The following is a 115,343-nucleotide window of genomic DNA, read 5'->3' as shown; positions in this document are numbered from 1 at the left end:
CTGGCGCCGCAGCTGGCAACCCTGGTGGACAAGGCGCCCAGCGGCGACTGGCGCTACGAGATCAAGTTCGACGGCTACCGGATCCTCGCGCGGATCCAGGACGACGAAGTGCGCCTGCTGACCCGCAACGGTCACGACTGGACCAGCCGCCTGCCCCAGCAAGCCAAGGCCCTGGCCGCCCTGAAGCTCAAGGACAGCTGGCTGGACGGCGAAATGGTGGTGCTCAACGACCAAGGCCTGCCGGACTTCCAGGCATTGCAGAACGCCTTCGATATCGGTCGCAGCGTAGACATCATCTATTACCTGTTCGATGCGCCCTTTCTGCAGGGCGAGGACTTGCGCGAAACGCCGGTGGAACAACGCCGTCAGGCGCTCAAGCAGGCGCTCGGGCGCAAATCGAGCAAGGTCCTGCGCTTTTCCGAAGCCTTTGCCGCCCACCACCAGGACATCCTCGAAAGCGCCTGCGCCCTGTCCCTCGAGGGGGTGATCGGCAAGCGCGCCGGCAGCCCCTATGTGTCGCGCCGCAGCGCCGACTGGATCAAGCTCAAATGCCGGCTGCGCCAGGAGTTCGTGGTGGTCGGCTATACCCGCCCGCAAGGTTCGCGCAGCGGCTTTGGCGCCCTGCTGCTGGGGGTCAACGACGCAAGCGGGCTGGTGTACGCCGGCCGGGTCGGAACCGGTTTCGACCAGAAGACCTTGAAGCAACTGCATGAGCGGATGCAGGAACTTGAACGGGATTCATCGCCACTGGCCAAGCCCCTGACCGCGGCCCAGGCCCGCGGCGTGCACTGGATCGAACCGCAACTGGTGGCCGAAGCCGAGTTCGCCGAGTGGACCCGCGAACAGGTGGTGCGCCAGGCAGCCTTCATCGCCCTGCGCAGCGATAAGCCGGCCAGCGAAATCGTCCGTGAGCGGCCACAGACCTTCAAGGCCGTCGAGACCCGCAGTCGGCATACGGCCTCCCATTCGGATAAATCGGCCGCCCACAGCGTCGCCGGGGTCAGAATCACCCACCCGGAACGGGTCATCGACCAGCAGTCCGGCACCACCAAGCTGCAACTGGCGCAGTTCTATGCCAGCATCGACCAGCAGATCCTGCCGCACCTGCGCGACCGGCCGGTGTCGCTGCTGCGGGCGCCTGAAGGAGTGGAAGGCGAGCAGTTTTTCCAGAAACATGCCGAGCACCTGTCCATCCCCCATATCCGCCACCTGGATCCGGCGCTGGACCCCGGCCATGCGCGGCTGATGAAAATCGACAGCACTTCGGCGCTGATCGGCGCGGTGCAGATGGGCACCATCGAGCTGCACACCTGGGGCGCGACTCACGATCAGATCGAAACCCCAGACCTGTTCGTGCTCGACCTCGACCCGGACCCGGCCCTGCCCTGGAAAAGCATGTTGGAGGCCACCCAACTGACCCTTTCGGTGCTCGATGAGCTGGGCTTGCAGGCCTTCCTGAAAACCAGCGGCGGCAAAGGCATGCACCTGATCGTGCCGCTGGTGCGCAAGGACGACTGGGACAGGGTCAAGGGCTTCGCCAAGGCCATCGCGCAGTTCATGGCGCAGCAGTTGCCGGAACGCATCACCGCGACCATGGGCCCGAAAAACCGGGTCGGCAGGATCTTTGTCGATTACCTGCGCAACACCCGCGGCGCCAGCACCGTGGCCGCCTATTCGGTACGGGCGCGCCCGGGACTGCCGGTCTCGGTGCCTATCGCCCGGGATGAGCTGGGCGATGTCCGGCATGCCCAGCAGTGGAATGTGGCGAACCTGAGTCAGCGCCTGGAGGCCTTGACCGAGGATCCGTGGCACGGCTACGCCCATCGGCAGCGGATCACCGCGAAGATGTGGCAGCAATTGGGGGCGGACAAGCCTTGAGGAAGTGATGGCGGACAAACCTCGTTCCTGCAGAACCCATGCAGGAGCGAGGCTTGCCCGCGATCAGCGATTCGCCGTGCGGCGAATCAGATGAAGATGAACAGCAGCAACAGCGCAGCGAAGATCGCCCACTTTTCCAGGTAATAAAGCTTGCGGTTGCGCTTTTTCAGCTCTTTACCGCGCAGGCGGATCTTGTACAGCTTGGTGAAGGCGCGGTTCAGGCCCCCGGTGCGGTCGCCGGCATCGTTGGGCGCACCGGCGGCGGCCATCACGGTGCGGCTGAACCAGCGGTTGAAGGCGGCGGCCCAGCGGTACTTCATCGGCCGCTCGACATCACAGAACAGGATGATGCGGTTCTGCTCGGTGGTGTTTTCCGCGTAGTGGATGTAGGTCTCGTCGAACATCACCGCTTCGCCGTCGCGCCAGTGATACTTCTCACCGTCGACATTGATGTAGCAACCGGCGCTGTTGGGCGTTTCCAGGCCCAGGTGGTAACGATAGGAACCGGCATAAGGGTCGCGGTGGCGCACCAGCTTCGAGCCCGGCGGCAGTTCGGCGAACATCGCCGCCTTGATCGAACCGATGCTCTGCACCAGCTCGGTGGTCCGCGGGCACAGCTTCATCGCCGAAGGATGGCTGTCGCCGTACCACTTGAGGTAGAAGCGCTTCCAGCCGGTCTTGAAGAACGAGTTGAAGCCGACGTCGTCGTACTGCTCCGAACGCTTGATCTCCCCGGCCCTGAGCAGGCTCTGGCCCTCGGCGCGGATTTCTTCCCAGTGGGCCTGCAACGGGCTCAGGTCGGGAAAGTCGGCCGGATCGAGGTACGGGCGGTTGGGGATCTTCGAGAACAGATAAAGGAAGCAGTTGATGGGAGCCAGGAAGCTCGAGTGATCACTCAGCTGGCGGCCCAGTTTATGGCGCACGCGACCACGCAGGTGCACATACGCAATGGATAAAACGTAAACAGCGGCAATGATGAGTTTCACGGAAATCGTCACATGTCAGAAGAGAACATACTGCGCCCCCATGTGGGCCACCTGGGCCGAGGGGTCATGTGCAGCGTCCGAAAGCGATAAGAGGTCCTGAAGGCACGTCCCTGAGCCCATGCCAATGATGGCATGTGGCAACTGGTCGGCATTTTAGCCACAGTTTGTAACCAAAGGTTAACTCCGATTTGTGAAAATGTGTCCGCCCACGGTGCCACGACCTAAGTCGCATTGCCCGGGACAAATCCGCAGCGGCGACTTTTACAACGGCTGGCGCTGAGCCGCCTGGATGAAAAATCCGTGGCTCGCCGTCATACAACTGCCGGCGCACATATGCGACAATGCGCGCCAAATTCCAACATGACCTCCCACCTTTATTGCCCAGCAACTTGGCCATAGCGTCCAGATGTTGCTGTCTACTTATGCTCGCTGGCTCGACTCTGGCGATGACCGGGGCGAAATGGAAACGCTCCAACATGCCCCGGGAATGACCCAAGAGCCAACACGATGCTCGCAACCCCTTGATAGGTAAAGTAATTGATCTCCACAGCTAACATCACGATGCAGTTCGGCGCCAAGCCGCTATTCGAGAACGTTTCGGTCAAGTTCAACGGCGGCAACCGCTATGGCCTGATCGGCGCCAACGGTTGCGGCAAATCGACTTTCATGAAAATCCTCGGCGGCGACCTCGAGCCGTCCGGCGGCCAGGTCATGCTGGAGCCGAACGTTCGCCTGGGTAAACTGCGCCAGGACCAGTTCGCCTACGAAGAATTTACCGTGATCGACACCGTGATCATGGGTCACGAAGAGCTGTGGAAGGTCAAGGCCGAGCGCGACCGCATCTATTCGCTGCCGGAAATGAGCGAAGAAGACGGCATGGCCGTGGCCGAGCTGGAAACCGACTTCGCCGAGATGGACGGCTACACCGCCGAATCCCGCGCCGGTGAACTGCTGCTGGGCCTGGGCATTCCCCTGGAACAGCATTTCGGCCCGATGACCGAAGTCGCTCCGGGCTGGAAACTGCGGGTCCTGCTGGCCCAGGCGCTGTTCTCCGATCCGGAAGTGCTGCTGCTCGACGAACCGACCAACCACCTGGACATCAACACCATCCGCTGGCTGGAAACGATTCTGACGGCGCGTAACAGCACCATGATCATCATTTCCCACGACCGTCACTTCCTCAACAGCGTCTGCACCCACATGGCCGACCTGGACTACGGCGAGCTGCGCCTGTTCCCGGGCAACTACGACGAGTACATGACCGCGGCGACCCAGTCCCGCGAGCAACTGCTGTCGGACAACGCCAAGAAGAAAGCGCAGATCGCCGAGCTGCAGACCTTCGTCAGCCGCTTCTCGGCCAACGCCTCGAAAGCCAAGCAGGCCACCTCCCGCGCCAAGCAGATCGACAAGATCCAGCTGGCCGAGGTCAAGCCATCGAGCCGCGTCAGCCCGTTCATCCGCTTCGAACAGACCAAGAAGCTGCACCGCCAGGCCGTGACCATCGAGCAGATGTCCAAGGGCTTCGACGGCAAGACCCTGTTCAAGAACTTCAGCTTCACCGTCGAAGCCGGCGAGCGCGTGGCGATCATCGGCCCGAACGGCATCGGCAAGACCACCCTGCTGCGCACCCTGATGGGCGAGCTGACCCCGGACGCCGGTTCGGTGAAATGGACCGAAAGCGCCGAGCTGGGCTACTACGCCCAGGACCACGCCCATGACTTCGAAGACGACGTCAGCCTGTTCGACTGGATGGGCCAATGGACTCAAGGCGAGCAGATCATCCGTGGCACCCTGGGCCGCATGCTGTTCTCCAACGACGAGATCCTCAAGTCGGTGAAGGTCATCTCCGGTGGTGAGCAGGGCCGCATGCTGTTCGGCAAGCTGATCCTGCAAAAGCCCAACGTCCTGGTGATGGACGAACCGACCAACCACCTGGACATGGAATCCATCGAGGCGCTGAACCTGGCGCTGGAAAACTACCCGGGCACGCTGATCTTCGTCAGCCACGACCGTGAGTTCGTATCGTCCCTGGCCACTCGCATCATCGAGCTGAGCCCGAACGGCGTGACCGACTTCAGCGGCACCTACGACGACTACCTGCGCAGCCAGGGCGTGGTGTTCTAAGGAACGCCCGTTGCTTGTCAGTCTGAAAGCCCCGTCCTGGTGACGGGGCTTTTTTTGTCCGGCTATAAAAACATCGCGGGCAAGCGTGCGCACACGTTTCTGTAGGAGCGAGGCTTGCCCGCGATGACGTCCTCCCTGCCCCCACAAATAGCCGGCCATAAAGAAATCGTTAGCCTGCTTCCTTTTATTTCCAGCCCGCGCCATGATGCAGTTCTCCAACCGCCCGCCCGCGAACGAGCCCTCATGTCTGCGCAACAAAAGCCCGTGCCCAGCTCCATGGCGATCACCCTGCAGATCGTCTCCATCGTCTTCTATACCTTTATCGCTTTTCTCTGCATCGGCCTGCCAATCGCGGTATTACCCGGTTACGTCCACGGCGAGCTGGGCTTCAGTGCGGTGGTGGCCGGGCTGACCATCGGCGCGCAGTACCTGGCCACCCTCCTCAGCCGGCCCATGGCCGGGCGCCTGTCGGACAACCTCGGCACCAAACGTGCGATCGTCTACGGCCTGGCGGGGATTTTCCTCAGCGGGCTGCTGACCCTGGCGTCCACCCTGCTGCTGGCAATGCCGCTGCTCAGCCTGGGCATCCTGCTGCTCGGACGTTTGCTGTTGGGGGTGGCCCAGGGCCTGATCGGCGTGGGCACCATCAGCTGGTGCATGGGCCAAGTCGGCGCCGAACACACCGCGCGCTCGATTTCCTGGAACGGCATCGCCTCCTATGGCGCGATTGCCATCGGCGCGCCGCTGGGGGTGGTGATGGTCGCCGACTACGGTTTCGAAAGCCTGGGGCTGGCCTTGTCGCTGCTGGCGGCCCTGGCCCTGCTGCTGATCCGCAACAAGCCGTCGGTGCCGGTGATCCGTGGCGAGCGCCTGTCATTTCGCGCGGTGTTCGGCCGTATCGCGCCGTACGGCGCCGGCCTGAGCCTGGCGTCCATCGGCTACGGCACGTTGACCACCTTTATTACCCTGTTCTACCTCAGCCGTGGCTGGACCGGCGCGGCCTATTGCCTGACGGTATTCGGCGTCTGCTTTATCCTCTCGCGCCTGCTGTTCATCTCCAGCATCAGCCGTTTTGGTGGCTATCGCGCGGCCATCGCCTGCATGAGCATCGAGACCCTGGGCCTGATCCTGCTGTGGCTGGCGCCCTCGACGGCGTTCGCCATGATCGGCGCCGGGCTCGCCGGCTTCGGCCTGTCGCTGGTGTACCCGGCGCTGGGGGTGGAAGCGATCAAGCAGGTGCCCAGCACCAGCCGCGGTGCCGGCCTGAGCGCCTACGCGGTGTTTTTCGACCTGGCGCTGGCGATTGCCGGCCCTCTGATGGGCGCGGTGGCGTTGAACCTGGGTTATTCGTGGATTTTCTTCTGCGCGGCGCTGCTGTCGCTCAGCGCCCTGGGCCTGACCCTGCTGCTCATGCGCCGGGCCGACGCCTGACTCACTGATCCGCGGTCTGCATCCCGGCCCGGCTCGGCTTGCCCAGGGCCTGGGCAAAGAAGCGGCCGGCCTCGGCAATCAGACTACGGTGGATGTCCGCGCGGTCGACGCCATCGGCGTCGGTGCACAAGGCCGGCATGCTCAGTAACTGCTCCTCGGTGCACGGCGCCATGAACACGAAGTGCCCGGCCCCGGCCAACAGCCTGAAGTCCGGCGCCACCGGCAGCTTGCGGGCCAGGGCCGCGGCGTTCTTGTCCAGGGCCACCAGCTTGTCGACGTCGCCGCTGTACAGCAGCACCGGCACATGCACGCCAGACAGGGTCTGCCGCCCGAACTTGAGGCTCAACGGCGCCATCAGCAGCAAGGCCTGGACCCGCGGGTCGGCAACCGGTTGCAAGTCGTCGCGATCGACGATCAGCTCGCCCTGGGTATTGCAGGCATCGTGATCGTCGGGGCGCTCCTGGCAATAGCGGCGCAAGCGATCCAGGTCGGGAGTCGCCCCGGACAGGATCAGCGCGGTTTCACCGCCGGCCGAGTAACCGATGACCCCGACCTGCCCGGCATTGACGAAAGGCGACAGCATCGGGTCGGCCAGGGTCGCGGTGATGGCTTCGGAAATCTGGATCGGCCGGCCATAGAGATTGCTCAGGGTGCCCAGCCGGCTGTGATCCTTGTAGTTGTCACCTGGATGAATCACCGCCACCACCACGAAGCCCTTGCGCGCCAGCGAGGTGGCCAGGTCGTGCAGGGCCAGCGGCGTGCCGGTATTGCCGTGGGACAGCATCAACAGCGGAAAACGGCCGATGGCGATCTTCGAATCCCGGGAGGCGGCAATCTGGTAACCCTCGACCTTGCTGTGGTGCTCGATGCCGGTGGAGGGATAGAAGGCAATGGCGCGCATCGGCTGCTGGTCCAGCGGGTCGAGAAAGCTCATCTCATGGAAACCCACGCTCCAATGCGGATGGGGCGCGGGCGCGGCGTGCACGATAATCGGGCCGCCAAGCAGGCAGATCAGTGACATTGCCCAAAGACGCATCATGGATGCACCACCTTCCCTACCTGATGAAAACGCCGGTTGATTGCTTCACTGGCCAGGGTTTCGCTGGCCTGATGCCTGGGTTGTCGGCCGGATCACGCCGCTGTATGCACTGCAATTTGCATAACCCGGGCCAGAACGAAAAAAGCACGAACACGAAAAACTCCGTATCCCGCTGCCTGGAGGGCATCAGAATACAGAGTTTAAAGGGCCTTGCCTGGGGCGTAAGCGACTTTTACACAAGCCTTACGCGGCAGCGAAAAGTTGCTCGCTGATTTGCGCCTGGGCGTCGTTCAAGGCTTTGGTGCGGACTTCGTCGCCATAAGCCAGGCCGTGGGCGCGGACGAATTCGATGTCGGTGATGCCGAGGAAACCGAACAGCACTTTCAGGTAGTCCTCGTGAGCCACGCCAGTGGCCTGGCCGGCGTGCAGACCGCCGGAGGTGGAGACCACCACGACTTTCTTGCCACCGCACAGGCCTTCAGGGCCAGCTTCGGTGTAGCGGAAGGTCTGGCCGGCCACGGCGATGCGGTCGATCCAGGCCTTGAGTTGGGTCGGAATGGTGAAGTTGTACATAGGCGCAGCGATCACCACGGCGTCGGCGGCCTGGAATTCGGCGAGGGTCGAAGCGCTCAGCTCGGCTTCGTGCTGCTGGGCGGCGTTACGCACTTCGGCCGGAGTACCGGCGGCCACCAGGGTGGCGGAGCTGAAATGGCTGATGGCGTCGGCGGCCAGGTCGCGGTAGGTCACCTCAACGCTGGCGTCGGCGTTTTTCCAGGCCTTGACCACGCTTTCGCTCAACTGACGGGAAGCCGAGTTGTCACCAAGGATGCTCGAATCGATATGCAGCAGTTTCATCTGGGATTCTCCAAGTGAGGATCGCCACCGGGCGATCAATTGAGGACAATCCTACAGATGAAACCAATAGCTGATTAGTCGGCACAAATGCGATAGTTTGTCCCATCAGCAGGACAGTCGAGTCATTCTATGCAAGACCTCAACGATCTTTATTACTTCGCCAAGGTGGTGGAAGCCGGTGGTTTCGCCGCCGCCGGGCGTTTACTCGGGGTGCCCAAATCCCGTTTGTCGCGGCGTATCGCCGAGCTGGAAGAGCGGCTGCACACCCGCTTGCTGCAACGCACCACCCGCCAACTGAAGCTGACCGCGGTCGGCGAGCGTTACCTGCGCCACTGCCAGGCCATGCTGCTGGAAGCGGAAATGGCCGACGAGGCCGTGGCCAGCATGTCCAGCGAACCTCGCGGGCGCCTGCGGGTGTCCTGTCCGGTCGGCCTGGCCCATCATATGTTGCCGACTGTCATCAGTTCCTTCCTCGAGCAATACCCCCAGGTCCAGCTCGACATGCAGTTGCTCAACCGCCGGGTCGACGTGGTCGCCGAGGGCATCGACGTGGCGCTGCGGGTTCGCGAGCATGGCGACGAAGATCCGTTGCTGGTGACCCGGCGCCTGCGCCAGGCGCAGACTGTGATGGTCGCCAGCCCGGCGTTCGCCCGCGAATGGCCGATCCACAGTCCCGAAGACCTGCACAAGGTGCCGGTGCTGGGTGCCCTGGAGGCCGACCGCATGGTGCATCTGCGCATGCTCGACGCCCAGGGCGAGAAATGCGACCTGGTCCTGGAAGCACGCCTGGGCATCGACGATTTTCTGGTGCGCCGCTCCTGCGCCCTCGCCGGTCTTGGCTGTACCATCCTGCCGATGATGTATTGCGAGGAAGAACTACAGACCGGGCAGCTGGTGCAACTGCTGCCGCAATGGTCGTTGCCTGGCGGTTGGCTGCAGGCGGTCTACCCTCACCGGCGCGGGGTATTGCCAGCGGTAAGGGCCTGGATCGAGCATGTCAGCGAAGCGTTCAAAGGCTGCGGAGACCGAACGTTATGACGGCCGCGATAAAAGGAAAAACCATGACTGAAGCGGATGTGGCGCAATTCTGCCTGGACTTGCCGGGTGCGCGCGAAGACTACAAATGGGGCGGCGTGCGGGTGTTTTCCGTGGCCGGCAACAAGATGTTCGCCCTGCAGAACCTGCGGGGCGAGTCACTGGCGTTCAAGGTGGACAAGGAGCTGTTCCTCGGCCATGTCGACCGCCCCGGCATCGCGCCGGCGCCGTACCTGGCCCGGGCGCACTGGATCATCATGCAGACGCCCTACCCGCTGGGCGCCGGCGAGCTGCAGGACTTGCTGCAGCGTTCCCACCAGTTGGTGGTGAGCAAGCTGCCCAAGCGGGTACAGGTCGGGTTGTTACTCTAGAACAGCGAGAACAGGCTGCCTTCGAGAAACAGCCGGTCGATCCAGAACACCTGGTGCAGCAGCACGATCAGCCAGAACACCAGTTGATAGGACAGCTTGCGGGTCTTGTGGCGAAAAGCCTGTTGCGCCAGCAAGGCGCCTGGCCAGCCACCGGCCAGTTCCACGGCATGCAGGACGTTTTCCGGGGTCCGCCAGCTGTCGCTGCGGGCCTTGCGCTTGTCGCTCCAGTAGAGGAAGAACGTCAGCACGCTGACCGCGCCGTAGGCCGCCAGCGGCACCCAGGAAATCCCCTTCACACCCAATAGCAGCGAGCCGCACAGGGGCAAGGCGCAGAGCAGCAGGAAAACCACCGCCTTGAGCCGTGGCTGCTGGATCCGTGCCCCGGCGGCTTCGCCGGGGCGGTTCTGGTTGCGTGCGTTCATCAGGAATGGACCGCGGTCCAGTCGACCCAGCCGAACTGCCAGGTGGCGAGGATCACCAGACCGAAGGCAATGCGATACCAGGCAAAGGCCGCGTAGCTGTGGTTGGCGATGAACTTGAGCAGGCCCCTGACCGCGATCATCGCGAAGATGAACGAGGTGATGAAACCAACGGCGAACACCGGCAGGTCGTCCGGCTGGAACAGGTTGCGGTATTTGTAGCCCGAGTAGACCGCGGCACCGACCATGGTCGGCATGGCCAGGAAGAACGAGAACTCGGTGGCGGTCTTGCGCGACAGGCCGAACAGCAGGCCGCCGATAATCGTGGAGCCCGAGCGCGAGGTGCCTGGAATCATCGCCAGGCACTGGGCGAAACCAACCTTCAAGGCATCTTTCCAGCTGATCTCATCCACGCTGTTGGCATGTATTTCATGCTGCCGGCGTTCGGCCCAGAGCATGACCAGGCCACCCACCACCAGCGCCGTGGCGACGGTGATCGGGTTGAACAGGTATTCATGGATCAGGTCGGCGAAGATCACCCCCAGGACCACGGCGGGCATGAAGGCGATCAGCAGGTTGATGGTGAAACGCTGGGCGTTGCGCTGGGTCGGCAGGCCGGTGACCACGTCAAGGATCTTGCGGCGAAACTCCCAGACCACCGCGAGAATGGCCCCCAGCTGAATGATGATGTTGAACGCCATGGCGCGCTCGCCACCGAAGTTGAGCAAGTCCGCAACGATAATCTGGTGGCCGGTACTGCTGATGGGCAGAAACTCTGTCAGCCCTTCCACAATCCCTAAAATCAATGCCTGTACGGCGGTCCAAAGCTCCATCAATCCCCCGAAGGTCATGCCGTGGCATGCCTTTTTAGTTTTTCTTCAATGTTCACTGACATGTGCGTCGCGACTTCACAGCCGCAATAGGATCATCATCGCCCCTGAAAATTCCGTGAAAAATCAGCCGGATTCAGGTTTTTCGCGATGTGGCCGAAATCCTAGCAGACAGACGCGATAAACGCTGTCGCGTTGCAAGAATCCGATGGACCTGACTGCAAGGAGCGCATGACGGATGTACAGGGTGTTTCCATTACAAGAACAACAATCGGGAGTGACAGATTCATGAACAGCTTACGCAGAATGTCGATCAGCCGCCGGCTGTGGCTGATCCTGATTGTGGCGGTACTGATGCTGATGACCCTGGGCATGCTGATGCTCAAGCAGATCAATGAGGACCTGTACCAGGCCAAGGTCCAGAAAACCCAGCATGTGGTACAGACCGCCAATGGTGTGCTGGCCTATTTCCAGGGCCTGGAAAGCGCCGGCAGCCTCGATCGCGCGACGGCGCAGAAGCAGGCACTGAGCGCCATACGCGGCCTGCGCTACGACCAGAGCGACTACTTCTGGATCAACGACCTGACCCCGGTCATGGTCATGCACCCGACCAACCCCAAGCTCGACGGCCAGAACCTCTCGGCCATTCGCGACCCGGACGGCTTTGCCCTGTTCAACGAAATGGTGGCCATCTCCAAGGCCAAGGGCGCCGGCATGATCAACTATCGCTGGCCGAAACCGGGCGCCAGCGAGCCAGTGCAGAAGACCTCCTATGTCCAGCTGTTCCAGCCCTGGGGCTGGATCATCGGTTCGGGGGTGTACATCGATGACGTGCAGGCCGAGTTCCGCAGCCAGGTGGTGAAGGCCTCGGTCGTCGGTATCGCCATTGCCCTGCTCATGGCCCTGCTGGTGCTGCTGATCGCTCGCAGCATCGTCCGTCCGTTGCAGGAAACCGTGCACGCCATGGCCAACATCGCCAGCGGCGAAAGCGACCTGACCCGTACCCTCGACACCCACGGCCAGGACGAAGTCACCGAACTGGCCCGGCACTTCAACGGCTTCACCGCCAAGCTGCGTCTTGTCGTCAGCCAGTTGCAGGTGTCGGCCAGCGCCCTGGCGCAATCCTCCGCCGACCTGGGCAGCAACGCCAGCCAGGCCCAGGAGCGCAGCCAGCAGCAGTCGCAGCAGATGGAGCTGGTGGCCACCGCCATCAACGAAGTGACCTACGGCGTACAGGACGTGGCGAAGAATGCCGAACACGCCGCCAGCGAGATGCGCGACGCCGAGGCCCAGGCCCGGCAGGGCCAGGTGAATATCGACGGCAGCCTGCAACAGATCGACCGGCTCTCGGCCACCATCGACCAGGCCGTGGAAGTGATTCGCACCCTGGCCCAGGAAAGCACCCAGATCGGCAGCGTGCTGGAGGTGATCCACTCGATCGCCGAACAGACCAACCTGCTGGCGCTCAACGCGGCGATCGAAGCCGCGCGGGCCGGCGAACAGGGTCGTGGCTTTGCCGTGGTGGCTGATGAGGTGCGCCTGCTGGCCCAGCGGACGCAGAAGTCCACCGCCGAGATCCAGTCGATGATCGAGCGCCTGCAAGGGCACTCGGAAGCCGCGGTGAAAGTCATCGGCGACAGCAGCCGGGCTTCGCAACAGACCATCGAGCAGGCCGGGCTGGCCGGGGAAAGCCTGAATGCCATCGGCCAGGCCCTGCGCAACCTCAATGGGCTGAACGCCTCCATCGCCAGCGCCACCCTGCAACAGGCCCATGTGGTCGAAGACATCAACCAGAACGTGACCCAGGCCGCCGGCCTGTCCCACAGCACGGCCCTGGCGGCCGAGCAGTCCAGTGCCGCCAGCCTGCACCTGAAAGAGCTGAGCGAGCAGCTCAACGGCCTGTTGCGCCAGTTCCGGGTCTGAGACGTTCCGTTGGCGGGGTTCGCCCCGCCACGGTTGCCGGCCTTCACTAACATGCAAGGCCGCTTCTGGTTACAATCCGCACCCTCCTCCGCTTCCAGGTAGTTTTCATGTCCGGGCTTGAACTGTTCGCCGCTGCACTCGGCGTGATCGCCGTCTGGCTGACAGTCAGACAGAACCCCTGGTGCTGGCCGATCGGCCTGGTCATGGTGCTGCTGTACAGCTGGATCTTCTTCGAAGTGAAGCTGTATTCGGACATGCTGCTGCAAGTGGTCTACGCCGCCCTGCAACTCTATGGCTGGTGGCAATGGACCCGTGGCGGCGCCAGCCATCAGGGGCGTCCGGTCAGCCTGCTAGGACCCCGCTCGATGCTGTTCGGCCTGAGCCTCGGAGCCGTCGGCAGCCTGCTGCTGGGAGCGGCCATGGCCCATTGGACCGATGCCGCGCAACCCTGGCTGGATGCCGCGCTGACCGGCTTCAGCCTGGTGGCGCAATGGTGGATGGCGCAGAAACGCGTGCAATGCTGGCCGCTGTGGATTGCCGTCGACGTGATTTTTGTCGGCCTGTTCATCTACAAGGACCTGTACCTGACAGCGGCACTGTACGGGCTGTTCACCCTGCTGGCCGTGCAGGGCTGGCGCGCCTGGCGGGCCGACCCGGCGCTGCGCCCGGCATGAAGGTCCTGGTGCTGACCGGCCCCGAGTCCAGCGGCAAAAGCTGGCTCAGCGGCCACTTGCAGGCGCGCTTCGGTGGCATCCAGGTGGGCGAGTACGTCCGCCATTTCATCGAACAGCATCGGCGCGACACCTGCCTGGCGGATATCCCGGAGATTGCCCGCGGCCAGTTGGCCTGGGAAGACCAGGCCCGGGCGCAACACCCGCCGCTGCTGATTCTCGACACGCACCTGCTGAGCAATATGCTCTGGAGCCAGGCCCTGTTCGGCGCCTGCCCGGACTGGCTGGAACCCGAGCTGCTGGCTCGCTGCTATGACCTGCACCTGCTACTCTCCCCGGAAGATGTCGGCTGGAGCAACGACGGCCAGCGCTGCCAACCCGAACTGAGCGAGCGCCTGGCCTTCTTCAAGGCCACCGGTGATTGGCTGGTGCAACACCAGCAGCCCTTCGAAGTGATTCGCGGCGATTGGGAAGCCCGTCGGCAACGGGCATTCGAGCTGGTCGAGCGCCTGCTTCAGGGTTGACCGAATACCTTTCGTGTCCGCGTTTTTTTCTCCTGCGCAAGCAGGACAAATGTCCACTCCTGAAACACCCGCCGCTGCGCAAAGCAGCCAATTCAAAGGGCTTCTCATTGCCCTTCAGCCATCTGTTAAAACGCTGATACAGCCCGACGCGAGCCTCCCGATCCAGAGCGTCGCCACGGTACTGCCGGGCTGCCGGAGGCGGCACCGGTCTCATCGTTGAAACACTCCTGTCCCTGTAACGCCCTTGGTTATTCGTAACCTGTTGAATTTTTGAAACAATCAAAAAAGCGGCACGGCTTCTGCTCTCTACCCTCGCAACGCCGGCTAGGGCCAGCGACAGAAGAAGGGAATGCTGCCGTGGAGAATCGCAATTCAGCTCTGACCCACCTCCTGCTGATCGGCTGCGCCATCGGCTCGCTGCTCAGCCTCCCGGTCCAGGCTGCCGACGACATCAGGGACGGCAGGATCGTTCTCGACCGCGACGTTCAACCTCGTAGCGTCGGCCGCCCTCCGCTGCATCCAGATCCCTACCCGACCACCGTCAATGCCAACCCTTCGGCCCGGGTCAAACAGATGACCAGCAACACCGAATTGAGCGACGGCGATTTTGCCGGGGTCAGCAGCGGTTCCACGATCAGCAGCAGCGTCATGCCCAACGGCGTCAACCTGCAGGGGCTGAACAGCGTCGCCAACCCCAACGGCATGGCCGGCATGAGCGCCGGCCACGGCGGCGGCAGCGGTGGCGCCATCTCCGGCACCATCAACCGCTCGCTGAATTCTGGCCTGGCTCCTTTGGGCAGACTGGCCGGAGGCCAATGAGATGATTCGCACCCTCGTATTGCTTGCCCTGTTCGGCTGCCCTTCGGCAATGGCCGACCCAGGCATCCAGGCGGTGGACACCGCCACCCTTCACAACTCCGGCGCCCGCTACAACGGCAACTTCAACGTCAACCAGGCCGCCGGCGACCAGCAGCAACAGACCAACACGCGCGCCATCGCCATCGGCACCGACGCCCAGGCCACCACCGTGGTCCGGCAGAAGCTCGGCACGCCGGCCAGCAGCGCGATCGACGCCACCAGCAGCATCGGCGGCAACGCTTTCAGCAACGGCAACGGGGTCCTGGGCGTGAACCAGGGAGCCGGGGCCAACAACCAGATGGTCAACGCAATGCGGGTGAGCATCAGTGCCCAGCCGCAAAGCATCGACGACAGCGTCCTGTCCCAGCAGAACGTGGCGCTGTTACCAGGCTCGGGAGCAACTGACGCTTCCAAAGGCAGCCGCCAGGTCGTTACCAGCGACCAGGCCTTCACCGGCAGCCGGGGAGTGATTCAGGTGAACCAGAGTGCCGGGGTGGGGAACCGAATGGCTAACACCCTGAGCATACGGGTCGCTGACTGACCCGCAGCAGTGCGATTGGAAGGTACCAACACTTAACCAACTAAATAAGCACGGAGAAACACCATGAAACCTACAATGGCTCTCAAGCCACTGGTTTTTGCCCTCGCCGCAGTCATGGCGATCGCCGCACATGCGGGCAACGACGACAATCACGGAGGTCACGGCGGTCATGGCGGCCACGGTGGCCATGGCGGTCACAATGGTCACCACGGTGGTCATGGCGGTCATGGCGGTCATGGAGGCCACGACGGTCTAGACCTCAAAACCAAGCTGCAAATCACCGCCGGCGCCGCGGCCAACGTAACCGATGAGCAGTTCAGCTCGGGCAACAGCGTCAGCAACCGCGGCACCAACAACAACGCCGACGCCAGCGACTCGATGAACAACTCCAACGGCAACATGGGCGCCAACGTGGCTGCCGGCGCCGGCAACCAACAAGACAACGCCGTCGCCCTGGCCACCGCCGATGAAAGCTTCATCTTCGGCAGCGCGGTAGCCACTTCCAGCGCTACCCAGACCAACACCAACAACACGGTGAAAAACTGGTCCACGCAAAACAACGCAACACTCGACAATGCTGGCAACGGCGGCTCCGGCAACATCGGCATCAACGTCACCGCCGGCGACCTCAACCAACAGAAAAACAACCTGGCAATCGCCGTATCCGGCGGACGCGTAGCGACCGCATCGGCTTCGGCCGACCAGACCGTCACTGGCCTGGACGTGGATAACAAGGGTGTGCGTACCTACAAAAAAGACACCCTTACCAGTGAGTTCAATGCCTCCGGCACCTACAAAGGCACCGGCTACGGCAAGATCCAGGGCGACGACGATCACCATGGCGGTGGTCATCATGGCTACGGCGATCGTAGTGGTGGCTACGATAACGACGATCAGAAGTTCACCTTCAAGGAACAAGGCACGATCGAACTTTCCGGCGTCTGGACGAAGCAAGTGCTGACCAAAGACGGCTGGAAAAACCCTGTGATCAACAACGCGTCGATGTCTGGCTCGATGAACGGCTTCTCCGGCAACGGCGGCGCCAACGTCTCGGCGGGTGTCGGCAACCAACAAAGCAACTCGCTGTCCATCGCTGCCGGCTGCAGAGCCTGCCTGTAATCACGAGCGTGACGAAAGCCCCGGAAACGGGGCTTTTCCACAGTCCCACAAGGCGTAGCGATCATGCGAATGGCGACCTTCTCCCTTTTGCTTTGTCTGACGGGCCTGGCTCAGGCCGCACAGATGCCAGTGGCCGTATTGCCGGGCGGAAACCTGGTGTACAAGCAGGTGCAAAGCGTGCGGGAGCGCAAATTCGCCGACCTGGTCGAGCAGAAAACCGACTTCAGCTGCGGCGCCGCCGCGCTGGCGACGGTACTGCGCCAGGCCTACTGGCTCGACGTCGATGAGGAGCAGGTCATCAAGGGCATGCTGGCCACCGCCGACCAGGACCTTGTGCGTACCCAGGGTTTCTCCATGCTGGACATGAAGCGCTACCTGGAAAGCATCGGCATGCGCGCCCGGGGCTACCGGATACCTCCCGACAAACTGCAGGCGGTCTCCATTCCGGTGGTGGTACTGATGGACATTCGTGGTTACAAGCACTTCGTGGTCATGCAGCGGGCATACAAAGACTGGGTCTATATCGGCGACCCCGTCCTCGGCCATAAACGCTACTCCCACGAAGACTTTGTCAAAGGCTGGAACGGTATCGTCTTCGCCATCGTCGGCCCCGGCTACGACAAGGCCAACGCCTTGCTCGACCCGCCCAACCCGCTGACCGCAAAGAACAAGCTGGATACCTTCAACCCGGTCAAAGACGCAGAACTGATGGAATTCGGTTTCATTCAGAGCGACTTCTTCTAGGGTCGCCCTAAGGATAAAGGGGCAGGATGCTCCGGGAGCAGCAGATGAAAAGCGCTTACTGGCTGGCCGCTGCCTGCCTGGTCACAAGTTTTCCTGCGTATGCCAACGCAGGGTTCAAGCCTATAGAAATCAAGGACCAGGAACTCTCCGAGCTCCGCGGTCGCTACGTCATGCCGGGGCGGATCATCAGCTTCGGCATTGTCATGAGCAGCACCTGGCGCAACGCCTCGGGCGATCTGATCGGCGCCACGACCTCGATGCAGATCCAGCAATCGACGATCAAACCGGAATTCTATGTCTCCACGATCACCGAAACCGGCAACGGCTCGACGCCGACCCAGGGCTCGGGCAACGTGATCGGCGGCGCGGGCCTGGCCACCACCCAGGGTGTGACCCAGAGCGTGCGCGCGGCGGGCGATGGCAACACCGCCTATAACAACCTTTCCATCGACGTCAAGGAAGCCAGCCATGCTCCGGCGCTGGTGCCGGCGCAAGGCCAGCTATTGATGAGCGGGCAAACCATCAGCGGCAGCAACGCCGCGGGCAGCGTGGCCGTGTCCGCCACCGGTGGCGGCATCCAGATGGCCATCCAGGCCAATAACAACCAGGGCTCGGCCGTGCAACAAGTGGCCCAGGGCGGCTTGCTGCAGAACACCCGCCTGCTGGGCGACAGCAACCTGGTCAGCAACATGACCCAACTGAACGTGGTGCTCAACAATAACGGGGCGAGTACTGGCGCGTTGGATTGCAACCTGACCCAGCTCAAGGGCCTTCGCAACCTGGGATATTGAACTACGCTGATTCTCGATCATTAGGCTCAAAGGGACGGCTTACTCATGTATCGATCAGTCTCGCTGCGCGCAGTTGTATGTTTGAGCACGCTCTTCCCGGCTGCACTGCTGCAGGCAGCGCCTGATGCCGACGTAGAGGCCCTGAAACAAGAATTACTGGAGCTCAAGCAACGTTACGAAGTGCAGCAGAAAGCCCTGGCGGTATTGGAACAACGGGTACGCCAGGTCGAGGAGCAACCGGCGGCGCCACCACCGAAACGCCTGGCCAAGTCGCCAGCGGACATGCGTGGCAACCAGCAGGTGGCCGGGACCACGAGCAAAGGCCCGACCCCGGCCGGCGGCAGCTCCTACGGGGAATCGCTCAGGGATGATTCGCAACCGGCACAGAGCGTGTCCAACCTGTACGACGAAGCCAGCGGCTTCTTTGGCGGCGGCAAGTTCAGTGTCGAGACCGGCCTGACCTACTCCCGCTACGACACCCGGCAGCTGATTCTCAACGGCTTCCTGGCGCTGGATTCGATCTTCCTCGGCAACATCAACCTGGACCGGATCAAGGCCGACAACTGGACCCTCGACCTCACGGCCCGCTACAACCTGGACAACCGCTGGCAGTTCGATGTCAACGTGCCGGTGATCTACCGCGAGTCGACCTACCAGTCCGGCGGCGCCCAGAACGGCGCGGCGGGCGTCACCAGCGAAAAAACCGTGTCCAAGGACCCGACCCTCGGCGACGTGAACTTCGGCATCGCCTACAAGTTCCTCGACGAGTCGGTCAATACCCCGGACGCGGTGTTGTCCTTGCGCGTCAAGGCGCCGACCGGCGAAGAGCCGTTCGGCATCAAGCTGCGCCAGGTCCAGGACAACACCAACCTGTTCGTCCCGGATGACCTGCCGACCGGTAACGGCGTCTGGTCGATCACCCCCGGTATCACGCTGGTCAAGACCTTCGACCCGGCGGTGCTGTTCGGTACCCTCTCCTACACCCACAACCTGGAAGAATCCTTCGACGACATCAGCTCCACGGTCAACCTGAAGACCCCGGGCAAGGTCAAGCTCGGCGACAGCTTCCAGATCGGCATGGGCATCGCCTTCGCCCTGAACGAGAAGATGAGTATGTCGTTCTCCTTCTCGGACCTGGTCCAGCGCAAGAGCAAGCTCAAGGAAGACGGCGGCGACTGGCAGTCCGTGGTGTCCAGCGATGCCAATGCCGGTTACTTCAACGTCGGCATGACCGTGGCGGCCACCGACAACCTGACCATAGTGCCCAACCTGTCCATCGGACTGACCGACGATGCGCCGGATTTCACCTTCAGCCTGAAATTCCCCTACTACTTCTAAACACCAGGCAAAAAAAGGCCCGCGGCGATCACCTCGCCGCGGGCCTTTTCGTCGCACCGCCCTAGCGGATCTGATGCTTGTGCAGCAACCGGTAGAAAGTCGGGCGCGATACGCCCAGCACCCTGGCCGCGACACTCAGGTTGTCGCTGTGCCGATTCAACACATCGCACAGGGCCTGGCGCTCGGCCCGGTGCTTGTAGTCCTCCAGCGTGCCCATGGGCGCGATGCTGGCCTGCGGACTGAGCAGCCCCAGGTCCCGGGCCTCGATCTGCCGTCCCTCGGCCAGCACCAGGCCGCGCCGCACCCGGTTGGCCAGCTCGCGGACATTGCCCGGCCAGTCGTGCTTGCCCATGGCCACCAGTGCGTCCTCGCTGAAACTGCGCGGCCGGCGCCCGGTCTCCAGGCTATAGAAGTGGGAAAAATGGCTGGCCAGCATGCCGATATCGCCATGCCGTTCGCGCAATGGTGCGGTAACCACCTGCAACACGTTCAGGCGGTAATACAGGTCTTCGCGAAAGCGCCCCTTGTCGATCGCCGCCTCGAGGTCGACGTGAGTCGCCGCCAGTACCCGTACATCCACCGGGATCGGCTGGCTGCCGCCCACGCGTTCAATGTGTTTTTCCTGCAAAAAGCGCAACAGATTGGCCTGTAGCTCCAGCGGCAGGTCGCCGATTTCGTCGAGAAACAGCGTGCCGCCATGGGCCGCCTCGATACGCCCGACCTTGCGTTGATGGGCGCCGGTGAACGCGCCCTTCTCATGGCCGAACAGTTCGGACTGGATCAGGTGCTCGGGGATCGCCCCACAGTTGATCGCCACGAAGGGCTTGCTGTGGCGCTGCGACTGGCGGTGCAGGGTCCTGGCCACCAGTTCCTTGCCGGTACCGCTTTCGCCGCGAATCAGCACCGGCGACTCGGTGGGCGCCAGTTTGCTCAAGAGTTTGCGCAAGTCGCGGATCGGTCGGCTGTCGCCCAGCAACTCATGCTCGGGCTGAGCGACATGGATGTGCCCCTGGCCACGCAGGCGGGCCATGCCGAAGGCCCGCCCGAGGGTCACCTGGACCCGCGAGACATCGAACGGCAGGGTGTGGAAATCGAAAAACCACTCGCAGACGAAATCGCCGACTTTCTGCAGGCGCAGCACCTCCGGGCTGAGCACCGCTATCCACTCGGTGCCGCTGCGGCTGATCAGGTCCTTGACCGCTTCCGGTCGCTCCAGGTGAAAAGCCTGCAAACGCAGCAAGCCGACGTCACAGCCGCGATCGACGGCCGCTTCCAGGTCACAACTGTCGACATCCCAGCCCGCCGTGCGTAATCCAGGCAGCAGACGATGGCAATCGTCGCACGGGTCAACCACTAAAAGGCGGCGTAAGGCGGTCGCTTCAAGCATGACTGTTCCTTGGCGCCAAAAAGAGGAAAAGTTATTAGAAACAGTAGTTTGGCAAACCTGGCTGTAACATTAGCAATTACTTGACGGGGGTCTTGTATCGATTGTTTATAGCGCCAATCACCATTTGGACTAACTGTTACATGGATCCAAAAGCCTGGTTTAATTCCGTGCGCCAATCTTTCATTCAGCTTTCAAAAGAAGGCTCTGCATCGCGGGTGTGAACAAAAGTTGTAAATTCTGGTCTTTCTATGTGACCTGATCCCTGGTTCGAGACATCAGTACAAGTAACCAGCCGAACGGTAAGCCCAACCGACGGCACATCATTTGATTGGGCACATAGAGAGAAGACCCCATGAACGCCCCGCTCCGTATCAACGAAGCACTTTTGATCGCCGACCGCGCATTCCAGCCATTCCAATGCGTCGCCTGGGCCCCACAAGACGGTAACGGCGAACTGAGCCTGACCGTCATCGACCGCACCAATACCCGTATTGGCCGCAAACAGATTCCAAGCAGCGCCTACTCCGACCCGGCGCAACTGGAAGACCTGCTGAAACAGGCCCGCGCCGAACTGAGCCAGGAAGGTTACAAACTGCAATCCTGGGCCATGCCGGAATAAACGGAAAAGACGGATCACTACCCAGTGATCCGTCTTTCTTATTCATCTGATATATCCTCCGCGCTTTTAGTACATCCCCCCTGCGACATTTTGACTCGCTCAGCATTAACTATCAGGATGAGTCCTGGACTTGGCGATGAGGGTAATTACATGGTTCGACTCGAACAGGTAACTCCCTCGCACCCGCCTACCCTTTCTCCAGGGCGCGCCAAGATCCTTATGAAGCTCGATGGTAAACCCGTCACTATCCAATGCCTGCAGAGACACATCCTTAAAGTCCAGACGGGCAGACGTTTGTGGATGGATAAACTTATAAAACGCCTCTTTTGCGGAGAAGATCAGCGTGGCGGTTTCAAGTAAGTTCAAGTGCGATGCCTGCATCTGCAATTTATCCGTCTGGGTGAAGACCAGATGTTCCAGCGACAGGAGCATCTCTGTACCCACGATCTTTTCGATGTCGATACCCAGCCCGCTCCATTCGGACTGCCACGCCACGCAGGCAATAACCCGTTCCTCCGTATGAGACAAACTGCCCAGAACGCCCTCGGGCCAGTCGGGTGCACCATCGGCCTTGCGCCCTACTGCCCATGTAGCGGCACCCAGCTGGCCAAGCGCTTGGCGGGCACAATAGCGGCCCGCCAGGTACTCGACTCTCCTCGTGTGCACACTATGTTGAATGTCTACAGGCAGTTCAGCGCCATGTTGCAGCAACTGCCCCAGATCAATACGGCTTCTGTCCAGCAGGAGACAGACCATACCGATGCCGTCCGTAATGAAATGCGTTGCCAGCTCGATGGGGTCAAGTCCAATCATCTTGTCATACCGTGGCTCTTTTCAGGACCGGCAGCGACCCACATGGCCGCTGCCGAGCTTCCTTCTCAGATTATTGATCCGGTAATGACCCTGATGATCTCGTCGCTGGATTCCAGAATGTTGTGATGATGGCAGGCAAGCGGGACGACGCTCAGCTGCGAGCAAGCCGCGCCCAACCCGTTATCCGTGACAGCAACAAGCGACTTCATCACAGAGCCCGGCAACTGCGGATTGGCCTGCATCGCCTTGAACAACGTGACCGTCGTCGCCTGCAATTTGACGCTCAACTGCCCTTGCGACAACTGCTCCTCCACTTCGGCGACCCTCCGGGCACGTTCGGCGGCGGCTCCCGTAAGCCCCAGCACTGGCAGCAGTGCGGCAAGCGGAATCTCCGCCGTGCCCTGCTGGTAGAAGCTATCGAGCAGATAGAGCGAAACAGCGGTAGCTCCCCGTTGCTCCAACTTGGCGGCAATTTCCAGGGCAATCAACCCGCCCAGCGACCAGCCCAGGATATGCACCCTGCCGGTATCCACCTGCAGTCCATTGACAATCATTTCATCCAGGTACCGGTCAGCCAGCGCCCCAAGTGAGCTGATCGTCGGCTGGTGATAAAGGTTGTGATTATCGATGCCCTGACAGTTCATCCTGCCCTGGAACTCCTGCGCGAGGGGATAGAAGACTTCGGCCCCAACCAGGGCCGGATGAATCATCCACAACACTGGCGCGCCGCTCTCTGCCGGATTCAACGGTATCACCAGGCCACTTTCAGTGACCGCCAACAGGTTTCTCAACGTACGGCACTGGAAAAGCCTGACGACAGGGATCGAGGTTTTCAGCAACTCCGACATCTTCATGCAGACCGAGATCGCCATGAGCGAAGTGCCTCCCGACCTGAAGAAGTCATCCGCCATACCGACCTGCTCGCGCTTCAGGGTGACCTGCCACAGCTCGCACAATTGCTGTTCCAGTCCATTGGCGGGCGCGACGTAGTGGTTCTGCTCTCTCTGCCCGGGGGCGGGCAACGCCTTGCGATCCAGCTTGCCGCTGGAGTTGAAAGGCAGCGCCGGCAGGCGTATCAAGACGGTCGGGATCATGTACAGCGGTAACCGCTGACTCATGGACTCCAGCAGCTCGGACTCCACCAGCGGCTCGTCACAGACGTAGTACAACGCCAGACGCTCTTGAACTTCATCCTTGCAGACGATGGCGCAGCAGGATTTTATCGGGTCAAAGGCCAGAGCCTGGCTTTCCACCTCCCCCAACTCGACCCGGTAGCCATTGATTTTCACCTGGAAGTCCATGCGCCCCATGAACTCCAGGTTACCGTCAGGTAGATAACGTCCCGCGTCCCCGGTCCGGTAAAGCCGCTCGTCCAGTTCAGGGTGGTAGATGAATCGCTCCCGGGTTATCGGTTCATTGCGGAAATAGCCTCGGGCAACGCCTGCCCCACCGATGTACTGCTCGCCGGGCAAGCAAGGCGGCAGCAAGCGCATGTGGCTGTCCAGTACATAAAAGCGCTGATGCGCCATGGCTTTGCCATAAGGCACGCTCGGCGCCAGTATCGGAGCATCCGGAATGTCGTAGAGAATCGACCAGATGGAACTTTCCGTCGCGCCGCCGGCACTGACCACCCTGCAACCTCGGTTCCATTGGCGGATACGCGCCGGTAGCGGTTTGGCAATCACCTCCCCTACCAATACCGCCGTACGTAGCATCGGCCAGCCATTTTCATCGGCCTGGACGGATTCGAGGTACTCCACCAGCAATGTCATCACCGAAGGCGCGGAGTTCCAGAACGTCACCCCATGGGTCACCATCAAACGATGCCAGGCATCCGGTTGGTAACGCTCCGCTTCCGATGGCATCACCATGGTGCCACCCACCGACAGCAAGCCAAAAATATCAAACGCCGAAATATCAAAACTCAGAGCACTAAGGGCCAGGCCACGATCCAGGGCATTGAGATTGAGCTGTTGAATGGTGTCGACAATGCTGTTCACCGCCCCCCGATGTTCAATGGCGACGCCCTTGGGGACACCGGTAGAACCTGAAGTAAAGATGACATAGGCGAGTTCAGACGCGTCGGGGAGCATGGGTTCACCCATACTCGCGGCGGGTAACATGGCAACCGCACCGTATGGATCGATCAATAGCAGCCTGGCCTCGGGTTCCTCCTTCCATGGCTTGCTGCTGAACACCACCCGGGTTTGCGACTGCCTGAGAACATCCCGCCGCCGACCTTCCGGCCAGGAGCTGTCCAGTGGCAGGTAAGCCTTGCCGGACATCACGATCGCCAGCACCGCGATGATCTGGGCCCGACCTTTGTCGACCATGACCGCAATGGTCTCGGCGTCCATGTCCACATGCTGGCGCAGCTGCAACGACAGAGTCAGAGCAGCCTGATACAACTCACCGTAGGTCAGCTCGCCAAGGCCGTCGATAATCGCAATGGCTCGCGGCTGCTGCCGGGCATGCTGGATAAAATCGTGATGGATCGCCCGTTCGAAATCATAGGCTGGCGGGCAGGACTTCCAGGCTTCGCGCTGCCGCCGGACCTCTACAGTGGGTACCAGCTCCAGCTGATTGATCCGCAAATGCCCCTCCCCGACGATCTGTTCAAGAATGCGCAGATAGTACCGAGACAGGCAGCTCATGGTTGGGGCAGTGAAGAGCGCGGTCGCGTAGTTGAATACGGCCTGCACGCGCTCACCTTCTTTCTGTATGTTCAGGGTCAGGTCGAACTTTGCCGCCTGGTACTGCTCGATCAGGCTTTGCGGTTCCAGCCAATCAGGCAAATTCGGGGTCTGCCCGTCATCCTCCAGCACAAACAGCACCTGGAATAGCGGATGCCGCGACAGATCGCGTGGTACCTGCAGAGCATCGATCAACTGCTCCAGCGGCAGGCTCTGATACTTCTGCACCTGAAGCACAGACTTGAAGACTTCGCGCACGTACTCGGACAACGGCATCTCGTCGTTGATCTGCGTGCGCAACGGTAGGGTATTGACGAAGAAACCCACTACCGATCGGGTTTCCGTCGTCGGTCGGTTGGCTACCGGCGTACCGACCAGAACATCCTGCTGGCCGCTGAAACAGCTGAGCAGCAGATTGAATGCCGACAGGAAAAGCGCAAAAGGCGTTACGCCTTCCCGTCGAATGAACTGCTCGGCCCGAGCCATCAGCGCCTCGGGCAATACAATGCCATGGTTGGCCCCGCGGTGGTCAAACTGCGCCGGCCGCACAAAATCGAGCGGCATCTCCAGCGTTTGCCAGCCCTGCAGTTGGTGCTGCCAGAAGGTTTTCAGTTCTGACAACCGAGCCGAATCGAGGTATTCACGCTGCCAGCAAGCGTAATCTCCATATTGCAGGAGCGGGTCCGGCAATGTCGGTTGCTGACCTCGTCGGTACGACTCATAGAGGTTTTGCAACTCCTCCAGGAACAGGTTTTGTGACCAGCCATCGAAGGCCAGGTGATGCACGACAATCAGGCTGTACAAGATCGTACTGCCGTCAGGCTGGCGGACCTCATAGAGACTGGCTCTGAGGGGAATTTCCGAATCGAGAGCAAATGGCCGGTCAATGTCGCCGAGCAACTGTTGTTGCCAGCCAGCGGCATCGAGCCGCAACTGCTGCACCCGCAACTCGTTGTCGGTCAACTTCGACAATGCGGTAAGAGCCGACGGCTGGCAAATGACACTGCGCAGCACGTGATGGCGGGCAACGATGGACTTCAGGCTCTGGCGATAAGCGCTCAGATCGACCTCGGCGCTCAGGCGGAACAGCATCGGTACGTGGTACAGATTGCTGCCACCGTTGAGCTTCTCGATAAACCACAGCTGCATCTGCGAGAACGACAGTGGCCAGGTATCACGCTGCAGCGCCGGAATCAGCAAAGGCCCGGACTCATTGCCGTTAAGCTTGAGGTAACAGCACAAGGCGCGGATCGTCGGATATTGCCCCAGTTCGCCCAGGGTGACCTCCCTCCGTAACCTGCGGCTGATCTGGTAACAGGCCTGGATTGCCAGAATGGAGTTGCCGCCCAGGGAGAAGAAGTTGTCTTCCACGCTGACGCGCTCCAACTTCAACAATCCCCCCCAGATCAGGCAGCACTCGCGCTCCAGATCACTCTCGGCGGCGACCAGGGGGCGTTGTTCGCTCTCGGGGAGCGGCAGCGATTTTCGGGCGATCTTGCCGTTCTCGGTCAGAGGCATGCTGTCCAGCTGGATAAACGCCTTTGGCAGCATGTATTGCGGCAACTCACCACGCAGATACTGACTCAGCGCTTGAATGTCCACCGCCTTGGTAGCGACCAAGTAGGCCGCCAGATAAGGTTGCGGATGCTGAATCAATACCACGCAACACATGGTTATATCGGGATAGGACAGCGTGATGTTCTCGATTTCCCCCAGTTCAATGCGGTAACCGTTGATTTTGACTTGCTGGTCTATCCGCCCCATGAACTCGAGGTTGCCGTCGCTGAGGAAACGCCCGGCATCCCCGGTACGGTAGACGCGTTCCTGCAAGTGCTCATGCCAGAAGAAGCTGTCGGCGGTGCGCTGTGCATCCGCGTAATAGCCGCGCGCCAACCCTTCACCGGCGATATACATCTCGCCTTTCACCCCCACAGGCAGCGGTCGCAATTCAGCATCCAGAACATAGAAACGCTCGTGTGGCAACGGCTTGCCATACGGAATGCTGACCGACCGGACTGGTTCCTGCGGGACCTCATAAAGAATCGAGAAGACCGCCGCCTCCGTTGCGCCACCGGCGCTGCAGAAACGGCTGTGCGGGGCCCACTGCCGACAGCGTTCAGGCAATGACGTGGCAATCCAGTCCCCCCCTACCATCACCGCGCGCAACGCGGGTACCGGGCCGGAGAGAAGTCCGGCATTGCCGACATAGTCCAGCAACAGCTCCAGCAGCGCGGGCGCGCTCAGCCACACCGTAACGCGATGGTTGATGATCGATTGATACCAGGCCTGCGGGTTGACCCGATCGTTCTCGGCCGGCATGACGACCGCGCCCCCCACTGAAAGAGGGCTGAAGATGTCAAAAATGGCCAGGTCGAAACTCAGCGCGCTGAGGGCCAGGCTGCGGTCGTACGCGTCGATAGCGAAATAACGACGGGTACCTTCGAGCATATTCACCACACTGCGATGCTCGATCGCCACGCCTTTTGGCGTGCCTGTAGAACCAGAGGTAAAGATGATATAGGCCAGGCTGTCCGCAGCGGCATCGACGGCAGGCAAGAGCCGCGCCGGCGGTGGTAGCGTGAGGGCCTGCCCCGTGGCGCTCAGGCCGACGACATTGATCTGCGACGTCTCCCATGGCTCGCTGCTCAACAGGGTATTGATGCTCGCCTGGGCCATCACGCCCAGGCGGCGCTGCAACGGCCAGCCTTTATCCATCGGCAGGAAGGCTTTGCCACACATCAGCGCCGCCAGTATCGCCACAGGCTGCAGGCGTCCCTTGTCCGCGAGTATCGCAATCGCCTCGCCTGTCATGCCGCCCTGCAAGCGCAACTGGGTAGACAGCGTCAGGGCCGCCAGATACAGCTCGCCATAGGTCATTTCACCCAGCTCATCGATCACCGCCACGGCCTGCGGATGCTGCTGCGCGTAACGGATGAAATCGTGCTGCAGGGTACGCTCGAACGAATACTCGAAACGCCGCTCCTCAGCCATCGCAAGCTGCGTCTGCATGTGCGCGGCGCTCGCCAGGCCAAGGCTTCTCAGCGGCTGCTCGGCCCCCTCGACCATCTGCTGCAAGACCGTGACGTAGTAGCCGGCCAGGCGACTGATCGTGTCCTGGCTGAACAGCGCGGTGGCGAAGTTAAACCGGGCATTGATCCGCCCGGCAACGGGCGTCAACGTGAGGGTCAAGTCGAACTTGGCCGTTTGCTCATACGCACTCAGATCCACCACCGAAAGCCAATCCGGGCAAGCGGCGCCCACCGTGCTTTCCAGAGCGAACATCACCTGAAACAGTGGATGCCGCGAAAAGTCCCGTGGCACTCCCAGGCGATCCACCAGTTGCTCCAGCGGAAAGCTCTGATGTTGTTGCACTTGCGCCGTATTGGCCGCGACCTGGCGGATAAACTCGCACACCGAGAGTTCGTCAGGCACCCGATTGCGCAGCGGCAAGCTATTGACGAAAAAGCCGATTAGGCTTTCCAACTCCGGCTGGCTTCGGTTGGCCAACGGTGTCCCCACCACGATGTCATCCTGGTTGGTATAACGTGCCAGTAACAGGGTAAAGCCGGCCAACAGCACGGCATGCAGCGTAACCCCTTCCTTGCGGGCCAACGACTCGAGTGCTGCCACCAAGGATGCAGTCAGCAGGACCTCGCAGTGACTGCCGCGTGCATCAAAAAACGTGGGGCGAAGGTAATCCGGAGCAATATCCAGCTGCTGGTAGCCATCCAGCGCCTGATCCCAGAATGCCAGGGCCTCGGCACTGGCCCGGTCATCGGACTGCTCACGCTGCCAAACCGCATAGTCGAGATATTGCACATCAAGCGCCGGGGGAGCTTGTTCCGTTTGCCCGAGGAAATATTGATAAAGCGCCGCCAGCTCCCGCAGCAGCACGTCCATTGACCAGCCATCGAAAGCAATGTGATGGAACACCAGAAGACTCACCGTAACCTCTGCCCCGACCTCATTCCGGTAGCGGTAGATCGCTGCCCGCAACGGCAGATCGCGCAGCAGGTCAATCGGCTGCTGCAGCGCCTGTTGCAGGCAGGCAGTGAACTGCACTTGCGTCACCGAATGGATCGGTACCGCCAGCTCCTGCTCGGTGACATGCAGATACGCCTCGCCCGTTTCATCCTGGCGAATCAGGCTCCGCAGCACCTGATGACGAGCCACCACCGCCTGTAAACTTTTGATGTAGGTCGCGCAGTCGGCATCGGCGGACAGCTGCAACAGCACCGGCGACAGGTAATGCGTGGCGCCACCCGACAGATTCTCCATAAACCACAAGCGCGACTGCTGGAAAGACAGCCGCGCCTCGCTGCGCCCGCTCCTTGCGATCGAGGGTTCCGACAGCGTCCGCTCTTGCTGGGCAAGATGCTCACTCAGCAGCGCCACCGTCGGATACCGGTTCAGTGTCAGCGCCGATACTTTTATGCCAAGGGCCTTATAGATTTCATGGCACAACCTGATCGCCAGAATCGAGTTGCCGCCCAAGCGGAAGAAGTGATGGTCAATGCCTGCGTGGCTACCAAGCAGGCGGTTGAACAACGCCAGCAACCGGCTTTCCAACTCATTGCCAGGCGCGCGGAAAGGGACACTCTGATCGATCATCGCCGGCTCGGGCAACGCTCGGTAATCCACTTTTCGACTGACCGTCAGCGGGATCCTCGGGATCGCCATCATCGCCGTTGGCACCATGTGGGCCGGCAATTGGGTACTCAACTGCCGCCACAACCCCTCGACCGTCAGATCGCTGCCGGAAGCGACGACGAACCAGGCCTGAAGCTGCGGCGCAGGCTCCTTGCGCGCCGTGACCAGTGCTTCGGCCACTCCCGGCACGGCACGCATCACACTCTCGATCTCACCCAACTCGATGCGGTAACCGTTAATTTTCACCTGCTGGTCCGCTCGGCCACAGTATTCCAGGCTGCCATCAGCCAGGCGCCGCACACGATCGCCGGTGCGATACAGCCGACGGTAGTCCGGATCCTGGCTGAAGGGGTTTTCGATAAACGCCGAGGCCGTCAGTTCCGGCAAATTGAGATAACCGCGGGCAAGGCCGACTCCCGCCAGGCAAAGCTCGCCTTCAACCCCCAATGGCAGCGGGTGAAAATGCTCATCCACCACGTAGCAGCGCATATTGGCAATGCCCAGGCCAATATTGCGGGCACCATTATTTCGATACAGGTTGATGCTCACACTGACCGAGGCTTCGGTGGGCCCATACAGGTTGGCAACCTGCAAACCCGCCGCCAGATAGTGATCGAGCACATCCTGCGAAGTCGACTCCCCGCCTACGGCAAGGCAACGCAGAGAGTCCGGCAATAGAGGACGGGGACCCAGCAGTGCGGGCGGCAGAAGGCAGAAGTTGATTTGCCACTCGCGCATCTGCGCGGTGAGCAACTCAAGATCCAGGCGCTGGGGTTCGCTGGCGATACACAGGCGATGCCCGTTGTTAAGAGCGATGAAGACTTCGAACACATGCGCGTCGAAGGCCAGGGTGGCAAATTGCAGACAGTTCAGAACACCCTGCTCACGACTCAGCAGCCGGCGGCCATGACCCAGAATCATGTTCGCGGCACCCCGATGTTCGCACAGCGTGCCTTTGGGCTTCCCTGTTGTCCCGGAGGTATAAATGACATAAGCCAACTGCTCGCCGCTCACCTCGGGAAGCAGTATCGGCTCTTTGCCAGACACTCGGTCTCCCGGCCGATCGATCAGCAGGCAGTAGCTATCGGCCGTACTTTCCTTCAATGAGCTCTCAAGAGCCGTTTCGGTCAAGACAATGGGGCTGCCCACATCGCTCAGGATATACGCCAGCCGTTGCGCGGGGGCGTAAGGGTCCAAAGGCACATAGGCCGCGCCAGCCTTCATGATTGCCAGCATGGCCACGACTGCGTTGGCCCCCCGCTGCACATACAAGGGGATCAAGGTATCGGCCGGCATTTCCTCGCCGCAAATACGCAGATATTCCTCACGCAACCTACGCGCCAGGCCGCTGCTACGCTGCGCGAGCTCCCCATAACTGAATGCCTGCCGGCTGTCGACCAATGCCATCCGCGTGGGGTAAAGACGGGCATTTTCCTCAAAACCGGCGAACAGCGTCGTGACGTGTTCCAGCGGCACTTCACTGTCGTTATTGGATTGATTTTCTAGACGCTGCGCCTGCTCTTCGGATAAATATGGCAGCGTGGAAAGCGGCCGATCCGGCTCGCTTAGTGACGACCACAGCAAATGTTGGTATTGCTCCGCGAGTTCAGCCATTTGTACCGCGTCGAATAGATTCGCGTCATACCTGAGCCTGAACTCAAAGGCGTCTTTCGACTGCTGATACTCCAACAACAATTCAGTGCCTGCCAGGTCGTCATTGAAGCGATGATTGACCTGTGCCCGGCAACCATCAAATGTCAACGGAAAATTCTTCAGAAAACCCTGGGAAAAACTGACGTTCAATTCGGCAACCGGACTCTCGCTGAGCATGTAATGAACCGGCAACTTGGAGTGGCGCAGCCGTCCCGAGACCTTAAGTTTTTTCGTATAGTCGAGGGTCGTTTTATACAAGCTTGAAAAGTTCGAATCAGCAAGTAACGCCAAGGGAAATACCGCGGTATTCACCTGCCCGCCATAATAGACTTTTTCCCCTCCTTCCGCTGCGACAGGATAGGCGATGCAAACTTTTTCCTGCCCCGTCTGACGGGCAATCAAGATCGCCCACAACGTCTTGAATATTAGAAAATGATTGGCATATTTGATCCCGGCCTTCAGATCTCGCCAGTCGGCGAACGAGACATCAAAACGCACTTCGCCCGCTGTCTCTTGCCTCTGTCCGGAGGATATGCAGGGCAACTCGGCACGCCGCGGACAACCAGACAACAAGTCGCGCCAGAACCCGGTCGAGTCAAACCGCCCACGCAATTGAGCAACGTCATCTTCATAGCGCGCATATAAATCGAGGAGATCACTAAACGCCTCTGCCGGCGCGAGCCCAAGCGGGCCCTTGTTGTAATATTCAGATAACAAGGCATAAAACTCGTCGCCAGACAGGCCATCCAGTAGCACGTGGTGTACGACGACAAGAAAGTTGTAACGTCGTTCGCCAGTCTTGATCAGATGGAAGCGACAGAGAGGCCCTTGGCGGAGGTCAAAGGGAGTACGTACCAGGGATTGGGCATCGCAGGGTGAATCGAAATACTCGAGGGTTATGGGGTTATCGGCTTTCACCCAGAAAAGCTGTCCATCTTTTTCATCGAGAACATGATTAAACAGAATATAGTCTCGACTTATACCCTCTACGGCCAAACACAGCCTGTTTAAATCCAGATCACCTTCGATGTCCTGATCCAGAACCAGGTTATATTCGCATGACTGCGGCTTGATAATATATTCATCCCAGAAGATCCTGGTGTAAGGCGAGGCAGAAAACATACGATATCCTTAAGGTTTATTAGAGTGAGCCTTCACGTCTAAACTGATCGCCGCATTTTAACGAGAGACTCTCTCGCCACTAAAAACAAGACTACGATTAAAAATCCTTTGCCTTGGGCCAAAGCCGAAAAGCGTGCCTGCTTCTTAATTCAATTATGTTCCTCTTACCCCCAGCCCAACCCTTCATCTGCCTTTCACCAGCACAGATTCCAAGTTAAATAAATATTTATGATCACCAATCGAGAAAGATACGCACTCACGAATTCTCGCGAAATAATATATTTAACGAAAACCCAATATCTATAAGATATTTCCTTTGCACTCATAAGATAAAACTTAACTAAAAAAGAGAATCAAGCAGAATCTCCACGGCAATATCTGAACACAAGGACTGGGTCCTATCCGGGGTTATCGCTCCGATCGACAGCAGTTCGCCGCCGCCCCAACTCTGTATCGGGGCGCAAGTCTTTGATGGAGGGGGAGAAACCGGGAACAGTTTTGTCCGGCGAGCACTTCTATCCGGGAAGGTTGACGAGATCGCAGCCAGGGCTGCCGACGATCCTGAGGGTCTTTGCAACAGGCAGGGCGTCCGGATGTGGCTTATATCGGCGATGGCGACCGGTACGCCTGCTGCTCGTCGAATTCAAGTACGAGGGTTCGCACCACAAGTGACAAAACCGCAGCTGCCGGATCGGCAAGCGGGCTGATGCCATCCTGCACGACCGTGGCGACACCCTGCGGCCAAAAACCTGATCAGTCAGTATCCGGGGGACACTTTGCGAGCGCCTTACTTCAAACCGCCAAACCGCCGATAGAAACTTTCGCCGGCGTCGGGCAACGGACCGTCGGCGTTTTCCAGCGCGTCGTTGAGCCATTCCTCGGCCTTGGCGTAGATCAGACGATAGATGTTGCGGCAGAGCTGGCGCGCCGCCCGGCCTTCCCAGTCACCAGGGAGCAGTTCGTCCGGCAGCTGCGGATCGCGCAGCAGCAGTTTGCGGTATTCGTGGATCAGCAGCAGGCGCGCCAGGAAACAATCGGCCGGCTGCAGTTGCTCCTGCTCGCGCAGCGCTTGCCACAGCGGCCGGAACAGCTGGATGAACTCGCTGTAATGAGCCGCCAATTCGTCGATGTTCCAGCTTTCGCGCACCTGCAGGCGCAGCGCCTTGGAGGCCAGCACGTCCTGGGCGGTGGTCTCGAACACAATGGTGTCTTCCTGGGCGCCGAGGTCCACCAGGGTCGCGTTGATATCCGCCCGATCGCTGCGCGGACAGGCCAGCAGCACCGGCGAAATCGCGCCAAAACCTTGCCACTCCAGCTCTTCGCGCACCTGCTTGCGCTTGTCCTGGCCGAGCTGCGACAGCATCACCAGGCACCAGGAACCGTCCCAGGCCGGCACGCTGGCGTTGTAGACCCGCTTGAAGGCCTTGTCGAAACGCCGGCGGCCGGTACCGGTCAGGCTGTAATAGCTGCGGCGCCCGACTTTCTCGGCGGTCAGCCAGCCTTCCTTGGTCAGGCGGAAGATCGAGGTGCGGATCAGTCGCTCGTTGATGCCGATGGGTTCGAGCAACTGGATCAGGCTGCCCAGCCATACCGTACCGCCGTGGGGTTCGATGGCATCGCCGTACAGGGTAATGATCAGGGAACTGGCGCGAATCGGCGTCTGCTCCTGGAAACGGGTCACAAGGTGATTCAAAGGTGCTAGGGACGACATGGGCGTACCGGACAAAAAGGAAGAAATATACCGGGTTTCACCGGCTTGGAGTGGCCTGGAGCGCACGACCCACTGTGCCCTGGTTGTTCACTGGGCGGTATTTTTCGGGCGCAGGCCGCTGTCGGTGATACGCGGGCGATTGGCTTCGGGCTCCGCGAGCGGCTCACAGACCTGCATCTGCTCCAGGCAGCGCCTGGCCAGCTGTTGGTATTCACGGGTGCCGGCCTGCTTCCAGTGCAGCTCTTCGTCGCTGAGGCGGCGTTTGACACTGGCCGGGGCGCCCATGACCAGCGACTGCTCCGCACACTCGAAGCCGGCCTTGACGAAGGCCGCCGCGGACACGAAGCAGCGTGGCGCGATCCGGGCGTTGTCCATCACCACAGCATTCATCCCCACCAGCGCATCGGCGCCGATCCGGCAACCATGCAGCACCGCGCCGTGGCCGATATGGCCGTTGCGCTCGACCACCGTGTCGCTGTCGGGAAAGCCGTGCATCACACAGGTGTCCTGCAGGTTGGCCCCCTCCTCCAGCACGATCCGCCCGAAATCACCGCGCAGGCTGGCCAGCGGGCCGATGTAGCAATGGGCACCGACTATCACGTCACCGATCAGCACGGCGGACGGATGCACATAAGCACTGGGATGGACCACCGGGGTCAGGCCGTCGAGGCTGTAGCAGGTCATGAGGTACTCCTTGGCTAGGCGGCAAGTCGACATAGCGCGCAAAGCGATGCCGATCAGGATTTATTTTGTATCACATCAAGCTTAAACGAAAAAGCGGAAAAACAGTATCGCGTCTCTACTCAGCGAAGGCCGCCAGACAAAGGCCACAAACCCCGATAAAATCTGGAAAATCACGACTTGATCGCCCCTCTCCGTCCTGGCGCAACAGACTCAAATCTTCAACATAAAGACACACTAATCATATTTTTACATTGCATTTATGTATCGCATTGGCGATATACTCGGCGAAAACCGGCTCCCCAGCCGATCCAATAATGACCCGGCCCTGCGCCGAGCGTGCACCGTGAGGGCATCCGCCATGCCTCAAACCCTTGCTGTCGAAAACCTCGATGGCGGCGTTCGACTGATTACCCTGCAACGCCCCGCCGCCCTGAATGCCCTGACCACCGAATTGCTCGGCGAACTGGCAGCCGCCCTGGACGCCGCCCAGGCCGACAGCGAGACCCGGGTCGTGGTGCTGACCGGCAGCCGCAAGGCATTCGCCGCCGGCGCCGACATCAATGAAATGGCCGAGCGCGACCTCACCGGCATCCTCAACGACCCGCGCCAGGCTTCCTGGCAGCAGATCACCGGCTTCAGCAAACCGCTGATCGCCGCGGTCAACGGCTTTGCCCTCGGCGGCGGCTGCGAGCTGGCCATGCACGCCGACATCCTGATCGCCGGCGAGGACGCGCGCTTCGGCCAGCCGGAAATCAACCTCGGGATCATGCCCGGCGCCGGCGGCACCCAGCGCCTGCTGCGAGCGGTCGGCAAATCCCTGGCCATGCAGATGGTCCTCGGCGGCGAGTCGATCGATGCCCGCCATGCCTTGCGCGCCGGCCTGGTCAGCGAGGTCACCCAACCGGAACTCACGGTCGAGCGTGCCCTGCAGCTGGCGCGGCTGATCGCCGGCAAGGCGCCGCTGGCCCTGCGCCTGGCCAAGGAGGCGCTGCTCAAGGCGCTGGACACCGACCTCGCCAGCGGCCTGCGCTTCGAGCGCCACGCCTTCACGGTGCTGGCCGGCACCCGCGACCGCGAAGAAGGCATCCGCGCCTTCCAGGAAAAACGCCGGCCCAGCTTCACCGGCTACTAGGCCGCCGCAGCGGCCAACGACTCACACGACCCGTCAGAGAGCGCCAGAACCATGAACTTCGAACACATCCTGTTTTCCGTCGAGGCCGGCGTCGCCCTCCTCAGCCTGAACCGCCCCGAGCAGCTCAACAGCTTCAATGCGCAGATGCATGGCGAGGTCCGCGAAGCGCTCAAGCAGGTGCGCGCCAATCCCGAGGCCCGGGTGCTGCTGTTGACCGGCGAAGGCCGTGGCTTCTGTGCCGGCCAGGACCTGAGCGACCGCAACGTCGCCCCCGGCGCGGAGGTGCCGGACCTGGGCGAGTCCATCGAACGTTTCTACAACCCGCTGATCCGCCAGTTGCGCGACCTGCCGCTGCCGGTGATCTGCGCGGTGAACGGCGTGGCCGCCGGGGCCGGGGCCAACATTCCCCTGGCCTGCGACCTGGTGCTGGCCGGTCGTTCGGCCAGCTTTATCCAGGCGTTCTGCAAGATCGGCCTGATCCCCGACTCCGGCGGAACCTGGACCTTGCCGCGCCTGGTCGGCATGGCGCGGGCCAAGGCCCTGGCCCTGCTGGGCAATCGCCTGACGGCCGAACAGGCCGAGCAATGGGGCCTGATCTATCGCTGCGTCGAAGATGCCGAGTTGCGTGACGAAGCCCTCAAGCTCGCACGCCACCTGGCCACCCAGCCGACCTACGGCCTGGCGCTGATCAAGCGCAGCCTCAACGCCAGCCTGAACAACAGCTTCGACGAACAGCTGGAACTGGAAAAAGACCTGCAACGCCTGGCCGGGCGCAGCGAGGATTACCGCGAAGGCGTGAGTGCCTTCATGGACAAACGCACACCGACCTTCAAGGGGCGCTGAACATGAGCGCACTGACACTCCAGGCCCGTGTCGCGGTGATCGGCGCCGGCGCGATGGGCGCCGGCATCGCCCAGGTCGCGGCCCAGGCCGGCCACCCGGTCTGGCTGCTGGACAACCGCCCGGGTGCCGCGGCGCAAGCCATCGCCGGCATCGACCGGCAACTCGCCAGGCGCGTGGCCAACGGCAAGCTCGACGCCCAGGCGCACAGGGCAAGCATGGCCCGGTTGCAGGCCGCCGAATCCATCGAGCAACTGGCCGACAGCGAGCTGATCGTCGAAGCCATCGCCGAGAACCTCGAAGCCAAGCGTGAGCTGTTTCGCCAACTGGAAAGCCTGTGCCGCGACAGTTGCATCCTCGCCAGCAACACCTCTTCGCTGTCGATCACCCGCATCGCCGCCGGCCTGAAGCATCCCGAACGCCTGCTGGGCCTGCACTTTTTCAACCCGGCGCCGGTGATGCCGCTGGTCGAGGTCGTCTCGGGGCTGGCCAGCGACCGGCAACTGGCGCAGTGCCTTTACGACACCGCGACAAACTGGGGCAAGAAGCCGGTGCACACCCGCTCCACCCCGGGCTTTATCGTCAATCGCGTGGCCCGGCCGTTCTACGCCGAAAGCCTGCGCCTGTTGCAGGAAGGCGCCAGCGACTGCGCCACCCTCGACGCCCTGCTGCGCGAAGCCGGTGGTTTTGCCATGGGTGCCTTCGAGCTGACGGACCTGATCGGCCATGACGTCAACTACGCAGTGACCCGCTCGGTCTTCGAGGCCTATTACGGCGACATGCGCTTTCAGCCGTCACTGATCCAGCAGGAACTGGTGGATGCCGGGCATTTCGGCCGCAAGAGTGGCCAGGGCTTCTATTCCTATGCCGAGGGCGCCGAACGCCCAGCCCCTGTCGAGCTGCACAGCGATCAGCCCATCGAACACTGTGTGGTCGAGGGCGACCTGGGGGTTGCCCAAGGTTTGCTGCAACGCCTGCGCGAGTCCGGCGTGCGCCTGGTCGAGCGCGACGGCCCTGGCCTGTTGCGGGTCGGCGACGCAGTACTGGCTGTCAGCGACGGGCGCCTGGCCAGCCAGCGCGCCCGCGACCACGGTTTGAGCAACCTGATCCTGCTGGACCTGGCCCATGACTATGCCAGCGCTGGCCGCCTGGCCATCAGCTGCTGCGCCGGCACCAGCCCACTGGCCCGCGACCAGGCGGTGGCACTGTTGCAACGCGCCGGGTTCAAGGTCAGCCAGCTCAGCGACAGCCCGGGGCTGCTGGTCCTGCGCACCGTGGCGATGCTCGCCAACGAGGCCGCCGACGCCTTGCTGCAAGGCGTGGCCTCGGCGGTGGACATCGACCTGGCGATGCGCGCCGGGGTCAATTATCCAGAAGGCCCCCTGGCCTGGGCCGACCGCCTGGGCCTGCCATGGGTGCTCGAGGTCCTGCAAAACCTGCAGGCCGCCTACGGCGAGGAACGTTATCGACCGTCCCTGCTGTTGCGCCGCCGGGTTGCCGAAGGGAGGACGCTGCATGCTTGATCACCCTGCCATGAGCCTGGCCAGCGCGTGCGCCCAGAGCCTGTTCAAACGCGACAACGCCAGCCAGGCGCTGGGCATGCGCCTGCTGTCGGTGGCGCCCGGCGCCGCCCGGCTGGGCATGAGCGTGCGCGAAGACATGCTGCAAGGCCACGGCACTTGCCACGGTGGCTTGCTGTTCACCCTGGCGGACTCGGCCTTCGCCCTGGCCTGCAATACCTACGACGAAGCCACGGTGGCCATCGGCTGCAGCATCGACTACATCGCCCCGGCCCGCCTCGGCGACACCCTGACCGCCGACTGCATCGAGCAAAGCCGCAGCGGCCGCACCGGCAACTACGACGTGCGGATCGAAAACCAGCATGGCGTGCTGATCGCCCTGTTCCACGGCAAATCCTACAAAGTGCGCGGCCCGGTGCTGGCGCAGGAGACCCCCAATGAATGACGCCCTGATCATCGATGCAGTCCGCACCCCCATCGGCCGTTACGGCGGCGCCCTGAGCAGCGTGCGCGCCGACGACCTGGGCGCAGTGCCGTTGCGCGCCCTGATGCAGCGTAATCCCGGAGTCGACTGGAGCCGGGTCGACGAAGTGATCTACGGCTGCGCCAACCAGGCCGGCGAAGACAACCGCAACGTGGCGCGCATGTCGGCGCTGCTCGCCGGGTTGCCGGTGGAGGTCCCCGGTACCACCCTCAACCGCTTGTGCGGCTCCGGCCTGGACGCCATCGGCACCGCCGCCCGCGCCCTGCGTTGTGGCGAGGCCCGGCTGGTGCTGGCCGGCGGCGTCGAATCGATGTCCCGCGCGCCGCTGGTGATGGGCAAGGCGCAGACCGCGTTTTCCCGCCAGGCCGAGCTGTTCGACACCACCATCGGCTGGCGCTTCGTCAATCCGCTGATGGAACAAGGCTTCGGCATCGACTCGATGCCGGAAACCGCGGAAAACGTCGCCGCGCAGTTCGGCATTTCCCGCGCCGACCAGGACACCTTCGCCCTGCGCAGCCAGCAGCGGGCCGCGGCGGCGCAAGCCAGCGGACGCCTGGCCAGGGAAATAGTCGCGGTGTCCATTCCCCAGCGCAAAGGCCCGCCGACCCTGGTCGAGCACGACGAGCATCCGAGGGGCGACACCACCCTCGAACAGCTGCAGAAGCTCGGCACGCCATTCCGCCAGGGCGGCAGCGTCACCGCGGGCAACGCCTCGGGGGTCAACGACGGTGCCTGCGCCCTGTTGCTGGCCAACGCGGTAACCGCGCAACGCTACGGCCTCAAGGCGCGTGGTCGGGTGGTCGCCATGGCCACCGCCGGGGTCGAGCCACGGATCATGGGCATCGGCCCGGTGCCGGCCACGCGCAAGGTGCTGGAGCTGGCCCGGCTGAGCCTGGCGGACATGGACGTGATCGAACTCAACGAAGCGTTCGCCGCCCAGGGCCTGGCGGTGCTGCGCGAGCTGGGCCTGGCGGACGACGACGAGCGGGTCAACCCCAACGGCGGCGCGATCGCCCTGGGCCACCCCCTGGGCATGAGCGGCGCGCGCCTGGTGACCACCGCGCTGCACGAACTGGAGCAACGCCAGGGTCGCTACGCCTTGTGCACCATGTGCATCGGTGTGGGCCAGGGCATCGCCCTGATCGTCGAACGAGTTTAAGACCAGATACACCCGCGCCCGGAGCCCCCCGCGGGTATCCTGGGCGCAGGCACTCAGGAGTCGCCCGCCGGCGGCTCGACACAACAATAATTCGAGTGAAGCCATGAACATGCCAATTGCCAAAGCCGTGCTTGATCCTCTGCTGGACCCGCTGGAAACCGCCAGCGTCGACCAGTTGCGCCAGCATCAACTGGAACGCCTGCGCTGGAGCCTGAACCACGCCTACCGGAATGTGCCGCTGTACCGTCAGCGCTTCGACGCGCTGGGCGTGCACCCCGACGATGTGCGCAGCCTGGAGGACCTGGCGAAGTTCCCGTTCACCAGCAAGTCCGACCTGCGCGACAACTACCCCTACGGCATGTTCGCCGTGCCGATCCAGGATGTGGTGCGCCTGCACGCCTCCAGCGGCACCACCGGCAAGCCGACGGTGGTCGGCTACACCCAGAACGACATCGACACCTGGGCCAGGGTGGTCGCGCGCTCGATTCGCGCCGCCGGCGGCCGGCGTGGCGACAAGGTCCATGTGTCCTACGGCTACGGCCTGTTCACCGGCGGCCTGGGGGCGCACTACGGCGCCGAGCGCCTGGGCTGCACGGTGATCCCGATGTCCGGTGGCCAGACCGAAAAACAGGTGCAGCTGATCAAGGACTTCCAGCCGGACATCATCATGGTCACGCCCTCCTACATGCTCAACATCGCCGACGAGATCGAGCGCCAGGGCATCGATCCGCAAAAGCTCGCCCTGCGCCTGGGGATCTTCGGCGCCGAACCCTGGACCGCCGAACTGCGCAGCGCCATCGAGCAGCGCCTGGGCATCACCGCGCTGGATATCTACGGACTCTCGGAAATCATGGGCCCCGGCGTGGCCATGGAATGCGCCGAGACCAAGGACGGGCCGACCATCTGGGAGGACCACTTCTACCCCGAGATCATCGACCCGGTGACCGGCCAGGTGTTGCCGGATGGCCAGATGGGCGAGCTGGTGTTCACCTCGCTGAGCAAGGAAGCCCTGCCGATGATCCGCTACCGCACCCGCGACCTGACCCGCCTGCTGCCCGGTACGGCGCGGCCCATGCGGCGTATCGACAAGATCACCGGGCGCAGCGACGACATGCTGATCATTCGCGGGGTCAACGTGTTCCCCACGCAGATCGAGGAGCAGGTGCTCAAGGTCCGGCAACTCTGCGAATGCTACGAGATCCACCTGTACCGCAACGGCAACCTCGACAGCGTCGAGGTGCATGTGGAGCTCAAGAACGAGCACCGACAGCTGGGCGACGAGCAGCAGAAAGCCATCTGCGACGAACTGAGCCGGCACATCAAAACCTACATCGGCATCAGCTCGCGTATCGTTTTGCGCCCGGCCTTTTCCCTCAAGCGCTCCGAGGGCAAGGCCAGCCACGTGGTGGACAATCGGCAGAAATAGGCCTTTCCAAGCTTAAAACCCCGCTTCGGCGGGGCTTTTTTTGCCCGAGGGAAAACCCTTGCCGGGCAAAGCGATACAAAAACATATACGACACGTTATTTTGTGTTTGATATTTATTTTTGTATCACATATAAAGTTCTCCATGCCCAGGCAATCCTTCACGGCAGGAGACGCACCATGTACGCACAGCTGGTAGAGACCGGAGTCAAAAGCATCAAGCCCCGTTCGGAGATGTCCGAACAGGAACGTGCCTTCCAGGAAAAAATCGATTCGGAAATCAAGATCGAAGCCAAGAACTGGATGCCGGATGCCTATCGGCAAACCCTGATCCGGCAGATTTCCCAGCACGCCCATTCGGAAATCGTCGGCATGCTGCCCGAAGGCAACTGGGTGACCCGCGCCCCGACCCTCAAGCGCAAGCTGCAACTGATGGCCAAGATCCAGGACGAAGCCGGCCACGGCCTGTACCTGTACAGCGCGATGGAAACCCTGGGCGCCGACCGCGACGAGGAAATCGCCAAGCTGCACAGCGGCCGCGCCAAGTACTCGAGCATCTTCAACTACCCGACGCTGAACTGGGCCGACATGGGCGCGGTGGGCTGGCTGGTGGACGGCGCGGCGATCGTCAATCAGGTGGTGCTGCAGCGCACCTCCTACGGCCCCTACTCCCGGGCCATGGTGCGCATCTGCAAGGAAGAGAGCTTCCACCAGCGCCAGGGCTACGAAATCCTCCTGACCCTGATGCGCGAGGGCAACCAGGCGCAGAAGGACATGGTCCAGGACGCCATCAACCGCCTGTGGTGGCCGGCCCTGATGATGTTCGGCCCCAGCGACGAACACTCGCCCAACAGCGCGCAGTCCATGGCCTGGAAGATCAAGCGCCAGAGTAACGACGAACTGCGCCAGCGCTTCATCGACCAGACCATCCCGCAGCTGGAACTGCTCGGCTGCACCTGCCCGGACCCGGACTTGAAGTGGAACGCCGAACGCGGCCACTACGACTTCGGCGAGATCCAGTGGGACGAATTCTACGAAGTGCTCAAGGGCAACGGCCCGTGTAACCAGGAACGCGTCGCCACCCGGCGCAAGGCCATCGAGGATGGCGCCTGGGTCCGCGAAGCCGCGGTCGCCCACGCCCGCAAGAAAGCCAATAAAAACGCCGCGTGAACCCTGGCCGCGGCAACCCGCGGCCAGGGCCACAGCGCTTCAGCCCCTGATGTGGAGTCACCCTTATGTCTGAATGGACCCTCTTCGAAGTCTTCGTGCGCAGCAAGCACGGGCTCAACCACAAGCACGTCGGCAGCGTGCACGCCGCCGACAGCGCCATGGCCATCGAGAACGCCCGCGAGCTCTACACCCGCCGCAGCGAAGGCGTGAGCCTGTGGGTGGTGCCCTCGGCGCTGATCGTCGCCTCGTCCCCGGATGAAAAGGACCCGCTGTTCGACCCGGCGGACGACAAGGTCTATCGCCACGCCAGCTTCTACGAACTGCCGGCCGAAGTCGGGCACATGTGAGGTCGACCATGAACACGCAAAACGAATTGATCCAGTACCTGCTGCGCCTGGGCGACAGCGCCCTGGTCCAGGGCCAGCGCCTGTGCCAGTGGTGCGGCCGCGCGCCGGCCCTGGAGGAAGAACTGGCGCTGATGAACGTCGGCCTCGACCTGGTGGGCCAGGCCCGCAACTGGCTGGACTACGCCGCCGAACTGCTGGACGACGGCCGCGACGCCGACCACCTGGCGTTCCGCCGCGACGAGCGGGCCTATCGCAACCTGCTGCTGGTGGAGCAGCCCAACGGCGATTTCGCCGTGACCCTGCTCAAGCAGTTTCTCTACGACGCCTGGCACCTGGAAGTGCTCAAGGGCCTGGCCCGGTCCAGCGACGAGCGCATCGCCGGGATCGCCGCCAAGGCGGTGAAGGAAGTCACTTATCACCTGCGCCGCTCCAGCGAATGGGTCGAGCGCCTGGGCGACGGCACCGAGCACAGCCACCAGCGCATGCTGGAGGCGATCCCCCTGCTCTGGCGCTTCACCGTCGAGTTGATCAGCGGCGACGACAGCGAAAACCACCTGCACGACGCCGGCCTCATCGCCGACCCCGCGCAGGTCGCCAGCGCCTGGCAGGCCACGGTGACGCGGATCTTCGCCAGCGCCACCCTGCCCCTGCCAGCGGCCCCCAGCCATTTCTACCTGGACGCCCGCCGCGGCCTGCACAGCGAACACCTGGGCATTCTGCTGGCGGAAATGCAGGCGCTGCCACGAGCGTACCCCGATGCGACCTGGTGAGCTGATTTCCAGCGACCGTGGCGCCCGTGCCCTGCAACCGGGCGACCTGGAGGCGGCCTGGAACATCCTCGGCGCGGTCATGGACCCGGAGGTGCCGGTGGTCAGCGTGGTGGAGCTGGGCATCGTCCGCGACCTCGGCTGGCACGACGGCCACCTGCAGGTGGTGGTCACCCCGACCTATTCCGGCTGCCCGGCCACCGAGGTGATCGAGGGCGATATCCGTGCCGCCCTGGAACTCGCCGGGTTTCCCGCGCCCCGCCTGCAACGCCGACTGACCCCGGCCTGGAGCACCGACTGGATCACCGCCAGCGGCCGCGAACGGCTGCGGGCCTACGGCATCGCCCCGCCTGTGGGCAGTAGCAGCAAGCGCAGCCTGCTGGGCGAAAGCGCTGCCATCTGTTGTCCGCAATGTGGCAGCAGCCACACCGAACAGCTCAGCGAGTTCGGCTCGACCGCCTGCAAGGCGCTGTATCGCTGCCGGGACTGCCTGGAGCCGTTCGACTATTTCAAGTGCATCTGACGCCGTGTCAGTGGGAGAACAACCATGAGCAAATTCCACAGCCTGACCATCAAGGATGTGCGCAGCGAAACCCGCGACGCGGTGTCCATCGCCTTCGAGATTCCGCAGCACCTGCAGGACAGCTTTCATTTCACCCAGGGCCAGCACCTGGTAATGCGCACCCAACTGGATGGCGAGGAAGTGCGCCGCTCCTATTCGATCTGCGCCGGGGTCAACGACGGCGAGCTGCGCATTGCCGTGAAGCGCGTGGCCGGCGGGCGCTTTTCGGCGTTCGCCAATGACCGGCTCAAGCCCGGGCATTGCCTGGACGTGATGCCGCCGGCCGGGCACTTCCATGTCCAGCTCGACCCCGTGCGCCATGGCCAGTACCTGGCGGTGGCGGCCGGCAGCGGCATCACGCCGATCCTGTCGATCATCAAGAGCACCCTGGAAACCGAGCCCCACAGCCGCGTCACCCTGCTGTACGGCAACCGCGCAAGCTCCGCCGCCCTGTTTCGCGAACAGCTGGAAGACCTGAAGAACCGCTACCTGCAACGCCTGAACCTGATCTTCGTGTTCAGCCGCGAACAGCAGGACATCGACCTCTACAACGGCCGGATCGACGCCGACAAATGCGCCCGGCTGTTTTCCCGCTGGCTCGACGTCAAGGCCCTGGACGCCGCCTTCATCTGTGGCCCGCAGGCGATGACCGAAACCGTGCGCGACAGCCTGAAAGCCCACGGCATGGCCGCCGAGCGCATTCACTTCGAGCTGTTCGCCGCCGCTGGCAGCCCGCACAAGCGCGAGGAGCGCGAGGCGGCCCGGCAGCTCGATGCGGCGGTCAGCCAGATCACCGTGATCAGCGACGGTCGCGCCCTGGCCTTCGACCTGCCGCGCAACAGCCAGAGCATCCTCGATGCCGGCAATGCCCAGGGCGCCGAGCTGCCCTATTCGTGCCGCGCCGGGGTGTGCTCCACCTGCAAGTGCAAGGTGATCGAAGGCGAAGTGGAAATGGACAGCAACCACGCCCTCGAGGACTACGAAGTGGCGGCCGGGTACGTACTGTCGTGCCAGTCGTTCCCGGTCAGCGACAAGGTGGTGCTGGACTTCGACCAGCTCTGACCTGTGGCCGCTGCCGGAGGCTGCGATCGACTTGGGCGCCACTCCGACGAAGCGGGCGCACGGTCTTGAGATCGCTGAAAGCCTTCGGCCTTATCGCAGCCTGCGGCAGCGGCTACAGAAAAAATTCACCGCGTTTCAACCAAAACAAAAACAACATCAAGAGAGCGCTCCCATGACCCCGCAAGACATCGAACAGATCCGCCAGCACCCCGACTTCGTCCAACTGGTGCGGCGCAAACAGAACCTCTACTGGTCCCTGACCCTGGCCATGCTGGTGATCTACTACGGCTTCGTGCTGCTGGTGGCGTTTTCCCCCAGCACCCTGGGGCGCTCGCTGAGTGGCGGGGTGACCACGGTCGGCATGCTGGTGGGCGTGGCGATCGTGCTGCTGGCCTTCGCCCTCACCGGCTTTTACGTCTATCGCGCCAATAACGTGATCGACCCGCTGAACGAAAAGCTCAAGCAGGAGTGCGCCCAATGAAGCCCTTGCTGGCGTTGTTCGCCCTGCCGTGCGTGTTCGCCACCGACCTGGCACTGGCCGCCGAAGGCAGCGCGCGCCCCTTGAACTGGAACGCCATCGGCATGTTCCTGGTGTTTGTCCTGTTCACCCTCGGCGTCACCCGCTGGGCCGCCCTGCGCACCCGCTCGGCCAGCGACTTCTATACCGCCGGCGGCGGCATGAGCGGCTTGCAGAACGGCCTGGCGATCGCCGGCGACATGATCTCCGCGGCGTCCTTCCTGGGCATCTCGGCGATGATGTTCCTCAACGGCTACGACGGATTGCTGTACGCCCTGGGCGTGCTCGCCGGCTGGCCGATCATCCTGTTCCTGATCGCCGAACGCCTGCGCAACCTGGGCAAGTACACCTTCGCCGACGTGGTGTCCTACCGCCTGGAACAGACCCCGGTGCGCCTGACCTCGGCCTTCGGCACCCTGACCGTGGCCCTGATGTACCTGGTGGCGCAGATGGTCGGCGCCGGCAAGCTGATCGAGCTGCTGTTCGGCATCAGCTACCTCTATGCGGTGATGCTGGTCGGCGTGCTGATGGTGTTCTACGTGACCTTCGGCGGCATGCTCGCCACCACCTGGGTGCAGATCATCAAGGCGGTGATGCTGCTGTTCGGCACCAGCTTCATGGCCTTCATGGTGCTCCGGCATTTCGGCTTCAGCACCGAGGCGATGTTCGCCGGGGCCAGCGCCGTGCATGCCAAGGGCAGCGCGATCATGGCCCCCGGCGGGCTGCTGTCGAACCCCATCGATGCCATTTCCCTGGGCCTGGGCATGATGTTCGGCACCGCTGGCCTGCCGCATATCCTGATGCGCTTCTTTACCGTCAGCGACGCCAAGGAAGCGCGCAAGAGCGTGTTCTACGCCACCGGCTTCATCGGCTACTTCTACCTGCTGCTGATCGTGGTCGGCTTCGGCGCGATCGTCATGGTCGGCACCGACCCGGCGTTCCGCGACGCCAACGGCGCGATCATCGGCGGCGGCAACATGATCGCCGTGCACCTGGCCCAGGCGGTGGGCGGCAACCTGTTCCTCGGCTTCATCTCGGCGGTGGCCTTCGCCACCATCCTCGCGGTGGTCGCCGGCCTGGCGCTGTCCGGCGCCTCGGCGGTGTCCCACGACCTGTATGCCTGCGTGCTGCGCAAGGGCCAGGCCAGCGAGCAGCAGGAAATGCGCGTGTCGCGCATCGCCACCCTGTGCATCGGCGTGCTGGCGATCGTCCTCGGCCTGCTGTTCGAGTCGCAGAACATCGCCTTCCTGTCCGGGCTGGTGCTGGCCATCGCCGCCTCGGTGAATTTCCCGGTGCTGTTCCTTTCGATGTTCTGGAAAGGCCTGACCACCCGCGGCGCCGTGACCGGCAGCCTGGCCGGGCTGGTGTCGGCGATCGTGCTGCTGGTGCTGAGCCCGGCGGTCTGGGTCAACGTGCTGCATCACGAACGGGCGCTGTTCCCCTACTCCAACCCGGCGCTGTTCTCCATGAGCCTGGCGTTCTTCAGCGCCTGGCTGTTCTCGGTGACCGACACCTCGGCGCGGGCCGAGCTGGAGCGTGGTCGCTACCTCGCGCAGTTCATCCGTTCGATGACCGGCATCGGCGCCTCCGGCGCCAGCAAACACTGACCCCGTTCCGATCGATGACAGGGAATAACAACAATGAACCCCGTTTCCATCGCCTCACCGAAACACCTGCTGCCGGCCATGGCCTCGCTGGGCCTGGGCCTGTTCACCTGCAGCGTACAAGCCGACTTCATCAGTGACAGCAAGGCACGGATCGAAATGCGCAACCACTACATCAACCGTGACTTCCGCCAGGCCAACGCCGCGCAGTCCAAGGCCGAGGAATGGGCCCAGGGCTTCACCGCGCGGATCGAGTCCGGCTACACCGAGGGCACCCTGGGTTTCGGCCTGGATGCCCTTGGCGAGCTCGGGCTCAAGCTCGACTCCAGCCCGGATCGCCGTGGCACCGGCCTGCTGCCGTTCGGCCCCAACAGCCACGAACCGGCGGACGAGTTCAGCGAACTGGGCCTGACCGGCAAGCTGCGCCTGTCGAAAAGCGTCTTGAAGATCGGCACCCTGCAACCGCTGCTGCCCGTGGCGACGTACAACGACACCCGCCTGCTCGGCTCGACCTTCCAGGGCGGCCTGCTGACCAGCCAGGAAATCAGCGGCCTGACGGTAAATGCCGGGCGCCTGACCGAAGCCAACCTGCGCGATTCCTCGAGCAACGACGACATCGGTTATGGCGCCGCCCGCAGCGATCATTTCGACTTCGCCGGCGCCAGCTACGCCTTCAGCCCGCAACTGAGCCTCAGCTATTACTACGGCAAGCTCGAACAGATCTATCGCCAGCACTACCTCGGCCTGCTGCATACCCAGCCCCTGGGCGGCGGCTTCAGCCTGCGCAGCGACCTGCGCTACTTCGACAGCCGTGGCGACGGCGCCGAGCGTGCCGGGCGGATCGACAACCGCAACTTCAATAGCATGTTCAGCCTGATCAAGGGCCCGCACAAAATCAGCGCCACCTGGCAGCAACTGTCCGGCGACAGCGCCTTCCCGTTCCTCAACGGTGGCGATCCCTACGTGGTCAACCTGGTGACCTACAACACCTACACCCGCGCCGAGGAAGATTCCTGGCAGCTGCGCTACGACTACGACTTCGCGGCCATGGGCCTGCCCGGCCTGACCTTCATGACCCGCTACACCGACGGCCGCCACGTCAAGGCGGGCACTGTCGACAACGGCCGCGAAACCGAGCGCGACACCGACATCACCTACGTGATCCAGAGTGGACCGCTGAAGGACCTGAGCCTCCGCTGGCGCAACGTGACCTTTCGTTCGGGCAACGGCCTGGCCACCGACCTCGACGAGAACCGCCTGATCCTCGGCTACACCCTGGCTCTTTGGTAAACCCCGCCGGCGCGGTCGTTGGCCGCGCCGGCCTCATTCATCATCCGGAGGAATCGTGATGCCTCACGCCCCTACCCTGCAAAGCTTCATCGCCGGCCGCTGGATCGGCCAACACGGCGCCCAGGTGCTGCGCAGCGCCATCGACGGCCACGAACTGGCCCGCACCCACGAGGAGCGCCTGGATTTCGCCGAGGCGCTCGACCATGGCCGGCGCCAGGGCATCGCCTCCCTCATGGCCCTGGACTTCCAGCAGCGCGCCCAGCGGCTCAAGGCGCTGGCGCTGTACCTGAGCGAACGCAAGGAACAGCTGTACGCGATCTCCCACCACAGCGGCGCCACCCGCGCCGACAGCTGGATCGACATCGAGGGCGGCAACAGCACCCTGTTCACCTATGCCAGCCTGGGTTCGCGGGAACTGCCCTCGGGCAATATCGTCCACGAAGGCCCGGCGCTGCAGCTGAGCAAGCTCGGCAGCTTCGCCGGCACCCATATCCTGGTGCCCCGCGGTGGCCTGGCGGTGCATATCAACGCGTTCAACTTCCCGATCTGGGGCATGCTGGAAAAATTCGCCCCGAGCTTCCTCGCCGGCATGCCGTGCATCGTCAAGCCGGCCACCGCCACCAGCTACCTGACCGAAGCCGCGGTACGCCTGATGGATGAATCGGGGCTGTTGCCCGCCGGCAGCCTGCAACTGGTGATCGGCAGTACCGGCGACCTGCTGGATCGCCTGCAGGGCCAGGACGTATTGACCTTCACCGGTTCGGCCGACACCGCGGCCAAGCTGCGCGCCAATCCGCAGCTGATTCGCAACTCGGTGCCGTTCAATGCCGAGGCCGACTCGCTGAACTGCGCGATCCTCGCCCCGGACGTGAGCCCGGACGACGAAGAGTTCGAGCTGTTCATCAAGGAAGTGGCCCGGGAAATGACCACCAAGGCCGGGCAGAAATGCACCGCCATTCGCCGCGCCATCGTGCCGGCCAGGCACATCGACGCGGTCGCCAGCCGCCTGCGCGACAGGCTGGCCAAGGTGGTGGTCGGCGATCCGGCGGTGGAAGGCGTGCGCATGGGCGCGCTGGCCTCCCACGACCAGCAACGGGACGTGGCCGGACGCCTGGAGAGCCTGCTACAGAGCAGCGACCTGTTGTTCGGCGCCCGCGACGGCTTCGAGCCGCGCGGTACAAACACCAGCCAGGGCGCGTTCTTCGCCCCGACCCTGTTGCAGGCTCGCGACCCGCATGCCGAAGGCGGCGCCCACGATATCGAGGCCTTCGGCCCGGTCAGCACGCTGATGGCCTATGACGACCTCGACGAAGCCCTGGCCCTGGCCGCGCGAGGCAAAGGCAGCCTGGTGGCCAGCCTGGTGACCCGCGATCCACACATCGCCGCCAAGGCCATCCCGGTGGCCGCGGCCTGGCACGGGCGCTTGCTGGTGCTGGACCGCGAATCCGCCGCCGAATCCACCGGCCATGGCTCGCCGCTGCCGCAACTCAAGCACGGCGGCCCGGGTCGCGCCGGCGGCGGTGAAGAGCTCGGTGGCCTGCGCGCGGTGAAGCACTACCTGCAACGGGCGGCGGTGCAAGGCTCGCCGACCATGCTGGCGGCGGTCACCGGTGAATACGTGCGGGGCGCCAAGGTCATCGAGACCGAGGTGCATCCGTTCCGCCGGTTCTTCCAGGACCTGCAGATCGGCGAGTCGCTGCTGACCCACAGGCGCACGGTGACCGAGGCCGACCTGGTGAACTTCGGCTGCCTGTCCGGCGACCACTTCTATATGCACTTCGACGAGATCGCGGCCAAGGAGTCGCAGTTCGGCAAGCGCATCGCCCACGGTTATTTCGTGCTGTCGGCGGCAGCCGGGCTGTTCGTGTCCCCGGCGCCGGGCCCGGTGCTGGCCAACTACGGCCTGGATACCCTGCGCTTCATCAACCCGGTGGGCATCGGCGACACCATCCAGGCGCGCCTGACCTGCAAGCGCAAGATCGACCAGGGCAAGAAGAGCCCGCAAGGCATCCCCCAGGGCGTGGTGGCCTGGGACGTGGAGGTCAGCAACCAGTTGGGTGAACTGGTGGCCAGCTACGACATCCTGACCCTGGTGGTCAAACGCGAAGACTGACCGACGCGGCCCGCAGGAGCTGGTTTATCGGCTCCTGCACGGGCCTCGGTGGCATTTGTGGCAAAAGGTTTCAGAGTTTCTTGATCTTCACCGGTGCTTGCGGCAAGTTGCGCGCTTCGTCAATACAAGGAGCAGCCAATGTCCGGTTCACTGGCCCAGGCTTTCACCCACAACTTTCTCGGCCATTCACCGCGCTGGTACAAAGCCAGCATCCTCGCCTTCCTGCTGCTCAACCCCTTGCTGCTGTTCACGGTCGGCCCGGTGGCGGCCGGCTGGATGCTGGTGGCCGAGTTCATCTTCGCCCTGGCCATGGCCCTCAAGTGCTACCCGCTGATGCCCGGCGGCCTGCTGGTGCTGGAAGCCGTGGCGCTGGGCATGACCACGCCCCAGGCGCTGTACGACGAACTGGTGCACAACTTCCCGGTGATCCTGCTGCTGATGTTCATGGTGGCCGGCATCTATTTCATGAAGGAACTGCTGCTGTTCCTGTTCTCCCGGCTGTTGCTGGGGGTGCGTTCCAAGGCGCTGCTGGGCCTGCTGTTCTGCTTTCTCTCGGCCTTCCTCTCGGCGTTTCTCGACGCGCTGACGGTCACCGCGGTGATCATCAGCGCCGCGGTGGGCTTCTATTCGGTGTATCACCGGGTGGCCTCCGGCAACGACCCGCGCCAGGACAGCGAATTCAACGACGACCAGCACCTGCCTCAGTTGCATCACCAGGACCTGGAACAATTCCGCGCCTTCCTGCGCAGCCTGCTGATGCATGGCGCGGTGGGCACCGCCCTGGGTGGCGTCTGCACCCTGGTGGGCGAGCCGCAGAACCTGCTGATCGGCCATGAAATGGGTTGGCACTTCGCCGACTTCTTCCTCAAGGTCGCCCCGGTGTCCCTGCCGGTGTTGGTGGCCGGTCTGGTGACCTGCGTGCTGCTGGAGAAACTGCGCTGGTTCGGCTACGGCACCCTGCTGCCGGACAACGTGCGCGCGGTGCTGGCCAACTACGCCGCCGAAGACAACGCCGAACGCACCGACCGGCAACGCGCGGCGCTGCTGGTACAGGGCGTGGCCGCGCTGATCCTGATTGCCGCGCTGGCCCTGCATATCGCCGAGGTCGGCCTGATCGGCCTGATGGTGATCGTGCTGATTACCGCCTTCACCGGCATCACCGACGAGCACCGCCTGGGCAATGCCTTCAAGGATGCGATGCCGTTCACCGCCCTGCTGGTGGTGTTTTTCGCGGTGGTGGCAGTGATTCACGACCAGCAGCTGTTCACCCCGCTGATCCAGTGGGTGCTGGCGCTGCCGGCGGGCCAGCAGCCGGGCATGCTGTTTATCGCCAACGGGCTGTTGTCGGCCATCAGCGATAACGTGTTCGTCGCCACCATCTACATCACCGAAGTGAAGCAGGCCTTCGTTTCCGGGCAGATGAGCCGCGAGCACTTCGAGACCCTGGCGGTGGCGATCAACACCGGCACCAACCTGCCGAGCGTGGCCACGCCCAACGGCCAGGCGGCGTTCCTGTTCCTGCTGACCTCGGCGATCGCGCCGCTGGTGCGCCTGTCGTATGGGCGCATGGTGTGGATGGCGCTGCCTTACACCCTGGTGATGGGTGTGCTGGGCTGGTATGCGGTGAGTTACTGGCTGTAAAGGACTGTAGCCGCTGCCGAGCCCGCGAGGCTGCGATCGGCAACGCAGTTGCCGCAAAACCTGCCTCCGTGATCTGCCTGGATAAAGGCGTTCGCCGGGTTGCGACGGCTGCGCCGCCGATCGCAGCCTGCGGCAGCGGCTACAGGGATCGCGGTGTCGNNGTAGCCGCTGCCGAGCCCGCGAGGCTGCGATCGGCAACGCAGTTGCCGCAAAACCTGCCTCCGCGATCTGCATGAATGAAGGCGTTCGCCGGGTTGCGACGGCTGCGCCGCTGATCGCAGCCTGCGGCAGCGGCTACAGGTTTTGCATTAGCGCGGCAGGATAAATCGTTCGATCGCTTCGGCGGCGCCATCGGCGACATTGCTGCCCGTCACCAGGTCGGCCTGGCGTTGTACCGCCGCTTCGGCCTGGCCCATGGCAATCGACAACCCGGCCTGCTGGAACATCGCCGGGTCGTTGCCACCATCCCCCAGCGCCGCGGTGCGCTCCAGCGGCACCCCGAGAAACTCCGCCAGGGTGATCAGCGCCTGCCCCTTGTTGGCCTGCAACGCCGTCACATCCAGGTACACCGGCTGCGAACGGGAGATTTGCGCCTGCCCGCCGACCTGCGCCAGCAAACGCGCCTCCAGCTCCACCAACAGCTCGGTGTCGGCACTGGCGGCGACTATCTTGTCGATGCGCGGCAGATAGTCATCGAAACACTCCACCACCACGGGCGGATAACCCAGGCCATGCTGCTCGCGCGGCACCATCGGCCCGTGGGGATTGCGCAGCAGCCATTCACCGTCGGCAAACACCCAGACCTCCACTTCCGGCTGCGGCGACAGCAGCGCCAGGACCGTGTTGGCGACCGCTACCGGCACAGGGTGGCGCACCAGGAAACTGCCATCGGGATTGACGATGGTGCCGCCATTGAACGCCGCGGTCGGCAGGTCGACGCCCAGGGCTTCGATCTGCTGCAACATGGCCCGCGGCGGCCGCCCGGTGGCCAGGCTGAAGTACACCCCGGCTTCGCGCAGCGCGCGTACCGCGGCGATGGTGCGTTGGCTCAGGCTGTGATCGGGCAGCAGCAAGGTGCCGTCCATATCACTGAGCAGGAACTGGATGGGATGCTGCCCCTCGCCCCTCATCCGAGGCTGTGCCATTCGCGGCCGTCGCGGGTCAGCAACTCGTCGCCGGCCGCCGGTCCGTCTTCGCCGGCCCGGTAGATATGGACCTTGGCCTTTTCCTTCCAGGCATCGAGGAACGGCTGCACCGCACGCCAGCCGTTCTCGATGTTGTCGGCGCGCTGGAACAGGGTCTGGTCGCCAGTCAGGCAATCGTAGATCAGCGTCTCGTAGCCGGTGGAAGGCTGCATCTCGAAGAAGTTCTTGTAGGCGAACCCCAGCTCGATATTGGCCATCTCCAGGGTCGGCCCGGGCTTTTTCGCCAGCAGGTCGAACCACATGCCTTCATTGGGCTGGATCTGGATGCGCAGGTAGGTCGGCTGCAAGTGGTCGACCTCGGTATCGCGGAACTGCGCGTACGGCGCAGGCTTGAAGCAGATGGCGATCTCGGTGTCGCGCACGCTCATGCGCTTGCCGGTGCGCAGGTAGAACGGCACGCCGACCCAGCGCCAGTTGTCGATCATCACCTTGAGGGCGACGTAGGTTTCGGTGTTGCTGTCCGCGGCCACGTTGGCCTCTTCGCGGTAGCCGGCCACCGGCTTGTCGCCCGCCTTGCCCGCCACGTACTGGCCACGCACCGAGTTGGCCAGGGCATCTTCGGTGCTCCAGGGACGAATCGCCCCCACCACCTTGGCCTTTTCGCCGCGCACCGCATCGGCGCCAAAGGCGGCCGGCGGTTCCATGGCGACCATCGCCAGCAGCTGGAACAGGTGGTTGGGCACCATGTCGCGCAGGGCACCGGTGTTTTCATAAAAGCTGCCACGGGTTTCCACCCCGACGGTTTCCGCCGCGGTGATCTGCACGTGGTCGATGTAATGGTTGTTCCAGAAAGCCTCGAACAGGCTGTTGGAGAAACGGCTGACCAGAATGTTCTGCACCGTCTCCTTGCCCAGGTAATGGTCGATCCGATAGATCTGCTTCTCGCTCATCACCTTGAGCAGGCATTCGTTCAGCGCTTGCGCCGTTTGCAGGTCGGAGCCGAACGGCTTTTCGACCACCACCCGGCGAAACGCATTGTCGCCTTCGACCAGCAACCCCGACGCGCCCAGGCGCTGCACCACTTCACTGAAGAAGCGCGGTGCGGTGGCCAGGTAGAACACCGCATTGCCGGTGCCGCTGGCGGCGATTTTCGCCGCCAGCGCGTCGTAGGTGCTGTCGTCCAGGAAGTCGCCCTGGACATAGCTGATGCCATTGGCCAGCTTGGCCCAGAGCGCCGGGTCCAGCGCTTGCGCGCCGTTGCCGACCTTGCCGGCGGCCTCGGTGCGAATGAAGTCCTCGAGCTTCTTGGCGAAGTCCACATCGCTGATCGCGTTGTGATCGACGCCGACAATCTTCAACCCCTCATCCAGCAAGCCGTCACGGTTGAGGTTGTACAGCGCCGGCATCAGCAGGCGCTTGACCAGGTCGCCATGGGCGCCGAACAGAAACAGTGTGGTGGGTGGAGCGGGTTGAGCCTTGGACTTCTTTCGCGAGGAGGTCATTTTTTCGGAGTCTCCACGTGGCCGCCGAAGCCGAAGCGCATGGCCGACAGCATCTTGTCGCCATAGGTGCTCTGCTGGCGGGAACGGAAACGGGCGAACAGCGAGCTCGACAGCACAGGAACCGGCACTGCCTGCTCGATGGCGGCTTCGATGGTCCAGCGACCTTCACCGCTGTCGGCCACTTCGCCGGAGAAACCGTCGAGTTGCGGATCGGTGGCCAGGGCGTCGGCGGTCAGGTCCAGCAACCAGGACGAGACCACGCTGCCGCGGCGCCAGACTTCGGCGATATCGGCGACGTTGAGGTCGAAGCGCTGGTCTTCCGGCAGGCTTGGCGAGGCTTTGGTCTTGAGGATGTCGAAGCCCTCGGCGAAGGCCTGCATCATGCCGTACTCGATGCCGTTGTGGATCATCTTGACGAAGTGCCCGGCACCGGCGGGGCCGGCGTGGATGTAACCGCGCTCGGCGCGATCGTCTTCAGCCACCCGGTCCTTGGTCCGCGGGATGTCGCCCATGCCCGGTGCCAGCGCATCGAACAGCGGGTCCAGGCGGCGCACCACCTCGGCGTCGCCGCCGATCATCATGCAGTAGCCGCGCTCCAGGCCCCAGACGCCGCCGGAGGTGCCGACGTCGATGTAGTTCAGGCCCTTTTCCGCCAGCGCCTGGGCGCGACGAATGTCGTCCTTATAGTAGGTGTTGCCGCCATCGATGATCACGTCGCCCGGTTCGAGCAACTGGCTGAGGGTTTCGATGGTGTCTTCGGTGGGCGCGCCAGCCGGCAGCATGACCCAGACCGCGCGTGGCTTTTCCAGGCCGGCGACCAGGGCCGGCAGGTCGGCGACGCCCTTGGCGCCTTCGCCACTCAGGGTGCTGACAAAAGCGCTGTTGCGGTCATAGACCACGGTTTCATGCCCATTGAGCATCAGGCGCCGCGCAATGTTCCCGCCCATGCGGCCCAGTCCGATAATCCCCAGTTGCATGTGCTGATGCTCCTTACTACTAAATTGTGTCAAAAGGTTATAGCCCAACGAGGCCAGTGAGGGTTAGTCCAGAGCGGCTGGACTAAGTTTCCTAAAGCAGTGTTTCCCAAGCAGTGAGTGGATAACGACGCGAATCGCCGCGAAGGCACAACGACCGCTGAAAATAAAAAAGTTCCCTTTGCCGGCAAAAGAAATCAAAATTGCCGCCGATAGTGTTTCAGGCCCCGGAATTCGAGCGGCCGGACCACAGTTGATGCACGCCATTTGCGAGGTGAGCAATGGGCACAGTACTACCGGCACGACCTGCACAAACCCTCTACGTCACTATCCGTCGTGACGAGTTGCGCGAACTGAAGAACGAGCGCGACCAGTTGAAGCAAGAGCTGGCGCAACTGCGCCTGGCATTGCAGAACCAGGGTCAGGTGGCTGCCGTCACCCAGCTCCACGCCTGAGGATCCGAGGAACCCGCCCGTCGCGGCCGGTCCTTGCAACAGGTTGTTAATGAAGCCGGCCGAGTCCTCGATGGATCGCCGGCTTCTTTTTGCCCGTCGCCTTTTACCCTACCCGCCTCCTGGCGACGGCATTATCTGACACGCAGGTACCAACTCACAAAGTTTTCACACCTTCTTATGGATACTCCGGCGCAATATTGCCGCCCCCACGGGCGCGGCGCGCGTTCGCCGAGGTAGTCGAAGCTTTCCGGCGAATGTCCTGTTCAATGAAGCTGGAGCGCTCGATGGCTGTGTTTAAACGCGACAAGACGTCCGCGAAAGGGTTTGACTGGGCGGGCCTGGGCTGGCTCTTCCTGTTCTTCTGGTACTTCTCCGGCATCACCCAGTTACTGATCCAGTTGACCGACACTTCCGGCTTCGCCGGTTTCCGCCAGGCGTTCATCATGAGCGCGATCTGGCTGGCGCCGATGCTGCTGTTCCCGGCCCGCACCCGCGCGATGGCCGCCGTCATAGGCGTGGTGCTCTGGGCCTGTTCCATGGCCAGCCTGGGTTACTTCTTCATTTATCAGCAGGAGTTCTCCCAGAGCGTCATCTTCATCATGTTCGAGTCGAACCCCTCCGAAGCCGGCGAGTACCTGACCCAGTACTTCGCCTGGTGGATGGTGCTGGCGTTCCTCGCCCATACCGCTTTCGCCATCTTCCTCTGGACCCGCCTGCGCCCGGTCTACCTGCCGCGCGGCCGCGCGCTGGTGGCGGCCATGGCAATCCTGATCGCCGTCATCGGCTACCCGCTGATCAAGCAGACCGCACGCACCGGCAGCTTCGCCGGCGGCCTGGAGAAATTCGAGACGCGCATCGAGCCCGCGGTGCCATGGCAGATGGTGGTGGCCTACCGGCGCTACCGCGAGCAGTTGGAAAACATGCAGGGCATGCTCGACAACGTGAGCAAGATCCCGCCGCTGCACAACCTCAAGGACAGCATGGCCAACCAGCCGTCGACCCTGGTCCTGGTGATCGGTGAGTCGACCAACCGCCAGCGCATGAGCCTCTACGGCTACCCGCGCCAGACCACGCCGGAGCTGGACAAGCTCAAGGACCAGCTGGCGATCTTCGACAACGTCATCACCCCGCGCCCCTACACCATCGAAGCCTTGCAGCAGGTGCTGACCTTCGCCGACGAAGAAAACCCCGACCTGTACCTCAAGACCCCGTCCCTGGTCAGCGTGATGAAGCAGGCCGGCTACAAGACCTACTGGATCACCAACCAGCAGACCATGACCAAGCGCAACACCATGCTCACCACCTTCTCCGAGCAGGCGGACGAGCAGGTGTACCTGAACAACAACCGCAACCAGAACGCCCGCCAGTACGACGGCGACGTGCTGGAGCCGTTCTCCAAGGCGCTGGCCGACGGCGCGCCGCGCAAGTTCATCGTGGTCCACCTGCTGGGCACCCACATGAGCTACCAGTACCGCTACCCGCCGAGCTACGACAAGTTCACCGACCGCAACGGCGTGCCGGCCGGCGTGCGTGACGACCAGGTACCGACCTACAACAGCTACGACAACGCGGTGCTGTACAACGACTTCGTGGTCTCGAGCCTGATCAAGGACTACGCCAAGACCGACCCCAACGGCTTCCTGCTGTACCTGTCGGACCATGGCGAAGACGTGTTCGACTCCGCCGGCCACAACACCCTGGGCCGCAACGAAGGCAAGCCGACCGCGCCGATGTACACCATTCCCTTCATCGCCTGGGCCTCGCCGAAGTGGAAGCAGGACCATGACTGGAACTTCGCCGGCGACCTCGGCCGCCCTTACAGCAGTTCGCACCTGATCCATACCTGGGCCGACATGGCCGGCCTGAGCTCCGACGAGCTGGACCGCAGCAAGAGCCTGGTCAGCGACAGCTTCAAGCCGCGCCCGCTGCTGATCGGCAATCCTTATGAGCGCAACGAGAAAGCCCTGATCGACTTCAGCCTGATGAAGCCCAAGGCGCCGCCACCCACCGCGGTGGTACAAAAATAAATCTCACAGAAATAAGCGATGCCAGAATAAGCCTTTTCCTACGGGGCTCACGCAGCCCCGTACTACCGGCCTTCAATGCCCCTTCATGGGGCATTGTTGTATCTGAAAGATAATAATTATTCTCGTTTAGCCTAAATACCCTTCCTCCTTTTCGTCTCAGTGCAAACGGATTTTTTCCCTCGACGACAAGGAGACGGCAGCGATGTTCGCGCCATTCACTCGTTCCATGACTTTGACATTCGGCCTGTGCGGCGCGGTTCTGAGCCCCGGGCTGCTGGCTGAAAGCGAACCCGCGCAGAGCGCCGAGCCTGGCGCCCAGGCCCTGGAGCTCGATGCCACCAGCGTCACCGCCCAGGGCCTGGGCGCGACCACAGAGAACAGCGGTTCCTACACCACCGGCAGCATGAACACCGCCACGCGCCTGAACCTGTCGATCAAGGAAACCCCGCAATCGGTGTCGGTGGTGACCCGCCAGCAGATGGACGATTTCAAACTCGATACCTTGTCCGAAGTGCTGGGGCAAACCACCGGGGTGGTGGTCCAGCACCTGGACTCCGACCGGGTGATCTATTCCTCCCGCGGCTACTCCATCAACAACTTCCAGATCGATGGCATGCTCAACACCTTCAACCGCATGAAGTCCGATTCGGACACCATCATCTACGACCGCATCGAGGTGGTCCGCGGCGCCACCGGCCTGACCACCGGCGCCGGCGACCCTTCGGCCACGGTCAACATGGTGCGCAAGCGGCCGACCCACGAATGGGCAGCCAAGGCCGGCGTCAGTGGCGGCAGCTACGACAACTACTACAGCTACGTCGATGTCGGCGGCCCCCTGGGGTTCGACGGTCGCCTGCGCGGGCGCACGGTGCTGGCCTATCGTGACAGCCAGTCGTTTCGCGACCACTACCAGCTGCAGCGGGAAGTCGGCTACGGCATTCTCGAGGCCGACCTGACCGACAGCACCACCCTGGCCGTGGGCTACGACTACCAGGACAAGCAGGTCCAGGGCACCTCCTGGGGCACCGTGCCCTACTGGAACGCCTCGGGCGGCAAGGCCAACCTGCCGCGCTCCACCAACATGGCGGCGCACTGGAGTTCCTGGCCGCTCAAGGACAAGACCGCCTTCGCCACCCTCGACCAGCGCCTGGGCCACGACTGGCACCTGAAAGCCGCCTACACCCACCGCGACAGCGACAGCGACGGCAAGGTCTATTACGGCGGCGCCGGTTTCCCGGAAGCCGACCGCTCGGGCATGACCGCCTGGGCCAGCCATATGATCGGCACGCAGAAAATGCGCGTGTACGACTTCAACCTGGCCGGCCCCTACAGCCTGCTGGGCCGCGAGCATGAGTTGATGCTGGGCTACGGCGAGGCCGAGCGCCGCGAGTCGTCGCCCTACACCGTCGACGGCCCGACACCGCCGGGCTACGCCAGCATCACCGACTGGAAATACATGGGCGGCATCGCCAAGTTTCCCGACACCGTGACCAACCTGCCCGGCTCCGGCGACAGCACCCGGCAAAAGGCCGGCTACCTGGCCACCCGCCTGAGCCTGAGCGACGACCTGCATGCGGTGCTCGGCAGCCGTTACGGCAGCTGGAGCGCCCACAGCCGCTCTCGCAGCTACGACGCCAACAACCAGCTGACCCGCCTCGAGGACACCCGCCAGCAGCACAACGACATGTGGACGCCCTACGCCGGCCTGCTGTACGACCTCACCCCCGAATACACGGTGTATGTCAGCTACACCGACATCTTCAAGCCCCAGACCGAGCGCGACGCCAGCCGCAAATACCTCGAACCGATAGTCGGCAGCAACTACGAGCTGGGGCTCAAGGGCAGCCTGCTGGAGGAACGCCTGAACCTGGCCACCGCGGTGTTCTGGAGCAAGCAGGACAACGTCGCCGAACTGGACAGTTCGGTGCCGCCGGACCCGGTCACCGGCGAGGAGTTCTACAAGTCGGGCGGCAAAGGCGGCAAGGTGCAAGGGTTCGAGGCCGAGGTCTCGGGGGAAATCCTCCCGGGCTGGAACCTCACCGCCGGCTACACCTACACCCACGCCCTGGATGGCGAAAAGCAGCGCGCCAACGGCGGCGAGCCGATGAACATGCTGCGCCTGTCCACGGCCTATCGCCTGCCGGGCCAGTGGCGGGCGCTGACCGTCGGCGGCAGCCTGAACTGGCAAAGCGAAATCTACGGCAGCAGCCGGCGGCCGGTGGGGCGCGACGGCGACGGGCGTATCGTCACCGAAAACACCCGCATCCATCAGCAGGCCTACAGCGTGGCCGGGCTGATGTCGCGCTACGAGTTCGACCCGCACCTGTCGGCCTCGCTCAACGTCACCAACCTGTTCGACAAGAAGTACTACGAACGGGTCGGCTTCTATAACGGCGTCTACTGGGGTGAACCGCGCACCATGACCCTGAGCCTGGACTGGAAGCTGTAACCCGCCCTTCTTCCTACACGGCCATATCAGTGGGCCGTCAGTGCCTCTCATCCGGGATGACAGAATTGTCATCCCGCCTTCAGCGCCCTGTTAACCCCGCGTTAATAAGATCGCGCCATACTTCTATGACTGCTTCGTCACAGGGACGCGACGGAATTCCGATAACCGTCAATGGGACACCGCACATGAAAGCCTCCACACTCCTGCTCGCCGGTCTGATGATTGCCAGCTCGGGTGCAGCGTTCGCCGAAGGCGGCGCTGAACGCATGAAGCACTACTGGGACAACTTCCCCATCAGCCAGCAGATACCCCGCACCGATAGCGAACAGACGTCCTCCGAGAGCGGGAAAAAACCCCAGGCACCCGTCGAGGATCCGAGCCGCACCCCTGCGCAACCGGACGCCTGAAACGCCCCGAGCTCTACTCCTCTCTGGCGATAATGCTCCTTTGGCAGAGAGGATCTTCCGGCGCCCTTTCACGGGCGCCTTTTTTATCGCCGTCGATATCAGCGACATGACCATGGGCTATCAACTTTCTGACGTCAAAATGACAATTACGCCATATAGGCAACCGTCACTGCCCGCTGTATTAATATAAGTTCCCGCTGAACTTAGACATATATTGAAACAGTAAATAACACATGATCAGTTTCTAGGAGCGAGCGGGCGGCGATCCGACTTGCCCGCGATGAACTTGAGAGCACCGCGCGTCTCCACTCGATACGCAGTAGCGTTAACGACCATCGCGAGCAAGCTTCACTCCTACAATGGATCACCTTACTTGGGGCAGTCAGTGACCGGCTGTCTAAAACAGGCACAAGCCATTGATATCAGGCACTTAAAATCTTGACCCTAAAGCCACTTCAGGCTTGAGCATTCCCTCACCCGAACGGCTGAGGCTATTTATCAGCTGCAACTTCTCGGGGTTTTATGGCTGGTCCAACAACAACTTCATATCCAGCGCCATTGAATTCTTTTTAATGATCAAGAGGTCACTTTTCCATGCGCATTCTGGTTGTCGAAGACGAGCGTAAAACTGCCGATTACTTGCATCAGGGGCTGACCGAAAGCGGTTATGTGGTCGACCGCGCCGCCACCGGCGTCGACGGGCTTTACCTGATCGAACAGCAAAACTACGAACTGGTGATTCTGGACGTCAATCTGCCGGAAAAGGACGGCTGGCAGGTGCTGGAAGACATGCGCAAGGACAGCAGCACCCGGGTGATGATGCTCTCGGCGCGCGGGCGCCTGGCCGACAAGGTCAAGGGACTGGACCTGGGGGCCGACGATTACCTGGTCAAGCCATTCGAGTTCCCCGAACTGCTGGCGCGGGTGCGCACCCTGCTGCGGCGCAGCGAGAACCTGCCGGCGACCGACACCCTGCGGGTCGCCGACCTCGAACTCGACCCGCGCCGGCACCGGGCCTATCGCGGTTCGCGGCGCATCGACCTGACCACCAAGGAATTCACCCTATTGCAGGTGCTGATGCGCCAGTCGGGCGAGGTGCTGACCCGGACCCAGATCATTTCCCTGGTCTGGGACATGAACTTCGACTGCGACACCAACGTGGTGGAGGTCTCCATCAGCCGCCTGCGGGCGAAGATCGACGACGCCAGCGATATCAAGCTGATCCACACCATCCGTGGTGTCGGCTATGTCCTGGAAGTGCGCCAATGAAAGCCGCGCAACGCACCGCCAGCAGCCTGTCCATGCGCCTGGGCCTGACCGTCAGCCTGATGGGCGCCGGCCTGGTTTTACTGCTCGCGACCCTGGCCTACCTGGCCCTCAGCCATGAACTGGGCAGCCTGGCGCGGGAAAGCCTGGACAGCAAGCTCGAACAGATCCGCCACACCCTGACCAGCGACCTGAAGACCGGCGATATCGCCGCCCGCCCGCATTCGCTGCTGGACCTGGTAATGGGCCACGACAACCTGCACCTGAGCATTTTCGGCGCCGAGCCCCAGGCCGAAGCGCTGCTGAACATCGGCAATCGCAACCTGGGTCCGCTGCCCGAAGCCCTGACCCAGCCGGAAAGCCCGGCGTTCCTCGACTGGCTCGACAGCGCCGGCAACCGGTTGCTCAGCGCCTCCAGCCTGATAACCCTGCGCAATGGCGAACAGGTGCGGGTGGTGCTGTCCCTGGACCGGGCCAACGACCAGGCGCTGCTCAGTGCCTACCTGCGTTCCACGGTGATCGCCCTGCCCCTGCTGCTGATGCTGATCGGCATCGGCGCCTGGTGGGTGGTGCAGCGTGGCCTGGCGCCGTTGCAGCAGTTCAGCCGGGTCGCCGCCAAGGTCACCACCCAGGACCTGACCCATCGCCTGTCGCCGGACAACCTGCCACGGGAGCTGGCCGAGCTGGCCCACAGCATCAATTTCATGCTGCACCGGCTCGACGGCGGCGTGCAGCAACTCTCACAATTCTCCGACGACCTGGCCCACGAGCTGCGCTCGCCCATCACCAACCTGATGGGCAAGGCCCAGGTCACCCTGTCCCGGGAGCGCCCGCCGCACGAGTACAAGGCGGTGCTGGAGTCAAGCACCGAAGAGCTGGAGCGCCTGACCCGGATCGTCAGCGACATGCTGTTCCTCGCCCAAGTCAGCCACCCGGCCTCCCAGGTGGCGTTCGAAGAAATCTCCCTGGGCGATGAAGCGCGGCGGGTCATGGAACTGTTCGCCCTGAGCGCCGAGGAAAAACACCTGGGCATCAGCCTGTCCGGCGATGGCCTGGTGTACGGCGACCGCCTGATGATCCAGCGGGCGATCTCCAACCTGCTGTCCAACGCCATCCGCCACAGCCCCCGGGCGTCGAGCATTTCGATCCTGGTGGAGGAACACGATTCGAGCGTGTCGCTGTCGGTGGGCAACCCCGGCGCCGGTATCCCGGAGCAGCACCTGGAGCACCTGTTCGAGCGTTTCTACCGGGTCGACAGCAGCCGCTCGCGCGCCGAAGGCGGTACGGGACTGGGCTTGGCGATCGTGCGCTCGATCATGAACCTGCATCAGGGGCGGACCGAGGTCAGCAGCGTACCGGGCAGCTTTACCTTGTTCCGCCTGGTGTTTGCCCGGCTCAATCATCCGCCGCGGGCGTAATGCTGCTAATTGCAGGAGTGTGGCGTCAGGCCCCCAGCAGCAGGCCAACAGCGCCACCGGCGAGCACCACCAGCCAGGGTGGCAGCTTCCAGCGCATCAGCGCGGCCAGGGCCAGCAGCGCCAGCCCCAGGTCCAGTGGCTTGAGGATGGTGCTGGTCCACAGCGGGTCGTACAGCGCCGCCGCCAGCAGGCCGACCACCGCCGCGTTGACTCCGGCCAGCGCGGCCTGGACCCGACCCAGGTGGCGCAGGTTCTGCCAGAACGGCAGGACACCGACGATCAGCAGCATGGCCGGCAGGAAAATCATGACCAGGCACAGCAGCGCGCCGCTCCAGCCGTCGATGGCCGCGCCGAGAAAGGCCGAGAAAGAAAACACGGGCCCCGGCATCGCCTGGGCGGCGGCATAACCGGCGAGGAACAGATCGTTGCTCAGCAGGCCCGGCGTGACCACCTCACTCTGCAGCAACGGCAGCACCACATGACCGCCACCGAACACCAGCGCGCCGGCGCGATAGAAACCGTCGGCCAGCACCAGCGGCAGGCTGGGCCAGAACCCGGCCAGCAACGGCAAGCCGGCCAGCAACAGGGCAAACAACGCCAGGGCCAGGTAGCCCGTGCGCTTGCCGACTGCGATTGCCAGGCCGTCTTCGCGGTCGTTGAAGGCCGGCTGGAGCAGACCCGCGCCGACCATGCCCGCCAGCAACATGACGCAGACCTGGCCGAGGGTGCTCGGCCAGAGCAGCACACTGGCCGCCGAGGCGAGTGTGATCAGCATCCGCAGCGGCCCGCGGCACAAGGCACGGGCCATGCCCCACAACGCCTGGGCCACCACCGCCACTGCGACTATCTTCAGGCCATGCACCAGCCCACCGGGCAGCCCCGTGCCGCTGCCGGTCAGGCCCATGGCCAGGGCAATCAGGATCAGCGCCGAGGGCAAGGTGAAACCCAGCCAGGCGCTCAGTGCACCGGCCAGCCCCGCCCGCGACCAACCGAGGGCAAAGCCCACCTGGCTGCTGGCCGGCCCTGGGAGGAACTGGCACAGGGCGATCAGTTCGGCATAGGCCGCCTCGCTCAGCCAGGCGCGGCGCTGGACGAACTCGGTACGAAAATACCCCAGGTGCGCCACTGGCCCGCCGAAGGAACCCAGCCCCAGCCGCAGGAACACCAGGAACACCGCCCAGGCGCTGTCACGGCGGGTCACGGTGGCATCCTGGGGGCGTGAATTCATCGGCCGGCGGGCTCCAGGGGCTTACAGGGTCTTGTTCCAGAACAGCATCCGGCCATGGCTCGGGTCGAGCATCGCATCGTCGAAGCCGAACTTGCGGTAGGACGCCTGGGCCACCGCGTTGCCCTCCAGCACTTCCAGGGTGATCTTGCAGCAGCCGCGCTGGCGGGCGATCTCCTCGACCTTCTGCAGCATCTTCTGGCTCAGGCCCAGGCCGCGGAATTTATCGATCACCGACACGTCGTGCACATTGACCAGCGGCCGGCCGGCAAAGGTGGAAAAGCCCTCGAAGCAATTCACCAGCCCGGCCGGTTCGCCTCCGACAAAGGCCAGCACGCTGAAAGCATGGGGGCGCTTGGCCAGTTCGCCGGGCAACTGCCGCAACAGATCGGCGTCCAGCGGCTGGCCGCCGCCCATCGGGTCCTGGGCATAGTGATTGAGCACCAGGGCGATTGCCTCGGCGTGTACCGGATTGGTGTAGCTGGCCTGGAGTACCAATACGTCTGCAACGTCCATGTCTGTCCTCAACAGTGATTGATCCGGGCGGGTCCCCGGGAGAGCGATTGTAAACACCGGCACATGACCAAACGAGCGGCTAGCGCGTCAAGCGCTACCGTTCTTTGTCCTCGACCGCCTCCGCGCCCCAGATCTGCGCTTCGCTCCAGCCCAGCTCGGCAAAATCCTCGGCGCGCAGGGCCGCCTCGCCCGCACAGAAAAACTCGTCCAGCTGCGGCGGCGCCACCCGGGTGCCGCTGAGCATGGCATGCACCTGGCCACGGTGATGCAACTGGTGCTCGAACAGGTGCGAAAGCATGCGCAGCCGGGTATCGCGCTGCGGCTTTTCCCGGGCGATGGTGACGATCCGCGCAAGGTCCACATCCCGTTGCTGCTCGCAATAGGCGATCAGCCGGCGGTCCACCAGCGCCTGTTCGCGCCGCAGGTCGGCGGCCTGGTCGAAAGGCTCCTCAATCTCGAAAAACACATAGCAGTCGGCCCGTGGCGCCTCGCCGCGCAGCTCCCGCTCCAGCGCGTCGACGTAGAACCAGTCGCAGGTGAGGATGTGGTTGAGGGTGGCTTTCAGGCTGGGAAAGAAGCTCACCCGTGGCGCCGCCAGCTCGCTCGGGGTGAGTATTTCCCAGGCCTTGCCCAGGCGGTGATTGGCCCAGGCGTTCTGGTAAGCCATGGTCAGCAGATGATGGGACAGGGGCTGGTTCACGGTCAGGTCTCCCGTGTGATGATCAGGCGTGTTCAGCCGAAACGCTGCAGCTGCATCTCCTTCAGACGACTGAGGGTACGGCGGAATGGAAACTCCAGGTAGCCCTCGGTGTACAAGGCCTCCATCGGTACTCGCGCTTCGAGGTACAGCGGCACCTTGCGGTCGTAGCACTCGTCCACCAGGGCGATGAACCGCCGCACGCTGTCATCGTGGATCGACAACTGCGGCAGCTCGCGATCGCCGGCCACCACTCGCTCGGCGCCGTCCTCGGTGCCCCGGGCAATCCGCCCCGGGCGCTGTTGCGCGCTGAGCTCGGGCACTTCGCTGAGCAGGATCGCGCTGAAACGGTCGCACAGGGCCATGAAGTCCATGGCGGCGAACGGCTGCTCGCACAGGTCGGCGAAACGACACCAGAGCACCCGCTCGCTGGCCTTGATCACCTGGACCTCGCGGTAGCCCACCGGCAGTACCGCACTGGACGCCGCCTGCCCCGCCGCCAGCTGTTCGAACACCGGGCCCAGGGCACTCGGTTGGCCGGCCGGGGTCAGCCAATAACGCTGGGTCAGCGCCCCCGGGTGCAGGCGATGGTCCTGGGCGCCGTCCACCGCCACCACCTGCAGATGCGCCTCGATCGCCGAGATTGCCGGCAGGAACCGCTCGCGGTTGAAACCGTCGGCATACAGCTGTTGCGGCGGCTGGTTGGAGGTGCAGACCATCACCACGCCCTGTTCGAACATCACCTGGAACAGGCGCCCGAGAATGATCGCGTCGCCGATGTCGTTGACGAACAGTTCGTCGAAACACAGCACCCGCACCTCTTCGCTCAGCTCGCGGGCCAGGGCTTGCAACGGGTCGGCGGTGCCGGTCAGCTGGAATGAGCGCTGGTGGACCCAGCCCATGAAATGGTGGAAGTGCTGACGCCGCGCCGGCACCTCGAGGCTTTGATAGAACTGGTCCATCAGCCAGGTCTTGCCCCGGCCCACGGGGCCCCACAGATAGACCCCGGTGATCGACTTGCGCCCTTCATGCAGGGCGACATGGCACTGCTGCAGGGCCCGCATCGCCCGCTCCTGGGCCTCGTCGGCGACAAAACCGCGCTCCTGGAGGGCGTACTGATAGGCGCTGAGGGGAGAATCGAAAGGCATGGGATCCACGCATCCGCAAATGGGCCGCGCAGTATGCCATGCCTCGCCTGGCGACCGCTGCGTCGGGATGCCGCCCAGGTCGATCGCAGCCTCGCTGTCGCTCCGCAGCGGCTACAAGGAACACGACGCCTATGTAGCCGCTGCCGAGCAGCGCGAGGCTGCGATCGGCAACGCAGTTGCCGCAAAACCCGGGCACGCGGTGTGTCAGGCAGAACGCGCACGGCAACTGCTTTGCCGATCGCAAGCTTCGCCAGCGGCTACAGCGAGCGCGGGCGCGACGGCTACAGCGAGATATCCAGCCGGGCGATCTTGCCCTGCTCGTCGAGGCGGAACACGTAGCGCAATTCCAGCGGGCTGCCGGGGAAGCTGCCGGAAATCAGGTTGTCCACCAGCACCTTGCCGGTGCGCTGCTGGACCTTGAGCACCTCGAGCCGTGGCTGGTAACGGCGGGCGGTGTCCTCCATCCATTGGGCGATGGCGCGGGTGCCGGCCTGATGCTGGCCCTCATCGAACACCTGGGCGTCTTCGGCGAAGAAACTGGCGACCGCCGAACTGTCACGACCATTGGTGGCTGCAAGGTAGGCGGCGATGGCCGGTGCGAGAGAAGTGGCTGTGCTGGACATGGTACTGCGGCTCCTTGTTTATCGTTGCTGGAGCCATGCTAAAACGCCGTCGCGTCAGTTCTTGTCAGGAGTGAAACGCCCGGCATCGTCCAGTTGCATGCGCTGGCGCCAGGTGCGCAACAGGTCGCTGCGACGCCCCGGATAACGCTGGCCCTGCTCGCTCGCGGCGGCGATCCGGTCGGTGCGAAAGGTGCGGAAATCATCGCGCAGCTCACACCAGGCGACTATCACCCGCGCCTCGTTCATAAAGCCCAGGGCCAGCGGCCAGATCAGGCGCTGGCTGGGGGTCTTGTTCACATCGGCGTAATCGATGTGCAGCTTGGCCTGCTCGCGGATCGCCTGGCGAAACACGTTCAGCGGCACCACGTTTTCCGGGTAGCAATAAGCCGGCGGGCCGGGCAGCACCGTCGGGTTGTGCAAGGCTTCCTGGGCCGCCGGGGCCAGCACCGCGGCGATCTTCGCCAGGGCATCGGCGGCGGCCTTGCCCAGCACCTCGTCGCCACGCTGGTCGACATAACGCAGGCCGAGGACGATGGCTTCGGTCTCGTCGGCGTTGAGCATCAGTGGTGGCAGGAACAAGCCGCTGCGCAGCACATAACCGATCCCCGCCTCACCATGGATCGGCGCGCCCAGGGCCGTCAGCTCGGCGATGTCGCGGTACAGGGTGCGCTCGGACACCTCCAGCTCGGCCGCCAGCGCCGCGGCGGTCACCGGGCAGCGCTTGCCGCGCAGCACTTGCAACAGGGTCAACAAACGAGTGGTGCGCGACACGTCATCAGGCTCGGCAGGGAAGGATCGGCGCAGCTTAACAGAGCCCCCTGTCAGGATCTGTCAGTAGCGAACTCTGACCTCGCTGGAGAAACGCGGTGCCTGGTTTGGCGAGCGCTTTGTCGGAATGCCGCCCAGCTCGATCGCAGCCTCGCTGACGCTCGGCTGCGGCTACGGACGCGGTGCCTTTGTAGCCGCTGCCGAGCCCGCGAGGCTGCGATCGGCAACGCAGTTGCCGCAAAACCTGAGTCCGCGGTGGATCAGGAGGAACGCGCGGCCTGTAGTGCGTTGTGGCGCGGCGTTAAATCAACCCTTCTGGCCCCGACGCCTTTCTGGCATCCTGCGCCTCCATTTTTCTGACCGGGTCCGCAGATTTTGCCTTACGTCCTCCGACAGCCCGCGTCGCGCCCCTTTTCTCCACGTGTTTCATGCCCTATCGACACGTCATTGGCAGGCTTTTCCCATGACCGCACCTGATCGCTCCACGCCGCGCTACAAGTCCGACCTGATCTATGGCCTGGAGGACCGCCCGCATTTCAGCGCGGCGATCTTCGCCGCGCTGCAACATGTGCTGGCGAGCTTTGTCGGCATCATCTCGCCGACCCTGATCTTCGGCGGCGTGCTGGGCCTGCAGAACGAAACGCCCTACCTGATCAGCATGGCGCTGTTCGTCTCGGGCCTGGGCACCTTCGTCCAGGCCCGGCGCCTGGGGCCGATCGGCTCCGGGCTGCTGTGCGTGCAGGGCACCAGCTTTTCCTTTATCAGCGTGCTGCTCAGCGCCGGGCTGATGGTCAAGGGCCGCGGCGGCAGCAACGAGGAAATCCTCTCGACCATCTTCGGCATCTGCTTCTGCGCGGCCTTTATCGAGATGTTCCTCAGCCAGTTCATCGGCAAGCTGCGCAAGCTGATCACCCCGGTGGTCACCGGCACCATCATCACCCTGATGGGCCTGTCGCTGATCAAGGTGGCGGTCACCGACATGGCCGGTGGCTTCGGCGCGCCGGACCTGGGCGCCGCCAGCAACCTCGGCCTGGCCGCCCTGGTACTGCTGACCATCGTGGTACTCAACCGCTTCAGTCATCCGATGCTGCGCCTGGGCTCGATCGTCATCGGCCTGACCCTGGGTTTCGTGGTCGCCTGGCTGCTGGGCCGGGTCGACCTGGCGACGATGCCGGAAGTGCCGATGGTCAGCGTGCCGGTGCCGTTCAAATACGGTTTCTCCTTCGACCTGATCGCTTTCATTCCGCTGGCGGTGATTTTCCTGATCTCGCCCCTGGAAGCGGCCGGCGACCTGACCGCCAACTCGATGATTTCCCAACAACCGGTCAAGGGCCCGCTGTACATCAAGCGCATCAAGTCCGGGCTGCTGGCCGACGGTTTCAACTCGATGGTGGCGGCGGTGTTCAACAGCCTGCCGATGGTCACCTTTGCCCAGAACAACGGGGTGATCCAGCTGACCGGCGTGGCCAGTCGCTACGTGGCGTACTTCATCGCCGGCCTGCTGGTGCTGCTGGGGCTGTTCCCGGTGATCGGCGCGGTGCTGCAACTGATGCCCAAGCCGGTGCTGGGCGGCGCGACCCTGATCATGTTCGGCACCGTGGCCGTGGCCGGGATCAAGATCCTCGCCGAAGCCGGGCTGCATCGACGCAACGTGCTGATCGTGGCGATTTCCCTGGGCATGGGCCTGGGCGTGGCGGCGGTGCCGGAAGTCCTGCGCGAACTGCCCAAGGCGCTGCACAACATCTTCGAATCGCCGATCACCGTGGGCGCGATGTGCGCGATCCTGCTGAACATCTTCCTGCCGGAAGAGTTCATCGAGCTGGAAGAAGACGAGTTCGACCCGGAAGCGGCGACCCTCAAGGTCATGCAGGACCCGGATGTAAGCGCCAAAGCCAACGCGTAAGCACAATGTGTTTCTGTAGGAGCGAAGCTTGCTCGCGATGGCGTCGGTGGCGACACCACCAGCCGGCAGGCCTCAAGCTCACTACCAGCCCTGCCGGCCTCATCGCCGGCAAGCCTGGCTCCTACAGAAGATGGCGCCCCTCAAGCAACCTTCGGTTTGTGGTGCAGACCCGGGCGCGATAGATTCAACACTGCCTTCTTTCTTTGCAGAGAGCTTCCAATGCGCAGATTCCTCGGCCTCACCCTTTCCTTGCTGTTGCTCAGCCTGAGCGCCTGCGCCCTGTTTCCCCAGCACGATCCGCTGAATATCAATGTGGTCGGTATCGAACCCCTGCCCAGCCAGGACCTGGAAGTGCGCTTCGCCGTCAAGCTGCGCCTGCAGAACCCCAACGAAACCGCGATCAACTACAACGGCGTGGCCCTGGACCTGGAGGTCAACGGCCGGCCGCTGGCCTCCGGGGTCAGCGACCAGAGCGGCAGCATCGGGCGTTTCTCCGAGGGTGTGCTGGTGGTGCCGGTCAGCGTCTCGGCCTTCGCCGTGCTGCGCCAGACCCTGGGCCTGAGCCAGACGCAAAGCCTCGACGACCTGCCCTACGTGCTGCGCGGCAAGCTCGCCGGCGGCCCGTTCGGCACTATGCGTTTCGTCGAGAAAGGCCAGCTGAGCCTGCCGAAGACCGCCAACTTCACCTGGTAATCGCACGCTTCCCTGTAGCCGGCGGCGCAGCCGTCGCCAAGCCTGCCAACGCGTTTATCCAGACAGACCGCGGACTCAGGCTTTGCGGTTGCTACGTCGGAATGCCGCCCAAACCGAGCGCAGCCTCGCAGGCTCGGCAGCGGCTACACAAGCACCGCATTCCTGTAGCCGCTGGCGCAGCCTGCGATCGGGTGCGCAGCACCCGCAACCGGCCGCAATGCTCCCGCCGCCCTTAGAACACCGACCAGCCGATGCGCTGGCTCAGCAATTCCAGCGCCGCCATGCCCACCAGGGAATTGCCCGCCGCGTTCAATTCCGGTGACCACACGCACACCGTGAACTGCCCCGGCACCACCGCGACGATGCCGCCACCCACGCCGCTCTTGCCCGGCAGGCCGACGCGGTAGGCGAAATTGCCGGCTTCGTCATACAGGCCGCTGGTGGCCATGATCGAGTTGACCTGCTGGGTCTGGCGCGCCGTGAGGATCTGCTCGCCGCTGTGCTTGCAGAAACCGTCGTTGGCCAGGAAGCAGAAGGCCCGCGCCAGGTCGACGCAGCTCATGCGCAGCGCGCAGTGGCTGAAGTAGCTGCGCAGCACCGACTCGACATCGTTGTGGAAGTTGCCGAAGGACTGCATCAGGTAGGCCATCGCCGCATTGCGCGCGCGGTGCTGGTATTCCGAATCGGCGACGCGGCCGTCCACCAGCACCTGCATGTTGCCGGACAGACGCCGCACAAAATCGCGCATGGACAGCGCCGGCGCGGCGAAACGCGACTGGTTGATATCGCAGATCACCAGCGCCCCGGCGTTGATGAACGGGTTGCGCGGACGGCCACGCTCGAACTCCAGCTGCACCAGCGAGTTGAAAGGCTGTCCGGAAGGCTCATGCCCCAGGCGCTGCCAGATCGCCTCGCCGGAATGGCCGATGGCCTGCACCAGACTGAACACCTTGGAAATGCTCTGCACCGAGAACGGCGTATCGGCGTCGCCGGCGCTGAACACCTGGCCATCGTTGCCATACACGGCAATCCCCAGCTGGTTGGCCGGCACGTCGGCCAGCGCCGGAATGTAGCTGGCCACTTTGCCCTGGCCAATCAGGGGACGGACCTCGTCGAGGATCTCGTTCAACAACGCTTGCATGTTCAGACTCGCACTTCGTGCCTCGCACCGCCGCGAAGCTACCGCTGCTAGACGCACTCAGTCGGGTCGAGAACACAGTTGTCGTGCTTACCCCTCACACGTCCCCCATACAGCCTCTCGCGCGGGCGAAAAACCGGCGATAAAAATCGCCCGCGGACCGCGCTTTTTTGATCGGGCAGAGCCGCAGCTGATAGGCTTTCCCCTACATTCGACAGGGAGCGCTCATGGATCTCAACGCCGCCAGGATGTTTGTCAGCGTGGTCCAATGCGGCAGCATTTCGTCCGCCGCCAACCTGCTGCAACTACCGCTGGCCACCATCCGCCGGGGCATCCGTGAACTGGAACGCAGCCTCAACGTGCAACTGCTGGAACGCTCCGCCCGCGGCACCCGGCTGACCGCCGCCGGCAGCCAGCTCTACGAACACGCCAGCCGCGGTATCGAGGCCCTGGCCGAGGGCGAACAGGCTGTCAGAAATGATCGAATTCACTTGCAGGGCCGCCTGAGCGTGTCGGTGCCGGCGGCGTTCGAGAGCTGGTGGAAACTGCTGGCCGAGTTCCAGCGGCGCCATCCCGAGGTCCAGGTCGCGGTCTACACCAGTGAGCGGGAAAGCGACCTGGCGCAGGATGGGGTCGACGTCGCTCTGCGCGCCGGGCCGCTGTTCGACGAGGATCGCCCGGCGCGCCTGCTCGGCAGCTACCGGCATCTGCTGGTCGCCAGCCCGTTGCTGCTGGAGCGCCTCGGCACCCCGCAAACCCCCGCCGACCTTCGCGGTTTTCCCTGCGCCGTCTGGTCGCGCCATGCCGATGCCCGGGAACAGTGGCAGTTGGGCGACCAGTCCTACAGCCCCGACCCGCTGTTCGCCGCCAATGATTACCTGCACCTGCGCCAGCTGGCGCTGACCGCCAAGGTGGTCACCGAGCTGCCGGCTTTTCTCGCCGCCGAAGCGCTGCGCGACGGTCGCCTGCACGCCCTGCTGCCCCGCCTGCCGATGCCCGAACAACAGCTGCACCTGCTTTACCCGAGCCAGCGCCCGCCCTCGAACATCGTCCGCGCCTACCTGGATTTCGCCCAGGACTGGCTGGTGGAGAACCCCTTGCCCGACCCGCACTGAGCGAGCGCTGATGCAGATCAGCCCAGGGCTGCCGCTCTGCCAGTAAACTACCCCCCTCACCCCGGCTGCGCCCTCACCCGCCCGCAGCCCATCCTGTGCGCCGACACTGGCGCCATCTTTCTGGAGGTGTCCCCCTTGAAAACCTGGTACTCGGTGGTCGGCGTCCTGCTGATCACCACCCTCACCGTGCTGCTGGAAATCCCCAGCGACACCTGGCTGACCTCCGCCACCCTGAGCCTGGTCCTCGGCGCCACGGCGCTGGCCTATATGGCCCTGTCCTGCCTGCTGGCCAGCCGCTGGCGCTGGGTCGAGCGACTGTTCGGCGGCCTCGACCGGGTCTATGAAAGCCACAAGTGGCTGGGCATCTGGGCGCTGGTCTTCGCCAGCTATCACCTGGTGTTCAAGGCCAACCTGGATCTCTGGCAAAGCATGCCGATCATCGAGCTGTCCAAGTACTGGACGCGCATGGTGCGGCAGCTGAGCTACATCGCCCTCGGCCTGATTGTGCTGCTGGCGCTGAACCGCAACATTCCCTACGGCCAGTGGCGCTGGTGGCACAAGCTGTCCGGGCCGCTGTTCGCGATCGTCATCCTGCACTGGCTGAGCTTCAAGTCGCCGATCGCCCTGGACAACCCCTCGGGCATCTGGCTCACCGCACTCTGCGGCCTGGGCCTGCTTGGCGCCCTGTACAAGCTGCTGCTGTATCCGTTGCTGGCCAAGGCCGGCGAATACCGGGTCAGCGCGGTGACCCTGGAGAAAAACTCCCTGCACCTGGAGCTGACCCCGCTGCACCGCGGCTTCGCCTTCAAGGCCGGGCAGTTCGCCTTTCTCGCCATGCGCGAAAAAGGCCTGCGTGAACCGCACCCCTTCACCATCGCCAGCGCCCACGCCAGCGACGGGCGCATCGAGTTCGTGATCCGCGCCCTGGGCGACTACACCCAGAAGCTGCGCCAGCAGGTCAAGGTCGGCATGCTCGCCGACCTCTACGCGCCCTATGGCCGCTTCAAGCGCCGGCTCGATGCCGGCCGGGAGATCTGGATCGGCGGTGGCGTGGGTATCTCGCCCTTTATCTCCTGGCTGCAGGATGCCGCCGCCGGGCGCTTCGACCGGGCGACCCTGGTCTACTGCTGCAACCCGTCACGGGCCTTCCCCAGCATCGAAACCTTGCAGGGCCTGGCCGAGGAACGCGGGGTGGACTTCATCGGCCACACCGACGGCGCCGACCGCCTGGGCGAAACCCTGAAACGGCTGGCCAGCGAAACCGATCCACAACAGATCCAGATCAGTTTCTGCGGGCCCAAGGGCTTGCTGGCGCGGGTCAAGGCGTTGATGCGCGAATACGCAATTCCCGAGCGCAACCTGCACTACGAGTTCTTCGAGTTCCGCTGACCGCCCTCAAGCCCGGCGCGGCTCGTGCAGCATCAGCCGCACCACCAGCGCCGCAACCAGGGTGATGGCGATCAACGCATACAACAGCCAGGTGAAGGCCTTGGCGTAGAGCCCGAGCAACAGCTCCCGGCCCAGCTCGGGCAACAACGCTGCGCTGGCCTGCAGGTTGCCGCTGGCCAGTTGCTGGGCGGCCAGCGGCAACTGCGGATGCTCCGGCAGCGTCGCGGCCATGGACAGTTGCAGCAAGCCGGCCAGCAGGGCCACCACCAGGGCCAGGGCAATGCCCTCGCCCGCTACCCGGGTGGTGCTGAAGATGCCGGTGGCCATCCCCGCCCGTTCCTTGGGCACCACACTGACCGACAGCCCGTCCATCAAGCCCCAGGGCAAACCGGCACCGAGGCCGATCAGCAGCATGGGCAAGACATTGGCCGCCGGCGCCTGCCCCGGGGCGATCCGGCTGAGCAGATAGAGCCCGAGCGCGGCAATCACCAGGCCGACGCTGGACAGGGTCCCGGCGCTGAACCAGCGGGTCAGCCACGCCGCCAGCAACGGCACCACCACCATAGGTACGGACAAGGCGATCATCATCAAGCCGGCATCGATCTCGCTGTAGCCTTCCACGCCGATAAAGCGGATCGGCAGCAGAATCAGCAACACCACGAAGCAATAGCAGGTGGCGATCGGCAGCAGCTGCACGCCGATAAAGCGCGGGTAACGAAACAGCGACAGGTCGAGCATCGGCCGCTTGACCCGCAGCTCCACCACGATGAACAGCAACAACGCCAGCAGAGCCACCAGCAGCAGGCCCCAGACCACCGGGCTGCCCCAACCGCTTTGCGGCGCCTGCAAGATGCCCCAGGTCAGCGCCACCAGCGCCGCGGTGAAACTCAAGGTGCCGGGCCAGTCGACACCCGCCGCGTCCGGGTCGCGGGACTCCTGCATGCGCGGCACGCCGAACAGCAGCGACAGGCCGCCGATCAAGGTCCCGGAGACGAAGATCGAGCGCCAGCCGTAGGCCTCGATCAGCACCCCGGCGAGGATCGGCCCGAATGCCAGGCCGACGCCGAAGGTGGTGCCCAGCAGGCTGAAGGCGCGGGTCCGCGCCGGGCCCTCGAACTCCTGGGCCAGGGCCGCCGAACCGCCCGCCAGCGCCGCCGCGCCGGCCAGCCCCTGCACGGCCCGCAACAGGTCGAGCCAGAGCACCGAAGGCGCGAAGGCCAGGGCCAGCGACGTCAGGGCGAACAGGCCGACACCGAGGCTGAACACGCGCTTGCGCCCGTACTCGTCGGCCAGGGTGCCAGCGGCCATCAGTACGCTGCCGAAACTCAGCATGAAGGCATTGGTGATCCAGCTCAGGGCCAGGGGGCCACCGCCCAACTCGCGGCCAATGGCCGGGGTCGCCACCGCCACGCCGACGAAGGTCAGCGGCAGGATCAGCGCCGCCAGGCACACCGCGGCCAGCACCGCGTAGGAAGAACCGCCCGCGACAGCGTCAGCGAACGCGGCAGGCACATCGGTTGGCGAATACATCGGCACCTCAGGGGGGAACGTTAAAGTGCGATCAATGGTAGATTCGCCGCAATCACCCACAAACAGGGCTCAAGTCCGTTCTTTACGGACATAAACGCTCCAATCGAGATCCCCATGGACAACCTCAGTGGCATGCTGGCCTTTGTGCGCACAGTGCAGGCCGGCAGTTTTGTCGGCGCGGCGGAACGCCTGGGCCTCTCCGCCTCGGCGGTGGGCAAAAGCCTGGCCCGCCTGGAAGAACGGCTCGGCGTGCGCCTGCTCAATCGCAGTACCCGGCGCATCAGCCTGACCGACGAAGGCACGCTGTTCTTCGAACGTTGCCAGCGCATCGTCGGCGAGGTGGAGGACGCCGAGGCCGAGCTCGCGCGCATCAGCGACAAGCCCCGCGGCAAGCTGCGGGTCAGCCTGCCCGCGATCGGCTATCGCATGCTGCTGCCGATCCTGCCGGAGTTCGCCGAACGCTACCCGGACATCGAGCTGGACCTGGATTTCAATGACCGGCTGATCGACGTGATCGCCGAAGGCGTCGACGCGGTGATCCGCAGTGGCGAGCTGGCGGACTCCCAGCTCAAGTCCCGCACACTGGGGCCGTTCCGCTTCGTGCTGGTCAGCGCCCCGCACTACTTCGCCCGCCATGGTGTGCCCGAGTGCCCCCGGGACCTGGAGCGGCATGCCTGCCTGCGCTACAAGTTTCCCGGCACCCCGCAGCTACAGGAGTGGAAACTGCGCCTGCCCAACGACGCGCCGCCGCTGGTGCTGCGCAGCGCCCTGACCAGCAACAACCTGGAGTCACTGATCTTCGCCGCCACCCAGGGCCTGGGCCTCGCCTTCGTGCCGGATTTCGTGGTGCGCCCGGCGCTGGCCGACGGCTCGCTGGTGTCGGTGCTGGACGACTATCAGATCGACAGCGGCAAGTTCTCTGTGCTCTGGCCCGGCAGTCGACATCTGCTGCCGAAACTGCGAGTGTTCGTCGACTTTCTCAGCGAGCGTCTGGTGCTAGGCGGACGCTGAAAAACCACACCCGATCCACACAAGGAATGTGCCGCGAACATGAAGCCGACCCCCACCCTCTACACCGAACGCCTGATCCTGCGCCCGCTGGAGCTGGCCGATGCCGAGGCTGTCCAGCAGCAGTTTGCGCACTGGGAAGTGGTGCGTTATCTCAATGCGCGGGTGCCCTGGCCCTATCCCGCCGATGGCGCCCTGACGTATCTGCGCGACCTGGCGCTGCCGGCCATGGAGCGCGGTGAGGAATGGCACTGGTCGATCCGCCTGAACAGCGCGCCGGAGCAACTGATCGGCAATGTCAGCCTGATGGACCAGACCGACAACAACCGCGGCTTCTGGCTGGCTCCAGCATGGCAAGGCCAGGGCTACATGAGCGAGGCCAGCGCGGCGGTCACCGAGTACTGGTTCGAAGTGCTGGGGCGCGAGCTGATACGGGTGCCCAAGGCCGCGCCGAACCTGGCCTCGCGGCGGATTTCCGAGCGCAGCGGCATGCGCTTGATCCGCAGTGACGAAGACGACTTTGTCTGCGGGCGATTGCCCCGTGATATCTGGGAAATCACCCGCGAGCAATGGCGTCGCCTCAGATAAAACGCACGCCGGCCTTGGCCCGTTCGTCCACCGTCAGCTCGAACACATCCGGGCGCGCATAGTGGCCGACCACGTCGTAGTCGTAGCGCGCCCGCACCAGCTCGGCGGTGTCGATCTGCGCCGTCAGCAGGCCGGCACGGCCCACCAGCGGCCCTGCCAGCACCTCGCCCATGGGCCCGACAATCAGGCTGCCGCCGGCAATCAGCGGGCGCTCGGCCGGCCAGTTGGCGATCTCCAGCCCCAGTTCCTGGGGTGACGCCTGTACCTGGCAGGCGCTGACCACAAAGCAGCGGCCTTCATGGGCGATGTGGCGCATGCTGACCTGCCACATCTCGCGCTCGTCCACGGTCGGCGCGCACCAGACGTCCACGCCCTTGGCGTACATCGCGGTGCGTAGCAGCGGCATCATGTTTTCCCAGCAGATCACCGCGCCGACCCGGCCGACCTGGGTGTCCAGCACCGGCAGGGTCGAACCGTCGCCCTTGCCCCAGATCAGGCGCTCGGTGCCGGTGGGCATCAGCTTGCGGTGCTTGCCCACCAGGCCATGCTGCGGGTCGAAATACAGCGCCGTGCAATACAGGGTACTGCCGGCGCGCTCGATCACCCCCAGCACCAGGTTGGCCCCGGTGCGCGCCGCCAGGCCGGCCAGGGCCTCGGTCTCCGCGCCCGGCACCTCGACGGCGTTGGCAAAATAGCGGGCAAAGGCCTCGCGGCCCTCCGGCAGGCGATAGCCGAGCTGGGTGCCGAAGCCCTCACCCTTGGGGTAGCCGCCGAGCAAGGCTTCGGGCATCACCACCAACTGCGCGCCGGCCTCGATGATGGCGTCCTCATAGGACAGGATCTGCTCCAGGGTATCGGCCTTGCCTCCAGGCAGGGAGCCGATCTGCAATGCGGCGACAACGGACTTGGACATCGGGAAAACTCCTGTGGCGGTGAAGTGTTGCCCATTGTCCGGCGCTCGCCGATCATGCAGAAAGCCCATCCTGATACTGAATGATATGAACCAGATGAATATCGCCCAGGTCGATCTCAACCTGCTCAAGGCCTTCGAAGCCCTGCACGACGAATCCAGCGCCAGTCGCGCCGCCCTGCGCCTGGGCGTCACCCAATCGGCCATGAGCGCGGCGCTGCGGCGCCTGCGCGAGCTGTACGGCGATCAGTTGTTCGTGCGCACCGGGCGCGGCCTGGCGCCGACCCTGCGGGCCAACCAGCTCAAGCCGGTGGTCAGCGAGGCCCTGAACAAATGCCGGCAGAGCCTGGCCATGGTCGATCCCCATGCCAGCCATTATCAGGGCCGCTCGGTGGCGATCGGGCTGTCGGACGATTTCGAGATTGCCTACGGCCGGCGCCTGATCGAGGAAGTCGCCCGGCGGGCGCCGAAGCTGCGCCTGATCTTTCGCCAGAGCCACAGCCAGATCGTCGGCGAAGCGCTGTTGCAGCGCAGCATCGACCTGGCCATCAGCGCCGGCGGCTTCGCCGAACGCATGCTCAGCCGCCAGGTATTGGGGGAAGGTGGTTATCTGTGCCTGGCGGACCCGGCGAGCCTGAGGCCCGGACAGCAGGCCATCGACCTCGACGAGTTCGTCGCCCGCGAGCATGTGCTGGTGTCGTCGCAAGGGTTTATCGGGATTACCGACGAGGGTCTGGCGGCCCTGGGGCTGAGTCGCCAGGTCTGCGCCTCGACCACGCATTTTGCCGCGCTGCCCCATCTGCTCAAGGGCAGCCAGGCGGTGGCGACCATTCCGGCCCATGCCGCGCGAAGCATCGCCGAACTGACCGGGCTGGCGCTGCTGCCCTGCCCGCTGGACCTGCCGCGTTACCCGATCGAACTGGGCTGGCGCACCAGCGCGCAGATCGATCCGGTGGTGCTGAAAGTGCGCGAGGCGATCGTCGCCAGCTTCGAGCTTACTTGTTCGCCGCCATCAGGCGATTGACTTCACTGCGCACCATGTTGGCGTATTCCGGCGGCGACATGCCGTCGAGCTCTGCACGCACCCATTCGGCCCATTTGCCCTTGCGCTTGCCGCGCTCGCCGAACAACCGTGCGGCTTCGCCCTTGGCCTTGCCCAGGTTGCTCTGCCACAGCTCGAACAGACGGGACTTTTCATCTTCGATCTCTGCACGCTCGGCGAGAGTCTTGTTGGCCAGATTGAAGCTCATGGGAATTTCCTGCTGCGTAAAATAGCCGACATCTTACACTGTGACGGCTGGGGTTTTCCCGCCGGCATGGCGCGGGTGGAGAAAATATCTGCAACTTTTCGCCAGCCCCGCGACTCCATTGTTCATCGCATCACTGACCCGCAAGGAGTAACTCAATGGCTCGTAAAACTGCTGCGCAAGCGGCTGACGAACAAATCAAGGACCAGGAATTCAGCGAGCTCCAGGCGTTGATCGAGGAATCGGAAAAGCTTCTGAAAAGCAGCGCATCGCTGGTCGGTGAGGAAGGCGAAAACCTGCGCCAGCAGGTCGGGTTGAAACTCAAGCAGGCGCTGGACTCGGTGTCCAGCGTGCGCGAGCGCAGCAAGCCGGTGGTGGAAGCCACCGAGCAGTACATCGGCGGCCACCCGTGGCAGACCGTGGCCATCTCCGCCGGCGTCGGCCTGGTGGTGGGCCTGTTGCTGGGACGTCGTTCGTAACAAGCCTTGCCGCCCGTGAAAAAAGGACCAGGCCAGCGTCATGCTCGCCTGGTCCTTGCGTTTTGAAACCGCGTTTTAAAGCCCGGCCAACTCCCGCAGTTGCTTGAACTCCGCAGCGTCCAGGGCAATCCCCTCGCGCAGGGACTTTTCCCGCTGGCGATGGCGGCGATCCCCCGGCAGGCGCTTGAGCCCTACGCCGTGCATCTGCCGGATCAGCTCCTGGCTGCGCTCGGCGAAATTCTGCCCGGCACCCTTGCTCGGATCGATGACAATCAACAACTGGCCAGTCCAGGGCGTCTTCGCGCCGGGATGGTTGGACCAGTCGAACTCGAACGAGAAATGGCCACCGGTCAGCGCCGCCGCCAGCAACTCGACCATCATCGACAGCGCCGAACCCTTGTGCCCGCCGAACGGCAGCAGCGCGCCGCCTTCGAGGATGGCTTTCGGGTCGTCGGTGGGCTGGCCGAGGCCGTCCACGCCCATGCCCGGCGGCAGGCGTTCGCCCTTGCGCGCGGCGATCTGTACGTCGCCATGGGCGATGGCGCTGGTGGCCAGGTCGAAGACGATCGGATCGCCAGCGGCCTGGGGCGCGGCAAAGGCGATCGGGTTGGTGCCGAACAACGGCCGATCGGCGCCGTGGGGCACCACGCAGGTCATGCTGTTGACCACGCTCAGGGCGACCAGCCCTTCCTCGGCGAATGGCTCGACGTCCGGCCACAGCGCGGCGAAATGATGGGAGTTGCGGATGGCCAGAATGGCGATCCCGGCGTGGCGCGCTTTCTCCACCAGCAGCGCCCGCGCCGCCGCCAGCGCCGGTTGGGCGAAACCGTTACCCGCATCGACCCGGACAAAGGCCGGGGCCACGTCTTCGACCACCGGCACGGCCTTGCCATTGACCCAGCCGCTATTGAGGGTCGATACGTAACCGGGAATACGGAACACGCCATGACTGTGGGCGCCGTCGCGTTCGGCAGCGGCACAGTTCTGCGCCAGGCAACGCGCCACTTCGGCGCTGGTGCCATGGCGCAGGAAGATCGTTTCCAGCAGCGTCACCAGTGCCTCGAGCGACAGGTGTTCCTGCGGTGTTTCAACAGCCGGGGGTGATACAGACATCTGGAGCTCCGGATTAATTATTGGAATGGGCTACAGCGTATGAAGATGCACGTGGGTGAGTGCGCCCGACGATTAAACAACGCTTTGCGCGCGCCCTGTCAACCACGGCCATGACCTCGCACAGGCGATGCCAGGAACTGACAGAGTAGCCGCGAACAGGCCGTCAGCCGAGGATGGCAAACAAAGGTGGCAGTAGCGATGACAGCCGACCGTGTGTTTTTGATCATTTTTTCACTCCAACTGTGGATACTGCTGGCCAAAGCCCGGTGTTGCAGGGGCTTCGAGGCAAAAATAAGTGCCACTTTTGATAGGCATCAGCCATGACGGCGGTTCTACAAGCCTGGCTGCGAAGGGTAGAATGCGCGAAACCAGGAAGAGCCAATGAGCGAACAGCACCTTACAGAAGCCGAATACGACGCCATCACCGATGCCGCCGCGCAGTGGTGCATGCGTCTGCATGCCGCGGACTGTACGGCCGCCGAACGCCAGGCCTTCGAGCAATGGCGCGACGCCCACCCGCTGCATGCCTTCGAATACGAAGCGATGCGGGAAATCTGGGAAGTCGCCGACCATCTGCCACGCCCGCCAGCCACCACCGTCCTGCCCCTGGCGCCACGCAAACCCTGGCGCGCCTATGGCATGGCCGCGGTGATCAGCGCCCTGGCCCTGCCCCTGGCCGCCTACAGCGGCTGGAGCCTGGGCTGGCTGCCCTCCTCCTACGAACATTTCCAGGCCGACGGCAGCATGCGCCAGGTGACCCTGGCCGATGGCAGCCAGGTCGAACTCAACCTGGGCACCGAGCTGACCTACAGCAACTACAAGGATCAGCGCCGGGTCACCCTGAAAAAAGGCGAAGCCTTCTTCAAGGTCAGCCATGACAGCAGCCACCCGTTCGTGGTCAAGGCCGCCAGCGGCGAGGTCCGGGTCACCGGCACCCAGTTCAACGTCTGGATGTACGAGGATCAGGTACGGGTCACCCTGCTCGAGGGTTCGGTGCTGGTGAACAGCGACAACAGCCACCCCGATGGCGGCTTCCGTCTCGATCCGGGCATGCAGGCGCGTTATCGCCAGGGCGATCACCAGCCGCAGATCAGCCAGACCGATGCCAACGACAGCTCGCTGGCCTGGCGCCAGGGCAAGCTGGTGCTGGACAACCTGGCGCTCGGCGAGGCCCTGCCGCTGATCAACCGTTACCTCAGCAAGCCGGTGATGCTGGCCGACAGCGCCACGGGCAACATTCGGGTCGGCGGCATCTACGACGTCAGCGCGGTCAAGAGCCTGGTGACCACGCTGCCCAAGGTGTTGCCGGTGTACCTGACCCGCAACCAGGACGGCAACCCGGTCATCAATTCGCTGCCAGGCACCACGCCAAAAAGCTGAAGGCCGCTACCCTCGCGGGTGCGGCCTGCGCTTGATGCCCGGTTGAACGCGCTTACTGGGTCGCGAGCTTGCGCAACCGATCGTCCACTTCGTGAATCACCTGCAACCGATATTGCGGGTCCGCCTGGATCTGCTGTTCGGTGAACGGCAACACCCGCCACTGCTTCTTCGAGAACGCCTCGGTCTGGTCCCGCGAGTGCGGCGACGCCGGGTCGCTGGACAGCGAGAACGCCAGCAGGCCCTGGGCATGCGGGCCCTGGTCATCGAAAGTCACCACTTGCAGGTAGCTGGTGCCGCTGACCACCTCACGCTTGCCGTCGGCCGCGGGGACGCTCTGGATCGCGTTGTACACGCCCAGGCTGGCCGGGCCGCCATGAATCGGCGTCTGCCGGCCGCCGCTGCTGACCACCTGGATATCGCCCCAACGGCTGTCGGCCTTCAGGCCCGACTCGGCCACCTGTTGCACCGAAGCCAGCATCGCCTCGCGCAGCGCCTTGGCCACCTGCGGCCGGTTGATCGCCAGGCCACGCGGCGTGTGCTGCGGGTCCCGGGTATCGAAGGTCACGCGCCAACGGTCGTCGACCGCCTCCAGCTGTTCCATGACGTTCTGGAAATGCACCAGGCCCAATCCGCTTTGCAGGTTGGCGCTGCGGTCCCAGGCCTCGAGGCTGGCGCACAGCGGCGCCAGGGCCCGGGCATCGCTGCCCAGGTCGGCGGCACAGAACTGCAACAGGTCCGGCATCACCTGCCCGGCCTGGTACACCTGGTCGTCCATCACCATGTGCTTGAGGTCGGCGGCGCTCAGCGGCGTGGCCTGGCCCGTGCCGATCAGGCGATTCAGGGCAAAACGCGCGCGCTGCCCCAGCGGCAGGTCCTGCTGGCTGATCAGCGGCGAGAAACCTTGCAGCGGCGCGGCCGGGTTGACCATCCATGCCGAGTCGTTGGAGTTCTGCACGTAATCGCCGCGCAGCAGTTGCGGCAGCTGGCTGGCCGGGTAGATGCCCTTTTGCGCGGCAGCCGGGTCGATGTCCCAGGCGCAGGCCGCGCGGGAACCGTCGAGAATAATCAGCTGGGTGCCGATCCGCGGGTCGCTGCAACGCGCGAGTTTTTCCGCGCTGACGTTGGGCACCACCGACTGGTTCATGTACAGGGCCTGGCCCTGGTCATCCACCGCCAGGGTATTGACCCAGGGAATGCCCTGCAGCTGATGCACGGACGCTTGCAGCTCCTTGAGGCTGCGGGCCTGGTTCATCGCATACCACTGTTGCAGCACCCGGTCGTTTTCCAGGTTGGCGTCGCGCAGGCTGTAGGCGAAGCGGTTGTCCCAGTCCAGCTTGCCGGGCCACTGCACCAGCGGGCCGAATTGCGAGCTGTAGACGCTATGGCTGACAGTGGTGAGCTGGCCGTCCTCACCCTTCACCTTGACGCTGAGCGTCTGTTTGTCCAGCGGCAGGGACTGGCCGTCGAGCAGGTAGCGGGTCGGATCCTTGGGGTCCAGCTGCAGGCGGTACAGGGTGAAGTGCTTGGAGGTGTCCACCGTGTGGGTCCAGGCCAGGTGCTGGCTGAAACCGATATTGATCATTGGCAGGCCGGGCAAGGCGGCGCCCATGACATCCAGCTTGCCGGGAATGGTCAGGTGCATCTGGTAGAAACGCATGCCGCCCACCCACGGGAAATGCGGGTTGGCCAGCAGCATGCCGCGGCCATTGAACGAGCGCTCGCGCCCCACGGCCACCGCGTTGCTGCCGCGGTCCAGGGCGAAACGCTGGCCGCGGGCATCCGCCTCGGCGAAGACCTGGGCCGATTGCTTCAGCTGCGCCGTGGCCGATGGCGGTGTCGCGCCCACCAAGGCTTCGGCGAACTGGCCGACGCCGCCTTCCACCAACAGCCGACGCGTAAGCTTGACCAGGTCCAGGGCGGTCAACGGCCGTACCCAGTCACCCTGGCACTGCTCGGGCAGGCCCTGGGCCCGACGCTCGGCCAGGGAGCGGTTATAGCCGGCGACATACCCTTCGATCAGTTGCCGCACCTGCGGCGTCTGCGCCTGCCAGAAGCCGAACACCGCCTGAGGCGTGTTCAGCCAGTTGAAGAACAGGTCGCTGGTGAGGTTTTCCCGTTGCTCGACGGTCTGTTGCTGCGGGCCGAAGTACTTCGAGCGCTCGCCATTGACCGTCAGCACTTCGTTGGCCAGCAGGCACAGGTTGTCCTGGGCGTAGGCATAGCCGATGCCATAACCCAGCCCGCGTTCGTCGGCGGCGCGAATATGCGGGACACCAAAACCGGTACGGCGAATATCGGCACTCGCCTCGCCGCCCTGTACCTCGCGTCCCTGAGCCCCCAGGCTCAACCCGAGAAACAAACCCGCAAGGCAAAACCTGGGCAACTGCCTGGAAATAATCACGCCGACTCCTGATCGAAAAAACGCAGAACCCGAGCTGGCGCGAGATGCGGCACAAGGACACGGATTCCAGCCTGGAAAGGACGGCGCCGCCCGGCATCAGCCAAGGCCCGCCTGCCCTTACAGACGAAACCGCCACGGAAAATTTAGCGGCTCGGCGCCAGGCGCAGATCGCCCGCCGACCTGGCGACGACAAAGGCCTGACAAATTTTCTACATCTGATTCCTCATGATTTGCGCGGCTCATTCGTCTAGTTATATGAGAGCACCCGTCATTTTCCTGATCAGGCTCTGAAAAGGAGTTTTTGCATGTACGACCCGCAACTGCCAACGGATGGCCACACCGCACAACCCGCGTCCTCCCTGAACGCCGGCGCCGGTGTCTTCGGCAAGCAAGCCGAGCGCAACCGCAACGAACGCATCAGGCACCTGCTCAAGAGCTTCGGCCTGCGCACCAGCCTGATTCGCCTGAAAGTCATCGATGCCTTGCTGCAGGCAGCCGAAAACCAGCGCGCCCTGGGGGTGCGTGGCATTCACAGTCATTTGCTGGAGCTGGATATCCCGCTGTCGTTCCTCAGCGTGCGCGAGGTGTTGAAGCGGCTGTGCAGCGAAGGCGTGATCACCCTCAATGCAGACAAGAGCTTCAGCCTGCATCAACAGGCTGAAGCCATACTCGACGGCCGCGACTGAGGCCGTCGGGGGGTGTATCTCAAGGCTTGACCTTGCGCCGCATCACGCCATTGATCACGACCACGGTCACCGCCACACCAATGGCGATGTACTGGAACATTTTCTCGGTGATCATCCCGGCGTTCTGCAGGTAAGAAAGGCCAAGCATGATTCCCAGTACCACCAGGGAAATCACAATCGAATAGATCAAGCGTTGCTTCTGGGTCATTGCGGGTTCCTGAACCTGTAAAGGTGCGGCCTGAAAATGCCGCCTGAAAATGTATCGATTCTGTATCGAAACAGATGCCAAACGCCTACCGAGAATCGGGGATGGGCGCGGGCAAACGGGGTCTCATGTTACAGCCGCCGAAAAGTTTTCGCTGCATCGCGGCGGTTAAAACCCCAAGAGCCCTTTGAGGACTGCACGATGTTCCGTCGAATCACCTGGCTGATTCCCCTGCTGGCGATGCTGACCCTGTCCGGCTGCATCATCTTCCCTCACGACGGCTGGCATCACCGCCATTACGACGGCGGCCCCGGCTACCACTACCCTCGCTAAGTCACCCAGCCCGCCAGTATTTCCCTCTTGTAACCCCACCACGAAATTGCCCGACGCCCGCCTCGCCGCGGGCGTCTGTCTTTACTGTCGAGCTACGCCAGCCGGGTGTTGTGAATCCCCGGCTGGGCGAACAGTTCCACCAGCCAGTCGACGAACACCCTGACCCGCGTCGACAGGTGCCGGTGCGGCGGGTACAGCGCGCTCAACGGCATCCTGGGTGGCGGGATGTGCCGGAGCACCTCGATCAGCCGACCTTCGGCCAACTGCTGGGCGACATGGTAATAAGGCGTCTGCACCAGCCCGTAGCCCGCCTCGCAGGCGGCCAGGTAACCATCGGCGCTGTTGACCGACACCTGCTTGGGCAGCTCCGGCAACAGCACCTGGCCCTGCACCTCGAACTCCAGCCCATAACGCTTGCCGCTGACGCTGGAGAAGTATTCGATCATCTGATGCCCGCCCAGGTCGTCCAGGCTCTGCGGCACACCGCGCTGGCGCAGGTAGGCGGGACTGGCGCACGTCACCTGCTCCAGCGCCAGCAACGGCCGGGCCACCAGTGAATCGTCGAGGCACAGGCCACCGCGCAACACACAGTCCACCCCTTCGCGGATCAGGTCCACCGGCCGGTCGTTGAGGCCGATTTCCAGGTCGATCAACGGATAACGCTCGGAGAACGCCGGCAGCGCCGGGATCACCACCAGCCGCCCGATCCCCGCCGGCATGTCGATGCGCAAGGTGCCGCGCGGGTTGTGCCGCGCCACGGAAAACACCGCTTCGGTTTCCTCGAGGTCGGCCAGCAGCCGCACGCAGCGCTGGTAGTAGGCAGCACCGTCCAGGGTCGGCGTGACCTGGCGGGTGGTGCGCAACAGCAGTTGCACGCCCAGATGCGCCTCCAGCTGCTTGATCAACACCGTCACCGAAGCCCGGGGCATCTGCAGGCTGTCGGCGGCCTTGGCGAAACCGCCGAGGTCGACGATACGGGTGAACACACGCATGGCGTTAAAACGGTCCATTGGCTTGGCCTGTCACGGATTATTTAGAAATAACGAATAGTGATAGCGCTTTTAGCCGGTTTATCTTGTTTTTGTCGAGGAGAACAATGGCCGCCACATCATCCAACGGAGCTTCTCCTATGCAAACCCGTCAACTGGGCAAGAACGGCCCGCAGGTATCCGCCATCGGCCTTGGCTGCATGGGCATGACCGACTTCTACACCACCGGCACTGATACCAGGGAGGCCACCGCCACCTTGCATCGCGCCCTGGAGCTGGGGATCAACCTGCTGGACACCGCCGACATGTACGGGCCCCACAGCAACGAAATCCTGATCGGCCAGGCGATCCGCGGCAAACGCGACCAGGTGTTCCTGGCCAGCAAATTCGGCATTGTCCGCGACCCCGGCGACCCGGCGGCGCGCGGAGTGAACGGCCGCCCCGACTACATTCGCCAGGCGATCGACGGCACCCTGCAGCGCCTGGGCGTGGAAACCCTGGACCTGTATTACCAGCACCGCATCGACCCGGACGTGGCCATCGAGGAAACCGTCGGCGCCATGGCCGAGCTGGTACAGGCCGGCAAGGTTCGCTACCTGGGCCTCAGCGAAGCCTCGGCGGCAACGCTGGAGCGGGCCCACAAGGTGCATCCGATCAGCGCCCTGCAAAGCGAATATTCGTTGTGGAGCCGCGACCAGGAAGACAACGGCTGCCTTGCGGCCTGCCAACGCCTGGGCATCGCCTTTGTGCCCTACAGCCCACTGGGGCGAGGCTTTCTCACCGGCGCCCTGAAGAGCCCGGAAGATTTCGCCGCCGACGACTACCGGCGTTTCAGCCCACGCTTCCAGGGCGAGAACTTCACCAAGAACCTGCTGCTGGTGGAACAGGTCAAGCAACTCGCGGTGGCCAAGGGCACCACCACCGGGCAACTGGCCCTGGCCTGGGTGCTGGCGCAGGGCGATTACCTGATCCCGATTCCGGGCACCAAGCAACGCAAGTACCTGGAAGAGAACGTCGCCGCGCTGCAGGTCCACCTCAGCGCCGATGAACTGCTGGCCCTGGAGCGGATCTTCAGCCCCGACGCCACCGCCGGCGAGCGTTACCCGCAAGCGGTGATGGCCCTGCTCGACCGGTAGACGGCCGGCCACAAAAAAGGCCCTCGACCGGTTGATCGGTCGAGGGCCTTTGTTTGTCGCCTCACGCCTTGGCGGAGTGATTCTTGTCGGTCACCGTGGTGCCGTTGCCCTTGCCGTAGCTTTGCAGGTTCTGCAGCACGTAGATGGCTTTCTTGTACTCGGGGATCAGGTAGCTGGCGTACTTGTTGCCCTTGAGGTTGTTGGTCTGGATGTTGTCCAGCTGGATCGCGAAGTACTCCAGGGCGTTGAATTTGGCATCCGGGTCGGCCTGCACGCCGAAGCGGTCGAACTTGTCGCCGGCGTTGAGCAGGGTCATCGCCGTCACGTCGCTGATCAGGCCCTTCTGCTTGAGGAAGGTGCTCATGTTGCCCAGTTGCTTGGCGCTGATGTTCTCCGGATCGAACCCCTTGATCTGCTTGTGCAGCTTCATTTCGTCCATCTTGAACACGTTCAGCGCCAGCGGGTTCTGGCCGACCAGGGCCAGCATCTGCTTGACCTTGACGCTCTGGCTGACCGGCTTGCCCCGGGTGCCAGTGTCCTGCACCAGCAGACCGGCTTTGCTGGTCCAGCCGCCGACATATCCAATTGTCATAAAAGACTCCTGTGTACGGGTTTTTCCATAGCCTTATATCCACTTGCACAGCCAACTAGAGGGTTGCGCAAGTTCAACTAATAAGCGTCTGAAAAGCCTGATTGAGGGAAACGATGCCCGTGAGTATCGGCGCGCCAGAGCACCTCTCCAATAAATATTTCGGCTTTTTACAATTTTTGTACATTTCCGATACAAATGCCTGGAAGCCACGGTTTTGCTAGCTGAAACAATTGTTTAACAATCCAGCCCATGACAACTAAGCGACAACTTATGGGCATTAATGTACCAAATGGTTAGTTGTGACCAAGTATTCTTAAGAGCATTCATGACGCCATCTTGCGGGGATCTTCCACGACATTGCTGCGCAACGACCCGACTGTGCATGACGCCCTTCCTTTACAACGGGAAAAGCCTTGCATCGCCCTCTTGACGAGCTACCTCGAAATCCGCTGAACGGCTGATTTGCGCGCCTCCATGGCAGGCGCGCGGGCAACTATATTTGATGCTCCTACTGCAAGGAGGTGCATCATGGAACAACGTCAGCAGCACCTTTTGGACGAGCTCATCTTCCATGAGCTCTACATCGACGCGCCGATCGATACCGTCTACTACTACGTGACTCAGCCGGATCGCTGGCACGAGTGGCATCCCGCTTCCCTGCGCGCCGACACCGGCCTGGCTGGCTCGTTGCCGGCGGGGCATCGCTTCAGCAAAACCATCGATCTGCTCGGCTTGCAGATCCACATGAGTTGCCGGGTACTGGTCGCGGTATTTCCCAAGGAGTTCAAGATCGTCTTCAGTTCTCCGCCAGCAGACGGCTCGATCCACTATCAGTTGTGCAAATACGGGGATGGAACCCTGTTCAAGCGCACCCTGCATTACTGCTCCGACCTCAACCTGGTCAGCCTGCGCCCGCGTATCGAGCACTTGTCCCAACTGGCCATGGTCAACCTCAAGCGCAACCTGGAAAAGATCGCCCACTGATCCGGCAACGGGTGGCGCCGCGCTGGCTGACAAATCTGTAATCTTCACCTCAGTTTTCTGACAGGCCGCGCCGCTTAAGGTCGTCTCATACCTGACCAGCAGGATCGAGGGAGCCTTGGGGCATGCATGTAAAACCCACACGACGCAGTTTTATCAAGGGCCTGGCCGCCGGTGGCGTACTGGCCGGCACCGGGCTGTGGCAACAGCCGCTCTGGGCACGCAGCGAGGACGGCCAGCTGCCCGCCCTCAGCGGCCAGCAGTTCGACCTGTTCATCGGTGAATCCCAGGTCAACTACAGCGGCACCTCGCGCACCGCGATGACCATCAACGGCGGCCTGCCCGGCCCGCTGCTGCGCTGGCGCGAGGGCGACACCGTGACCATCCGGGTGCGCAACCGCCTCAAGGAGGACACCTCGATCCACTGGCACGGCCTGATCCTGCCGGCCAACATGGACGGCGTGCCGGGCCTGAGCTTCCACGGCATCGCCCCCGACGGCCTCTACGAATACCGCTTCAAGGTCCGGCAGAACGGCACCTACTGGTACCACAGCCACTCGGGGTTGCAGGAGCAGGCCGGGGTCTACGGGCCACTGGTGATCGAGGCCCGCGAGCCGGAACCCTTCCAGTACGACCGCGACTACGTGGTGATGCTCAGCGACTGGAGCGACGAGGCGCCCGAACGGCTGATGCACATCCTGAAAAAGCAGCCCGGCTACTACAACTTCCACAAGCGCACGGTCGGTGACTTTATCGAGGACGTCAGCCGCGACGGCTGGGCGGCCACCCTCGCCGATCGCAAGATGTGGGCGCAGATGAAAATGACCCCCACCGACCTGGCGGACGTCAGCGGCTATACCTACACCTACCTGATCAACGGCCAGAGCCCCGGCGGCAACTGGACCGGGCTGTTCAAGCCCGGCGAGAAGCTGCGCCTGCGCCTGATCAACGGCTCGGCCATGAGCTACTTCGACCTGCGCATTCCCGGCCTGAAGATGACCGTGGTCGCCGCCGACGGCCAATACGTGCAGCCGGTCAGCGTCGATGAGCTGCGCATCGCCGTGGCGGAAACCTACGACGTGCTGGTCGAGCCCGGCTCGCAGGAAGCCTACACCCTGTTCGCCCAGGCCATGGACCGCAGCGGCTACGCCCGCGGCACCCTGAGCCAGCGTCCGGGGCTGAGCGCGACCGTGCCGCCACTCGACCCGCGGCCGCTGATCAGCATGGCCGACATGGGCATGGATCACGGCAGCATGGCTGGCATGGACATGGGCGCCATGCCCGGCATGGATCATGGCCAGATGCAAGGCATGGACCACAGCCAGATGCAGGGCATGGATTCCAGCAACATGGCCGGTATGGACCACAGCGGCATGGCCGGCATGTCAGGCATGGACCACGGCGCCATGGGTGGCGCCATGCAAAGCCACCCGGCCTCGGAAGACGGCAACCCGCTGGTGGACATGCAGACCATGAGCCCGACGCCGAAGCTCGCCGACCCAGGCATCGGCCTGCGCAATAACGGGCGCCGGGTGCTGACCTACGCCGACCTGCGCAGCACCTTCGAAGACCCGGACGGGCGCGAACCGAGCCGCACCATCGAACTGCACCTGACCGGGCACATGGAGAAATTTTCCTGGTCGTTCGACGGCATCAAGTTCAGCGATGCCGAGCCCCTGCGCCTGACCTATGGCGAGCGGGTGCGCATCACCCTGGTCAACGACACCATGATGACCCACCCCATCCACCTGCACGGCATGTGGAGCGACCTGGAAGACGAACAGGGGCGCTTCCTGGTGCGCAAGCACACGATCGACATGCCGCCGGGCAGCAAGCGCAGTTACCGGGTGACCGCCGATGCCCTGGGGCGCTGGGCCTATCACTGCCACCTGTTGTTCCACATGGAGATGGGCATGTTTCGCGAAGTACGAGTGGACGAAGCCGGGAGCGCCGCATAATGCCGAAAAACGCCTTGACCCTGTTCGCCGCCCTGCTCGGCCTCAGCGCCGGGCCACTGCAGGCCGCCGAAAGCATGGATCACTCCAGCATGGATCATTCGTCCATGCCGGCCTCCGCCATGCCAGGCAACCCGATGCCGGGCATGGACCACAGCCAGATGACCGGCATGGACGGCGAACCCTTGCAGACCATGGAACCCGCGGCGCCCACCCAAAGCCGCACGCCGATCCCGGTACTCACCGATGCCGACCGCCGCGCCGCCTTCCCGCCGATGGCCGGCCATGGCGTGCACGACAAGGCGATCAACTCGCTGTGGCTGGTCGACCGCCTGGAATACCAGGACGCCGATGATGGCAGTGCCCTGGCCTGGGAAATGAACGGCTGGATTGGCGGCGACATCGACCGACTGTGGCTGCGCAGCGAGGGCGAGCGCACTAACGGCCGGACCGAAAACGCCCAGGTCGAAGCGCTCTGGGGCCATGCCATCGGCCCCTGGTGGGATGTGGTCAGTGGCGTGCGCCAGGACTTCAAGCCCGGCGCGCCGCAGACCTGGGCCGCCCTCGGGCTGCAAGGCATGGCCCTGTACAACTTCGAAAGCCAGGCCACCGCCTACCTCGGCGAAGGCGGCCAGAGTGCCCTGGGGCTCCAGGCCGAATACGACATCCTGCTGACCAACCGTCTGATCCTGCAGCCCAACGCGGAGGTCAGCCTGTACGGTAAGAACGACCCGCAACGCGGCATTGGCTCGGGGCTCTCCTCGCTGGAAGCCGGCCTGCGCCTGCGCTACGAGCTGCACCGCCAGTTCGCGCCCTACGTCGGCGTGACCTGGAGCCGCAGCTACGGCAAGACCGCGGACTACGCCCGTGAAGAAGGCGAAGACAGCAGCGAAGCCCGCCTGGTGCTCGGTGTGCGCCTGTGGTTCTGACCTCCCTTCAATAGATAACTAAAAACATCACGCGGCCAATGCCGCCTGGAGCCTTGCATGTCCTACCTCAAGCATCTCGCCATTGCCGTCACTTTCGGTGCCGGCCTGACCCTCGCCGGCGTCGCCCAGGCGCACCCCAAGCTGCTGGCCTCGACCCCGGCCGAAGGCGCCAAGGGCGCGGCACCGGCGAAGATCGAACTGCAATTCTCGGAACCCCTCACCACCAAGTTTTCCGGGGCCCGATTGCTAATGACCGGCATGCCCGGGATGAGCCACGCACCGATGCCGGTCAAGGCCAGCGTGGCCGGCGGCAGCGATCCGAAAAGCATGATCATCAGCCCCGCCACCCCGCTACCGAAGGGCAGCTACAAAGTCGAGTGGCGGGCGGTGTCCGCCGACACCCATCCGATCACCGGCAACCTGACCTTCGAAGTCAACTGAGCCATGGGCGAACTCATCAACGTCGCCCTGCGTTTTGCCCTGTACCTCGACCTGATGCTGCTGTTCGGCCTGGCACTGTTCGGCCTTTACGGGCTGCGTGGTGCACAGAGCCGCCGGCGTTTTCGCCGGCCTCTGGCGACCACCCTGGTGCTGGGCGCGCTGCTGTCGGGCGCCGCGCTGCTGCAACTGGTGCTGTCGATGAGTGGCGCCACCCGCCTGGCCGAACTGGACCCGGCGCTGGTGCCCGTGCTGGTGCTGGAAACCGATGTCGGCCAAAGCTGGCTGCTGCGCCTGGCGGCGTTGCTGCTGGCGGGCGTGCTGCTTCTGTTCAGCAGTGGCTGGCCGAGATTTACCCTCTACGGCCTGATTCTGTGCACGGCGACCGCCCTGGCCAGCCTGGCCTGGGGCGGCCACGGGGCGATGAGCGAAGGTGGCCAGCGTTACCTGCACCTGGGCAGCGACATCCTGCATTTGCTGGGCGCCGGCGCCTGGCTGGGGGCGCTGGCGGCTTTCGCCCTGCTGCTGCGCCGTGGCGCCTGCGAAGGCGAACAGCAGGCGGGCCACCTGCTCGATGCCCTGAAGGGGTTTGCCAGCCTGGGCACACTGATCGTGGTCAGCCTGAGCCTCAGCGGGGTGCTCAATTACCTGCTGATCGTCGGCCCGGACCTGGCAACGTTGAGCGCCAGCACCTACGGCCTGCTCCTCAGCCTGAAGGTAGCGGTGTTCGCCAGCATGCTGGTGTTCGCCGCGTTGAACCGCTTCCATCTGGTTCCGCAGCTGGAACAGGCGCTGCACCGGGCCTCGCCCCAGGCGGCCCTGCCCGCCTTGCGTCGCAGCATGCTCCTGGAACTGGCGGCGGCCCTGCTGATTGTCGGCCTGGTGGCCATGCTCGGCATCCTGAGCCCGGCTCCCGAATGAACACGGAAATGATGCGACCGCTATCGCGGGCAAGCCTCGCGCCTACAGAGAATGCACATGCTTGTGTAGGAGCGAAGCTTGCTCGCGATAAACGATAACGCGCAGCACCAGACAAACCGCGGCGCCCCCATCGTGGGCAAGCCTCGCGCCTACAGAGAATGCACATGCTTGTGTAGGAGCGAGGCTTGCCCGCGATGAACGATAACGCGCAGCACCAGACAAACCGCGGCGCCCGGACGACAAGCGCTTGGTATAACGTTGAAACACAAGCGCCGCGCCGCGCTCGAGAAAAGTAGCAAAATACGCCACCCTGTCGGCCCAAGACCGCGCCCCCGAGGCGCCCTGATGATCAAGAGACTCCCTATGCACAACACTCTGCGCCTGGCAGCCCTGTCTGCCCTGCTCGTCGGCTCCCTGGCCCAGGCCGCCGACCTGATCCCCATCGACGTGCACCGCGACGCCAACTGCGGCTGCTGCAAGAAATGGATCGAGCACCTGCAAGCCAACGGCTTCAAGGTCAACGACCATGTCGAAAGCAATATGAGCGAAGTCAAGCAGCGCCTGGGCGTGGCCCCGCGCCTGGCGTCTTGCCACACCGCGGTGATCAACGGCAAATTCGTCGAAGGCCATGTGCCGGCCGACCAGGTGCTGGCCCTGAGCAAACGCGACGACCTGCTCGGCGTCGCCGCCCCCGGCATGCCCATGGGTTCGCCCGGCATGGAAATGGACGGCATGCCCGCCGATGCCTACCAGGTCATCGGCCTGACCAAGGACGGCAAGGACGTGGTGGTCGCGGACTACCCGGCCCATTGATCCTCACCGCCTGCCTCGGCCTGTTCCTGGCGGCCTTCGGCGCCGCCACCCTGCTGCCACTGCAATCCGAAGCCGTGCTGGTGGGCCTGCTGCTCAACGGCCAGTTCAACCTGTGGTTGCTGCTGGCCGTGGCCACCCTCGGCAATGTCCTCGGCTCCCTGGTGAACTGGTGGCTGGGCCAGCGCCTGGAACGCTACAAGGACCGCCGCTGGTTCCCCGTCGGCCCACGCCACCTGCAAACCGCCCGCAACCATTACCAGCGCTATGGCCATTGGTCCTTGCTGCTGAGCTGGCTGCCGATCATCGGCGACCCGCTGACCCTGGTGGCCGGAGTCATGGGCGAACCGCTCAAACGCTTCCTGCTGGTCGTCACCCTGGCCAAGGGTGCGCGTTATGGCGTGCTGGCCTGGATGACCCTCGGCTGGGTCGGTTGAGCTGACGGGGCAAGCCTCCAGGCTCATAAGCATGACCACGAAGGGAACGTTTCGCCCTGGCGATGGCCTCTGCTTATTAATGTCGCGCTAATCGCGCCGCTCCAGGATCGCCCCATTCTCTCGGAGGTCATGTATGTCCCTAAGCCCCACCCGCTGGAGCCTCACCCGCTGGTTACCCGCCCTGCTGCTGACCGCCGCCCTGCCCGCCCTCGCCGCCCAAGGCCCGGCCTACGGTCCCGAGTTGCAAGGCTTCGACTATCCCTACCCGTTGCAGCACTTTGCCTTCGAGTCCCAGGGCCAGGCCCTGCAGATGGGCTATATGGATGTGCCGGCCAAGGGCACGCCCAACGGCCGCAGCGTGTTGCTGATGCACGGCAAGAATTTCTGCGGCGCGACCTGGGACAGTTCGATCAAGGCCTTGAGCGACGCCGGCTACCGGGTCATAGCCGCGGACCAGATCGGCTTCTGCACCTCCAGCAAGCCCGAGCACTATCAATACAGCTTCCAGCAGCTGGCGCAGAACACCCGGCAGTTGCTGGACCGGCTGGGCATCCAGCAGGTCAGCCTGCTGGGCCATTCCACCGGCGGCATGCTGGCTACCCGCTATGCTCTGCAATACCCCGAGCAGGTGCAACAACTGGCGCTGGTCAACCCGATCGGCCTGGAAGACTGGAAGGCCCTCGGCGTGCCCTACCGCAGCGTCGACCAGTGGTACGCCCGCGAGCTCAAGCTGTCGGCCGAGGGTATCCGCAACTATGAGCGCAGCACCTATTACGGCGGCCGCTGGAAGCCGGAATTCGAGCGCTGGGTGGACATGCTCGCCGGCCTCAACCAGGGGCCCGGGCACACGCGGGTGGCGTGGAACTCGGCGCTGATTTACGACATGATCTTCACCCAGCCGGTGTACTACGAGTTCAAGGACCTGAAGATGCCGACCCTGCTGCTGATCGGCACCGCCGACACCACGGCGATCGGCAGCGACATCGCACCGCCGGCGGTCAAGGCGCGGATCGGCAACTACCAGGTGCTGGGCAAGCAGGTGGCCGGGCTTATCCCGCACTCGACCCTGATCGAATTCCCGGGCCTGGGCCACGCCCCGCAGATGGAAGAACCGGCGCAATTCCACCAGGCCCTGCTGGGCTGGCTGGCGTCACATTGATGCGTTTTCCCTGGAGCCTTCATGAGTGTGCAGATCGCGGTAATCGATGATTGGCAGGACGTCGCCCGTGACGTCGTCGACTGGTCGCTGCTGTCGGGCATTGGCCAGGTCAGCTTTATCCATGACTACCCCAGCGACACCGCCGCCATGAGCGAGCGCCTGGCGCCGTTCGAGGTGATCTGCGTGATGCGCGAGCGCAGCCGTTTCGACGCGGCCCTGCTGCGCAGCCTGCCGCGGCTCAAGCTGCTGCTCACCGGCGGCATGCGCAACGCCGCCATCGACCTTGCGGCCGCGGCCAGCCTGGGTATCCAGGTGTGCGGCACCGACAGTTACAAGCACGCGGCGCCGGAGCTGACCTGGGCGCTGATCATGGCCCAGACCCGCAACCTGCTCAGCGAAGCCAGCGCCCTGCGCGCCGGCCTCTGGCAACAGGGGCTGGGCGGCGACCTGCACGGCAAGACCCTGGGCATTCTCGGCCTGGGCAGCATCGGCCAGCGGGTGGCGCAGTTCGGCCAGGTGTTCGGCATGCGGGTGATCGCCTGGAGCGAGAACCTCACCGCCGAGCGGGCCGCGGCGGCCGGCGTGACCTACGTGAACAAGCAGCAGTTGTTCGAACAGGCCGACGTGCTCTCGGTGCATCTGGTGCTCAGCGAGCGCAGCCGCGGTCTGGTGGACGCCCAGGCGCTGGCCTGGATGAAACCCTCGGCGCTGCTGGTCAATACCGCCCGTGGGCCGATCGTCGATGAAGCGGCGCTGATCAGCGCCCTCGAACGCGGGCGCCTGGCCGGCGCGGCGCTGGATGTGTTCGAGCAGGAGCCGCTACCCCTCGACCATCCGTTGCGCCGCCTGCCCAATGTGCTGGCCACGCCCCATGTCGGTTATGTCAGCCAGCAGAACTACCGACAGTTCTTCACCCAGATGATCGAGGACATCCAGGCCTGGGCCGCCGGCCAGCCGATCCGTCAGCTGGGCTGAAACCACCTCGGGCATTGCGCCAGCACTGCCCTGCACCATCATCGGGCGCGGGCGGTTTTTCCCCGCACCGCCTGCTTGCATCCCCCTCACCGTTTTCGCGCCCGTGCCAGAAAACCTCGCCCCCGGCCGGTGCGCGAGACTGCCTTTCGTCGGCTTTATTCCAGGGCAGCGCAACCTTCGCCCCGAGAAAACCTAATCGTCATGCCCGCGCTCTAACTTCTGTCCTAGACTGGAATTCAAAAAGTGACCGGACAGTCATCCCCGAGGAAATAAAGTCGAAACTTTTGGCTCACGCCTTGGGTCAGGTTAAAGGTAGGGCCTTCGCGACTGGTGCAATCCTTGCAATGGCCCCTTCACCCTCTTTGCGTCGACGCATGAGGCTGCGTTCGGCTTTCGCATGTGCAACGTTTTTGTGCCCGGCCACCGGATTGGCCTTTTGACACCGCCGGCAGATGCCAGGAACAGATCAATAAAACGGGAGAAACAGATGACCAGTGCCGTATTGCAAACCCAGGGAAAGCATCCTCTGCCGCTGGCCGGTGAGACGGCCTCCACATCGATTCTCGCCCCAGGTGGCAAGACGTCACTGCCCTTGATCCACCACAACCCCAATCGCAAGAAGGTCCTGTTCGTCACCTCGGAAATCGCCGACCTGGTCAAGACCGGCGGCCTGGGCGACGTCTCGGCGGCCCTGCCCCGCGCCATGGCGCACCTGCACGATGTACGCCTGCTGATCCCCGGCTACCGGCAGGTGATGCACAGCGAAAACCCGATTCATATCATTGGCGAGCTGGGCGGCCACGCGGCCCTGCCGGCCTGCAAGATCGGGCGCATGGACATGCCCGACGGCCTGGTGATCTATGTGCTGATCTGCCCCGAACTCTATGAGCGCGAAGGCACGCCCTACGGCGCCAACAACGGCCGCGACTGGCCGGACAACCATATTCGCTTTGCCCGCCTGGGCCTGGCCGCCGCCGACATCGCCGCCAACCTGGCGCAGATCCACTGGTGCCCGGACCTGGTGCACGCCCATGACTGGCCCGCCGGGCTGGCGCCGGCCTATATGCACTGGCGCGGGCAACGCACGCCGACCCTGTTCACCATCCACAACCTGGCGTACCAGGGCGTGGTCAGCCTGGCCTCCTGCCCGGAGCTGGGCATCCCCGAACACGCCCTGCAACAGGAAGGCATGGAGTTCTACGGCAAGCTGTCGTTCCTCAAGGCCGGCATGGCCTACGCCAGCCACATCACCACCGTCAGCGCCACCTATGCCCAGGAAATCACCACCCCGGCCTTCGGCTGCGGGCTTGACGGTTTCCTCGCCAGCAAGACCCAGCAAGGCCTGCTCAGCGGCATCCCCAACGGTATCGACGAAAGCTGGGACGCCGCCACCGATCCGCACCTGTCCACGCCCTTCGCCATCGGCGACTGGCAAGGCAAGGCCGCCAATGCCGCCCATGTGCGGCGGATGTTCGGCCTCGACCCCGGCAGCGGTCCGCTGTTCGCCGTGGTCTCGCGCCTGGTCTACCAGAAAGGCCTGGACCTCACCGAAGGCGTGGCCGAGTACATCGTCAAGTCCGGCGGCCAGATCGCCATTATCGGTCGCGGCGAACCGGAAGAAGAACAGGCCATGCGCGCCCTGGCTGCGCGTTTCCCCGGGCGCATCGGGGTGAATATCGGCTTCAACGAAACCGACGCCCGCCGCATGTTCGCCGGCAGCGACTTCCTGCTGATGCCTTCGCGCTACGAGCCCTGCGGCCTGAGCCAGATGTACGCCCAGCGCTTCGGTTCGTTGCCGGTGGCGCGCAATACCGGCGGCCTGGCCGACACCATCGAGAACGGCGTCACCGGCTTTCTGTTCGACGAGTCCACGGTGGCCAGCTACGAAGAGGCCCTGAGCCGCGCCTTCAAGGTGTTCGCCTATCCGCAGTTGCTCAACGCCATGCGCTGCCGGGCCATGGCCGCGCCCTTCAACTGGTGCAAGGCGGTGGAGCCCTACGCCGAACTCTATGAACAGCTGGTGGCCAAGGCCTTGGGAAAATCGGCCAAACCCTGAGAGGGCACCCCAAGATGCCGTCAAGGACACTGGAAACCTGGCCCCACGGCACCGTTCCACTCGATGCCCAGCGCACCCGCTTCGCCCTCTGGGCGCCGGATGCGCAGCACGTCAGCGTCGAACTCGAACACGGCGTGTCGCTGCCCATGCTGCCCCAGGCCAACGGCTGGTTCATGGTCGTCGGCCATTGCCCGCCCGGCACCCGCTACCGCTTCAGCATCGACAATGAGATCCGCGTCCCCGACCCGGCATCCCGGGCCCAGGACGGCGATGTCCATCGCCCCAGCCTGGTGGTCGATCCCCGGGCCTATCGCTGGCGGCACCCGCACTGGCAAGGCCGGCCGTGGCACCAGGCGGTGATCTACGAGTTGCATGTGGGGGTGCTGGGCGGTTACCGCGAAGTGGAAAAACACTTGCCGCGCCTGGCCCAGCTGGGCATCACCGCCATTGAGCTGATGCCCCTGGCGGAGTTTCCCGGCGATCGCAACTGGGGCTACGACGGCGTCCTGCCTTATGCGCCGGAAGCCTCCTACGGCTCGCCCGACGACCTCAAGCACCTGATCGACTGCGCCCACGGCCTGGGCCTGGCGGTGATGCTCGACGTGGTCTACAACCACTTCGGCCCCGACGGCAACTACCTGCACCACTACGCCAAGGCCTTCTTCAGGGAAGACCGGCATACGCCCTGGGGCGCGGCCATCGACTTTCGCCGCCAGCCGGTACGCGACTTCTTTATCGACAATGCCCTGATGTGGCTGCTGGAGTACCGCTTCGACGGCCTGCGCCTGGACGCGGTGCATGCGATCGACGACCCGGACTTCCTGTCCGAACTGGCGCAGCGGGTACGCCAACGGATCGACCCGGCGCGACAGGTCTGGCTGACCGTGGAAAACGAGTACAACCAGGCCAGCCTGCTGGAGCAGCACTTCGATGCGCAGTGGAACGACGACGGCCACAACGCCCTGCATGTGTTGCTCACCGGCGAAACCGACGCCTACTACGCCGACTTCGCCAAACGCCCCACCGAGAAACTGGCGCGCTGCCTGAGCCAGGGCTTCGCCTACCAGGGCCATGTCACGCGCCACGGCACCGCTCGCGGCGAACCCAGCGGCCACCTGCCGCCCAGCGCTTTCGTGCTGTTTTTGCAGAACCACGACCAGATCGGCAACCGCGCCTTCGGCGAACGCCTGGTGCGCCTGGCCGAGCCACAGGCGTTGCGGGCGGCCACGGTGCTGTTGTTGCTGTCGCCGATGATTCCGCTGCTGTTCATGGGCGACGAGCTGGCGGCGCCGCAGCCCTTCCTGTTTTTCACCAGCCACCACGGCGAACTGGCGGATGCGGTGCGCGAAGGCCGGCGCGACGAATTCGCCGCCTTCAGCGCCTTCGCCGATCCGCATAAACGCGAGCAGATTCCCGACCCGAACGCGCCGGACACCTTCCTCGCGTCGAGGCCGCAGGCGGACCCAGCCCAGGGCGAACAGACCCTGGCGCTGTATCGCCAACTGTTGCAACTGCGCCGCGAGCACATCGTGCCCTGCCTGCCCGGCGCCGAAGCCCTGGGCGCCGAGGTGCTGGCCGAGGGCGCCCTGTGTGCCCGCTGGCGCCTGGGCAATGGCCAGGAGCTGCGCATCGACCTCAACCTGAGCCCGCACCAGGTCGAGCAACGGCCACCGAATACCACGCAGCGCCTGTTCGATTACCCGGCCCAGGCGTTCGAACGCTTGCAGCAAGGCTATCTCGCCCCCTATAGCGCACTGGTCAGCCTCGGCGTGGCCGCCCCACTGCCTGACCTTGACGGAGAACGCCCATGAGCGACGCGCAACTGGAAATCCTCGCCAGCCGAGCCGGCCTGGCCGTCGACTGGATCGACGCCAACGGCCGCCCGCAACGGGTCGAGCCGCGGGTGCTGCGAAGCGTGCTGGCCAGCCTCGGCCATCCGGCCGACAACGACCAGCAGATCGAAGCCAGCCTGCGCCAGCTGCTACAGGTGCAACAGAGCCGGCAACTGCCACCGCTGCTGACCGCCGATGCCGGCCAGGGCCTGGACCTGGGGCATTACTTCGCCCCGGACACGCCCTGCGAAATCCACCTGGAAGACGGCAGCGTGCTCAACCTCAAGCTGGACGCCAACTCCATGCTGCCGGGCCTGGTGCCGGTGGGTTACCAGGAGGTGAGCATCGCCGGCCAGCACTTCACCCTGGCCGTGGCGCCCGAGCGCTGCTACAGCGTCGCCGACGCCGTGGACCAGGCCACGCCCCGCGCCTGGGGCCTGAGCGTGCAGCTGTATTCGCTGCGCCGCAGCGGCGATGGCGGTTATGGCGATACCCAGGCGCTGGAAGACCTGGTCCGGGTCGCCGGCGAACGGGGCGCCGAGGCCATTGCCATCAGCCCGCTGCATGCCATGTTCAGCAGCGACACCGGACGCTACAGCCCTTATTCGCCGTCCAGCCGGCTGTTTCTCAACAGCCTGTACGCCGCGCCCGGGACCATTCTCGGCGAGCGGGCCTGGCGCAGCGCCATCGACGCCAGTGGCCTGGGGCCGCAGCTGCAACAGCTGGAACAACAGCCGATGGTCGACTGGCCGGTGGCGGCCCAGGCTCGGCAGAAAGTCCTGCGCGCGCTTTATGAAGGTTTCTGCCAGGGCGAACATCCGCTGCACCAGGATTTCGCCAGTTTCCGCCACGCCAGCGGCGAGGCCCTGGAAAACCACTGCCGCTTCGAAGCCATCCAGGCCCAGCGCGCGGCCCGTGGCGAAAGCCTCGACTGGCGCGAATGGCCCGATGCCTGGCGCACCCCGCGCAGCCCGGCGCTGGCGCATTTCGCCGTGGAACACGCCAGCGACATCGGCTTTTATGCCTTCTGCCAATGGCTGATCGCCCGCTGCCTGGAGCGCGTGCAGAGCACCGCCCGCAGCAGCGGTATGGGCATCGGCCTGATCGCCGACCTGGCGGTGGGTGCCGACGGCGGCGGCAGCCAGGCCTGGAGCCGCCAGGACGAACTGCTGGCGGCGCTGACCGTCGGCGCGCCGCCGGACATTCTCAATCGCCAGGGCCAGGGCTGGGGCATTTCCGCTTTCTCCCCGGAGGGCCTGGTGCGCAATGGCTTCCACGCCTTTATCGAAATGCTCCGGGCCAACTTCGCCCATGCCGGCGGCCTGCGCATCGACCATGTGATGGGGCTGCAGCGGCTGTGGGTGATCCCCCTCGGCGCCCCGCCCTGCGACGGCGCCTACCTGTATTACCCGGTGGACGACCTGCTGCGCCTGCTGACCCTGGAGTCGCACCGGCACCAGGCGATCGTCCTCGGCGAAGACCTCGGCACGGTGCCCGACGGCCTGCGGGAAAAACTCAGCGCGCGGGCCATGCTCGGCATGCGCGTGCTGCTGTTCGAGCAGGAGCATGGCACGCATTTCCGGCCGATCCTCGACTGGCCGGACAACGCCCTGGCGACCACCAGCACCCACGACCTGCCGACCCTCAACGGCTGGTGGCAGGGCCGCGACATCGACTGGAGCGCGCGCCTGGGCCTGGTGGACGCAAGCGGCGAAACCCATTGGCGCGAACACCGCCAGCGCGAACGCGAGGGCCTGCGCCACGCCCTGAGCCGCGACCCACAGAACTTTCGCGAAGCTCCCCACATAGCCACCCACGAAGCCGACCAGGTGGTGGACGCCAGCGTGCGCTTCCTCGGCCATACCCGTGCGCCGCTGGTGCTGCTACCCCTGGAAGACGCCCTGGGCATCGACGAACAGGCCAACCTGCCCGGCACCCTCGACAGCCATCCCAACTGGCGCCGGCGCCTGGCCGGCAGCAGCGCGGCCTTGCTCGACGACCCGGACGCCGCGCGCCGCCTGGAACTGCTGGCCTGCGCCCGGCTGCAGGCCCACGAGCGCGACCGATGAACCAAGCGACGACCCGGCCTGTGCGGGCTACCTTGCGCCTGCAGTTTCATCGCGGCTTCAGCCTCGACGACGCAGTGCCGCTGGTGCCCTACTTCGCCCGCCTGGGCATCAGCCACCTGTACGCGTCGCCGCTGCTGTGCGCCCGCGCCGGCTCGATGCACGGCTACGACGTGGTCGACCCGACCCGGGTCAACCCCGAGCTGGGTGGCGAGGCCGCGCTGGAACGCCTGGTCCGCAGCCTGCGCCAGCACGACATGGGCCTGCTGCTGGATATCGTCTCCAATCACATGGCGGTCGGCGGTGCGGACAATCCCTGGTGGCAGGACCTGCTGCGCTGGGGCCGCCTGAGCCCTTACGGCGAATTCTTCGATATCCAGTGGCATTCCCCCGACCCCTTGATGGAAGGCCAGTTGCTGCTGCCGTTCCTCGGCAGCGACTACGGCGTGGCCCTGCAGGAAGGCACGCTGCGGCTGTGCTTCGATGCCGAACGGGGCGAGTTCCATGTCGAGCATTACCAGCATCACTTCCCGATCTGCCCCAGCGACTATGGCGAGCTGCTGCGGGTCCCGGGCGAGCTCGACGCCGAATCGGCCGAGCGCCTCAAGCCACTGGCCGATGCCTTCAGCACCCTGCGCTACCAACCCGACGCCCACACCCAGGCCGAACCCTTGCAGCGGCAATTGCAGGACGCCGCCAGTGCCCCACAGGTCCGCGCGGCCATCGAGCAGCAGCTGGCGCAGTATGACGCGCGCCAGCCGGAGGGCTTCGCCCGCCTGCACGCCCTGCTGGAGCAACAGAGTTATCGCCTGGCCAGCTGGCGCACCGCGGCGGACGACATCAACTGGCGGCGCTTCTTCGACATCAACGAACTGGGTGGGCTGCGGGTCGAGCGCCCGGCGGTGTTCGAGGCCACCCACGGGAAAATCTTCCAGTTGATCGCCGCCGGCCTGGTGGACGGGCTGCGCATCGACCATATCGACGGCCTGGCCGATCCCCGCGGCTACTGCCGCAAACTGCGGCGCCGGGTCGATGCGCTGCGCCCCGGCCAGCACCTGCCGATCTACGTGGAAAAGATCCTCGGCGCCGGCGAAACCCTGCGCCGCGACTGGTGCGTGGACGGCAGCACCGGCTATGAATTCATGAACCAGCTGTCGCTGCTGCAACACGACCCGCAAGGCGCCGAGCCGTTGGCCGAACTCTGGAGCCGGCACAGCGAACGCCCGGCGGCCTTTCTCGAAGAAGCCCGGCTGGCGCGCCAGCAGTTGCTCAACGGCTCGCTGGCCAGCGACTTCGAAAGCGTGGCCCAGGCCCTGCTGCAAGTGGCGCGCAACGACGTGATGAGCCGCGACCTGACCCTGGGCGCCATCCGCCGCGCCTTGCAGGAACTGATCGTGCACTTCCCGGTGTACCGCACCTACATCGGCGCCTGCGGGCGCTCGGCGGCGGACGAGGCGTTTTTCCAGCAGGCCCTGCAAGGCGCCCGCGACACCCTGGGCGAAGCCGACTGGCCGGTGCTGGCCTACCTGCAACAGTGGCTCGGCGGCCGCGGCTGGCGCCAGCTGCCACCGGGGCGCCAGCGCAAGGTGCTCAAGCATGCCTGCGTGCGCTTCCAGCAATTGACCTCGCCGACCGCGGCCAAGGCGGTGGAAGACACCGCGCTCTATCGCTCGGCGGTGCTGCTGTCGCGCAACGACGTGGGTTTTTCCACCGAGCAGTTCTGCGCCCCGGTGGAAGCTTTCCACGCGGTCTGCCGCGAGCGCCTGGCGACCTTCCCCGACAACCTGCTGGCCAGCGCCACCCACGATCACAAGCGCGGCGAAGATGCCCGCGCGCGCCTGGCGGTGCTCAGCGAACTCAGCCCCTGGTACGTCGCACAGGTCGAACACTGGCGCAGCCTGGCCCAGGCCCTGCGCAGCGATCCCCAGGCGCCCGGCGCCGGTGACGAGCTGATTCTCTATCAGGCCCTGCTCGGCAGCTGGCCACTGGAACTGCACAGCGACGACAGCCAGGGCCTGCGGGACTATGCCCGGCGCCTCTGGCAATGGCAGGAAAAAGCCCTGCGCGAAGCCAAGCTGCACAGCAGCTGGGCGGCGGCCAACGAGGCCTATGAAAGTGCAGTCCACCAGTTTATCGAGCGGCTGTTGCTCAGCCCCGAGGGCCTGCCGTTGCGCAGCGCCATAGGCACAGCCGTGCAGCGCATCGCGCCCGCTGGCGCCCTCAACGGCCTGGCTCAATCCTTGCTGCGCATGACCGTGCCCGGCGTGCCGGACCTGTATCAGGGCAACGAGTTCTGGGACTTCAGCCTGGTGGACCCGGACAACCGCCGCCCGGTGGACTTCGCCACCCGACAGCAGGCTCTGGACCCCTGCGGCGAAACCATGGAACTGTTGGCGAATTGGCGCGACGGGCGCATCAAGCAGGCCCTGATCGCCGCCACGCTGGAGCGCCGCAGCGAGTACCCGCAGCTGTTTCGCCGGGGCACCTACCAGCCGCTGGAAGTACAGGGCCGACACGCCGACAAGGTGCTGGCCTTCATGCGCGAACACCAGGGCCAGCGCGCCGTGGTGATAGTGCCCAGGCTGGTCGCCGGGCTGCTGGAAAGCGGCGCGCACCCCCGGGTCGACGCGCCGGATTGGGGCGATACGCGAGTGCATCTGCCATTCGCCGCGCCAGGACAAAACCTGAAAGGACTTTTTTCCACGGGGGCAGTCACACCCCACAAGGATCTGATGATCAGCAGCGCATTGCGGGATTTCCCGGTCAACCTCTTCATCCAAACTTGAGTTCAGTTCAGGAGCATTGCGATGAGTACCGACGACAAACGCATTCGTGAGTTCGCCTATCAAATCTGGGAATCGGAAGGCCGGCCCGACGGCCAGGAACACCGGCATTGGGAAATGGCCCGCAAGCTGGCCGAAGCCGAGGCCCTGGCCCCGAGCAAACCACCCAGGGCGACCCGCGCCGCCAGCGCCAAGCCTGGCAAGCCCGCGACAAAGCCCAAGGCCGTCACCAAACCCGCGGCGGCGGCACCCCTTGTGCCTCCTGGAGAAAGGACGCCTCCTGGAGAAAAGGTGCCGCCCGAAGGCAAAAGCAGCACGGCGAAAAAGCCACGAGCACCGCGCAAGCCAGCGGCCAGCTGACGACCTTTCGCCAAGGCGCTCGCGCCACCCTCCACTGCCGGCCTTGCCCATGTGCGTGGCGCGCCCGTGCGCCACAGGGAGCCTGTTCGCCCATCTGATTCCCAGGAGCCTCCATGACCACGTCCAAAACAGCCACCACGCCGAAAACCTCGCCAGCGACCGAACCCTCGCGCATCCGCGAAGGCCTGCCCTTCCCGCTCGGCGCGACCTGGGACGGCCTGGGGGTCAACTTCGCGCTGTTCTCGGCCAATGCCACCAAGGTCGAGCTGTGCCTGTTCGATGCCACGGGCGAAGTCGAACTGGAACGCATCGAACTGCCGGAATACACCGACGAGATCTTCCACGGCTACCTGCCCGACGCCCATCCCGGGCTGATCTACGGCTACCGGGTGCACGGCCCCTACGACCCGGCCAACGGTCATCGCTTCAACCCCAACAAACTGTTGATCGACCCCTATGCCAAGCAACTGGTGGGCGAGCTGAAATGGTCCGAGGCACTGTTCGGCTACACCATCGGGCATCCCGATGCCGACCTCAGTTTCGACGAGCGCGACAGCGCGCCCTTCGTGCCGAAATGCAAAGTGATCGACCCGGCCCACACCTGGGGCCACGATCATCGGGTCAGCGTGCCCTGGGACAAAACGATCATTTATGAGACTCACGTGCGCGGCTTCACCATGCGTCATCCCTCGGTGCCGGAAGCGGTGCGCGGCACCTTCGCCGGGCTGATGGTCGACGATGTGCTGGAGCACATTCGCAAGCTCGGGGTGTCCTCGGTAGAGCTGTTGCCGATCCATGCCTTCGTCAACGACCAGCACCTGCTGCACAAGGGCATGACCAATTACTGGGGCTACAACAGCATCGCCTTCTTCGCCCCCGACCCGCGCTACCTGGCCAGTGGCAAGATCGCCGAATTCAAGGAAATGGTCGCGCACCTGCACGAAGCCGGGCTCGAACTGATACTCGACGTGGTCTACAACCACACCGCCGAAGGCAACGAGCAAGGCCCGACCCTGTCCATGCGCGGCATCGACAATGCCTCCTACTACCGCCTGATGCCCGACGACAAACGCTTCTATATCAATGACTCCGGGACCGGTAATACCCTCGACCTGAGCCACCCCTGCGTGCTGCAGATGGTCACCGACTCGCTGCGCTACTGGGCCACGGAAATGCACGTCGACGGTTTCCGCTTCGACCTGGCGACCATTCTCGGGCGTTATCACGATGGCTTCGACGAGCGCCACAGCTTCCTCGTAGCCTGCCGCCAGGACCCGGTGCTGCGCCAGGTGAAGCTGATCGCCGAGCCGTGGGACATCGGCCCCGGCGGTTATCAGGTGGGCGGGTTCCCACCGGGCTGGGTGGAGTGGAACGACAAGTTCCGCGACACCGTGCGCGCCTTCTGGAAAGGCGACGACGGCCAGCTCGCCGACTTCGCCGCGCGCATGACCGCCTCCGGCGAGATGTTCAACCAGCGCGGCCGGCGGCCTTATACCTCTGTCAATTTCGTGACCGCCCACGATGGCTTCACCCTGCACGACCTGGTGTCGTACAACGACAAGCACAACGAAGCCAACGACGAGGACAACCAGGACGGCAGCAACCACAACCTGTCGTGGAACCACGGCGTCGAAGGCCCCACCGACGACCCGCAGATCAATGCGCTGCGCCTGCGCCAGATGCGCAATTTCTTCGCCACCCTGCTGCTGGCCCAGGGCACGCCGATGCTCGTCGCCGGCGACGAGTTCGCCCGCACCCAGCACGGCAACAACAACGCCTATTGCCAGGACAGCGAAATCGGCTGGGTCAACTGGGACCTGGACGACGACGGCAAGTCGCTGCTCAAGTTCGTCAAGCGCCTGGTCAAGCTGCGCATGGCCTATCCGATCCTGCGCCGCGGACGCTTCCTGGTGGGCAACTACAACGAGGACATCGGGGTCAAGGACGTCACCTGGCTCGCCCCGGACGCCAGCGAAATGACCATCGAACAATGGCAGGACAGCCACGGCCGCTGCCTGGGCATGCTGCTCGACGGCCGCGCCCAGGAAACCGGAATCCGCCGCCCCGGCGCCGACGCGACCCTGCTGCTGGTGGTCAACGCCCATCACGACATCGTCAACTTCTGCCTGCCGGAAGTGCCCGATGGCGGCTTCTGGACCTGCATGCTCGACACCAACCAGCCTTCGGTGAAAGGCCAGGAACGCTTCGAGTTCGGCCACCAGTACTCGGTGACCGGGCGCTCGCTGCTGCTGTTCGAACTGCAGCACGAGGGAGAGGACTGACTACGAAACTGATCCTGCAAGATTTGCAAATAACCTCGATTTGCGCCTCCTGAAGCCGGCACCTTATAGTCCCCGCTCGCCCATATGGCGACCGGGTTTGGCGACCTGGAAAAGAAATTTTGGAAAAGCACCTCAGTGCCTTTAGCCTTCTGCGAAGCTATGCCTTCGCAAAAGCTCAATGGTGGCTGTGCGTGGGAGACCTTCGGGTCTGCCGGTTCTTTCCTTGAGTTTCACCGGTTCGCCAACCCGCGCACAGCTGCCACCCTCATTTGTTTGGCGACGGATACCGGGCGGCTTCTTGAAAACAAGGAGAGTTACCCATGAACAAGCAATACATCCCCCTCACCAGCATCGACTGCACGATCCCCTGCCTGCTGATCGACAGAAACGCCCCGCTCGATGTCCTCCACGCCAATAGCAGCGCCCGCCTGCTCGCCGTCACCCAATTGATGGAAAGCCTCGCACGGGTAGAACTGAAAGATGCCGACTGCGTCGATCTGCAACACATGGCCAACGCCAGCGCCATTCTGCTTCGCGACAGTTGCGACCTGATGGACGTGATGGGCTGGAAGGTTCGAGCTTAATTACAACCACTGCGGGAACTTGAAGTGCCCCTCTTTGCGGGGCACTTTCATTCAAAATGCGGACGACATGAAATATCGTTTGAGAGCAGCATTCAGCTTGGAATCAGGTCGGGCATCTGCCCGTAGAGATTTCTCAAGACATGCGTAGTGCACTCCTCGTTTTTTACTTCTCAGCCGACCAATACCAAAGCGTATCGCCCCAATTCGAACCGGTGAAACTCGGCATCGTCTCCCCCAGGTTGAAATAGCGTCGGGAGTTGGCTTTAGCGGGAGTAAACCAGTACCCCGCTACACTGCAAGGCTGGCCGGCTTCAAGGCGTGCGGGAATCTTTGACTGGGCATCTTCCTGATCGAACCGCGCATACCAGCGAGCGGTACTATCCTCCTCAAAGCCATCTCCATAGGGTGAATATGGATGCAATTGATCAGGGTTTTGAATGCGGATCGGTTTGATTACTTTATTCACTGCTACGTAAGACGGCGGAGGGCCATCCTCCAGTTTTCCGAGCTCCGGATACTCACCCGCTTGAATGATAAGACCGTTGCTGTAGGTCAATACCTCAATATCACCGCGCCCGCTGAACGCATGGCGAAGCGATGATTCACCGCCCAGGTAATCCACAAACTCTTTGCCTAAAACGGTGAACCAGTTGACCCCCTTGATGACATCCAGCAGTTCGATTGACGAGGCATGGGGCATGGAGTCAACTTCCAGCCCGCAATACTGCTGAGCCAGTTGATACTCGGTGGGGATATAGCTGTGGTAGTCATAAGGCAAGATGCTCGATAAACCGCCGTATCCGTGCTCTGCCTTGACCTGGTCACACAAATAGACGACCCACTCCTGAAACCGTAAACGACCGCCAGGCTCTTTGAGAAGGCTCCAGGGCATCACAAGTTTGATGTAAGAACGGAGTTTGTCACCATGAATTTCAAACGAATTCATTGCAGAAAGGGAGTATTCGTCGGCTTCTGTTTCCTCAGGAGCACTGCCTAGGAAAAAACTGAACTCTTCATTGCCATCGCTCTTTGAAATGGCCTGTTGAGCTTTTTCGAAATGGGCAGAGGTCAACTTTTGATGGCGGCCGTAGACCATACATTTGAGACAGGACTGATACTCTTCGTAAAAACGGCGGAAACACCCTAGGACGTTTTCTTTGGTCTCGCTCGTGTAGCCTTGTTTGAAATACAGAGTGAGGATCAGACCTAGCCTCACGACGGGCTTCCCGTCCGGCAGTTCGAAAACAAGGTCGGGTGCTTGTTGGTCCAGCTTTTCTAATGCGTTCATGCGCTCTCTCATTTAGCCGGCAGTGGCCGTGGCAGTGACTGCCGCACCACCCAAAATTGTGACCAGCAAGGCCCAGGAAACTTGGGCCAAACGAACAATGACCAGCAGACCAGCCACGATGCTGGCTGGGATGCCTGCGGCGACAACTGCCGCCCCTACTGCAATAGCCACAACCACGGTTGCGACGACGATACCCACGTCAATCATCACCTGTACCCAGTCGATTTCGCGCAGAGCCTCCAAGGTAATATCTGTATATCGTTGTACCTCTTTCCAGATGGCTCGCAATTGCTCATCCGTCCAGCGAATTACCTGCGCACCGGTCTCACTTATCCATTCCCACGCTTTTTGCGACTCACGACGAACCCATTCACCTTTAATTCCCAACCAAGTTGCAGCATCCTCCAGATGCTGTTGGACTTCTTGGGACAGTTGCCTAATACCTTGAGCACCCTGTTCCAACAGGCCATCTACCGCGGATTGAACCTGTTGGGTCCAGCTTTCCACATGAGCAGGTCTCGGTGTTGACGCTGGCCCGTAGGCTGGAACTGGAACAGGCGCAGGTCGGGGTGGCTCATCCGGATTTCGAGGGGGAGGCAACAGTGTCGGCCATTGTTGAGGATTGAATTCACCCGTTGGCTTGTGCTCTCTGTTGTATTGCCGGTCTCGTTCGCGATCACCATCATCGCGACAGTCATTGATTTCAAGAACCGAAAATCGACGGCGCCCACCCGCTATCAGCAAATAAGCTCGTTCCTGATCGGGGTAAAGCTTGTCCCCCGGAAACTTCACCTCCACCAACCGCTCCAGATTATCGGGGTGAGCAACGCCCTGATGATCTGCACCTGCTTGTCCTGGCCAACGAAGGCTCCGGTCTTTTACGATGATGACGTCCGGGCGTCGTAGTAAGCCTTTGACCGATCCTTTGGGAAACGGAAATAAGGTATGACGCCGCAATGGATCGGGCTTCTTATCCTCGCCAAGCCACGAGGAACTGAGAAATGGTTTGGGTGGAAGGGATGCCATGTCGAAACAGACTTCCGCTTTATAGTCCCAGCGGAAATCCCAGCGGTACTCGTCCGCACGGACCAAGCCACTCATGACAAGTTGCTTGAGTTCCAGGCCTGTGACACCACCGTCCTTTGCCTTCTTGATGGACAACTTCGGAAACCGCGAAGCGTAATTCGCTTTCTCCATCAAGTACGGTTTGTTATCCGGATTGGGCAATGGCGCTTGTTTGACGGTGCCTTCAATACTGGTGCTGGTACAGCCCTGCGGGGTTTGAGGTGGTTGCATTACCGCCATTTGTCAGCCCTCCGGATTGGCGTTTTTGAAGTCAAGGGTCATTTCCTTTGGTGCGCTCTCACCCGCCCTGATCAATGGTTCTTCAGGCTCTGGCTTGCGAACGGGAGTTAATAACTCCACTTCAGCCGGGTTAGTGCTGTGAGCCTGAAATGTTTTTCCTTCTTCGTTGGTATAACCGGCAATACGGGTGCCATCAGCCAGCTTCAATGTGTAAGGGATGCCTACCAATGGCGTACCTGTTTTCTCATCCTGAAGCAGATAACGCGCTTTATGGCTACGGGGAGCATTTTCCAATAGTGCCCCGGCTTTATCCTGGTCGGCGGCACCCGGTGGCAAGGGCCGTAAAATCGCTAGCCCCGATCCCGTTCCCGGCGCGCCCCCGGAATTGATCTTCACATCGGCGCCGCTGATGGTCACGCCACCGCCGTCGAGCTTGACGAAGCTGCCGCCGGCCTTGGCGGTGAGTTCGGCGCCGGCTTCCAGGACTACGATGTTGCCGGTCTTGTAGTGAATCTCCTGGCCGGCCTCGACGAATTGCGCGGTGCCGATGTTGGCGTGCTGGGTGACGGCCACGGTGAGGTGGTCGTTGGCGCGGATTTCGCTCTTGCGGTCGAGGTGGGTGATGCGGTGTTCTTCGGCCTTGAGTTCGGTCAGGGTGTTGGCTTCGACCGTGTCGTGGCGTTCGTTGCCGACGCGGATCCGCTGGTCGTGCTCGACGTTTTCGTCCCAGTCGCGCTGGGCGTGCAGGTAGATCTGCTCGGCGCCTTTCTTGTCTTCGATGCGCAGTTCGTTATAGCCCTTGCCGCCCGGCGAGCTGAGGGTCTTGAAGGTGCTGCGGGTCTTGTTCGCCGGCAGGTCGTAGGGGACCACGTTTTCCTTGTGGTACAGGCAGCCGGTGACCAGCGGTTGGTCGGGATCGCCTTCGAGGAAGGTCACCAGCACTTCCATGCCGATCCGCGGGATGGCGATGCCGCCGTAGGCCTTGCCGGCCCAGCCGCTGGCGACGCGGACCCAGCAGGAGGTGTTGTCGTCGGCCAGGCCGTCGCGGTCCCAGTGGAACTGCACCTTGATCCGCCCGTACTGGTCGCAATGGATTTCTTCGCCCTTGGGCCCGGTGACCACGGCGGTCTGGCTGCCCAGGGACTTGGGTTTCGGGTGTTCCAGCGGCGGGCGGTAGTGGGCGTCCCAGGGCGTGGCGAGGAAGCGGTTGCGGTAGCCCTGGTGGAAGTCGTCCTTGTGGCTGGTGACGTCGCTGGTGATGTTCTCGCCCAACACCTGCGGCTGCTTGCCTTCGTGGATGACTTCCAGCAGCAGCCACAGGTCGTTCCATTCGCTGCGCGGGTGTTCGGCCAGGGTCAGGAAGTGGCCACTGACCAGGCTCGGCTCGTCGCCTTTGCCTTCGGCCAGCTGGTAGTCGCTGCGGTGGCGTTCCAGGGCGCGGGTCGCCAGTTGCTTGCCGCGGGCCTGCTGGGTGAACAGGCCGGGGTAGTCGTAGTCTTCCAGGTCCGGCATGACCCCGGACTTGGCCGCGCCTTCGGGCAGCAGCCGTGGTTTCTCGAAGTCGTAGTCGCGGCGGCTGACGCGGCTGGTGCGGGTTTCCAGGCGCAGGTTGAAGCGCTTGATCACCGGCTGCTCGGCGGCCATGCCCGAGTCCTGCTGGTAGTTCACCGCCGCCAGCTTGCGGAACACCGTCTGGTCGTCGCCGAACACCAGCTTGTGGCCGCCGGCACTGTGCTGGAAGTGGAAGTGAATGCCTTCTTCTTCGCACAGGCGCTGGATGAAGTGCAGGTCGGATTCGTCGTACTGGGTGCAGTAGACCCGCTCCGGGTAGGTGGCGCCGAGCTGGAAACTGTAGGCGTCGGCCAGGATGCCGCGGGCCTCGAGGACCTGGGCGATGATCTTCGGCACGCTCAGGTGCTGGTAGATCTTCTGGTTGAAGCTGTGGCGCAGGTAGTTGAGCTGCGGGGTCAGGCTGATGCTGTAGCGGGTCAGCTTGCGCCCGGAATCACCCTGGGCGATGCGGTACACCAGGCCATGGATCAGGCCTTTGCCACTGCCTTTGCCTAAGCCGCCAAAGGTCAGGCAGGCCGGCTTGTGCAGCAGCTCCTCGAGCTTGAGGTCGGGACGTGCGCTGACCAGTTCGATATCGAAGCAGAAGGGCTGATTGAGGGCTTCGCGGCCAACGAAACTGAGGACCTGAAGGTCGACCGAGGCGCCTTCGATCGTCAGGGAAATATGGGTAGCGTTAGCATCCAGCATGCCGTGAAATCCATCCGTTGAATAAGCA

General features: G+C 63.6%; 96 protein-coding genes (1 of these 96 running past the window's edge). 65 read left to right on the top strand and 31 right to left on the bottom strand.

Annotated elements, in window-relative coordinates:
* On the top strand, window positions 1–1,878 hold the 3' portion of the coding sequence (gene ligD, locus PVZ80_RS14050) for a DNA ligase D (RefSeq protein ID WP_273864078.1). It extends 648 nt beyond the left edge of the window; only the last 1,878 of its 2,526 coding nucleotides appear in the window; the start codon falls outside the window, past its left edge; it ends in the stop codon at window positions 1,876–1,878.
* 86 nt (window positions 1,879–1,964) lie between these two features.
* Here ligD and lpxO read toward each other — a convergent pair whose 3' ends face one another.
* Window positions 1,965–2,864 (bottom strand): lipid A hydroxylase LpxO, encoded by a 900-nt coding sequence (gene lpxO, locus PVZ80_RS14045; RefSeq protein WP_009048901.1) that lies wholly within the window; start codon window positions 2,862–2,864, stop codon window positions 1,965–1,967.
* Window positions 2,865–3,401: 537 nt separating this feature from the next.
* Between lpxO and PVZ80_RS14040 the strand changes: the two genes are divergently transcribed.
* Complete coding sequence (locus tag PVZ80_RS14040; protein WP_009043780.1) at window positions 3,402–4,988, top strand: ABC-F family ATPase; 1,587 nt, start codon at window positions 3,402–3,404, stop codon at window positions 4,986–4,988.
* A 243-nt stretch (window positions 4,989–5,231) separates the two neighbouring features.
* Entirely contained in the window at window positions 5,232–6,419 is a 1,188-nt protein-coding gene (locus tag PVZ80_RS14035; protein ID WP_053268989.1) for an MFS transporter, read from the top strand.
* A gap of 1 nt (window position 6,420) precedes the next feature.
* Here PVZ80_RS14035 and PVZ80_RS14030 read toward each other — a convergent pair whose 3' ends face one another.
* Window positions 6,421–7,458, bottom strand: coding sequence for an alpha/beta hydrolase family protein (locus PVZ80_RS14030; protein WP_009048899.1), 1,038 nt, complete (start codon window positions 7,456–7,458; stop codon window positions 6,421–6,423).
* Between the two features lie 243 nt (window positions 7,459–7,701).
* Window positions 7,702–8,313 (bottom strand): FMN-dependent NADH-azoreductase, encoded by a 612-nt coding sequence (locus PVZ80_RS14025; RefSeq protein ID WP_009048898.1) that lies wholly within the window; start codon window positions 8,311–8,313, stop codon window positions 7,702–7,704.
* Between the two features lie 129 nt (window positions 8,314–8,442).
* Here PVZ80_RS14025 and PVZ80_RS14020 point away from each other — a divergent pair, with 129 nt between their 5' ends.
* Both PVZ80_RS14020 and PVZ80_RS14015 read left to right on the top strand, forming a co-directional pair.
* A complete protein-coding gene (locus PVZ80_RS14020; protein ID WP_009048897.1) occupies window positions 8,443–9,351 on the top strand; it encodes a LysR substrate-binding domain-containing protein in 909 nt (302 codons plus the stop codon).
* A 23-nt stretch (window positions 9,352–9,374) separates the two neighbouring features.
* Window positions 9,375–9,719: an MmcQ/YjbR family DNA-binding protein gene (locus PVZ80_RS14015; protein WP_009048896.1), complete on the top strand. Its 345-nt coding sequence runs from the start codon at window positions 9,375–9,377 to the stop codon at window positions 9,717–9,719.
* Here the strand turns inward: PVZ80_RS14015 and PVZ80_RS14010 are convergent.
* Complete coding sequence (locus tag PVZ80_RS14010) at window positions 9,716–10,141, bottom strand: DUF1294 domain-containing protein (RefSeq protein ID WP_009048895.1); 426 nt, start codon at window positions 10,139–10,141, stop codon at window positions 9,716–9,718. The genes PVZ80_RS14015 and PVZ80_RS14010 overlap by 4 nt on opposite strands.
* On the bottom strand, window positions 10,141–10,971 hold the full coding sequence (locus PVZ80_RS14005) for an undecaprenyl-diphosphate phosphatase (RefSeq protein WP_009048894.1): 831 nt from the start codon (window positions 10,969–10,971) through the stop codon (window positions 10,141–10,143). Before PVZ80_RS14005 ends, PVZ80_RS14010 begins: the two co-directional genes overlap by 1 nt.
* A gap of 285 nt (window positions 10,972–11,256) precedes the next feature.
* On the opposite strand from PVZ80_RS14005, the gene PVZ80_RS14000 reads away from it, so the two are divergent.
* The 9 genes from PVZ80_RS14000 (at window position 11,257) to PVZ80_RS13960 (ending at window position 19,477) form a co-directional block, all read left to right on the top strand.
* A complete protein-coding gene (locus PVZ80_RS14000) occupies window positions 11,257–12,891 on the top strand; it encodes a methyl-accepting chemotaxis protein (RefSeq protein WP_009048893.1) in 1,635 nt (544 codons plus the stop codon).
* Window positions 12,892–12,998: 107 nt separating this feature from the next.
* Complete coding sequence (pnuC, locus tag PVZ80_RS13995) at window positions 12,999–13,565, top strand: nicotinamide riboside transporter PnuC (RefSeq protein ID WP_009048892.1); 567 nt, start codon at window positions 12,999–13,001, stop codon at window positions 13,563–13,565.
* The gene (locus tag PVZ80_RS13990) at window positions 13,562–14,086 is read left to right on the top strand and encodes an AAA family ATPase (protein WP_009048891.1); all 525 of its coding nucleotides are present in this window, start codon (window positions 13,562–13,564) and stop codon (window positions 14,084–14,086) included. Before pnuC ends, PVZ80_RS13990 begins: the two co-directional genes overlap by 4 nt.
* A gap of 357 nt (window positions 14,087–14,443) precedes the next feature.
* Complete coding sequence (locus PVZ80_RS13985; RefSeq protein WP_009048890.1) at window positions 14,444–14,905, top strand: hypothetical protein; 462 nt, start codon at window positions 14,444–14,446, stop codon at window positions 14,903–14,905.
* Between the two features lies 1 nt (window position 14,906).
* Window positions 14,907–15,485 carry a hypothetical protein gene (locus tag PVZ80_RS13980; RefSeq protein ID WP_009048889.1) on the top strand — a complete coding sequence of 193 codons (579 nt, stop codon included), beginning with the start codon at window positions 14,907–14,909 and terminating at the stop codon, window positions 15,483–15,485.
* Window positions 15,486–15,548: 63 nt separating this feature from the next.
* Window positions 15,549–16,604 carry a hypothetical protein gene (locus PVZ80_RS13975; RefSeq protein ID WP_009048888.1) on the top strand — a complete coding sequence of 352 codons (1,056 nt, stop codon included), beginning with the start codon at window positions 15,549–15,551 and terminating at the stop codon, window positions 16,602–16,604.
* A gap of 63 nt (window positions 16,605–16,667) precedes the next feature.
* A complete protein-coding gene (locus PVZ80_RS13970; RefSeq protein WP_009048887.1) occupies window positions 16,668–17,348 on the top strand; it encodes a C39 family peptidase in 681 nt (226 codons plus the stop codon).
* Between the two features lie 44 nt (window positions 17,349–17,392).
* Window positions 17,393–18,139: a hypothetical protein gene (locus tag PVZ80_RS13965; RefSeq protein ID WP_039968451.1), complete on the top strand. Its 747-nt coding sequence runs from the start codon at window positions 17,393–17,395 to the stop codon at window positions 18,137–18,139.
* Between the two features lie 45 nt (window positions 18,140–18,184).
* Complete coding sequence (locus PVZ80_RS13960; RefSeq protein ID WP_009048885.1) at window positions 18,185–19,477, top strand: transporter; 1,293 nt, start codon at window positions 18,185–18,187, stop codon at window positions 19,475–19,477.
* 61 nt (window positions 19,478–19,538) lie between these two features.
* Here PVZ80_RS13960 and PVZ80_RS13955 read toward each other — a convergent pair whose 3' ends face one another.
* Window positions 19,539–20,864: a sigma-54 dependent transcriptional regulator gene (locus tag PVZ80_RS13955; protein WP_009048884.1), complete on the bottom strand. Its 1,326-nt coding sequence runs from the start codon at window positions 20,862–20,864 to the stop codon at window positions 19,539–19,541.
* Between the two features lie 352 nt (window positions 20,865–21,216).
* Between PVZ80_RS13955 and PVZ80_RS13950 the strand changes: the two genes are divergently transcribed.
* A complete protein-coding gene (locus tag PVZ80_RS13950; protein WP_009048883.1) occupies window positions 21,217–21,483 on the top strand; it encodes a hypothetical protein in 267 nt (88 codons plus the stop codon).
* 105 nt (window positions 21,484–21,588) lie between these two features.
* On the opposite strand, the gene PVZ80_RS13945 is transcribed toward PVZ80_RS13950, so the two are convergent.
* From PVZ80_RS13945 to paaY, 4 genes are all read right to left on the bottom strand, one after another.
* Window positions 21,589–22,296, bottom strand: a complete 708-nt coding sequence (locus PVZ80_RS13945) for a 4'-phosphopantetheinyl transferase family protein (RefSeq protein ID WP_016704789.1) — start codon at window positions 22,294–22,296, stop codon at window positions 21,589–21,591.
* Window positions 22,297–22,361: 65 nt separating this feature from the next.
* Window positions 22,362–32,414 (bottom strand): non-ribosomal peptide synthetase, encoded by a 10,053-nt coding sequence (locus PVZ80_RS13940; protein ID WP_273864077.1) that lies wholly within the window; start codon window positions 32,412–32,414, stop codon window positions 22,362–22,364.
* Window positions 32,415–33,201: 787 nt separating this feature from the next.
* Window positions 33,202–34,125 (bottom strand): phenylacetic acid degradation operon negative regulatory protein PaaX, encoded by a 924-nt coding sequence (gene paaX, locus PVZ80_RS13935; protein ID WP_273864076.1) that lies wholly within the window; start codon window positions 34,123–34,125, stop codon window positions 33,202–33,204.
* Window positions 34,126–34,212: 87 nt separating this feature from the next.
* On the bottom strand, window positions 34,213–34,809 hold the full coding sequence (paaY, locus tag PVZ80_RS13930; protein WP_009048880.1) for a phenylacetic acid degradation protein PaaY: 597 nt from the start codon (window positions 34,807–34,809) through the stop codon (window positions 34,213–34,215).
* 358 nt (window positions 34,810–35,167) lie between these two features.
* Here paaY and paaF point away from each other — a divergent pair, with 358 nt between their 5' ends.
* The 16 genes from paaF to nhaB all read left to right on the top strand — a co-directional run bounded on the left by paaF (window position 35,168) and on the right by nhaB (window position 52,440).
* Window positions 35,168–35,941: a 2,3-dehydroadipyl-CoA hydratase PaaF gene (gene paaF, locus PVZ80_RS13925; protein ID WP_273864075.1), complete on the top strand. Its 774-nt coding sequence runs from the start codon at window positions 35,168–35,170 to the stop codon at window positions 35,939–35,941.
* Window positions 35,942–35,992: 51 nt separating this feature from the next.
* Window positions 35,993–36,784, top strand: a complete 792-nt coding sequence (gene paaG / locus PVZ80_RS13920) for a 2-(1,2-epoxy-1,2-dihydrophenyl)acetyl-CoA isomerase PaaG (RefSeq protein WP_028682380.1) — start codon at window positions 35,993–35,995, stop codon at window positions 36,782–36,784.
* A gap of 2 nt (window positions 36,785–36,786) precedes the next feature.
* The gene (gene paaH, locus PVZ80_RS13915; protein ID WP_273864074.1) at window positions 36,787–38,304 is read left to right on the top strand and encodes a 3-hydroxyacyl-CoA dehydrogenase PaaH; all 1,518 of its coding nucleotides are present in this window, start codon (window positions 36,787–36,789) and stop codon (window positions 38,302–38,304) included.
* A complete protein-coding gene (paaI, locus tag PVZ80_RS13910) occupies window positions 38,297–38,746 on the top strand; it encodes a hydroxyphenylacetyl-CoA thioesterase PaaI (protein ID WP_016704785.1) in 450 nt (149 codons plus the stop codon). The genes paaH and paaI overlap by 8 nt, the downstream gene beginning before the upstream one ends.
* Window positions 38,739–39,944 (top strand): 3-oxoadipyl-CoA thiolase, encoded by a 1,206-nt coding sequence (gene pcaF, locus PVZ80_RS13905; RefSeq protein WP_273864073.1) that lies wholly within the window; start codon window positions 38,739–38,741, stop codon window positions 39,942–39,944. The genes paaI and pcaF overlap by 8 nt, the downstream gene beginning before the upstream one ends.
* 103 nt (window positions 39,945–40,047) lie before the next feature.
* Window positions 40,048–41,370, top strand: coding sequence for a phenylacetate--CoA ligase PaaK (paaK, locus tag PVZ80_RS13900; protein WP_016704783.1), 1,323 nt, complete (start codon window positions 40,048–40,050; stop codon window positions 41,368–41,370).
* Window positions 41,371–41,547: 177 nt separating this feature from the next.
* The gene (gene paaA, locus PVZ80_RS13895) at window positions 41,548–42,537 is read left to right on the top strand and encodes a 1,2-phenylacetyl-CoA epoxidase subunit PaaA (protein WP_016704782.1); all 990 of its coding nucleotides are present in this window, start codon (window positions 41,548–41,550) and stop codon (window positions 42,535–42,537) included.
* A 65-nt stretch (window positions 42,538–42,602) separates the two neighbouring features.
* Window positions 42,603–42,884, top strand: a complete 282-nt coding sequence (gene paaB / locus PVZ80_RS13890) for a 1,2-phenylacetyl-CoA epoxidase subunit PaaB (protein ID WP_007926505.1) — start codon at window positions 42,603–42,605, stop codon at window positions 42,882–42,884.
* A gap of 8 nt (window positions 42,885–42,892) precedes the next feature.
* Window positions 42,893–43,654, top strand: a complete 762-nt coding sequence (paaC, locus tag PVZ80_RS13885) for a 1,2-phenylacetyl-CoA epoxidase subunit PaaC (protein WP_124301541.1) — start codon at window positions 42,893–42,895, stop codon at window positions 43,652–43,654.
* On the top strand, window positions 43,641–44,174 hold the full coding sequence (paaD, locus tag PVZ80_RS13880; protein ID WP_053268976.1) for a 1,2-phenylacetyl-CoA epoxidase subunit PaaD: 534 nt from the start codon (window positions 43,641–43,643) through the stop codon (window positions 44,172–44,174). Before paaC ends, paaD begins: the two co-directional genes overlap by 14 nt.
* Before the next feature lie 24 nt (window positions 44,175–44,198).
* Window positions 44,199–45,275, top strand: coding sequence for a 1,2-phenylacetyl-CoA epoxidase subunit PaaE (gene paaE / locus PVZ80_RS13875; RefSeq protein ID WP_053268975.1), 1,077 nt, complete (start codon window positions 44,199–44,201; stop codon window positions 45,273–45,275).
* A 172-nt stretch (window positions 45,276–45,447) separates the two neighbouring features.
* Window positions 45,448–45,756: a DUF485 domain-containing protein gene (locus PVZ80_RS13870; protein ID WP_009048869.1), complete on the top strand. Its 309-nt coding sequence runs from the start codon at window positions 45,448–45,450 to the stop codon at window positions 45,754–45,756.
* Window positions 45,753–47,399, top strand: a complete 1,647-nt coding sequence (locus PVZ80_RS13865; RefSeq protein ID WP_028682388.1) for a cation acetate symporter — start codon at window positions 45,753–45,755, stop codon at window positions 47,397–47,399. The genes PVZ80_RS13870 and PVZ80_RS13865 overlap by 4 nt, the downstream gene beginning before the upstream one ends.
* Before the next feature lie 33 nt (window positions 47,400–47,432).
* The gene (locus tag PVZ80_RS13860) at window positions 47,433–48,686 is read left to right on the top strand and encodes an OprD family porin (RefSeq protein ID WP_009048867.1); all 1,254 of its coding nucleotides are present in this window, start codon (window positions 47,433–47,435) and stop codon (window positions 48,684–48,686) included.
* A 58-nt stretch (window positions 48,687–48,744) separates the two neighbouring features.
* Window positions 48,745–50,799, top strand: a complete 2,055-nt coding sequence (gene paaZ, locus PVZ80_RS13855) for a phenylacetic acid degradation bifunctional protein PaaZ (protein ID WP_273864072.1) — start codon at window positions 48,745–48,747, stop codon at window positions 50,797–50,799.
* A gap of 138 nt (window positions 50,800–50,937) precedes the next feature.
* The gene (gene nhaB, locus PVZ80_RS13850; RefSeq protein WP_038632226.1) at window positions 50,938–52,440 is read left to right on the top strand and encodes a sodium/proton antiporter NhaB; all 1,503 of its coding nucleotides are present in this window, start codon (window positions 50,938–50,940) and stop codon (window positions 52,438–52,440) included.
* A 308-nt stretch (window positions 52,441–52,748) separates the two neighbouring features.
* Here nhaB and PVZ80_RS13845 read toward each other — a convergent pair whose 3' ends face one another.
* The 3 genes from PVZ80_RS13845 to gnd are packed head-to-tail and all read right to left on the bottom strand — an operon-like array spanning window position 52,749 to window position 56,097.
* Window positions 52,749–53,570 carry an HAD family hydrolase gene (locus PVZ80_RS13845; protein ID WP_016704774.1) on the bottom strand — a complete coding sequence of 274 codons (822 nt, stop codon included), beginning with the start codon at window positions 53,568–53,570 and terminating at the stop codon, window positions 52,749–52,751.
* Window positions 53,567–55,087 (bottom strand): glucose-6-phosphate dehydrogenase, encoded by a 1,521-nt coding sequence (gene zwf, locus PVZ80_RS13840; protein WP_041984033.1) that lies wholly within the window; start codon window positions 55,085–55,087, stop codon window positions 53,567–53,569. Before zwf ends, PVZ80_RS13845 begins: the two co-directional genes overlap by 4 nt.
* On the bottom strand, window positions 55,084–56,097 hold the full coding sequence (gnd, locus tag PVZ80_RS13835) for a phosphogluconate dehydrogenase (NAD(+)-dependent, decarboxylating) (RefSeq protein ID WP_223265566.1): 1,014 nt from the start codon (window positions 56,095–56,097) through the stop codon (window positions 55,084–55,086). Before gnd ends, zwf begins: the two co-directional genes overlap by 4 nt.
* Before the next feature lie 245 nt (window positions 56,098–56,342).
* On the opposite strand from gnd, the gene PVZ80_RS13830 reads away from it, so the two are divergent.
* The 6 genes from PVZ80_RS13830 (at window position 56,343) to PVZ80_RS13805 (ending at window position 64,083) form a co-directional block, all read left to right on the top strand.
* Window positions 56,343–56,516, top strand: coding sequence for a DUF6026 family protein (locus PVZ80_RS13830; RefSeq protein WP_007922719.1), 174 nt, complete (start codon window positions 56,343–56,345; stop codon window positions 56,514–56,516).
* Between the two features lie 284 nt (window positions 56,517–56,800).
* Entirely contained in the window at window positions 56,801–58,543 is a 1,743-nt protein-coding gene (locus tag PVZ80_RS13825) for a phosphoethanolamine transferase CptA (RefSeq protein WP_009048861.1), read from the top strand.
* A gap of 202 nt (window positions 58,544–58,745) precedes the next feature.
* Window positions 58,746–60,992, top strand: coding sequence for a TonB-dependent siderophore receptor (locus PVZ80_RS13820; RefSeq protein WP_273864071.1), 2,247 nt, complete (start codon window positions 58,746–58,748; stop codon window positions 60,990–60,992).
* Window positions 60,993–61,177: 185 nt separating this feature from the next.
* Window positions 61,178–61,399 carry a hypothetical protein gene (locus PVZ80_RS13815; protein ID WP_009048859.1) on the top strand — a complete coding sequence of 74 codons (222 nt, stop codon included), beginning with the start codon at window positions 61,178–61,180 and terminating at the stop codon, window positions 61,397–61,399.
* Window positions 61,400–61,993: 594 nt separating this feature from the next.
* Window positions 61,994–62,668 carry a heavy metal response regulator transcription factor gene (locus PVZ80_RS13810; RefSeq protein ID WP_009048858.1) on the top strand — a complete coding sequence of 225 codons (675 nt, stop codon included), beginning with the start codon at window positions 61,994–61,996 and terminating at the stop codon, window positions 62,666–62,668.
* Window positions 62,665–64,083, top strand: a complete 1,419-nt coding sequence (locus tag PVZ80_RS13805) for a heavy metal sensor histidine kinase (protein WP_009048857.1) — start codon at window positions 62,665–62,667, stop codon at window positions 64,081–64,083. The genes PVZ80_RS13810 and PVZ80_RS13805 overlap by 4 nt, the downstream gene beginning before the upstream one ends.
* A 25-nt stretch (window positions 64,084–64,108) precedes the next feature.
* Here the strand turns inward: PVZ80_RS13805 and chrA are convergent, their stop codons facing one another.
* The 6 genes from chrA to PVZ80_RS13775 all read right to left on the bottom strand — a co-directional run bounded on the left by chrA (window position 64,109) and on the right by PVZ80_RS13775 (window position 69,063).
* Entirely contained in the window at window positions 64,109–65,311 is a 1,203-nt protein-coding gene (gene chrA, locus PVZ80_RS13800) for a chromate efflux transporter (RefSeq protein WP_273864070.1), read from the bottom strand.
* A gap of 21 nt (window positions 65,312–65,332) precedes the next feature.
* The gene (locus PVZ80_RS13795) at window positions 65,333–65,824 is read right to left on the bottom strand and encodes a GNAT family N-acetyltransferase (RefSeq protein ID WP_009048855.1); all 492 of its coding nucleotides are present in this window, start codon (window positions 65,822–65,824) and stop codon (window positions 65,333–65,335) included.
* 94 nt (window positions 65,825–65,918) lie between these two features.
* The gene (locus PVZ80_RS13790; protein ID WP_009048854.1) at window positions 65,919–66,524 is read right to left on the bottom strand and encodes a DinB family protein; all 606 of its coding nucleotides are present in this window, start codon (window positions 66,522–66,524) and stop codon (window positions 65,919–65,921) included.
* A gap of 32 nt (window positions 66,525–66,556) precedes the next feature.
* Window positions 66,557–67,669, bottom strand: coding sequence for a cell division protein ZapE (gene zapE, locus PVZ80_RS13785; RefSeq protein WP_273864069.1), 1,113 nt, complete (start codon window positions 67,667–67,669; stop codon window positions 66,557–66,559).
* A 281-nt stretch (window positions 67,670–67,950) separates the two neighbouring features.
* Window positions 67,951–68,292 carry a nuclear transport factor 2 family protein gene (locus PVZ80_RS13780; protein WP_009043734.1) on the bottom strand — a complete coding sequence of 114 codons (342 nt, stop codon included), beginning with the start codon at window positions 68,290–68,292 and terminating at the stop codon, window positions 67,951–67,953.
* Window positions 68,293–68,346: 54 nt separating this feature from the next.
* On the bottom strand, window positions 68,347–69,063 hold the full coding sequence (locus PVZ80_RS13775) for a helix-turn-helix transcriptional regulator (RefSeq protein ID WP_009048852.1): 717 nt from the start codon (window positions 69,061–69,063) through the stop codon (window positions 68,347–68,349).
* 460 nt (window positions 69,064–69,523) lie between these two features.
* On the opposite strand from PVZ80_RS13775, the gene PVZ80_RS13770 reads away from it, so the two are divergent.
* Complete coding sequence (locus PVZ80_RS13770) at window positions 69,524–70,963, top strand: nucleobase:cation symporter-2 family protein (RefSeq protein ID WP_009048851.1); 1,440 nt, start codon at window positions 69,524–69,526, stop codon at window positions 70,961–70,963.
* 219 nt (window positions 70,964–71,182) lie between these two features.
* Entirely contained in the window at window positions 71,183–71,656 is a 474-nt protein-coding gene (locus tag PVZ80_RS13765; RefSeq protein WP_009048850.1) for an LEA type 2 family protein, read from the top strand.
* Between the two features lie 232 nt (window positions 71,657–71,888).
* Here PVZ80_RS13765 and glsB read toward each other — a convergent pair whose 3' ends face one another.
* Complete coding sequence (gene glsB / locus PVZ80_RS13760) at window positions 71,889–72,797, bottom strand: glutaminase B (protein ID WP_009048849.1); 909 nt, start codon at window positions 72,795–72,797, stop codon at window positions 71,889–71,891.
* Window positions 72,798–73,021: 224 nt separating this feature from the next.
* Between glsB and PVZ80_RS13755 the strand changes: the two genes are divergently transcribed.
* Entirely contained in the window at window positions 73,022–73,909 is an 888-nt protein-coding gene (locus PVZ80_RS13755; RefSeq protein ID WP_273864068.1) for a LysR family transcriptional regulator, read from the top strand.
* A gap of 135 nt (window positions 73,910–74,044) precedes the next feature.
* Window positions 74,045–75,298: a ferredoxin reductase family protein gene (locus tag PVZ80_RS13750; RefSeq protein WP_273864067.1), complete on the top strand. Its 1,254-nt coding sequence runs from the start codon at window positions 74,045–74,047 to the stop codon at window positions 75,296–75,298.
* 6 nt (window positions 75,299–75,304) lie between these two features.
* On the opposite strand, the gene PVZ80_RS13745 is transcribed toward PVZ80_RS13750, so the two are convergent.
* The gene (locus PVZ80_RS13745; RefSeq protein ID WP_273864066.1) at window positions 75,305–76,828 is read right to left on the bottom strand and encodes an MFS transporter; all 1,524 of its coding nucleotides are present in this window, start codon (window positions 76,826–76,828) and stop codon (window positions 75,305–75,307) included.
* A gap of 114 nt (window positions 76,829–76,942) precedes the next feature.
* Here PVZ80_RS13745 and PVZ80_RS13740 point away from each other — a divergent pair, with 114 nt between their 5' ends.
* Both PVZ80_RS13740 and PVZ80_RS13735 read left to right on the top strand, forming a co-directional pair.
* Window positions 76,943–77,839, top strand: a complete 897-nt coding sequence (locus PVZ80_RS13740; RefSeq protein WP_009048845.1) for a LysR family transcriptional regulator — start codon at window positions 76,943–76,945, stop codon at window positions 77,837–77,839.
* 39 nt (window positions 77,840–77,878) lie between these two features.
* Window positions 77,879–78,424, top strand: coding sequence for a GNAT family N-acetyltransferase (locus tag PVZ80_RS13735; RefSeq protein ID WP_273864065.1), 546 nt, complete (start codon window positions 77,879–77,881; stop codon window positions 78,422–78,424).
* On the opposite strand, the gene PVZ80_RS13730 is transcribed toward PVZ80_RS13735, so the two are convergent.
* A complete protein-coding gene (locus tag PVZ80_RS13730) occupies window positions 78,417–79,337 on the bottom strand; it encodes a carbon-nitrogen hydrolase family protein (protein WP_016704764.1) in 921 nt (306 codons plus the stop codon). The two genes, PVZ80_RS13735 and PVZ80_RS13730, sit on opposite strands and share 8 nt — an antisense overlap.
* Window positions 79,338–79,422: 85 nt before the next feature.
* Here PVZ80_RS13730 and PVZ80_RS13725 point away from each other — a divergent pair, with 85 nt between their 5' ends.
* On the top strand, window positions 79,423–80,358 hold the full coding sequence (locus PVZ80_RS13725; RefSeq protein WP_016704762.1) for a LysR family transcriptional regulator: 936 nt from the start codon (window positions 79,423–79,425) through the stop codon (window positions 80,356–80,358).
* On the opposite strand, the gene PVZ80_RS13720 is transcribed toward PVZ80_RS13725, so the two are convergent.
* Window positions 80,330–80,584: a hypothetical protein gene (locus tag PVZ80_RS13720; RefSeq protein ID WP_007928582.1), complete on the bottom strand. Its 255-nt coding sequence runs from the start codon at window positions 80,582–80,584 to the stop codon at window positions 80,330–80,332. The genes PVZ80_RS13725 and PVZ80_RS13720 overlap by 29 nt on opposite strands.
* Window positions 80,585–80,739: 155 nt before the next feature.
* Here PVZ80_RS13720 and PVZ80_RS13715 point away from each other — a divergent pair, with 155 nt between their 5' ends.
* Window positions 80,740–81,060, top strand: a complete 321-nt coding sequence (locus PVZ80_RS13715; RefSeq protein WP_009048841.1) for a DUF883 family protein — start codon at window positions 80,740–80,742, stop codon at window positions 81,058–81,060.
* 75 nt (window positions 81,061–81,135) lie between these two features.
* Here PVZ80_RS13715 and PVZ80_RS13710 read toward each other — a convergent pair whose 3' ends face one another.
* Window positions 81,136–82,173 (bottom strand): Ldh family oxidoreductase, encoded by a 1,038-nt coding sequence (locus PVZ80_RS13710; RefSeq protein ID WP_009048840.1) that lies wholly within the window; start codon window positions 82,171–82,173, stop codon window positions 81,136–81,138.
* Window positions 82,174–82,554: 381 nt separating this feature from the next.
* On the opposite strand from PVZ80_RS13710, the gene PVZ80_RS13705 reads away from it, so the two are divergent.
* The gene (locus PVZ80_RS13705; protein ID WP_273864064.1) at window positions 82,555–83,553 is read left to right on the top strand and encodes a FecR family protein; all 999 of its coding nucleotides are present in this window, start codon (window positions 82,555–82,557) and stop codon (window positions 83,551–83,553) included.
* Between the two features lie 52 nt (window positions 83,554–83,605).
* Here PVZ80_RS13705 and pvdQ read toward each other — a convergent pair whose 3' ends face one another.
* Window positions 83,606–85,954 (bottom strand): bifunctional acylase PvdQ, encoded by a 2,349-nt coding sequence (gene pvdQ / locus PVZ80_RS13700; protein WP_273864063.1) that lies wholly within the window; start codon window positions 85,952–85,954, stop codon window positions 83,606–83,608.
* Window positions 85,955–86,259: 305 nt separating this feature from the next.
* Between pvdQ and PVZ80_RS13695 the strand changes: the two genes are divergently transcribed.
* Window positions 86,260–86,640, top strand: a complete 381-nt coding sequence (locus PVZ80_RS13695) for a hypothetical protein (protein ID WP_009048837.1) — start codon at window positions 86,260–86,262, stop codon at window positions 86,638–86,640.
* 19 nt (window positions 86,641–86,659) lie between these two features.
* Here PVZ80_RS13695 and PVZ80_RS13690 read toward each other — a convergent pair whose 3' ends face one another.
* A complete protein-coding gene (locus PVZ80_RS13690) occupies window positions 86,660–86,848 on the bottom strand; it encodes a hypothetical protein (RefSeq protein ID WP_007928588.1) in 189 nt (62 codons plus the stop codon).
* Between the two features lie 198 nt (window positions 86,849–87,046).
* Here PVZ80_RS13690 and PVZ80_RS13685 point away from each other — a divergent pair, with 198 nt between their 5' ends.
* Window positions 87,047–87,178, top strand: coding sequence for a hypothetical protein (locus PVZ80_RS13685; RefSeq protein WP_009048836.1), 132 nt, complete (start codon window positions 87,047–87,049; stop codon window positions 87,176–87,178).
* Window positions 87,179–87,270: 92 nt separating this feature from the next.
* On the opposite strand, the gene PVZ80_RS13680 is transcribed toward PVZ80_RS13685, so the two are convergent.
* Window positions 87,271–88,188 carry a LysR family transcriptional regulator gene (locus PVZ80_RS13680; protein ID WP_028682404.1) on the bottom strand — a complete coding sequence of 306 codons (918 nt, stop codon included), beginning with the start codon at window positions 88,186–88,188 and terminating at the stop codon, window positions 87,271–87,273.
* 119 nt (window positions 88,189–88,307) lie between these two features.
* Here PVZ80_RS13680 and PVZ80_RS13675 point away from each other — a divergent pair, with 119 nt between their 5' ends.
* The gene (locus PVZ80_RS13675) at window positions 88,308–89,303 is read left to right on the top strand and encodes an aldo/keto reductase (RefSeq protein WP_053268962.1); all 996 of its coding nucleotides are present in this window, start codon (window positions 88,308–88,310) and stop codon (window positions 89,301–89,303) included.
* A gap of 61 nt (window positions 89,304–89,364) precedes the next feature.
* On the opposite strand, the gene PVZ80_RS13670 is transcribed toward PVZ80_RS13675, so the two are convergent.
* Window positions 89,365–89,895 (bottom strand): hypothetical protein, encoded by a 531-nt coding sequence (locus PVZ80_RS13670; RefSeq protein WP_101282394.1) that lies wholly within the window; start codon window positions 89,893–89,895, stop codon window positions 89,365–89,367.
* A gap of 528 nt (window positions 89,896–90,423) precedes the next feature.
* On the opposite strand from PVZ80_RS13670, the gene PVZ80_RS13665 reads away from it, so the two are divergent.
* The 16 genes from PVZ80_RS13665 (at window position 90,424) to PVZ80_RS13590 (ending at window position 110,463) form a co-directional block, all read left to right on the top strand.
* On the top strand, window positions 90,424–90,879 hold the full coding sequence (locus PVZ80_RS13665) for an SRPBCC family protein (RefSeq protein WP_009048832.1): 456 nt from the start codon (window positions 90,424–90,426) through the stop codon (window positions 90,877–90,879).
* Window positions 90,880–91,001: 122 nt separating this feature from the next.
* Window positions 91,002–92,834, top strand: a complete 1,833-nt coding sequence (locus PVZ80_RS13660; protein WP_009048831.1) for a copper resistance system multicopper oxidase — start codon at window positions 91,002–91,004, stop codon at window positions 92,832–92,834.
* Entirely contained in the window at window positions 92,834–93,760 is a 927-nt protein-coding gene (locus PVZ80_RS13655; protein WP_273864062.1) for a copper resistance protein B, read from the top strand. The genes PVZ80_RS13660 and PVZ80_RS13655 overlap by 1 nt, the downstream gene beginning before the upstream one ends.
* 57 nt (window positions 93,761–93,817) lie before the next feature.
* Window positions 93,818–94,201: a copper homeostasis periplasmic binding protein CopC gene (gene copC, locus PVZ80_RS13650; protein WP_009048829.1), complete on the top strand. Its 384-nt coding sequence runs from the start codon at window positions 93,818–93,820 to the stop codon at window positions 94,199–94,201.
* A gap of 3 nt (window positions 94,202–94,204) precedes the next feature.
* The gene (copD, locus tag PVZ80_RS13645) at window positions 94,205–95,119 is read left to right on the top strand and encodes a copper homeostasis membrane protein CopD (protein WP_038632192.1); all 915 of its coding nucleotides are present in this window, start codon (window positions 94,205–94,207) and stop codon (window positions 95,117–95,119) included.
* 363 nt (window positions 95,120–95,482) lie between these two features.
* Window positions 95,483–95,932, top strand: a complete 450-nt coding sequence (locus tag PVZ80_RS13640) for a DUF411 domain-containing protein (RefSeq protein WP_016704754.1) — start codon at window positions 95,483–95,485, stop codon at window positions 95,930–95,932.
* Window positions 95,929–96,366, top strand: a complete 438-nt coding sequence (locus PVZ80_RS13635; protein ID WP_016704753.1) for a YqaA family protein — start codon at window positions 95,929–95,931, stop codon at window positions 96,364–96,366. The genes PVZ80_RS13640 and PVZ80_RS13635 overlap by 4 nt, the downstream gene beginning before the upstream one ends.
* A 133-nt stretch (window positions 96,367–96,499) precedes the next feature.
* On the top strand, window positions 96,500–97,525 hold the full coding sequence (locus PVZ80_RS13630; RefSeq protein ID WP_028682407.1) for an alpha/beta fold hydrolase: 1,026 nt from the start codon (window positions 96,500–96,502) through the stop codon (window positions 97,523–97,525).
* 21 nt (window positions 97,526–97,546) lie between these two features.
* Window positions 97,547–98,500, top strand: a complete 954-nt coding sequence (locus tag PVZ80_RS13625) for a D-2-hydroxyacid dehydrogenase family protein (RefSeq protein WP_016704751.1) — start codon at window positions 97,547–97,549, stop codon at window positions 98,498–98,500.
* A 487-nt stretch (window positions 98,501–98,987) separates the two neighbouring features.
* A complete protein-coding gene (gene glgA, locus PVZ80_RS13620; protein WP_053268952.1) occupies window positions 98,988–100,556 on the top strand; it encodes a glycogen synthase GlgA in 1,569 nt (522 codons plus the stop codon).
* A gap of 14 nt (window positions 100,557–100,570) precedes the next feature.
* The gene (treZ, locus tag PVZ80_RS13615) at window positions 100,571–102,367 is read left to right on the top strand and encodes a malto-oligosyltrehalose trehalohydrolase (RefSeq protein WP_124313470.1); all 1,797 of its coding nucleotides are present in this window, start codon (window positions 100,571–100,573) and stop codon (window positions 102,365–102,367) included.
* Window positions 102,364–104,457 carry a 4-alpha-glucanotransferase gene (malQ, locus tag PVZ80_RS13610; RefSeq protein WP_124313469.1) on the top strand — a complete coding sequence of 698 codons (2,094 nt, stop codon included), beginning with the start codon at window positions 102,364–102,366 and terminating at the stop codon, window positions 104,455–104,457. The genes treZ and malQ overlap by 4 nt, the downstream gene beginning before the upstream one ends.
* On the top strand, window positions 104,454–107,240 hold the full coding sequence (locus PVZ80_RS13605; protein WP_273864061.1) for a malto-oligosyltrehalose synthase: 2,787 nt from the start codon (window positions 104,454–104,456) through the stop codon (window positions 107,238–107,240). Before malQ ends, PVZ80_RS13605 begins: the two co-directional genes overlap by 4 nt.
* A gap of 21 nt (window positions 107,241–107,261) precedes the next feature.
* Complete coding sequence (locus PVZ80_RS13600) at window positions 107,262–107,597, top strand: DUF2934 domain-containing protein (RefSeq protein WP_273864060.1); 336 nt, start codon at window positions 107,262–107,264, stop codon at window positions 107,595–107,597.
* Window positions 107,598–107,710: 113 nt separating this feature from the next.
* Window positions 107,711–109,879: a glycogen debranching protein GlgX gene (gene glgX / locus PVZ80_RS13595; protein ID WP_041984070.1), complete on the top strand. Its 2,169-nt coding sequence runs from the start codon at window positions 107,711–107,713 to the stop codon at window positions 109,877–109,879.
* A 320-nt stretch (window positions 109,880–110,199) separates the two neighbouring features.
* The gene (locus PVZ80_RS13590) at window positions 110,200–110,463 is read left to right on the top strand and encodes a hypothetical protein (RefSeq protein WP_038632173.1); all 264 of its coding nucleotides are present in this window, start codon (window positions 110,200–110,202) and stop codon (window positions 110,461–110,463) included.
* Between the two features lie 163 nt (window positions 110,464–110,626).
* On the opposite strand, the gene PVZ80_RS13585 is transcribed toward PVZ80_RS13590, so the two are convergent.
* From PVZ80_RS13585 to PVZ80_RS13575, 3 genes are read right to left on the bottom strand one after another with little or no spacing between them, the layout of a single operon-like run.
* Complete coding sequence (locus PVZ80_RS13585) at window positions 110,627–111,751, bottom strand: DUF3396 domain-containing protein (RefSeq protein WP_198918801.1); 1,125 nt, start codon at window positions 111,749–111,751, stop codon at window positions 110,627–110,629.
* Between the two features lie 12 nt (window positions 111,752–111,763).
* Window positions 111,764–113,056, bottom strand: a complete 1,293-nt coding sequence (locus PVZ80_RS13580) for a VRR-NUC domain-containing protein (protein WP_273864059.1) — start codon at window positions 113,054–113,056, stop codon at window positions 111,764–111,766.
* A gap of 3 nt (window positions 113,057–113,059) precedes the next feature.
* Window positions 113,060–115,315, bottom strand: a complete 2,256-nt coding sequence (locus PVZ80_RS13575; protein ID WP_273864058.1) for a type VI secretion system Vgr family protein — start codon at window positions 115,313–115,315, stop codon at window positions 113,060–113,062.
* Window positions 115,316–115,343 lie beyond the last annotated feature (28 nt).

Source organism: Pseudomonas sp. B3G-3 (assembly GCF_028640915.1).
Lineage (GTDB): Bacteria > Pseudomonadota > Gammaproteobacteria > Pseudomonadales > Pseudomonadaceae > Aquipseudomonas > Aquipseudomonas chlororaphis_I.
This window is presented reverse-complemented; position numbering and strand designations above follow the sequence as displayed.

Excerpts from the sequence above, each read along its gene's own strand:
- glsB (WP_009048849.1), bottom strand. The coding sequence starts at position 72,797 with ATGCAAGCGTTGTTGAACGAGATCCTCGACGAGGTCCGTCCCCTGATT.
- PVZ80_RS13695 (WP_009048837.1), top strand. The coding sequence starts at position 86,260 with ATGTACGACCCGCAACTGCCAACGGATGGCCACACCGCACAACCCGCG.
- PVZ80_RS13640 (WP_016704754.1), top strand. The coding sequence starts at position 95,483 with ATGCACAACACTCTGCGCCTGGCAGCCCTGTCTGCCCTGCTCGTCGGC.
- nhaB (WP_038632226.1), top strand. The coding sequence starts at position 50,938 with ATGTCCGGTTCACTGGCCCAGGCTTTCACCCACAACTTTCTCGGCCAT.
- PVZ80_RS13755 (WP_273864068.1), top strand. The coding sequence starts at position 73,022 with ATGGATCTCAACGCCGCCAGGATGTTTGTCAGCGTGGTCCAATGCGGC.
- paaZ (WP_273864072.1), top strand. The coding sequence starts at position 48,745 with ATGCCTCACGCCCCTACCCTGCAAAGCTTCATCGCCGGCCGCTGGATC.
- PVZ80_RS13795 (WP_009048855.1), bottom strand. The coding sequence starts at position 65,824 with ATGGACGTTGCAGACGTATTGGTACTCCAGGCCAGCTACACCAATCCG.
- malQ (WP_124313469.1), top strand. The coding sequence starts at position 102,364 with ATGAGCGACGCGCAACTGGAAATCCTCGCCAGCCGAGCCGGCCTGGCC.
- copC (WP_009048829.1), top strand. The coding sequence starts at position 93,818 with ATGTCCTACCTCAAGCATCTCGCCATTGCCGTCACTTTCGGTGCCGGC.
- paaI (WP_016704785.1), top strand. The coding sequence starts at position 38,297 with ATGCTTGATCACCCTGCCATGAGCCTGGCCAGCGCGTGCGCCCAGAGC.
- paaB (WP_007926505.1), top strand. The coding sequence starts at position 42,603 with ATGTCTGAATGGACCCTCTTCGAAGTCTTCGTGCGCAGCAAGCACGGG.
- treZ (WP_124313470.1), top strand. The coding sequence starts at position 100,571 with ATGCCGTCAAGGACACTGGAAACCTGGCCCCACGGCACCGTTCCACTC.
- PVZ80_RS13765 (WP_009048850.1), top strand. The coding sequence starts at position 71,183 with ATGCGCAGATTCCTCGGCCTCACCCTTTCCTTGCTGTTGCTCAGCCTG.
- PVZ80_RS13710 (WP_009048840.1), bottom strand. The coding sequence starts at position 82,173 with ATGTCTGTATCACCCCCGGCTGTTGAAACACCGCAGGAACACCTGTCG.
- PVZ80_RS14010 (WP_009048895.1), bottom strand. The coding sequence starts at position 10,141 with ATGAACGCACGCAACCAGAACCGCCCCGGCGAAGCCGCCGGGGCACGG.
- paaK (WP_016704783.1), top strand. The coding sequence starts at position 40,048 with ATGAACATGCCAATTGCCAAAGCCGTGCTTGATCCTCTGCTGGACCCG.
- PVZ80_RS14015 (WP_009048896.1), top strand. The coding sequence starts at position 9,375 with ATGACTGAAGCGGATGTGGCGCAATTCTGCCTGGACTTGCCGGGTGCG.
- PVZ80_RS13970 (WP_009048887.1), top strand. The coding sequence starts at position 16,668 with ATGCGAATGGCGACCTTCTCCCTTTTGCTTTGTCTGACGGGCCTGGCT.
- PVZ80_RS13730 (WP_016704764.1), bottom strand. The coding sequence starts at position 79,337 with ATGTCCAAGTCCGTTGTCGCCGCATTGCAGATCGGCTCCCTGCCTGGA.
- paaF (WP_273864075.1), top strand. The coding sequence starts at position 35,168 with ATGCCTCAAACCCTTGCTGTCGAAAACCTCGATGGCGGCGTTCGACTG.
- PVZ80_RS13860 (WP_009048867.1), top strand. The coding sequence starts at position 47,433 with ATGAACCCCGTTTCCATCGCCTCACCGAAACACCTGCTGCCGGCCATG.
- PVZ80_RS13810 (WP_009048858.1), top strand. The coding sequence starts at position 61,994 with ATGCGCATTCTGGTTGTCGAAGACGAGCGTAAAACTGCCGATTACTTG.
- PVZ80_RS13820 (WP_273864071.1), top strand. The coding sequence starts at position 58,746 with ATGTTCGCGCCATTCACTCGTTCCATGACTTTGACATTCGGCCTGTGC.
- copD (WP_038632192.1), top strand. The coding sequence starts at position 94,205 with ATGGGCGAACTCATCAACGTCGCCCTGCGTTTTGCCCTGTACCTCGAC.
- PVZ80_RS13600 (WP_273864060.1), top strand. The coding sequence starts at position 107,262 with ATGAGTACCGACGACAAACGCATTCGTGAGTTCGCCTATCAAATCTGG.
- paaE (WP_053268975.1), top strand. The coding sequence starts at position 44,199 with ATGAGCAAATTCCACAGCCTGACCATCAAGGATGTGCGCAGCGAAACC.
- PVZ80_RS13815 (WP_009048859.1), top strand. The coding sequence starts at position 61,178 with ATGAAAGCCTCCACACTCCTGCTCGCCGGTCTGATGATTGCCAGCTCG.
- pcaF (WP_273864073.1), top strand. The coding sequence starts at position 38,739 with ATGAATGACGCCCTGATCATCGATGCAGTCCGCACCCCCATCGGCCGT.
- PVZ80_RS13605 (WP_273864061.1), top strand. The coding sequence starts at position 104,454 with ATGAACCAAGCGACGACCCGGCCTGTGCGGGCTACCTTGCGCCTGCAG.
- PVZ80_RS13960 (WP_009048885.1), top strand. The coding sequence starts at position 18,185 with ATGTATCGATCAGTCTCGCTGCGCGCAGTTGTATGTTTGAGCACGCTC.
- PVZ80_RS13675 (WP_053268962.1), top strand. The coding sequence starts at position 88,308 with ATGCAAACCCGTCAACTGGGCAAGAACGGCCCGCAGGTATCCGCCATC.
- PVZ80_RS13715 (WP_009048841.1), top strand. The coding sequence starts at position 80,740 with ATGGCTCGTAAAACTGCTGCGCAAGCGGCTGACGAACAAATCAAGGAC.
- paaX (WP_273864076.1), bottom strand. The coding sequence starts at position 34,125 with ATGTCGTCCCTAGCACCTTTGAATCACCTTGTGACCCGTTTCCAGGAG.
- glgX (WP_041984070.1), top strand. The coding sequence starts at position 107,711 with ATGACCACGTCCAAAACAGCCACCACGCCGAAAACCTCGCCAGCGACC.
- PVZ80_RS13575 (WP_273864058.1), bottom strand. The coding sequence starts at position 115,315 with ATGCTGGATGCTAACGCTACCCATATTTCCCTGACGATCGAAGGCGCC.
- PVZ80_RS13625 (WP_016704751.1), top strand. The coding sequence starts at position 97,547 with ATGAGTGTGCAGATCGCGGTAATCGATGATTGGCAGGACGTCGCCCGT.
- PVZ80_RS13655 (WP_273864062.1), top strand. The coding sequence starts at position 92,834 with ATGCCGAAAAACGCCTTGACCCTGTTCGCCGCCCTGCTCGGCCTCAGC.
- PVZ80_RS13665 (WP_009048832.1), top strand. The coding sequence starts at position 90,424 with ATGGAACAACGTCAGCAGCACCTTTTGGACGAGCTCATCTTCCATGAG.
- PVZ80_RS13830 (WP_007922719.1), top strand. The coding sequence starts at position 56,343 with ATGGGCACAGTACTACCGGCACGACCTGCACAAACCCTCTACGTCACT.
- PVZ80_RS14030 (WP_009048899.1), bottom strand. The coding sequence starts at position 7,458 with ATGATGCGTCTTTGGGCAATGTCACTGATCTGCCTGCTTGGCGGCCCG.
- glgA (WP_053268952.1), top strand. The coding sequence starts at position 98,988 with ATGACCAGTGCCGTATTGCAAACCCAGGGAAAGCATCCTCTGCCGCTG.
- PVZ80_RS13955 (WP_009048884.1), bottom strand. The coding sequence starts at position 20,864 with ATGCTTGAAGCGACCGCCTTACGCCGCCTTTTAGTGGTTGACCCGTGC.
- paaG (WP_028682380.1), top strand. The coding sequence starts at position 35,993 with ATGAACTTCGAACACATCCTGTTTTCCGTCGAGGCCGGCGTCGCCCTC.
- PVZ80_RS13580 (WP_273864059.1), bottom strand. The coding sequence starts at position 113,056 with ATGGCGGTAATGCAACCACCTCAAACCCCGCAGGGCTGTACCAGCACC.
- PVZ80_RS14025 (WP_009048898.1), bottom strand. The coding sequence starts at position 8,313 with ATGAAACTGCTGCATATCGATTCGAGCATCCTTGGTGACAACTCGGCT.
- chrA (WP_273864070.1), bottom strand. The coding sequence starts at position 65,311 with ATGAATTCACGCCCCCAGGATGCCACCGTGACCCGCCGTGACAGCGCC.
- pnuC (WP_009048892.1), top strand. The coding sequence starts at position 12,999 with ATGTCCGGGCTTGAACTGTTCGCCGCTGCACTCGGCGTGATCGCCGTC.
- PVZ80_RS13780 (WP_009043734.1), bottom strand. The coding sequence starts at position 68,292 with ATGTCCAGCACAGCCACTTCTCTCGCACCGGCCATCGCCGCCTACCTT.
- PVZ80_RS13870 (WP_009048869.1), top strand. The coding sequence starts at position 45,448 with ATGACCCCGCAAGACATCGAACAGATCCGCCAGCACCCCGACTTCGTC.
- PVZ80_RS13685 (WP_009048836.1), top strand. The coding sequence starts at position 87,047 with ATGTTCCGTCGAATCACCTGGCTGATTCCCCTGCTGGCGATGCTGACC.
- PVZ80_RS14005 (WP_009048894.1), bottom strand. The coding sequence starts at position 10,971 with ATGGAGCTTTGGACCGCCGTACAGGCATTGATTTTAGGGATTGTGGAA.
- zwf (WP_041984033.1), bottom strand. The coding sequence starts at position 55,087 with ATGACCTCCTCGCGAAAGAAGTCCAAGGCTCAACCCGCTCCACCCACC.
- PVZ80_RS13940 (WP_273864077.1), bottom strand. The coding sequence starts at position 32,414 with ATGTTTTCTGCCTCGCCTTACACCAGGATCTTCTGGGATGAATATATT.
- PVZ80_RS13950 (WP_009048883.1), top strand. The coding sequence starts at position 21,217 with ATGAACGCCCCGCTCCGTATCAACGAAGCACTTTTGATCGCCGACCGC.
- PVZ80_RS13980 (WP_009048889.1), top strand. The coding sequence starts at position 14,907 with ATGATTCGCACCCTCGTATTGCTTGCCCTGTTCGGCTGCCCTTCGGCA.
- PVZ80_RS13590 (WP_038632173.1), top strand. The coding sequence starts at position 110,200 with ATGAACAAGCAATACATCCCCCTCACCAGCATCGACTGCACGATCCCC.
- PVZ80_RS13990 (WP_009048891.1), top strand. The coding sequence starts at position 13,562 with ATGAAGGTCCTGGTGCTGACCGGCCCCGAGTCCAGCGGCAAAAGCTGG.
- PVZ80_RS13845 (WP_016704774.1), bottom strand. The coding sequence starts at position 53,570 with ATGAGGGGCGAGGGGCAGCATCCCATCCAGTTCCTGCTCAGTGATATG.
- PVZ80_RS13770 (WP_009048851.1), top strand. The coding sequence starts at position 69,524 with ATGACCGCACCTGATCGCTCCACGCCGCGCTACAAGTCCGACCTGATC.
- PVZ80_RS13825 (WP_009048861.1), top strand. The coding sequence starts at position 56,801 with ATGGCTGTGTTTAAACGCGACAAGACGTCCGCGAAAGGGTTTGACTGG.
- PVZ80_RS13735 (WP_273864065.1), top strand. The coding sequence starts at position 77,879 with ATGAAGCCGACCCCCACCCTCTACACCGAACGCCTGATCCTGCGCCCG.
- paaA (WP_016704782.1), top strand. The coding sequence starts at position 41,548 with ATGTACGCACAGCTGGTAGAGACCGGAGTCAAAAGCATCAAGCCCCGT.
- PVZ80_RS13585 (WP_198918801.1), bottom strand. The coding sequence starts at position 111,751 with ATGAACGCATTAGAAAAGCTGGACCAACAAGCACCCGACCTTGTTTTC.
- paaH (WP_273864074.1), top strand. The coding sequence starts at position 36,787 with ATGAGCGCACTGACACTCCAGGCCCGTGTCGCGGTGATCGGCGCCGGC.
- PVZ80_RS13975 (WP_009048888.1), top strand. The coding sequence starts at position 15,549 with ATGAAACCTACAATGGCTCTCAAGCCACTGGTTTTTGCCCTCGCCGCA.
- PVZ80_RS13805 (WP_009048857.1), top strand. The coding sequence starts at position 62,665 with ATGAAAGCCGCGCAACGCACCGCCAGCAGCCTGTCCATGCGCCTGGGC.
- PVZ80_RS14000 (WP_009048893.1), top strand. The coding sequence starts at position 11,257 with ATGAACAGCTTACGCAGAATGTCGATCAGCCGCCGGCTGTGGCTGATC.
- PVZ80_RS13680 (WP_028682404.1), bottom strand. The coding sequence starts at position 88,188 with ATGGACCGTTTTAACGCCATGCGTGTGTTCACCCGTATCGTCGACCTC.
- PVZ80_RS13965 (WP_039968451.1), top strand. The coding sequence starts at position 17,393 with ATGAAAAGCGCTTACTGGCTGGCCGCTGCCTGCCTGGTCACAAGTTTT.
- PVZ80_RS13745 (WP_273864066.1), bottom strand. The coding sequence starts at position 76,828 with ATGTATTCGCCAACCGATGTGCCTGCCGCGTTCGCTGACGCTGTCGCG.
- PVZ80_RS13630 (WP_028682407.1), top strand. The coding sequence starts at position 96,500 with ATGTCCCTAAGCCCCACCCGCTGGAGCCTCACCCGCTGGTTACCCGCC.
- PVZ80_RS13720 (WP_007928582.1), bottom strand. The coding sequence starts at position 80,584 with ATGAGCTTCAATCTGGCCAACAAGACTCTCGCCGAGCGTGCAGAGATC.
- PVZ80_RS13660 (WP_009048831.1), top strand. The coding sequence starts at position 91,002 with ATGCATGTAAAACCCACACGACGCAGTTTTATCAAGGGCCTGGCCGCC.
- paaC (WP_124301541.1), top strand. The coding sequence starts at position 42,893 with ATGAACACGCAAAACGAATTGATCCAGTACCTGCTGCGCCTGGGCGAC.
- paaD (WP_053268976.1), top strand. The coding sequence starts at position 43,641 with ATGCGACCTGGTGAGCTGATTTCCAGCGACCGTGGCGCCCGTGCCCTG.
- zapE (WP_273864069.1), bottom strand. The coding sequence starts at position 67,669 with ATGCCTTTCGATTCTCCCCTCAGCGCCTATCAGTACGCCCTCCAGGAG.
- PVZ80_RS13670 (WP_101282394.1), bottom strand. The coding sequence starts at position 89,895 with ATGACAATTGGATATGTCGGCGGCTGGACCAGCAAAGCCGGTCTGCTG.
- PVZ80_RS13945 (WP_016704789.1), bottom strand. The coding sequence starts at position 22,296 with ATGATTGGACTTGACCCCATCGAGCTGGCAACGCATTTCATTACGGAC.
- PVZ80_RS13690 (WP_007928588.1), bottom strand. The coding sequence starts at position 86,848 with ATGACCCAGAAGCAACGCTTGATCTATTCGATTGTGATTTCCCTGGTG.
- PVZ80_RS13725 (WP_016704762.1), top strand. The coding sequence starts at position 79,423 with ATGAACCAGATGAATATCGCCCAGGTCGATCTCAACCTGCTCAAGGCC.
- PVZ80_RS14035 (WP_053268989.1), top strand. The coding sequence starts at position 5,232 with ATGTCTGCGCAACAAAAGCCCGTGCCCAGCTCCATGGCGATCACCCTG.
- PVZ80_RS14020 (WP_009048897.1), top strand. The coding sequence starts at position 8,443 with ATGCAAGACCTCAACGATCTTTATTACTTCGCCAAGGTGGTGGAAGCC.
- PVZ80_RS13740 (WP_009048845.1), top strand. The coding sequence starts at position 76,943 with ATGGACAACCTCAGTGGCATGCTGGCCTTTGTGCGCACAGTGCAGGCC.
- paaY (WP_009048880.1), bottom strand. The coding sequence starts at position 34,809 with ATGACCTGCTACAGCCTCGACGGCCTGACCCCGGTGGTCCATCCCAGT.
- PVZ80_RS13865 (WP_028682388.1), top strand. The coding sequence starts at position 45,753 with ATGAAGCCCTTGCTGGCGTTGTTCGCCCTGCCGTGCGTGTTCGCCACC.
- PVZ80_RS13705 (WP_273864064.1), top strand. The coding sequence starts at position 82,555 with ATGAGCGAACAGCACCTTACAGAAGCCGAATACGACGCCATCACCGAT.